A 114,004-nucleotide genomic window follows, 5' to 3' on the forward strand; every position below is an offset into this window, starting at 1 on the left:
GCTAATCCGCGGCGCGGGCCCGTACCGATCGGTGTTGCAACCCGCTATTGCTCATGGTAACGCGCCCCGATTCTTCCGAACGCGCTGTCGATGGCTTCATCCTCGTTTGATGAGTCGAATAATGAATAGCAGAATAACGGCACCGATCACAGCCGTGATGATCGATGCGATCATGCCGCCGCCGAGCGAGATACCTAGTACGCGCGACAGCCAACCGCCGATGAACGCACCCACGATCCCGACGATGATGTCGACGATCAATCCGAAGCCGCCGCCTTTGACCAATACGCCCGCTAGCCAGCCAGCGATTGCGCCGATAATGAGCCATGCGATGAGCCCGTGTTGCATAGTGGAGACTCCGTGGTTAAGTGTAAAAAGAGAAGCGCAAAATAATCACGCTAACTGAGCTTAAATGGCACGCATAGGCGAGTCCATAGTTAGGATACCCAATTAACACTATTTCGCGATGTTGCTGGGGATCTGAGCATAACGGATGAATCATGCCGAGTTTGATACGACCGGTGCTCAAGGAGAAGCAAGTCGCCGCGAACACTCAAGATGTTCTCGACAACGCGTCGAGTGATCACACTGCGCGCAGTCACTGAATTCATGTCGTTCTCGGCGTCGGGCTGCACAGGGGAGAATGAGCGATAGCCGCCCTGCGTAGAGAGCTACGGGCGCATCGCTTACGCTTGTTATAGGTGACAGTACGTTCATTCGCAAGCGAGAAGGGAGCGCGGCGCGTCCGAGTTAGGCTGCTCTGTCAGATATTTGAAGGCTTTTGCGAGGCGAGCGTGTATGCATCCTCATTCGGGCGTGGGTTCGGCTTCCTTCGCGGTCCAACTCACACTGGACACGCCTTTCTCCATGCTGATGCGGCTCGCCATCAATTCGAGCTTCGGTTGATCTTTGGGATGCAGCTTGAGCGTCGCGGTCACCAGGATACGTCCGGCCGCGTCGGGTACGTCCTCGCTCGTGAGGCTCTGGAACGACAGCGGCGACGAGTACATCGAGTTCGATAGTGCCGTGCGGATGTGGATCTCGTCTTCTTCGCGGCAGACGACGGACAAAACGTACTCGCGTATCAGGTCCGCATTCGAAACGGGGGTTGCATTGATTGCTTTGCTGACTTCGCGCAGCAGCGTATTCGTCAGCAACACAATGCCGGTGCCCGCGAGCGCGGGACCATAGTGGCCTGAGCCGCAGAGCACGCCGACAGCGGCGGAGCACCACAACGTGGCGGCCGTGTTGATCCCTTGAATCGAGCCTTTTTCGCGCATGATGACGCCGCCGCCGAGAAAGCCGACGCCGGATACGACGTACGCGGCAATCCGCGTCACGCCCTCTATGCCGTCGCCGGTGAGAACGCCGAGCGTGACGAACAGGCAAGCGCCGCTTGCAACGAGCGTAATGGTGCGCAGACCGGCCGTGCGTTGCCGCATCTGGCGTTCGATGCCGATTGCGACCCCGCAAGCAAACGCGGCAAACAAGCGGAGAGCGAATTCAAGCGTCATTGGATATGCGTTCTCTTGGTTTCGTTGAGTGATGGATTCGACCGCGAGCTTCGGCATTCATATGCGACTCGACGGATAACCACAAGCTTCAGCATGCCACGCTTCGGTGAACGTATTTGTGTCGTACGGCGAACTCTATCTCAGCCGTCAATGAGCAACGGCATGAGCCTCGGGGATGTCGATGATCTTTGTCGATAGACAGTGCAGCGCAGGACAAGCCTTCGCGCGAACACTAGCGCGCTATGGCTATCGGTAGCAAGAGTGCACAGGGGTGCTGCGAACTGCGACGCGCACCGCTTGCCTGTTGGCAAGACGGCGGCAGAGAGAAAAACTGGCGCGGGTCTTGCCGCTCAGACGGTGAGACGAAGTAGGGATCGACTACTGCTGCTGTCCAAGGCGGTGGACCTCAAAAAATTGAGAATAGCGAAATTTTAGGCAGTTGCCGACGTGAGCGTCAACTCAAAATTGCTGCGCTGCGCAGAGCGCGCAAGGCGTTCGACGGGGCGCGTCCAGAAGGAACGCGGGCGAGCGCGAATTCGTACAAGTCTGTTTCCCGTCAGGCGGCTGTGCCCGCCACCAGCCTCAGCCGCGTGATCTCCGACGGGGCGCCAAGACGCTTGGGCGGTCCCCAGTAACCTGTGCCTCGGCTCGTGTAGACCCAGAGGTTATTGAGGCGTGCGAGCCCCGCCGTAAACGGCTGTTGCAGCCGAACGAAGAAATTCCACGGGAAGAACTGCCCGCCATGCGTGTGCCCTGACAACTGGAGCGTGAAGCCCGCGTCCGCAGCCGCAAGCGCGGTGCGCGGCTGATGCGCGAGCAGCACGCGCACCCGCACGTCTCCTGGCGCGCCGGCGAGCGCTGCGGCGGGGTCGCTGCGGTGCGATGGGTCGAAGTGTCCCGCCGTGTAGTCGGTCACGCCTGCGATCAGAACTCGCGCGCCATCGTGGTCGAGTACGACGTGCTCGTTCATCAGCACATGCAAGCCGAGGCGCTGGAATTCAGCGATCCATTGATCGGCGCCCGAATAGTATTCGTGATTGCCGGTCACGAGATACGCCCCGTACCGAGCATTGAGGCGCCCGAGCGGTCGGGTGTGGGCGGAGAGCTGCGCGACGCTGCCGTCGACGACGTCGCCTGTCACCGCGATCAGGTCCGGCTTGAGCCGGTTGACTGCGTCGACGATCGCGTCGACGTAACGCTGCTTGATCGTCGGGCCGACGTGGATATCGCTGATCTGCACGATCGTGAAGCCGTCCAATGCTGCCGGCAAACTATCGATCGGTACGTCGACTGTGACGACGCGTGCGCGTCGGCGAGCGTTGACGAATCCGATCGCGGTCGACAGCAGCGCGAGGAGCGGCACCGCTGCGGCGGAGTCGATCCGCCAGCGGGCGAGCGGCACGGTGCGTGGCCAGAGCGCGTCGATGGTCAGGAGCGACGCCAGCGCGACGTCGCGCAGCAAGGTCAGCACGAGCAGCGACGAGAAGAAGCCCATGGTAAGCAGACCGATCCAAGCGAGCCGATCGGCGAGCGGCTGGCGCTCGAGCGTGCGCGCGAGCATGCCGACGGGAATCAATCCACACGACAATACGAGCCAAAGTGCCGCCAGCCCACGGAACACCGGGCCAACCGGCAACTCGGGAATGAGCCGCAAACCGATATAAACGTGCAGCAGAACGCCGATGCCGATGGCACGGACGAAAAAACCTGAGCGGCGCATAGAGCAAAGAAGGAGAGGAAATGGAGGCCGGCGAGGCGGCGCTGCGATTTGTAGCTGGCCTTGGGCACTGCCGATTCATTTTACAGACAGAACGCTTCGCCGTCGGCGGCCGATTTGGGTCGCCCACGGCGCGCGGTGTCCATTTCCGGCTGGATTTTCCGATTTTTCCGCCGCAGTGGACTCTTGCGCTCGATTGCTGATCTAAACTATTGATTTCATGGTTCGGTTCCACTTGCGCGATTGAAGGGCACGATGGAAGGAGGCGAATGATGAAGATAATCAGGTTTGCGCACCATCCGCATCGCGAACACCATGTCGGCTATGAAGGCAGTCACGTCATGCTGCCGCTGGTGGCGCTCTCCCTGATGGCGCTCGCGGTTTATTTCGGCGTGCGCCGGCTCGACATGCTCGAGATCTCGCGCGACGCGTTGTTTTACGTCGTCATGGTCTTCGTCGCGCTAGGCATCGCGGGCCTGTTCGGCGCGGCCGGCGCTTGGCTGCGATCCGGAGGCGACGAACGGGGCGAAGGCTTTTGCTTCGTCGGCGCGTTGGTCGGGGCAATCGTTTTCTATATCGCGTTGCTGATGTGAACCGTGGAGCGGCGGGCTGCCACGCTCGCTGACGAATTGATGAAAGCGGCGCCCTCGCGCGTGCGTCTCGGCACTCACGCGCGAGGGCGCCGCTTTTGCATCAGTCAGACGATTCTCGCGGTTTCGTCGAATGTGAAGCGCGGGCTGCGTTCGAAAAGCTTCGACGGGTCGCCGTATCCAAGGTTGACGAGGAAATTCGATTTCACCGTCGTACCTGCGAAAAAAGCCTCGTCGACTTTTGCCGAATCGAAGCCGGACATCGGGCCGGTGTCGAGTCCGAGCGCTCGGGCCGCCAGGATCAGGTAGCCGCCTTGCAGCGTCGAATTGCGAAATGCAGTGGCCGCAATAGCCGCGTCGTTGCCCGCGAACCAACTGCGCGCGTCTGCGTGGGGGAAGAGTTTCGGCAAATGCTCGTAAAACGCCATGTCCATGCCGACGATCACCGTCACGGGCGCGGCCATCGTTTTTTCGACATTGCCCTCTGACAGCGCCGGACGCAGCTTTTCCTTGGCTTCCGGCGTTTTGACGAACACGAATCGGCCCGGGCTGGAATTGGCAGACGTGGGTCCGAGCTCGACGAGATCAATCAGCTGTTTGAGAAGCGCGTCGTCGACCGGCTTCGGGAGCCAGCCGTTGTGCGTGCGCGCATTGCGAAAGAGTTGATCCAGGGCGGTATCGGAAAGTGTCATGTTGCGAGGTGTAGGGGGAGGTTGAGGCTGTTGTGCGGGCAGTTGCGGCTGCCGACGGCATGGTTGCGCTTGAAGCGTCCCGTTGTCGCCGAGCCGTGTTTCTCGGTGCCTCGATGATAGCCGGCGACCGGCGTAACTTGCTGGCGCTCGCGGCTACGACTGCAGCAGCTTTTTCAGCAGCTCGGCGACGTGACGACGAGCGGTGCGCTCGGCTTCTTCTTCGTCGCGGGCCTGGAGCGCGCGCAGAATGGCGTCGTGTTCGTCGCGGTTTGCCAGGAGCTCAGTAAAGCTCGTCGCACGTTTTCCGCACATCGCGCGAGTCTGCGCATACAGTGCCGTGAGCGTTTTCTTGATCGCGGGGCTTTGCGCGCCGTCGAGCAGCCCGTGATGAAACCGCAGGTTGGCCTCGTCGTAGGCTGCCCGATCCTGTTCCCTAATTGCGATCGACTGGCGCTCGACCGAATCCTCGAGTTCCGAGAGTTCAGCCGTGCTCATTCTGCGCGCGGCCAAGCGGGCCGCCATGCCTTCCAGCGCTTCACGCGCTTCGAACACTGCGGCAAGCCGTGCGGGCTCGAACGCAATCAAAAAGACGCCTTGGCGCGGCGTGACTTCGACGATTCCTTCGGCTTCCAGGCGCGCCACGGCGGACCAGACAGGCGAACGGCTGACGCCCAGGTCGCCTGCCAGTTCCTCGACGCTGATTTTGTCTCCCGGTGCGTAGCGCTCGCCGTCGAGCAACAGGTCGCGCACGGCCACATAGGCATCGACGGCGAGCGTCGAGCGTTTGAGTTTTTGCGGCGCGGCAGTCATTTCGAAGCGACTCCGTTGATATGCGGTCGACGGTATGCCACATGCAGTCCTTTGCCGACAGGGACCAAAGTCGCGTCGAATTGCGGCAACGCGCTGACTGTCGCCAGATAGCCGGCGATTTCTTCCGGGTGCGACAGCGCGTTGTCGGCGATCAGCAGCACGTCGTCTGTCAGTTTGGGCAGAAGGAGTTCGAGCTGAGACGGAGCGCTGATTCGATCCGCGTCGAAAAAGACGCAGTCGAACGGACCGTCGAGCGCGGCGCACCAGCGCGTCGCGTCGCCTTCGATGACTTGTGCATGACTTTGGACGCCCGCGCGGCGCAGGTTTTCACGCGCTTGGGCGGCCCTGGCCGCGTCTCTATCGATCGTGGTAATCGGGTTGCCCGCAGTTTTCGCCATCGCGCAGGCGAGCCAGATCGCGCTGTAGCCGTTCGACGTGCCGATCTCCAGCACGCGTCTGCGCCCGCTTGCCGTCACCAAAAGAAACAGCAACTCGGCGGTGGGTCGTTCGAGGTTCAATAGCTTTTGGGTGCGGTCCGTTGCGGTTGCGTCGATCTCTGCGCCATGGACTTCCAATTCGTGGAGCAAGGCCTCGATCTCGACTGTCAACATAGTCGGGTCCTAAGAAATCGTAATTCGTGTTTCATGATACGTGATAACGCGAAATACAGGTGAATGCCAAAGGACTACGGTGGCACAATGACTTTCTCAACCGGAATGCACGCATGAAAGCGATGATTGATGACATTTTCGGCGATATTCCGCAGCCGAATGTCGATTGGTATCCGGACTGGCTCTCGCCAGAAGCGGCGGCGCTTGACCTTGAACGTGTCATCGCCGAGGTGGAGTGGAGGCAGGACACGATGTACACCCCGGCGGGGCTCACGCCCTTGCCGCGCCTGACCGCATGGCAAGGCGATGCCGGTGCGGTCTATGTTTACTCGGGCATACGCAACACCCCGCTGGCGTGGACGCCGACTGTGCTGAAGCTGAAGGCCGCGGCGGAAGCCGTTTGCGGTGCGCGGTTCAATAGCGTGCTTTTAAATCGCTATCGAAACGGCAACGACAGCATGGGATGGCACGCCGACCGTGAGCCGGAATTGGGCGCGGAACCTGTAATTGCGTCGGTAAGCCTCGGTTCCGCGCGTCGATTCGACCTTCGCCATAACAAGACGGGGGCAATTCAATCTTTTCAGTTGACAGGCGGAAGCCTGCTCGTGATGCGCGGGCGCACTCAGGCGGAATGGCGCCACCGCGTGCCTAAGGAGCCCAGCATTCGCGGCGAGCGAGTCAATCTGACGTTCCGGTTTGTGACGCCTCGCTCTTAGGCGTTACCCCGACTTGCGGCGCTAAGACAGCAGCCGTCCTTGCTTGCGTCGTTGAAGCTCGCCATTCTTTGTGGGTCGCAACGTCCCACACTAGGACCTGTTATTAGCGTGAACCGACCCTAGCGCACGGCTGTAACCGGCACGCGCGAGATCCTCACAAGGCGTTCCAGAACGCTGCGGCTGAAAAAACTGATGAACGTATGCAGCGGATCGTTGCGCGGTGCGGCCAGCAGGATTTCGTCGCAGCCGGTTTGTTCGGCGCATTCCGCAATTGTCGGAATGAGCGGCCCGACGTGAATCGTGACCGAATATTTGACGCCGCCGTCCTTGAGAATCTGCTCCGCGCGACATAGTGCGGCGTGCGCGTGGGAGTTTTCGAAGGAGCGCAGTTTGGAGAGGGGATAGAACGCTTCGAGGCGAGTCGATTCGAGCGGCGGTTGAACGTTGACAAGCACGATTTCGGACGCGCATCGCTCGCTGTAAAGAAATGCGGCGTGCCGGACTGCTTGAAGCGAGCGCGGCGAGCGGCTGACCGGCACTAGTATTTTCAACATGGTTTCTTGTCCCTCATGCCGCTAGTTGTTCTAGAGCCGACGATCGAGCCGGTAACGCCTCGGCCGCGCATGCCGTTGGCGTCATCCGTGGAAGCTGCGGCAGTAACCGGATAGGAGAATGAAGACGCTGCGCCTGCGCGGGCGTTGCTCTTATGGATGGCCATCTCAGCGAATGGTGATGGGGATGTTGATAGGCTATCGGATCACGTGCAGGGCTAGCCTAAAGAAAGCTAGTGATGGCGTAAACATGATGTAAACATTGAGTGTCTCGCCGATTTGTAAGGTACGAAAAATTTCAAAAAAGTTTATGCGCATAACAACGCGCAAGGCAGCGGCCTGCCGACCGAGCTCAGACGTGAGCGAACGACGCAACGCTTGACGTCGTCACGACACCCGCACAATTGCTTGCGCGCGCGGGCGATATCCATGTGTATGCATGTAAAATGCCCTTGTCCGAAGCAGTCTCCCATAGAACCAAAAGATAGCGAGTGCCCAGTTGCACAGCACCTCGCCAGGTGTAAATTCCGTCGAACGAGAGGGCACCATGTCTGAACCGCCTTTGCGGTTGCCATGCCATTGCGGAACGCTGCGTCAGGCCGCGCGCGCGATTACGTCGCTATACGATGCCCAGTTGGCGAAGCACGGCATCCGTATTACGCAATACACGATCCTGATGGCGCTGAATCGCGCCGAAGGCGTCAGCACGACGCAGCTATCGGACGAGCTTCTAATGGATCAGACGACCTTGAGCCGCACGCTAGCGACGCTGCGGACCAAGCGACTCGTCGCGGCAGAGGCGGGCGACGATTTGCGCATGCGCTTCTGGACGCTCACGCCGAAAGGCCGGGCGCTGCTGCACGCTTGTGAAAGCGATTGGAAGGCGGCGCAGGACGAGCTCTATCGCCGTGTGGGGAAGCGTCATGTCAAGGCGCTTGACGAGCAGATCTATGCCCTCGCAAGCAAGCTGATCGAAGACTAGCGGCAAGCACCTCGGGATGCCGGGGCCGACCGGGTGCGTCCTGCAGCGCGCGACAGAGAGCGCGTTGGCGCAATTTGGGCGACCGAGGTTCGCTTTGGGCACACCCGTGCGAGGCAATTCGTCTATGTGCGGTGAACAATCCCGAATGCGCGTGTCCTTGCAGCGCATTCGCCTCCGGCCGAATATATGCGTACGATGGCGAGTCCGAGGCCGCAATGTCCTTCGAGAGCGCTTCGACTACGAAGTTCGGGCGCGGCGGGATGTCGCCGTTGGCGGCTTGCAGCACGAGCAGCAATCCGCGCGCAAAGCCGTCCACTTCGTGGCGCGGCGGTTGTGTCGTTAGTCATGCAAACCACCCAGCTTGAACTGCGAGCAGCACGGCCGTTGAGAGCAACGCCATTCTGCCGAATAGCGTGTTCAACCGGTTCTTCGTGCGCTAGACGCTGCCTCGGCGAAAGCATGCGAAGAATTGGCGTCCGGCACGAACAGGTAATCCTTGCCTCGCACCGTCCGCACGAAACGTGCCGTCGCGCAGCAGCGCGCGTGTCGCGAAGTCGAGTTCGAAAGGGCCGAAGCGAAACCGGTCGCCCGCTTCGGGTGCGCTGGTGGATGCCGGACCGCGGCGGCGCAGCACGGTATGGATGCGCGCCGGCACAGCTCGCGTGGATCGAAGGGCTTCGTGATGTAGTCGTCGGCGCCGAGTTCGAGCACGACGACCGACGGTCGCTCGCGCTCGAGGCGCCGGCGCAAATTGCTGCCGTCAAGGGGGCTCAAGAGCGCACACGTGGGCGGTCCTCTGCCTCACGACCCAAGTCTAGCGGCAGTCGAAAAGGGTGTTAAGCATTGTCAAGCACGGTGGCGGCTACAGGCCCGGCGTGCTGCGATTGGCCGTGCGGGTGGGAATTGGGGGAACCAGCGGACGGCCGAGTCGACGAGAGTCGTCAGACTGGCCGTATTCCTGAAGCTCGAGCGCTTGTGGCTTTGAGCGGTGCGACTGGCGATGTTCGTTGGTAGCGCTTTAGCGCCGGAACACGCTGTTTTCTGCAGAAACGGATTGGCGGTCGACGGCTTGCAGGCGCCAGAATCCGTCCATCGGCATGTGCTTTTCGACGCTGGACCAGGCGGCGGCGCCGTGCGCGGTTGAGACGCGCTGATGGCGATCGACGTGCAGTCCGCTCAACGTGCACAGAGGCTCGTCTTCGCTCGGGGCGCACAGTGTGGTGACACCGTTTTCGTCGCGCATTTCGCCCCAAGGCGGAAGATCGACCCCATCGTGTGCTTCCCTCGACCAAACTCGCTCGTCTGTATCGAGCCACAGCACGGCGTAATCGTGATTGACGGTGGGATCGGAACCGTTAATCAGAATGGTCAGACGCATTTCAGGTCCTCCATAGATATCCGCAGAGCGTGATTTAACAGTCTAGACCGCAGACAAATGAATTCAAGCTCACAAAACTGCGGATTCCTGGTGCGGCGCAACCCGTGGAGGGACTTAACGACTTCAGACCCCGTCGTCACCGAAGTAGACCGGGTCGCTGCTGGCGGCGATCGCCGTGCGCGGCAGCTAGCGAGGCGGGCGCTTGAGCCAGGGCCGCGCCTGCGGCAGCGGAAGTGACCGCGTCAATGGCAACACGAATGGCGAAGGCGCGGCGAGCGGCGCGCGAGAGCCGAGTCGGACTTTGCATCGCATCGGCTTCCGCTGAGCACGTCCCCGTCGTTCAGCGGACGAAATACCCCCGGTCTTGCATGCAGTCGCCGTATGCGCGCCAGTAGGTGGTCATCGGCGGCTCCGGTGGAGGCAGCGGCGGCATCTGGACGCCGCTCGCGCCCGAAGCGCCCGAGGCGCCCATCGCGAGGGTCGTCGACGATGCTGCGCCTGAGGCAGCGGCAGCGCCCGAAGCGGCGGCCATCGCCGTGCCGGATGCGGTTCCACTGGCTGCGCTTGCAGTTGCTGCCGCACCGCTCGCCGGAGGCGCGCCGCTTGCGGCGATGCCGGGCGGCAGAGGCGGCGCGGATGCGCCGTGTCCCGCGTCCGCCGCGAAGTTGATCGGCGTCGTGCGCGTCGGCGTCTGTGGCTGGCGGGCCATGTCGATGTGGGTCTGAGAATTCGCCTGGCCGAAGCAGAAGGCGTTATCGATCGCTTGCTGCGCGGGGTTTTGGCTGCGCGCAGGATAAACCAGAGGCCGTTGCGCGAACGCCGTCCCGCTGATCGTCAGTAGTGCAACACAGGTGCAGGCTGAAATGCGGATGCTCATCGTTTTTCTACTCCCGTAGCGAAGCGGAAGTGCTCGAGGCGAAGCGGCGACAGACGACTCGACGCGCACACCCGAGCGTCGGGCCATACCGGCCGTCCCGATCCGCCAAACAGCATGCTGACAGGATACCGCCGCTCCTCCGCCCGCGATCAAGAGAGTATCGGCTTCATCCGCCATCTTTGGCGTGAATCGCCAGTGCGACGAGGCACATTGGCGTCTATCGACTACTTGTGGCGCGCGTCAGCCGGCCTTCGCGAAGTCGCTTTGCGGGGGCACTCGGCGTCACGCGCACGAATCCATGTAGCGTTTTGCGGAATGACCGATGGCGTCGGCCGCACGGTTTTTTCGTTGTCGTAGACGACCCAGACGATAAGGATTTCGAACTAATCGGCGTGAGTCGCCGAGTTCACTAAGACAAAGTTGATGCCCTGCATGTCGCGATGGATTGTCGATGGTAACGGGTGGCGCGCTATAGCACGTTCAACGGCGTCTTCAGATAGCGGATGCCGTTGCTCTCGGGTTCAGGCAGAACCCCGGCGCGGATATTGAGCTGAATCGAAGGGATGATCAGCGTGGGCTTGCCGAGCGCCGCGTCGCGCGCTGTCCGCATGGCGACGAAATCGGCTTCGGCGATGGTGTCGCGCACGTGGATGTTCGTCGCGCGCTGTTCGGCGACCGTGGTCCGCCAACGGACGTCGCGTCCCGCGGGCGGATAGTCGTGGCACATATAGAGGTCGGTATCGTCCGGCAGGGCAAGGAGCGAGCGTATCGACGCGTAGAGCGTGCGGGCGTCGCCGCCGGGAAAGTCGCAGCGGGCGGTGCCGACGTCGGGCATGAAAAGTGTATCGCCGACGAACACCGCGCCGTCGAACTTGAACGCCACGTCTGCGGGCGTATGCCCGGGCACGTGAAGCACGGTGGCCTCGAGTTCGCCGACGCGCAGCGTTTCATTCGCCGCAAACAGACGATCGAATTGCGAGCCGTCGGGGCGGAACGCCGGCTCGAAATTGAAAACCGGCCCGAAGATCTTTTGCACGGAGCGGATGTGCTCGCCGATCCCGATCGCCCCGCCGAGCTTATCGCGCAGGTACGGCGCGGCCGAAAGATGATCCGCGTGCGCGTGCGTTTCGAGCAGCCACTCGGATTGCAACTGCTGTTCGCGGACATAGCCGACGATCCGGTCGGCCGAAAAGGTCGACGTGTGGCCGGAATGCGGCTCGTAGTCGAGTACCGAATCGATGATCGCGCAACGGGTGCCGGGGCCAGCGTGGACGACGTAGCTGATGGTCGCCGTCGCGGAGTCGTGGAAAGCCTGAATCTGGGGTTTCATGGCGAGCCTTGTTGATTGCGAGTTGCGCGGCGGGGCGGCGATGTGGCGAAAGTCTATGGTAAGCGGACGGTCGCATTCGAGGAAGGCAATGTGACGACGCGGCGCACCATGACGCGCAGCCGCGGCCGTCGATCGCGTGCATCCATCGATGCGGCCACGCCGATAAATTCAAGCTCGGCTTGCACTGAGTAGGCGGACCGCCCCGTCGAAAACGCGGATGAAATTTCAAGCCGTGGCACGCGTACCGGCGCACGGTGAGATCATTTTTTTGGATGTCTTATTAATAATTCGTTGTTAATTTGCAACCGTAAGGCTGATTGTAATAATTTGATATGGGGGCTTTATGTCGCGAAAAGGACTCGCCATCTCATTGAAAGTTATTAAGAAACAATGTGTTGTGTGGTCATTTGATTTTATTGTTTCTGTCTGAGGAGAAATATATTGCATGACATGTGTATGCATTTTGTAATAATTGCACGTAGACTCCGTTCTTCGTTAGGCGGTCAAGAAACAGGCTACACGAACACTGCAACCGGTCGATTCGGGTGATGCCTCCGTCTTTCTTTAACAAGGTCGCAAGGCCGGTCCTTATAAAGGGAGCTTGTCTCATGAAAAAACCCCTGATCATGGCAGCAGTTTCCGCGTCGTTTGCAGTCGCAGCTCACGCACAAAGCAGCGTCACGCTGTACGGTGTGCTGGATGCAGGTGTCAGCTATCAAAGCAACGTTGAAAATGCGAACGGCCAAGGCTCGTCGCTGTGGAAGGCAGGCAGCGCTGGCATCGATCAAAGCCGTTGGGGTCTGCGCGGTTCGGAAGACCTGGGCGGCGGCTTGAAGGCTGTGTTCGACCTCGAAAGCGGCTTTAACCTTGGCAACGGCAAGTTCAGCAACAGCGGCGGCATGTTCAACCGCCAAGCTTTCGTCGGTCTGTCGAGCGGCAACTACGGTACCGTGACGCTGGGCCGTCAGTATGATGCCGTGCAAGACTACCTCGTGCCGCTGACGGCTGCGGGTAGCTGGGGCGGCACTTACTTCGCGCACTCGGGCAACCTCGACAATCTGAGCACGAACAACGGCTACGCCGTGAACAACTCGGTGAAGTTCCAAAGCGCGAACTACACCGGCTTCACGTTCGGCGGCACGTACGGCTTCTCGAACAACACGCAGTTCGCAAACAACCGCGAATACAGCGTGGGCGCCGCCTATCAGTACCAAGGCCTGCGTGTTGGCGCCGCCTATAGCCAGCAGAACAACCCGGCACTCACCACGAACGGCGCTACGGACGGCACGCCATTCAGCTCGCTGGCCGGCGAGTCGTTCCGGTCGCGCGTCTACGGTGCGGGCCTGGGTTACATGTTCGGTCCTGCAGAAGTGGGCTTCGCATGGACGCAAGCTCGTGCGGACAACGTGCTCGGCGGCGGCTTGATGCGCCAAGACAACTACGAAGTCAACGGCAAGTACAACGTGACTGCGGCGATGTCCCTGGGCCTCGCATACACGTTCACGAACCAGAAGGACACGACTGGTGGCGACAACGTGAAGACGCGTTTCCACCAGATCGGCGCGCAAGCTGACTACTCGCTGTCCAAGCGCACCGACGTGTACGCTCAAGTCGTGTACCAGCACGCCATGGGCGACTCGGCCTTCGCCTCGATCTACAACGGCGATCCGACCACGGCGGCTTCGGCCTCGCCGAACCAGACCGCTGCAACGATCGGCCTGCGTCACCGCTTCTAAAGCGAAGTCGCTGGTTAGTATGAAAAAAGGGTGCCGGACGCGGCACCCTTTTTTATTTTGCGCGCGTTTTTCTGCGTGCATTAAAGCGTGAAGTCGTCCGCAGCTTCGGGTTGGAACACGATCTGATCCACTTTGAGTGTTTTTTCCTGGCCGCTCGGCGGCGTGAAGCGAATCGTGTCGCCGCGCTTTGTGCCGAGCAGCGCCAAACCCGCCGGTGAGAACACGTTGAGCTTGCCGTTCGCGAAGTCCGCCTGCGGGGGATAGACGACGGTCCACGTCATCGGCTCGCCGGTGCCGCTGTCGACGAGCGTCACTTTCGAGTTCATGGTGACGACATTGGCCGAAATTTCGCGCGAATCGACGATGCTTGCGCGTTCCATCAATTCGTCCAGCATGGCGAGATAGCCCGATTGCGGGCTGCTCTGGACGGCGTGCTTTTCGAGGCGTGCGACGTCGAGTTCGGTGAGGTAGCAGGTTTTCTTTTTCATGATCGAATAGGGCGCACCGGCAGCGAACAGGCGCGGGCGGTGGCCTAACACGCGTGCGTTGCCAAATGCGAAAGCAAATATCAAGGAAAATGTAAAGAATGGTATCACGCGCGGAGGTACGTTCGCGACCGACTGCGTCATGGGCATGGTGTGACCCTACTGGGAACCCTGCCAAATTCGGCCTCGCAGGCTCGCGTCGCAGAACCGGGTATCGTTGCGAATGTGTCCAACCGGCTATCGAGGAAACGACGTGAGCGAAACGACTTTGCCCATCGACGCACCCATCGCCGACGCCGAGCCGGCTGCCACCCAAGCCACCCCGTTGCGTACCGACGTGCTGATCATCGGTGCCGGGCCGGTGGGGCTTTTTGCAGCGTTCGAAGCGGGAGTGATCGGCTTGTCATGTCACATCGTCGATGCGCTGAATGAGGTCGGCGGGCAATGCATCGAGCTCTATCCGGAGAAGCCGATCTTCGATATCCCGGCCGTTCCCGTCTGCACCGCACGTGAGCTGGTCGAGCGTTTGACAGAGCAGTGCCGTCCGTTCGGGTTTCCGATTCATCTCGGCCAGCAGGTGCGAAACGTCGAGCAACGAGCCGACGACAAACGCTGGACCGTCGTGACCGATCAAGGGCTCGCGTTCGATGCCGCGGCGATCCTGCTGTCTGCGGGTAACGGGGCGTTCGTGCCGCAGCGCATTGCGCTCGATGAGGCGCCGGCGCTGGAAGGGCGTCACGTGCACTATGCGGTGCGCAAGGTCGCCGCGTTTGCGGGTCAGCGCGTGATGGTTGCGGGCGGCGGCGACTCCGCTCTCGACTGGGCGCTCGCACTGCGCGACGTCGCGCGCCATGTGACGCTGGTGCACCGGCGCGACGCGTTTCGAGCGGCAGACGCGACAGTCCAGGAGGTCAAGCGTGCCGCGGCCGCGGGCGAACTCGACATCGTGATCGGCACGATCGCCGCGCTCAATGCACCAGGCGGCGCGCTCGAATCGGTCGACGTCAAGCGGATCGGCGGAGCGGTCACGCTGCCTGCCGATCACTTGATCGCGTTATATGGCCTGGTGGCGGATCTTGGTCCGATAGGGGACTGGGGGCTCGATATTCGCGCGGGACGGGTGACTGTCGACACCAGCGGTTACGAGTCGTCCCGGCCGGGAATATTCGCGGTCGGCGATATCGCGGGCTATCCGAACAAGCAGAAGCTGATTTTGTCGGGGTTCCACGAGGCGTCGCTCGCGCTGCGCAAGGCCTATGGCTATGCCTATCCGGACAAGAAGCGTGTTCACGTGCATTCGAGCTATGACGCGAAACTGTCGGCGCGCATTCTCGGCGCCGAGGCGCCGGCGGCGGATTTGCCCGAGAACTGATCCACCGCTCGCGCAGAGAAAGTCGTGGTGGGATTCGGTGGAGGGTCTTGCGGGCGTTGTCGGCGATGTGATCAGGGCGGACGGAAAGCATGACCCGGCCTGCCAGATCCACATCGGGCCGCGCCGCTCCGCCGCTCCAACGCTCCGGATTCGGCAGGCGAATCGGCGAGCGCAAGGATGCCGAACCGGCAGCGGAAGCTATCCTTAAAGACGAGTCCCATGGGATCGCGTTGCGTGTTAGCGCGTGGGTTGCGCTCGCGGTTTTCGTGCGCGGTTCCGTGGTGTCTCACGGGCAGTTGATTCGAGTCAATGTGCAAAGGCGGCGCTGCTTTCAAGCTGAACGTTCTGCGCAGCCGCGACGGCCGCGCAATCCGTTCAACCCAAGCAGGCGCAAACCCGGGAGAGTGTCATGTACGAACGAATCTTGGTGGCGGTCGACGGCAGTCAAGCGGCGCGGCTCGCGCTGGACGAGGCGCTGAAGCTCGCGCAAGCGATGCGCGCGGAGGTGCTCGCCGTGTGCGTCGTGGCTCATACGCCTCAACTGGTCGATATCGGCGGCGGCTTTGTCGAAGATAATCGGGCGAGCTCGGCGATGACCGACGCCGCCACGAAAGCGCTCGACGAAGCGCGCGAATTGTTCACGGAAAAGCGTGTGGCCGGCAGCGTGCGCGCAATCGATTCGTACGGCGAAACCATCGCTCAGGTGCTCATGCGGGCGGCCGAGGAATTCGATGCGAACCTCATTGTGATGGGAACCCATGGCCGCACCGGAATGAGGCGCCTGCTTCTCGGCAGCGTTACGGAATCGCTGCTGCGCGAGACGACCGTGCCGCTTCTGCTGCTGAAGGAAACGCCGGAGGCGGAGCCGGAAGCCGAACGCTGAGGCGAGTGGAGAGGGAATGCGCCCGCGCCAGCGCGGGCGCAATCAGCAATGCCAAACGCAGCGTGCGTTGGAGCAAGGCGGCGCCTACCCAACGATTAGGCAATAGCGGGAGAAGTATAATTTTCGCTTTGCCCGGGCTGTTCGCAGACTGTCCCGAGCTGTCTATATCCGCAACCGTAGGGCGCATTTTGACTATTCCAACAACGCAGCAAAACGGAGACGGCCTCAAACGCGGCCTGAAAAACCGCCATATCCAATTGATCGCGCTCGGCGGCGCGATCGGCACGGGCCTCTTTCTCGGCTCGGCGAGCGTTCTGCAGGCAGCAGGCCCGTCGATGATTCTCGGCTACGCAATCGGCGGCCTCATCGCGTTCATGATCATGCGCCAGTTGGGCGAGATGGTTGCGCAGGAGCCCGTGGCCGGTTCCTTTAGCCACTTTGCGTACAAGTATTGGGGCGACTTCGCCGGCTTCCTGTCCGGCTGGAATTACTGGGTGCTCTACGTGCTCGTGAGCATGGCCGAATTGACGGCGGTCGGCACGTACGTGCACTTCTGGTGGCCGGCTGTGCCCACATGGCTGTCGGCGCTCGTCTGCTTCGCCGCAATCAACGCCATCAATCTGGCCACCGTCAAGGCGTACGGCGAGACCGAATTCTGGTTCTCGATCATCAAGGTGATCGCGATCATCGGCATGATCGTGTTCGGCGGCTATCTGCTGATCACGGGGCGCGGCGGGCCGCAGGCGTCGATCACCAACTTGTGGAGCATCGGCGGCTTCTTCCCGCATGGCTTTCATGGCCTCGTCATGATGCTCGCCGTGATCATGTTTTCGTTCGGCGGGCTCGAGTTGATCGGCATCACCGCCGCCGAAGCGGACAATCCGCGAAAGAGCATCCCGAAGGCCGTGAATCAGGTGATCTACCGGATTCTCATCTTCTATATCTGCTCGCTCGTCGTGCTGCTGTCGCTGTATCCGTGGAATCAAGTGGCTCAGGGCGGCAGCCCGTTCGTGATGATCTTTTCGGAGATCGGCGCCGGGCTGACGGCCAACGTGCTCAACGTGGTCGTGCTGACCGCCGCGCTGTCCGTCTACAACAGCGGCGTGTATGCGAACAGCCGCATGCTCTACGGTCTGGCAGAGCAGGGCAACGCGCCGCGCGCGTTGCTGAAGGTCGACCGCCGCGGGGTGCCATATATGGCCATCGGCCTTTCGGCGCTCGCCACCTTTGCCTGCGTGATCATCAATTACCTGATCCCTGCGCAAGCGCTCGGCGTGCTGATGGCGCTGGTCGTCGCCGCGCTCGTGCTGAACTGGTCGTTGATCAGCCTCACGCATCTCAAGTCGCGCAAGGCGATGCTCGCCGCCGGCGAGACGCTGGCGTTCAAGTCGCCGTGGTTTCCGTTCACGAACTGGATCTGCGTGGCGTACATGGCGATGGTGCTGGTCATTCTCGCGATGACGCCCGGGCTCTCGGTATCGGTCTGGCTGGTGCCGGTCTGGCTCGTGGTGATGTGGGTCGGCTACTTGGCGAAGCGCCGCTCCTCGGTGGACCTGGCCCAGGCGGCAGGTCAGTAACGACGCCCGCTGCCGGCGTGCCGCGGCGCGTGCTCGCGTGTGCGGCGCGAGCTTGCGCGGCACGCCGGCGGCCGTCGCGGTCTTGACGTCGGGCCGCCCTTCCGGCGCAGTAAGCGCAGTTTAGCTGTTAGGCGAATAAACAGATTTTATCTGTTTTGAGGATATTTGACGTTTATTTGTTTAGAGAATAAACTGCGTTTATTCGGACTTTGGATGGCAGCTGTGCGGCAAATCCTCGCCACCCCCGATCAACTCGGGACGATCCTCACCGCCGCCCGACGGGCCGCAGGCCTGACGCAGGCGCAAGCCGCCACGCGCGTCGGCGTGAGCCAGAGCCGGCTTTCCACGATGGAATTGAATCCCGGCACCATCACCGTTACGCAGTTGTTTGCGCTCCTGGCCGTCTACCGCCTCGAACTGCAGTTGAGCGACGAGCATCCGACGTTCGAACTGCGCGACTCGGCGAGCGAGTGGTAGCCGATGGGTCGCAAATCGCTTACCCGGGCGCTTTCCGTCTGGGCCAACGGCACTCGGATCGGCGTCTGGCGGATTCCCGCGCGCGGCGCCACGGAGCTGCAGTACGACGAGGCGTGGATCGATTCGCCGGCGGGGCGTCCGCTTTCGCTGTCGCTGCCATACAGCCCGAACAACCTGCCGCTGCGCGGCGACGCGGTCCTCAACTACTTCGACAACCTGCTGCCGGATAGCGAAACGATCCGCGCACGCATCGCGAGCCGGTTCAGAACCGCGACGACCGATACGTTCGACTTGCTGCAGGCAGTCGGGCGCGATTGCGTCGGGGCGGTGCAGCTGCTCGGCGAAGACGAAACACCGCACGACGTCACGAGTATCCGCGGCACGCCGCTCACGGAAATGGACGTCGAAGCGCTGCTTGGGCAAACCGTCAGCGGCCGGGCGCTCGGTGCGAGCGGCACCGATGGCGACGAATTCCGCCTGTCGCTCGCCGGCGCGCAGGAAAAGACCGCGCTTCTGCGGCACGACGGCCAATGGATGCTGCCCCACGGCGCGACGCCGACGACACACATTCTCAAGTTGCCGCTCGGTCTCGTCGGCAACAAGCGGGCGGATCTCAGCACGTCGGTCGAAAACGAATGGCTGTGCCTGAACATTCTCGCGGCGTACGGTTTGCCGGTGGCGCGCGCGGAGATCAAGACGTTCGGCGCGCAGAAAGTACTGAGCGTCGAGCGTTTCGACCGGCGCCTGCACAAGTCGAAGGAATGGCTGCTGCGCTTGCCGCAAGAGGATTTCTGCCAGGCGCTGGGTGTGCCGCCGCATCGCAAGTACGAAGTCGACGGCGGGCCGGGCATGCGCGATATCGCGCAGATTCTGCGCCGTTCGGAGCGGGCCGAGGCCGACATCGAAACGCTGGTGGCGGCGCAGATCGTCTTCTGGATGCTCGCCGCCCCGGACGGCCACGCCAAGAACTTCAGCCTGCACGTGCTGCCGGGCGGGCGTTGCCGCCTGACACCGCTTTATGACGTGATGTCGATCTGGCCGGTCGAGGGCGATGGGCCGAGCCAGTGGTCGTGGCACAAGGCGAAGCTTGCGATGGCGATCGAGGGCAGGAGCAAGCACTACGCGATGAAGGAGATTCAGCGCCGGCACTTCAACGCGATGGCGCCGAAGTGCTTCTACGGACACGACGCCGAGCCGATCATCACGCGCTTGATCGAAGCGACGCCTGGCGTGATTCAGACGGTCGGGGCGCACTTGCCGGCCGCGTTTCCGCTCAAGGTCGCCGAGCGGATTTTCAAGGGTTTGCAGGCTTGCGCCGAGCAACTCGACGCAGCGCCCGCGTGAGGTGCCGGAAGTCTTGCGTCGCGGGCAGGCGCCGGCGAGGCGCTTCGCAACGCCGCGCGCCCTGAGCGCATCACTTGTGCCTTTCGTCGCTGGCCGCGGCAACCGGCGTTTCCTCGTTCATGGCCGCATGGACGGCGTCGGCGAAACGCTGCAGTGCCGGCAGCGAACCGCATACGCTGTGATACGTTTCCCGGCCGATGCGTGCGTCCACCAGGACTTGCATGCCCGCTTTGGTCGCAATTTCGATGATGTCCATTTTCGCCTCTCCATCAGGCTGTCGGTTATCAGCTTTGCGATGCCGACTGAGCGTTTTGCATTAATTGCTTTTGGATCGGCGCGATTCCCATGAATCGTGGCAAAAGCTCAGTCGGCACCCCCCTCTCGCTGATTATTATCTGGCGCAATCGCCAATTGCGTGTGCAATAAAGGACGCTTGGATCTCGCAATTCGAATCGCAAGTATTTTTCACGCCAGCGTATTTTCTCGCGCTTCGCTTTGCCGGGAATGTGCGGCCGCGCACAGGCCGATGTTCCCAATGTCTGCTATCCCGCTTATCGCCCGCAATGGCTTGCGCCAACTGCCCCTCGCGCCACATCACTACTTGAGCGCATCCCCGTAGTCCGTTTTGCTTCCCTGTTTATATATGACGAATTCTAGGCGCGGGAATCAGTGCAAACAACACGAATATGAGTAATGGATTCCCGTAAACGTTAACCCGCCGCACGTTTTCACCGATAGGGCTTGCGAGATCAGGAATTCGCGCAGCAGTTATTCTTCTTAACGGCGGAATTCAGATAAAACTTTAGGCTTGGCGAATTGCGTGAGCCAGCGTGAGCGTGAGCAGCCATTCAGCCCGCAGGTGCGTCGCGGCAGCGCGGGAAAATGCCCAGCGCTGCCGCCTGTGTCGAACTTCGCCCGCTACGTTGGCGAACCGCAGGCTCCGGATCAGCCCGTCTTGCGAACCGGCGGGAAATGCCGCTTCGACGATCCCGGCACGAGGCGCCGGAAGCGTTCCTTCTTGTGCTCCTCGTCGAAGTGCGCGAGCGATGTCTTGACGAGGTCGCTGCGCGAGACGATGCCGGCGAGCCGCATCGTCTCGCGATCGTCGACTACCGGCAAGCGTTCCACCCCATGTACCGCAAGCCGTGTGGCGACGGCGCGGCACGACTCGTTCACGAGCGCGACCGGCGTCGAATGGCCGGCGAACACCTCGCTCACGCGCGTGTCCGGGCCGAAGCCGTTTGCGCCGCCTTGCAGCGCCAAGAGCATCTCGCGATCGGCGATGCCCGCGAGCACGCCGTCGCGCACCACGGGGTACGCGCGATGCGTCTGCATCGGACCGAAGAAGGCTATCAGCGCTTCGCGCACCGTCATGTTGCCGTCGATCGTCTGGACCGACTGCGTCATGACTTCATCGACATAGTGGCGTTCGAGCGGATCGACGCCGTATTCGCGGTAGATGTGATAGCCGCGGCGCGCGATCTTCTCGGTCATGATCGAGCGGCGCATCACGACGGTCGCGAAGCCGTGCGCGACAAGGGTGGCGGCGAGCAGCGGCAGCAGCGCGTTGGCGTCGTGCGTGAGACCGAAAGCGAAGACGATGGCGGTGAGCGGCGCGCCGAGTGTGGCGCCGAGCGTCGCCGCCATGCAGACGAGCGGCCACAGCGCGGGTTCGCCGCCCGGCAGCACGTGGCTCAGCACGACGCCGAGCCCCGCGCCGAGCATCAGGAGCGGCGCGAGCACGCCGCCCGACGTGCCGGAACCGAGCGCGATCACCCAGATGATCGCCTTCACGACGAGGATCGCGACGGCCATCTGCAGCGGCAGGTTCTGATGCAGCAGGTCGCCGATCACGTCATAGCCGACGCCGAGCGCACGCGGTTCGATGAAACCGCCGATGCCGACCACGATCCCGCCGAGCGCCGGCCACCACATCCAGTGCAGAGGGAGCTTGCCGAACCAGTCTTCGACCTGATAGAGCGCGGTCGACAAGCCCGACGCCAGCGCGCCGCTCAAGAGCCCGGCGATCACGCAGGAAACGAGCGACACCGCGCTGGGCGCGGCCGTCTGGAGCGGAAACAGCGGACCGGTGCCGAAGAACACGGCGCGCGCGAAGCCGGCCACTGCGCACGCGAGCGCGACCGGCAGGAAGCTGCGCGGACGCCATTCGAAGAGCAGCAATTCCACGGCCAGCAGCACGGCGGCGACCGGTGTGCCGAAGACCGCCGTCATGCCCGCCGCCGCGCCTGCCACGAGCAGCGTCTTGCGTTCGGCCGACGTGAGCTTCACGAATTGCGCGAGCAGCGAGCCGAGCGCGCCGCCGGTCATGATGATCGGGCCTTCGGCGCCGAACGGGCCGCCGCTGCCGATCACGATGCCCGAGGACAGCGGCTTCAATACGGCGACTTTCGGCGACATGCGGCTCTTGCCGAACAGGATCGCTTCGATGGCTTCGGGAATGCCGTGTCCGCGAATCTTCTCGGAGCCGAATCGCGCCATCAGACCCACGATCAAGCCGCCCGCCACCGGGACGAGGATGACCCATGGGCCGAGCTTGTTGAGCGCGGGCGAATGGTCGGCGATCGAGAACGTGCCGAAGAAGAACAGATTCGTGAACAGATGGATCAGGTCGAGCAGCGCCACTGCCGCGATCGTGCTCATCACGCCGATGACCGCCGCCAGCGCGGAAATGCCCGGGAGGCGGGCGTTGACGGAAAAATCCCGTTTGTGGGAATCGAAGTGCGTGTCCATTTCAATAGTCGATTTGAGGAACGTTGAATGCGCCGTCGAGCGACTTCAATTCGGCGCGGTGCAGCTCGGCGAGACGCGAGAGCAATTTCTCGCCGGTTTTTTGCAGGTGAACTTCGACTTGGCGGCGGTCGGTTTCGCTGATCTTGCGCTTGACGAGATCGAGCGCCTCGCAGCGCGACACCAGCGCCACGACGCCGTGGTGCTGCGCTTGCAGGCGTTCCGCAAGCTCGCCGATGGTGGCCCATTCGCGGCCGGGGTAGCCCTTCACGTGCAACAGCAGCAGATACTGCAAAGGCGTAATGCCTTCGTTTTGCGCGGCTTGCTCGGAGAACCGTTCGAAGCGGCGCATTTGATAGCGGAACTCGGATAGCTGTTCGAAATCCGCTTTGTTGAGACCGTCGCGGGTGGGGGCTTTCATGGTATGACCGGCTGGAAAAATGGGAAGCGGGATAATATCACGACGTGATATAAATGGCCGAAAACGCTGTGGCGATCAAGATGTTACGGCTCGTGAACGAGGCTACCGCGTTCTGCGCAATTTGCCCAGTTCAGGCGGCGCGCCGCTCCTTGGCTTGCTCCTGGCGATAGAGACCCGAGATCAAATCCGCTTGCGTGATCATCCCGACAAGACGCTGATGCACGTCGAGCACCGGAATGTGGTGGTGTCCGGAGTTTGCGAAGATCGGAATCAGATCGGCGATCGGCGTGCCGGTCGTGACGGTGCACACGGCCGTGGTCATCAGTTCGCCGACCACGGGCGCGGGCACTTTGTTGCGCTTAAGCCAGCGCAAGAGCGGTATCTTCGGTTGCAACGGGACGCCGAACGCGCGCCTCTCTACGAGGTTCGCGCGCGTCACGATGCCGACGACGTGCCGCGTATCGTCGATCACGGGCAGCGCCTTCACATGATGACGCTTGAGCACGCTCCACGCAGCCGCAGCCCGAGTGCCGCGCGAGACGGACACCACGTTGCACGACATCACGTCCGCGCAGGTCAGCGCGCCCGCGCTGCGCGCGTTGACGAGCATTTGCGCCTCGCGCAACAGCAATTCCAGATCGCCCGGATCGATGGCGAGCAGCTCGTCGCGCCGCTTCACGAGGGCATCCAGTTGGCCGCGCGTGATCCCCGCATTCGTCGCGGCATTGCCGGACGCTTTGTCGTCGGCATTCTGGCGCCCCGTGTGCGGATAGCGGTGCCCCGTGACGGCGTGGTAGACGAGGGCCGATGCCAAGAGCGCCATCGATTGAATTGCAATCGGTTCGAGCACGAAGCGAAAGCCGAGCGCGTGCACGGCCGGGCCGCCGAGCACGGCCGTCAGCGCGACGGCGCCGGAGGGCGGGTGCACGCAGCGCAGCGCGAACATCGCACCAGTGGCCACCGCGACGGCCAGGGCGGCGGCGGACACGGGATCGGCGAGCCAGCTCGCGCAAGCGACGCCTACCGTGGCGGAGACGAGATTGCCGCCGATGATCGACCACGGCTGCGCGAGCGGGCTCGCCGGCACGGCGAACAGCAGCACGGCCGAGGCGCCCATCGGCGCCACCAGAAAGGGGATGCGTGTGTCCGGTCCGAGCAGGAAATGCATGGAGATGCCCGTCACGGCGATGCCGATCAGCGCGCCGATGCACGAGCGCAGGCGTTCTTGCCATCTGACGGAGACCGGACTTGGGGCGAAGCTGATGAACCAGCGAACGAGGGCGGAACGGGACAAGATCGGACCAGTTGGAAACGGGGTGGACGATGCGCCAATGGGGTCACACCTTAAGGTCAAACCCTCGGGACGCGAAAGAGCGTGTGGTCATGATTATATTTCATTGTGATATAAAACGGCGCGTGGGCTTGTACGCGCGGCGTGATTCTCCACGATGACTTGCCCAACGCGATCAGCCGCCTAGATAGCTCGTCGCAGGCCTTCGAGGGCGGGCAAAGCGCGCTGGACCGAATCGCTTTATTGCGCTTCCCGCAAAAATCGTCGGCGCCGAATCGCGTGGCCGACTCGGGCTATGGCCCGGTTTCGAGCGGCTCGTCGCAAGCGGGCGCGCCTGCAACGCCGATCGGTCAACATTCGCTTGACTTCGGCGCACATTAAATACCGCTGTGCATTCGGCGCCCGTCCGCAAGACTGTCCAGGAACGGGCAAGGCGGGCGCTCCCAACCCTCCTCACGAGCATCACGTTCGCTGCAGCGCGATATTCGCAGCCGCTTTAATAAAATCAAGCGCATGATTTACGGCGCGAGTCATCCGAGCCCGAATTGCCGTATTACGATTTCTGACAATCAAGCCAGTCAAATAATTACATTTAAATTACTGACGAATTTGCCAGTTTCGCGCCAGCAAGGCGTTAGGGCTTCCGCTTTACGATAGTCACCGAATCACCGAAAAAGGCGCACTAGGCGGCCGCTGTTCGCTCCGGCTCGAACGTGGCGATTGCCGTATCATGCGCCCGCATGGGGCTTGCAGCGTTACCGGCGCCCGCTGCCGTACACCACCTGCCGTGGTGCGCCCGACGGCCTTTTGCGTGCTTTCGGTTCCGGTGTCTCATGCGTGATTCCAGCGCGCATGTTGTGTGCGGCCGGCGCAAAACGTAGAGCACACGCTTTATTCCCGGCGGTTCCACTTCCTTTTCTGAATATTGCGGGCGCGTATCGATGTGGATTGTTAACGTTGCGCTGAAGCGGCCATACACGTTCATCGTGATGGCCATACTGATCTTGCTGGCGACGCCGTTCGTGCTGGTGACGACCCCCGTCGACATCCTGCCGGACATCAACATCCCGGTCGTCAGCATCATCTGGAACTACACGGGGCTGTCCGCCGAGGACATGGCGAACCGGATCACGTCGGTCAACGAGCGCAGCCTGACCACGACCGTCAACGACATCGAGCACATCGAGTCGCAGTCGCTGCCGGGCATCGCGATCATCAAGATCTTTTTGCAGCCGACCGCCAATATTCAGACGGCGATCGCGCAGACCGTCGCGATCGAGCAGGCGCAATTGAAGCAAATGCCGCCGGGCGCCACGCCGCCGCTCGTCATCAGCTATTCGGCGTCGAGCATTCCGGTGATTCAGCTGGGTCTGTCGAGCCCGAAGGAGTCCGAGCAGCAGCTCAACGACACGGCGCTCAACTTCCTGCGCCCGCAGCTCATCACGATTCCCGGCGCCGCGGTGCCGTATCCGTACGGCGGCAAATCGCGCCTGATCTCGGTCGACCTGGATACGCGCGCGCTGCTCGCCAAGGGCCTCACGCCGCTCGACGTCGTCAATGCCGTCAACGCGCAGAATCTGATCCTGCCGAGCGGCACCGCGAAGATCGGCGCGAAGGAATACACGATCGACATGAACGGCTCGCCCGCGACGGTGGCGGGCCTGAACGACATCCCGGTGCGTACGGTCAACGGCGCGACGACCTACCTGCGCGAAGTGGCCCACGTGCGCGACGGCTTCTCGCCGCAGACCAACGTGGTGCGCCAGGACGGCCATCGCGGCGTGCTGATCTCGATCCTGAAGAACGGCAGCGGCGCGTCGACGCTGTCGATCGTGAGCGCGCTGCGCGCCATTCTGCCGGCCGCGAAGGCCGCGCTGCCGCCGGATCTGAACATCACGCCGCTCTTCGATCAGTCCGTGTTCGTGAAGGCGTCGATCGCGGGCGTGATCCGTGAAGCGCTGATCGCCGCCGCGCTGACCGCTGCGATGATCCTGCTGTTCCTCGGCAACTGGCGCAGCACCTGCATCATTGCGATTTCGATCCCGCTGTCGATTTTATCCTCGCTGCTTGCGCTGCATGCGCTCGGGCAGACCATCAACATCATGACGCTGGGCGGCCTCGCGCTCGCGGTCGGGATTCTCGTCGACGATGCGACGGTGACGATCGAGAACATCGAACGGCACCTGCACATGGGGACCAACCTGCACGACGCGATTCTCGAAGGGGCGGGCGAAATTGCGATTCCGGCGCTCGTCTCGACGCTGTGCATCTGCATCGTGTTCGTGCCGATGTTCTTCCTGACGGGCGTCGCGCGCTATCTGTTCGTGCCGCTCGCCGAGGCGGTGGTGTTCGCGATGCTCGCGTCGTACATCCTGTCGCGCACGCTCGTGCCGACGCTCGCGCTCCTGCTGATGGGCCACGCGCACAAGCCGAAGGACGGCACGCGGCCGAACCTCTTCATGCGGCTCTATCACCGCTTCGATCAGGGCTTCGAGCAGATGCGCGCAGCCTACATCGTGATTCTCTCCACGCTGCTCGTGCGCCGCCGTTTCTTTGCGACGGTGTTCCTGTCGTTCTGCGTCGTTTCGCTGGGCCTCGTCCTGGCGCTCGGCCGCGATTTCTTCCCGACCGTCGATGCGGGCGATATCCGCATGCACATGCGCGCGCCGACCGGCACGCGGATCGAGGAAACGGCGCGGCTTGCCGACGACGTCGAGCATGTCGTCAGGCAGGTGGTGCCGCCTAAAGAGTTGCACACGATCCTCGACAACCTCGGCTTGCCGTATAGCGGCATCAACCTGTCGTACAGCAACGCGGGCACGATGGGCACGCTCGACGGCGAGATCCAGGTCGCGCTGAACGCGGACCACAAGCCGACGCAGGGCTATATCGACAAGCTGCGCGCCGTGCTGCCGCAGCGCTTCCCCGGGGTCGAGTTCTTCTTTCAGCCGGCGGACATCGTCACGCAGATCCTGAACTTCGGCCTGCCCGCGGCGATCGACGTGCAGATTACCGGCGCGGACCAGCACGGCAATTTCCGGGTCGCGAGCAATCTGCTGAAGCAGGTGCGGATGATTCCCGGCACCGTCGATACGCACATCCAGCAGAAGCTCAATGAGCCGACCATCCATCTCGACATGGATCGCACGCGCCTGCAGCAATTGAACCTGAGCGCGGCCAACGTCGCGCAGAACGTGCTGATCTCGCTGTCGGGCAGTACGCAGACGGCGCCGGCCTTCTGGTTCAACGACCGCAACGGCGTCGAGTACAACGTCGCGGTGCAGACGCCGCAATATCAGGTGTCGTCGCTCGACGATCTGTTGCGCACGCCGGTGGCCGGCCCCGGCGCGACCGGGCCGACGCAGTTGCTCGGCAACCTCGTGCGGGTGTCGCCGCTCAACGAGTTCGCCGAAGTGACGCACTACAACATCCGGCCGACCATCGACCTCTATGTAAGCGTGGAAGGGCACGACCTCGGCAGCGTCGCGGCGCAGGTCAACAAGCTCGTGGACGAGGCGCGCGCGCAACTGCCGCGCGGCAGCACGATCGTGATGCGCGGCCAGGTCCAGACGATGCGCACGTCGTATATCGGGCTGGGCGCCGGCGTCGCGATGGCGATCGTGCTCGTGTACCTCTTGATCGTCGTGAACTTCCAGTCGTGGATCGATCCGCTCATCATCGTGAGCGCGCTGCCGGCGGCCTTGGCGGGCATCGTCTGGATGCTGTTCCTGACCGGCACTCACCTGAGCGTGCCCGCGCTGACCGGCGCAATCATGACGATGGGCGTGGCGACCGCCAACAGTATTCTGATGGTCTCCTTCGCGCGCCAGCGGCTCACGGCCGGCGCGCCGCCGCTGACCGCCGCGCTCGAGGCGGGCGCGAGCCGGATTCGTCCGGTGCTGATGACGGCGTTCGCGATGATCATCGGCATGATCCCGATGGCGCTCGGTCTCGGCGAAGGCGCGGAGCAGAACGCGCCGCTCGGCCGCGCGGTGATCGGCGGTCTGCTCTTTGCCACCGTTTCGACGCTCTTTTTCGTGCCGCTCGTGTTCGCGGGCATTCATGGCCGGCTCGCTAGACGCCATGCGAAGGCGAACCGCGACGGCCACAGCGACGCTCACGTTTGAAGCAACGATCTATTCTGGCTGACTGATATGAAACTACCCCCACGCTCACTTCTTGCTTTGCATGGGACCGGAGTAAGCGCTAAAGCGCTAACTCCGGATCGACACGCTGCCCCCCGAGGGGGTGTCAGTACACTTGGGGCGGCCCTGCGAGTACTGACATGACTGAAAAAACGCATGCATCCCTTGCGATTCCCGCACGAGAAACGGCGGACGGCCACCAGTTGCCGCCGCGCACCCGGGAGTGGAAGCGCGCGAGGATCGCGATCGCCATCGTGCTGCTCGTGCTCGCGCTGGGCGCGCTGCGCACGGTGGTCTCGAACATCGTCAACAACCGTACGGTCGCGGCCGTTACCGTGCAGAACGCGAAGCAGTACGTGAGCGTCGTGCTGCCGAAGCAGACCGACGGCGGCGGCGACACGCTGCTGCCGGGTACGCTGCGCGGCTATGTCGAGTCGCCGATCTATGCGCGCGCAACCGGTTATCTGCTGCACTGGTATGTCGATATCGGCGCGCACGTGAAGCAAGGGCAACTGCTCGCGGACCTCGATACGCCCGAAATCGACCAGGAACTCGCGCAGGCCGTCGCGCAGCGCGAGCAAATGACCGCGAGCCTCGGGCTCGCCAAAACGTCGTACGAGCGCTGGCAGCAACTGCGCCAGCGCGATGCGGTCTCGCAGCAGGAACTCGACGAGCGGCAGAGCACGTACAACCAGGATGTCGCGAATCTCGCCGCGGCGAACGCGAACGTGCAGCGCCTGCAGCAGCTCGAATCGTTCAAGCGGATTGTTGCGCCGTTCGCGGGCGTGGTCACGCAGCGCAACGTCGACGTCGGCGACCTGATCGACGCGGGCAGCGGCACGAGCCGCGCGCTCTTCGCGCTCGCGCAGGCGGACCCGTTGCGGGTCTACGTGCAGATGCCTCAGGCGTACGCGGAGAACGTGAAGGTCGGCATGCAGGTGGTCGTCGCGCAGGCCGAGCTGCCGGGGCAGAAATTCACCGGGACGATCACGCACATCGCCGGCGCGATCGACGTGCCGACCCGCTCGCTCCAGCTCGAAGTAACGCTGCCGAATCCGGACGGCAAGCTGCGCCCGGGCGCCTATGTGCAGGTGGCGGTGCCGTCGGCCGAGCACGCGCGGCTGCTCGTGCCGGACAACGCGCTGCTGTTCCGCGCGGAAGGGCCGCGCTTGGCCGTCGTCGATGCGAACGGCGACGTGCATCTGCGCAAGATCGTGATCGCGCAGGACCTCGGCCAGTTCCTCGAAATCGAAAGCGGCATCGAGCCGACCGACAAGGTGATCGTGAACCCGAGCGATTCCATCGCGGACGGCGACCACGTGACGATCGCGCCGGCATCGACCGACAAGGAGCTGTCGTGATGCGCGCACGCCGCTTCTTGCCGCCGCGTTTGGCTGTGACGCCGCCGGTCGGCGCCGTGGCGGCGTTGTGCGCGGTGACGCTGGCGGCCTGCACGGTCGGGCCGGACTACAAGGCGCCGCAGACCGAGGCACCCGAAGCGTGGCGCACCGATTCGTACTGGCGCGTCGCCGAGCCGTCGCATGCGCCGCTCGCGCTCGACTGGTGGCAGATGTACGGCGACGCGGCGCTCGCCGGCCTCGAAACGCAGGCGCTCGCGCAGAACCAGACGCTCGCCGCGGCGGTCGCTCACTACGAGCAGGCAAAGGCGACGCTCAAGTTCACGTCCGCGCAGCAGATTCCCGAAGTCGATTTGTCGTCGCAGCTCGATCGCCTGAAGATCTCGCGGAACCGGCCGCTGAGCTCCTACACGGTGCCGAATCAGTCGACCGTGCAGAACTTGGTCGCGCTCGGCCCGTCGATCAACTACGACACCGATCTGTTCGGCCGCATCCGGCGTGAAGTCGAGGGCGCGCAAGCGTCGGCCGAGCAGTCGCGCGACGATCTCGCGAACGCGCGCCTCGTGCTCACGACCGACCTCGCCACCGATTACTACTCGCTGCGCGAACTCGATGCCGAAATCGACGTGCTGAACCAATCGGTGGTGCTGCAGCAGAAGGCGCTCGACTACGTCAATACGGAGCATCAACTGGGCTCGGTGTCCGGGCTCGACGTCGCGCAGCAGCAATCGGAGCTCGATTCGACGAAGGTTCAGGCGACGCTGCTCGTCAACCAGCGCGCGCAGTTCGAACACGCGATCGCGGCGCTCGTCGGCGCGCCGGCGCCGCAGTTTTCGATCGAGCCGAAGGTGCTCGCGATGAGCGTGCCCGCGATTCCGCTCGGCGTGCCGAGCGACTTGATGCAGCGGCGTCCGGACATCGCGTCGGCGGAGCGCGCGATGGCGGCGGCGAATGCGCAGATCGGCGTGCAGAAAGCGGCGTTTTTCCCGAGCCTGACGCTGACGCCGAGCCTCGGCTGGGAGAGCACGAATTTCGCGAGCCTATTGAGCGCGCCGAGCCTGATGTGGACGATCGGCGGCGCGGTCGGCCAGGTGCTGTTCGACGGCGGGCGGCGCGCGGCCAACGTCAAGTTCGCGAGCGAGGGCTATCAGGCCGCGCAGGCGACCTATCGCCAGACGGTATTGAATGCGTTCCAGCAGGTGCAGGACGGCGTGACCGGCTTGTCGGTGCTCGACAATGCGTCGAAGCAGTCGCATTCGGCCGTGGACGATGCGCAAAAGCTGCTGCAGCTCGCGAACGACCGCTATTCGGGCGGCCTCGTCGCGTATCTGAACGTGATCGACGCCCAGCAGTCGCTTCTGACGAGCGAGCGCCAGGACGTGCAGATCCACGGGCAGCAGATGACTTTGTCGGTGGCGCTCGTCAAGGCGCTTGGCGGCGGATGGGACGTGCAGGCGCCCGATGCGGGAAATCCTTCGCAGGTGGGGCAAGCGTCGAAAGCGGTGCAGCCGGAACGTACGGCGTCGATTCCTCAGAATTGACCGGCTGGAGAGATCCAGGACGCAATTCAGTGCAAAGCGCCGCGCAAAGCGTAGTACGCCGAGCGCCAGGAGTCTGGAAGGAGAGAGACACTGCGTTTCATATAATCAAATAGCGCAGACGAAGGATACGAAATGAAGCTATTGATCGTGGAAGACGAGGACAAGGTCGTCGATTACCTGCGCTCCGGCTTGACCGAGCAGGGCTGGGTGGTGGACGTTGCGATGGATGGCGAAGAGGGCACGCATCTCGCGATCGAGTTCGACTACGACGTGATCGTGCTCGACGTGATGCTGCCCAAGCGCGACGGCTTCTCCGTTCTGAAATCGTTGCGTGCTCACAAATCGACGCCGGTCATCATGCTGACCGCGCGCGACCAGATCAACGACCGCGTGCGCGGCCTGCGCGAAGGCGCGGACGACTACCTGACCAAGCCGTTTTCGTTTCTCGAACTGGTCGAGCGGCTGCATGCGCTGGCGCGCCGCACGCGCTCGCAGGAATCGACGCTGATCTCGGTGGGCGATCTGTATGTCGATTTGATCGGCCGCCGCGCGAGCCGCGACGGCGTGCGGCTCGATCTGACCGCCAAAGAATTCCAGCTGCTCTCCGTGCTCGCACGCAGGCAGGGCGACATTCTGTCGAAGACGGCCATCACCGAGCTCGTCTGGGACGTGAACTTCGACAGCCACACCAACGTCGTCGAAACGGCCATCAAGCGCCTGCGCGCGAAGCTCGACGGCCCGTTCCCGACCAAGCTGCTGCACACCGTGCGCGGCATGGGCTACGTATTGGAAGTGCGCGAAGAGGCGGAGACATGAACAGCCCCCACGCTCACTTACGTTCGCTGCCCCCTCCCCTTGGGGGACGGGAGGCATCATGAACAAGTCAATCGCAAGGCGGCTTGCGATGATGTTCGCACTCGTCGCGCTGTTCGTGTTCGCGCTCGTGGGCACCGGGCTGTTCCTGGTGCTGCGCGCACAGCTCGAACACCATCTGCGCGAATCGCTCGACGATCGCCGCGAGATTGCGCAGCTCATCGTCACGCATTCGGCGACGCCCGAGAAATGGAAAATGACGCGCGAGAAGCTCACGGACATGACGCCGCGCGATCGCACCACGCAGTATTCGGTGACGAGCCCCGATCCGCATTTCCAGTACGGCCAACCGGTCAGGGGGACGGTGATCGCCGATTGGGGGTTTGGGTATCAGAAAGTGCGGCCTGAAGGCAAACGCGCGTCCGACATGCTCGTCAACACGATGACGATACCGGCGAGCGGCGTGCGTCCCGAGGTGCAGTTGCAAGTCGCTGCGTCCTGCGCGCAGAACACGCGGACGCTGCGCGTCTTCGGCTTCGCGCTTGCCGCGCTGGTCGGGCTCGGCACGCTGGCGGTGCTGGTGCTCAGCTACTCGGTGGCGAAGCTCGGGCTCGCGCCGCTCGCGCGCTTGACGCGCGACGCGCAGGCGGTCAGCCCGAACAACCGTTCGCAGCGGCTCGACGCACGCTCGCTGCCGCATGAACTGAACGACCTCGCGAATTCGTTCAACGGCGCGCTTGAACGGCTCGACGTCGCTTACGGGCGCCTGGAGTCGTTCAACGCCGACGTCGCGCACGAACTGCGCACGCCGGTCACGATCCTGATCGGCCAGACCGAAGTCGCGCTCACCGCGCGCAATCGCTCGATCGAAGATTTGCGGCATACGCTGCAATCGAATCTCGAAGAGTTCGAACGCATGCGCGGCATCATCAACGACATGCTGTTCCTCGCGCGCGCCGATCAGGGCGAACGGGCGACGGGGCTCGTCGAAGTGTCGCTGGCAGCGGAGGTGGGGCGCACGCTCGATTATCTCGAGATGCCGTTCGACGAGGCGCAGGTGCGGGCCGTCTCGCACGGCGATGCGCGGGCGCCGGTCAATACGTCGCTGTTCGGGCGAGCGTGCACGAATCTGCTCATGAACGCGCTTCAGCATTGCACGCACGGCATGACCGTGACAGTGACGGTCGCGCGGCACAACGAACATGTGCGCATCTCGGTGGCGAACCCCGGCGAGCCGATCGATCCGGCGGTGATGAGCCATCTGTTCGACCGCTTCTACCGCGTGGAAGCGTCGCGGACCAACAGCCGCGAGAACCACGGGCTCGGGCTCGCGATCGTGAAGGCGGTCGCCGAGATGCACGGCGGCACTGCGTTCGCGACGAGCGCGGGCGGACTCAATACGTTCGGGTTTTCGGTGACGGCGGGGCACGCCGAGCCGCGCGAGCCGGATCGCGAGACGCGCGAGATCGCGGCGGCGAGGGCGGCGCCGAGCGCCGCGGTCGAGCTGGCTTCGAACGTGCGCAGCCTCGGCGCGCGCTCGGGGCGCTGACCTATCCGCGAATTCGCCCGCTCATCTGAGTTCGAGCGAAACAAAACTGCGCGCATTGTCGCGCTGGATCAGCAGCGCGACTTCTTTCCCCGCCCTGGCCGCGAGCGCGACCACTTGCCGCTGCGATCTGGCCGGCGTGCCGTTGAGCGACAGGATGATGTCCCCGGGCTGAATGCCGGCGCTTGCCGCGGCGCCGGAAACGCCGTCCACGATCAAGCCGCGTGCGAGCCCGTTCGCGCGCAGCTCGGCGGGTGTCATCGGATGCACGGTCAAGCCGAGGCGGTCCCCCATGCCGGCATCGCTTTGCCGAGGGCCCAAGTCGTCATCGGCCGCGCTCGCGCCGGTGCCGACCATGATCGTCATCGGCCTGCGGTTGCGGATCAGCTTGAGCACGGTCTTGCCGCCGGGCGGCGGGTCCGCCAAGCGGTCGGCGAGATCGGCGGCGCGATCGATCGGCTGGTCGCCGACTTGAACGACCACGTCGCCCGGTTTGAGGCCGCTCGCGGCAGCCGGGGTGCCGGGCTCGATGGCGGTGACGAGCGCGCCTGCGGCCTGCGGCAGCCCGAACGCGCCGGCCAATCCGGGGTCGACGTCCTGCACGTCGATGCCCAGGGCGCCGCGCGATACCTTGCGCTGCGCTTGCGCTTGCGCTTGCACTTGCACCTGCGCGCGCACCTTGTTCGCCAGGTTGATCGGAATCGCGAACGTCAGGCTCTGGTAGCGCTCCGTGTCCGCGTAGATCTGCTCGTGGATGCCGACCACTTCGCCCGCGCGGTTGAAGATCGGGCCGCCCGAGTTGTCGGGATTGACGGACACGTCGGTCTGGTAAAACGGGAAGTTGGCTCCGTCCGGCATCATGTACGACGTGGCGCTGACGATGCCGTTCGTGACGGTGTTGTCGAAGCCGTCGGGCGCGCCGATTGTCAGCACCGGTTCGCCGACGCGCAAGCGCGAGGAGTCGCCAAGCCTGACCACGGGCAGCCGCGCGGCGTCGATCTTGACCACCGCGACGTCGCTTTGGACGTCGGCCGCGAGCACCTTGCCCTTGAACTGGCGCTTGTCGGTCAGGGTCACCGTCACTTCGTCGGCGGAATCCACCACATGCGCGGTGGTCAAAATGACTCCGTTGGGGCTGACGATGAAACCGGACCCGCTGCCCGAGATCGCACGCGGCGGGCTGCCTTGCGAATCCGACGACGACGCGGGCGCCGAGCGCTTGAAGAACGCGGTGAACGGATCGTCGGTATCGATCGGCACGGGCGCTTGCGCCGACGCTTGCTGATCGGGGGCTGCCGTGCTGATGTTCACGACCGCGGGGCCGTAGCGCTCCACGAGCGTCGGGAAGTCGACTTGCGCTGCTGCGTTGGCGCTCGCCATGCGCATGGCTTTCGCGGGCGCGGCGGGCAGCGGGGCAGCGCCGGCCGCGAGCGCCGTCGCGTGCAGGCAGGGACATCCGGAGACGGCGAGAACCAGCACGGCGGCGTTGAGCCAAGTGCGCAAGCAAGGCGAGTGGAACACAACGCACCTCCAAGGTGGTCGTATGCCGGGAGCCGGGCGCAACGTGTGATGGGCGCCGGTGGGCTGACAAGCACGGTGGCAGCATTATTTCGCGCACGGCAACCGGCGACTGTGATGCAGCACACCGAGGAGGTAGAAAATTTATTCGATGCGTGCAACGAAACCGGATTGATCCGGTGCGATAGCGGTCGCCCCAACGTGCGCCGGAGTGCTCGCCTGCGCGATACGCGAAGCCGCACCGCGCTAAAGAGTGAAAGCGCGATGCCGTTATCCCTAAGTAAATATCAGTCAATCCTTACCTGACTTCCGCTATAGAGACGCGAGGCCGCAGCCGTTTACCCAGTCAAGGAGCAGCAAGGTGATGGGCGGTCGCTATGTATTAAGCAGTCGCTTCAACGCGGGCTGTAGCAGAGCGGGCAAGTGCGCTTGAGTACGAGGATAAATTTTCTGAATTCGCTGACCCAACTGATCGCCGCGACTGGCGAGGCCGCTTCCAACTTCGATGCTCGCGGTGTCGTACCGCCTCGATACCTGAAAGCTGAGTGGCGATGAATAAAGCTGCAAACGCCGCGTGCGAGCCAGTTCAGGCGAGCATGGAGTTGCTCGAGCGCGCCATCAATCTTTCGTCCGACGCGATCTTCCTCGTCGACGAGCAACTGCGCTTCGCGTACGTCAACGACGCAGCCTGCCGCTCGCTCGGCTACAGCCGTGAAGAGCTTCTGACGATGACCCTGCTGGACATCGATCCCGCGGTTTCGAGCGAAATGCTGCGGCGGCTCGAGCGCCGGTTCGACGATAGTTTTACCGGCATCGTCGAATCGCGCCATCGCGACCGCGGCGGGCGCGTTTTTCCCGTCGAAATCAGCGCTACCGTGGCCGAGCATCAGGGCGCCAGATTCGGCGTCTGCGTCGTGCGGGACATTACGGAGCGCAAGCGCATGGAAGAGCGTTTGCGCGAACGCGAGCAGGAGTTCCGCACGCTCGTCGAGAATTCGCCGGACACGATTGCGCGCTATGGCCCCGACTGCCGGCGTCTCTATGCCAACCCGCGGCTCGTGACCGACATGGGCGGCGACTTGGCGCGCATCCTCGGCACGACACCCTCGCAATTTCCGGGCGGCGCTTCCGCGCAGGAATACGAGAACATGCTTCGCGAGGTGTTCGAGCACAAGGCGCCTCGCAATTTCGAATTGCACTGGCAAAGGGGCGGCCAGGAACACTGCACGCACGTGCGCATGGCGCCGGAATTCAACCAGTCCGGCGATGTGACGCATGCGCTCGCGGTAGGCCGCGATATCACGGAAATCGATCAGTACCGCCGCAAAATCCGTCACCAGGCCTTTTACGACAGCCTGACCGGATTGCCGAATCGGGCGCTGCTGCTCGAGCGCATCGCCCGGATGGTCGCTGGCGTCAGCGGTCACGACGCTCGCCGCTTCGGCCTGATGTTGCTCGATCTCGACAACTTCAAGGAAATCAACGATGCGCTCGGCCACGATGCCGGCGACCGGGTGCTGTGCGAAGCCGCCGCGCGCATGCAGGCCTGCGTGCGGGAAGGCGATACCGTGGCGCGTCTCGGCGGCGACGAATTCTCGGTCTTGCTGCCCGGCATGCGGCACGGCGAAGACCTGGCCGCCGTCGCCGACGACATCCTGCTCCAGCTCGCGAAGCCATTCGTAATCAACGGCCAGGAGCTGTTCGTGACGGGCAGCATCGGCATCGCGCGCTATCCCGGCGACAGCACCGAAGTCGGCTCGCTGTACAAATACGCCGACTCCGCGATGTATCACGCCAAGCGCCTGGGGCGTAACAACTTCCAGTTCTACGAGAAGGAGCTGACCGTGCGGTCGGTCAGCCGCATGGACATCGAGGCGGCACTGCGCAAGGCGCAGCAAAACGAAGAATTGGTGCTGTACTACCAGCCGCAGATCGAGTTGACGACGCGCCGTGTGACCGGCGCCGAAGCCCTGTTGCGCTGGCGCCGGCCGGGCCACGCGCTCGTGATGCCGAACGACTTCATTCCGATTGCCGAAGACGCCGGGTTGATCGTGGACATCGGCGAATGGGTGTTGCGGACCGCGTGTGCAACGGTGGCAGATTGGAATCGCGAGCGCGGGCAGTCGATCAAGGTGGCAGTGAATCTTTCCACGCGCCAGTTCGTGCGCCACGACCTGGCAGGCTCGATACGCCGCATCCTCGACGAAACCGGCTGCAAAGCCGAATGGCTGGAGCTCGAAATCACCGAGAGCCTGCTGCTCGAAGACAACAGCGAGGTGGCCGCGACGCTGGCGGCGCTCAAGGCCATGGGGCTGCCCGTGTCGATCGACGATTTCGGCACGGGGTATTCGGCATTGAGCTATCTGCATCGATTTCCGGTCAGACAGATCAAGATCGATCGCTCGTTCGTCAAGGACATGCTGGAGCAGCGCGACAAGCGCGAACTGATCAAAGCCATGCTCTCGATTGCCGCGGCGCTGGAACTCGAATCGGTGGCCGAAGGCGTCGAGACGCTGGAGCAGGCGGACTATCTGCTCGCGCATGGCTGCAAGCTCGCGCAGGGTTATCTGTTCGGCAAGCCGATGCCGCGCGCCGTCTTCGAACAAAGCAACGGCGACGCGGCCGACTCGGATCCACGCCGCCGCGCGAGATGAATGCCTGCCTGCATGCAGCGCACTTCGCACATCGGCGAGACAGGGGGCCCCGCGCGTTCCGGAGCGCCCCGCCTGCCGGGCTCAAGACGCGGTGATCGACGATGATCGCAAGCAGAATGCTTTCGGCCTTCTGATGAGCCTGAACATGCTGATCGAGACCCCCGGCGGTTTCGACTAGGCGGAAGTAATCCGGCGACGACCAGGGTGGCGCTGTCACAGAATCTCGCCGACAAGCCAAGCAGCACGCTTGTGCAAACCGATGTCGAAAATGTTGACTGCGGCAGCAAATGCAAATAACCGATCCATTCGGTAATCGTTTGCCCTGTTTCCGATTATCATGAGATTTCAGTTAATCGGTTCGTTCGATTGCCAGGTCGAAATCGATTGCAATCGGGGTGGATTTTCTTCTAGCTCTCCAGTGCTATATGCTGCTTATCAGGTTCAGGCTGATACTTTATGCCCATGATGCCGCATTATTCAAAATTTTTATCAAATCAATTTTGATTTCCAGGCCAGCGAGGAAATCGAACGCTTTCTGCAGACTTTGACAGGTGCGTCAACGTGGGATCGAGAGCAGATTGGCGTTTATCCGACGACAATGAACGGAGGTTTCGTCATGGCGGCCAACATCGGCAAGCACGCGCAAGCGCGCCGAATCAATGTGCTGGTGGTCATCGATACGGCAAATGTCAAATGTGCCTATGGGCCGAACGAGAACATCGAGCATCCGCAGCCGATCGCTCACGAAGGCCAGTTCCTGATCAGCCCGAGTTCGCGGGCCATCGTCCATGGACAGGGGGCAGGCAAGCTGCGATTGCGGGCGAAAGCCGGTGACCAGGTGGCGATCCGGGTCACATCGATTGGCGGCAATGCAAGCGATGCGGTGATTGCCTACCGTGTCCATCCGTCCTCGCGAATGCAGGTCTTCGACCACTTCGAGCAAGTCTTCCTCACCAGAGAAGGGGCCGTGCGGCCCGACCCGGATTCCCCTTCCCGCGACGGGCTGCCGCCCGTCGAGTGCCAAGCCCATTTCTCGAGCTTCGATACGACCGTCATGGCACACGGCGCTGAACGGATCGAAATCGCCTTTGCGCTTTACGCGCTTTCCTCAAACGGCCAGCGTCAGGACCCGTTTGGTTATTACGTCTGTAATCCGGCGATAGACGTTGTGTAATCGGTTGTAATTTAAATATCCAAAAGCGCCTTTTCCATCGCGGCACTTATTTGACGCGTGAATCGGATCCAAAACCTGTTTACACCGACAGGTGCGTTAAATAAAAAATAGGAGGAAATTGGCGATGACGGGGTTGGCGCAGTACCGTCACGTTTAAATTCATTTCATCAAGCAAATGGAGGTTAAACATGGCAGACGTCGTTTTGTCAGCGAGCGCAGAAGACATCAACATCCTTGTGATTGTCGACACGGAATACATCAAGGCCCATTATCCGAACGGCAGCAAGGATCCGAACAACCCGACAGGCATCGCGCACGACCATCAATTCATGATCTGTACCGGCGCGCGCAGCATCATCAAGGGGCAGGGCACGGGCGACCTTGAGTTCGTCGCGTACCCGGGCGACCGCGTCCTGTTTACCGGGGTGTCGATCTACGACAACTCCGATGACGCGGTGATCGTCTACAACATCAAGCATTTCCAGGGCGACCAGGTGTTCAATCAGTTCAGCGCCGATACGGTTGTGAGAAACGGTGCGGTCCAGCCCAATCCTGACTCTCCGAGCCGCAACGGCCTGCCGCCGCTGCAAAAGCAGATGACTTTCGCGACCTTCGGCTCGTCGGTCAGGCAGAGCGGCCGGGAGGGCTTCGGCGTCAGCTTCGGTCTCTACACGCTCGTCGGCGGGCAGAAACAAGAACTGTACGGTTACTACTGGTGGGACCCTTACATCACGGTTCCGGCGTAATCGGGCGCTTGGCGGCACTTTAGAAGAATAAGAAACGGCGCACGTCAGGACTCGCGTGACAGCGCGGGGCCGGCGTGCGTTTTTTTAGCCGTCGCTCGGATCAACCGAACCGGTATCCCGAGCCGCGAATCGTGCGGATCATCGAGCGTTCTCCGGCGATGTCGATCTTCTTGCGCAAGCGTCCGACATGCACGTCGATTCGGTTCGTGCCGGGATCGAAGCGGCAGTCCCATACGGCTTCGAAAATCATCGTGCGCGTCAGGATGTGCCCGGCATGCCGCATCATGAATTCGAGCATGCGCCACTCGGTGGGCTGCAGTTCGAGCTTGCGCTCGCGAAACTTGGCTTTGCGCCGCACGAGGTCGAGTTCGAGCGGCCCCTGGCGCAGCATCGTTTCGGTCTTCTCCGCCTGCGGCCGCCGGCGCAGCAAGACTTCCACGCGCGCTGCCATCTCTTCCGACGAGAACGGCTTCGACAAGTAATCGTCGGCGCCGGCACGCAACCCCTGAATGCGCTGTTCGACCTCCGACATCGCACTCGTCATCAACACCGGCGTCTCCATGCCGACGCCGCGCATCGTCGCGACGATCGTCAAGCCGTCGAGGTCGGGCAGGGTCCGATCGAGCGTCACCACATCGTAGTTGCCCCCCATCACCTTCGCCAGTCCCTCGCGGCCCGTATGGGCGACGTCCACGGTCAGACCGCTCGCGGTGAGCGTGCACACGACGTCCCGAGTGATCAGCTCGTCATCTTCGATCGTCAATACCTTTGCCATGTTTCGAGTCCGCTTGGTCAGGCAGCCGCACGCGACGGCACGGTCTTGTCCGGTGCCCGAGATATTTCGAACGAGGCTTCATGGAGGCAAACACGGGGGGCTGCGCGTTTATTCCCGTCCCGCGAAGAACGGCAGCACTGTGGCTGCAGGCGGATCACGCCTGCCAGACGCCCAATCGACGAATGTCGGCAGGTTCAGGACGGCTCGCGGCGGCACGCCTCGACGCACGGTGTTGAGCTGATGAAGCTGCTCCAGCGTCGTGCGAGCCTCGTGCCTGGCACGTGCTCGAACGGCTGAATGTGGCCGTAGCCGGCATTGTTGATCAGCACGAGGAGCGGCTCACGCGAATCGAGCTCGCGGGGCCGATCATTTCGCTCAGGCTCAAGGCGAAGGACCTGCGCGAGGCCGAAGCGCCGCGCAATTCGCTCTTTCCGGATCCTAGCGGCTTGCCCCAGGATCACGACGCAGGGTTTAAGCGTTTTCCTTCCCGGTCGCCCCGAGCGCAGCCAGCCGCGGGAACAGCTTCAGCGCGTTACCGCTAAGGACGGCGCGGCTTTCTTCGCTGTCAAGTTCCGCGCTTGTCTCGATCTCTTGGCGGCAAGCGACGGCTAGATCTCGGCGAAGATACGGATAGTCGGAGCCGAAAAGCACCTGGTCCATGCCGACTACAGAACGAAGCATCCGCAGGATAGGTGGCCGCCACGACACCGCCGTGTCCCAATAGAGCCTGCGAAGCGTGTCCGCAGCGGTCCCGCGCTCTTCCGCACCAGGGATCACGTTCATCTCGTCGACGACTGAAAAACGTGCCGCCAAATAGGGAATCGTGCCGCCGGCGTGAGAAATAATATATTTCACGTTCGGGGTGCGTGCGAAGGTATTGCCATAGTGCAGTTGCGCCACCGCCCGCGTCGTGTCAGCAGTGAAATCGATCAACGTATCCGGCAGTCCAAGGCTGCGGGCGGCCGCGTCTGGGGACGACGTCGGGTGCAGGAAGACGACAGCTCCGCGTCTTTCCAACTCGTCGAACAGAGGACGGAATCGCGTATCGCCGAGATAGATGCCGCGCGCGTTGGAGAAAAGTACGACACCATCCAGCTTGAGAACGTCCAGACTGTATTCCAACTCGCGCAACGCACCGTCGACATCGGGCAACGGTAGTGCCGCGTATCCGCCGAAGCGTTCGGGACGCTCCTGGATCAGCCCCGCAGATATTTCGTTCACCCGGCGGGCAAGATCGCGGGCGGCGGCATCATCGCCCATATGGACGCCCGGCGTGCTGATGGAGGTAATCGCAACGTCGATCCCGGCGTCATCCATGAAAGATAGCGTGGACTCCTTCGACCAAGGCGCGGGCACGATCCCGCCGACGGGGCTGTGCGCGTCGTTCGTTGCGCGCCAGAAGACCTCGGGAAGAATGTGGTGGTGAACGTCGACAGTGAGGGACATCGTCATATTCCTTCGATATTGGACAGTGCTGATGGATGGGATCGCCAGCGCTGTCTCGTAGCATTGGCCGCTTGCACGACTTGGACAAAGCGGCACGAACGGCCGTCGCGTCAGCATTCGCTATCGGCGCGTGGCCTCGCAAATGGCATCGTTCTGGCCGGTTTCCGAGTAATACTATACACGTGGAAAATATAGAGTCAAGGTGTGTCGTAGGGCAGGAATTAGCGACGCGACGTTTTACAGGGGTGACCGTTTGCGGACTGCCGTTCGGCGATTGCCATTGCAACGTCGTACGAAGAACATTGATTTTTGTCGCGCCGCTTGCGTTGATCGCGGCGTGCTTGTGGTCACGCCGCATGCAGCGGGCGTTAGGCAAGCTTGGCGCGGCACTCGCCCCTGGGTCCTCACTGAAAAGTCTCGCGGTCGTCAGTCACTTATCGTGTGCCCATCTATGGGTCGAAAATCCATAGCGTTCAAACCTCTAATACCCTTCGATGTCAGCAATAGTGCCCCGGAGGATGCGAACCCCAGCAGGCAGATCAGTAATGCGCCTCTGCTTCCGACTATAGAGGTTGCTGCGAACCCTCCCAGCAGCGCACCAACCGGATCTGCCCCCCAGCTCACGAAACGCGTGGTTGCGGTGATTCTGGATAGATGTCTGTTGGCGACCATCGCCTGGCGAACGGTTTGTTCGACTATGACGTGAACGACAATCAAGAAGTCCCACGCCGCAAGACACCCGGCGATGAGGGCTGCTCGCTGTAAAAATGGGAAATGGTCAGCAAAAAGGATTGGAATACCGATTGGACCGATGGCAAGCAGGGATCCGGTCAAAGCCGTGCGAACGCCGAGAAGATTGATCATTCTGGGAGCACACAGGGCTCCGAATAAGCCTGCCAGACCGACCACCGACACGACTGTTCCGAATGAGGCAGAATCAAAACCAAGCTCCTTTAACGCGTAAACAGTAAAAATGGTCAGAAATGCAGTGTGAAAAAGATTGAAAAAGCCCGCTGCTATAGCAATGGTTCTTTGAATTTCGTTTCTCCAGAGGAGGTTGACTCCGTCGGCGATGTCTGAAAGATGTGATTGATTCGGGTTGCAATTCCGAGATATATTCGGCCCCCTGCTCGCATCCTCATGTCCAAGTGCCAATGCATAGAGCACCGCTTGATGGGGGAAAGCCAATGAGAGATGGCGCTCCATCTCAGTTTGGTCAACGGCATTTGTGGGTACCGTGTCCAACGCTCCGGCATGACGGCGTGATCGTGAAAAGGGGGCTTGCCAACAGTTCCGCGCTGAGGTCCGTTTGGGCTGCCATGACCACTTCCACTTTGGTTGCTTTCAGTGTGTTGGTGGGCCCAAACGACCACGGAATTGGTTCGACATTGAATTCAGTGAATGATGCATCCGATGTTTTTGAATGTTGTCGCTTCCAATCGCCATATGTCACATTGTTCCCGCTGGAACAAATCAAAGGCCCCCAATGTCCATAATAGACACCGACTCCCGCTGTAATCACCGCAACTTCATGCGCAGATCCATATTCGTAAGCAATATCGTCTATGGTCTGTCGAGGTGTGTCGAGGCAATTCACAATAATGTCGCATTGACCAATAGGGATCCTCTCAAGCGCTTCCAGCGAGTCGACTCGGCTAGTGAAGGGGTTAACAGAAGCACCGTCAATACGTGAGCCTATATATGTCGCGGCTACATCTACTTTGCTTTTTTTGATGTCGTTCAGGGAAAAAATGAACTGCCTATTCAAATTCGAAGCTTCGACGCAATCGCTGTCGACGAGAATATAATTGCGGACACCAAGTGCCACCAGGTGTTGTAAGACGACGCTGCCAACTCCGCCAACCCCAAGCAGACAAACCGTCGCGGATCTTATCCGTCGCAACGTTTCGATAGGATTTGCGTCGAACGTTAAAAAATGGAATGGGCCGACATCGAGACCTCGTACAGTGGATTCCAGTAAATCATGCGATTTATTGATCGATGGTTTGTATGGGCGCCGTATCACACGGGCCCAAGCTTCAGCAAGGCTCGGGCCCTTTTCGATTTAGGTACGACGGACGAATTGCTCAACCGGTTCGTTTGACTGAAGCGGTGTGAACAGCGATTCCAAACGGTTACCTTCCTCGTCGCGATACATCAATTGGATCAGAGCTTCGTCGCTATTAGAAAAGGAGCCCGAATTAAACACGTCGTTCATGGGTTCATCTCCAAATAATTAAAATCTAGAGAACTGGAATTCAGGCGTCCGAAGCAACGTAATGCAACGGAAATGTTTCTGCAAGATATTTTCAATTTGTATGCCGAATGGATTAAATTGGGCTTTGTCACGTTGCTGGGGACAACCTGCGCGATGCGTCGATTGCGACGACGTCAATCTATCTGCATAGCGATGACGTGAGGTATGCCAAGCAAATCCAAGGTTGCTTCGTTTAATTGCCGCGCGGACGCTATTTCTGCGTCACGCCTGTCAGGCCGCCCCACGTCTGCCCATCGAACAGAACATCGACGCGCCTCTCCTCCGGAATTTCGACCCCGCTCAAGGCGGCTGCTTCGCGGTACAGCGACGTCTGATTGATGCCGGCGGCAATCGCCGCATCGCCGGCGCGCTCGCCGTCGCCGTCACGCAGCAAATTCCAGCGCCGGTACTGAGCGAGAAACCATTCGCCGTCCGACGGCCGCGGATAGTTGACCTTGCCGCCGTCGAAGAAGCTCATCGCGAGCGGCGGCTTAGCGAACTGCGCGCCTTCATACACCCCGACGAGCCGCGGCTCGATCACGTCGCGCGGCACGTTGAGCACATCGGGCTTCGCGAGCCAAGCTGAAATCTCCGAGCGATGCTCGCGCGTATCGACCCAGCGGCACGCTTCGAGCATCGTCTGCACCAGCGCGCGCGCCGTATTCGGACAGAGCGACACGAAATCGCGCCGGCACGCGAGCACCTTCTCCGGATGACCAGGCCAGATGTCGCTCGTCGCAATCGCGGTCCGCCCGGCGCGCCGCGCTTCGGCAACCGCGTTCCACGGCTCGCCGGCACAAAAGCCGTCGAGCTTGTCTTCCGCGAGCGCATCGACCATCTGCGGCGGCGGAATCACGACGCTCTGAATATCGCGCAGCGGATGCACGCCTTGCGCCGCGAGCCAGTAGTAGAGCCACATCGCGTGCGTGCCGGTCGGAAACGTCTGCGCAAAGACCGGCACGCGGTTCAACGAAGCGAGCCCTGTCTTGAGGTTGCCATGCTCCTTCACGGCGTGCGTGAGCCGGTTCGACAGCGTGATGCCTTGACCGTTGCGATTGAGCACGAGCAGCACGGCCATGTCCGCCTGCGGCCCGCCGATGCCGAGCTGCACGCCGTAGACGAGCCCATACAGCGCGTGCGCGGCATCGAGCTCGCCCGAGAGCAGCTTGTCGCGCACGGCCGCCCACGACGGCTGGCGGCACAGCTCGAGCGTGAGCCCGTGGCTGTGGCCGAATTCGAGCACCTTGGCGGCGACGAGCGGCGCGACGTCGGACAGCGCGACGAAGCCAAGGCGCAGATGCGTCTTCTCGGGCTTGCCGAACGTGTCTTCGGCCGGGCGCGCTAGGGGGGGAGTGGGCGTAGTCATGATGCCTCTCGTCCCCTTGGGGGAGGGGGCAGCGAACGATAGTGAGCGTGGGGGGTGTTCATCGTGCTTTCAACCGAGAAGATCGGCCATCGAAACGAGCTGCCGCGCGACTTCGGCAACCTTGATGCCCTGGTCCATCGCGCGCTTGCGCAGCGTCGCATACGCTTCCTGCTCGGACATCTTGCGGCGGTCCATCAGGAGCCGTTTCGCGCGGTCGATCATCTTGCGGTCGGCCAGTTCGCTTTCGACTTGGAGAAGACGCTGGCGCAGCTTCTCTTCGTGCGCGAAGCGCGCGAGCGCGACTTCGAGAATCGGCGCGAGCCGCTCGGCCGCGAGGCCTTCGACGAGGTAGGCGGTCACGCCCGCGCCGACTGCCGCGCGGATCAATTGCTGGTTCGAATCGCTGCTGAACATCAGCACGGGCCGGGGCGCCGTTTCGTTCATCACGGCGAGCTGCTCGAGCGTGTCGCGCGACGGCGATTCGGTATCGATGATGACCACGTCCGGCCGCTCGCTCTCGACGACCTTCGGCAGCGCCTGCGGCGTCGCGGCCTCGGGCAGCATGTCGTAGCCGAGTCGAGCGAGCGCCTCGCGCAAATCGCCGATGGGTTTGTCGGTGTCGGTGACGAGCAGCACGCGCAGCATGGGGGAGGGAGGGCTCGGCAGATCAGGTTCCAGTGTCTCGACGCCGTCGCGCGCAGGGCGGCGCGGCGTTCATGTGTTCAATATACGCAGGTTCGTGCGGTTCGCGTAAGCGCCGAGCGTTCGCGGCGTTCGCGGCGGACGCGGCGGACGCGGCGGGCGCGGCGGGCGCGGCGGGCGCGCTCCGGCGGTTGCGACCTCGGGCGAACCGCTCGGCGCCGCGGCGATCCGCGCGGAATTGGGCTGAATCGCGTCGTTCAGGCCGCATACGCGTACGCATCGAGGGGTCGGCGCGCCGTCTCGGCGTCGCCCTGCGCCGCACCGGCGGGGGCCCCGAGCGCAAACGCCGCGGCCGCGCCGATCGCGTCGCCGATCAGGATCACCGCCGGGCTGCCGAACCCGGCGGCGGCGGCATCGGCGGCGAGGCGGCCGAGCCGGCTCAAGAGGCGCCGCTCGTCGGCCGTTCCCGCCCATTGGACGACGGCCGCCGGCGTCGAGGCCGCCAGCGTTTCGCCAAGCCGCGCGCACACGTGCTCGATCCGGCTCATGCCCATATAAATCGCAAGCGTGGTGCGGGTCGCGGCGAGCGCGGCCCAATCGGGCTCGCTGTTGTCCTGCAGATGGGCCGTGACGAACGTCACGCCCTGGCAATGCTCGCGATGCGTGAGCGACACGCCAAGCCCCGCGGCCGCCGCGAATCCCGACGAAATGCCGTTGACGATCTCGACCTCGATTCCTGCGCGGCGCAAGTCGGCGATTTCTTCGCCCGCGCGGCCGAACAAGAGCGCGTCGCCGCCTTTCGCGCGCACGACGTGAAGCCCCTTCGACGCATAGCGCCGCATCAGTCGCTGAATGAACGCTTGCGGCGTCGATTTGCAGCCGCCGCGCTTGCCGACGCGGACCACGCGCGCATTCGGCGCAAGCGTCGCGATCTGCGCGTTCGCGAGATCGTCGAGCAGGAGGACGTCGGCGCGTGCGAGCGCCTTCGCGGCGCGGATCGTCAGCAAATCCAGGTCGCCCGGGCCGGTGCTCAAGAGCGTGACTTTGCCAGTAGCCATCATCGTGTCCTTCCTGTCATAGCCGCGATGCAAACGATCAGTGAGCCGCGGCAGGCGCCTCGACGTAGAGGCGCCGGATTTCCGGCACGCACGAACCGCATACGCTGCCGCAGCCGAGTGTCGATTTCAATTCGGTAAGGTCCGCGCCCGCTGCGATCGCGTCGGCGATCTGCGATTGCGTGACTTGCTTGCAGTTGCAGATCACGCGGTCGCGCGGCGCGCGTTTGCCTTCGACGAACACCGCGTGCCGCGGGCCGCTCCACGGCGCCGCTTCGCGGACCCGGTCGATCAGCGCGGCGGCGCCGCTCGTGCCGTTGGCACCGCCCGCGAGCATGAAGCCGTCGACCACGTTGTCGCGCCACGCGACGCGTTTTTCGTGGCCGCGCCGGGCGTCGCGGTATTCGAGCAGATCCTCGCCGCGCGGCAAGCCGAGGGCGTCGTGAAGACGGTTGAGCCAGTCGGCGGGCGCCCTGGCGTCGGCCGCCGAGACGATCAGCATCTCGCCGCCGTCCTCGTCGGCTTCGATCCGCACCGAGGCATAGCGCCGCTCGCGCAAGAGCGGCTGCACGGCGGCCTGCAGCGCGAGCACGTCGCCGCCGCGCTTGGCGGCGACGAGCCGCCACGGCAGGTCCGCTGCCTGCACGCGCACGGCGGCGTGCTTGAGTTCGGGCTGTGCGGAATGCGGATCGACGGCGGGCACCGTCGTCTCGTTGATGCCGCCGCTGTTGAGGAATTGCCCGTTCCAGTGCATCGGCGCGAACACGGTGCCCGAGGCGACGTCGTCCGACACTTGCACCGGCAGCACGAGCGAGCCGCGGCGGCTCGCGACGGCGACGAGGTCGCCGTCCTTTAACCCGCGCCGCGCGGCGTCCGCGCGATGCATCGTCAGCGCGGGCTCGGGCGCGTGCGCGAACAGCGCGCCGGCGCGGCCGGTGCGGCTCATGCCGTGCCATTGGTCGCGCAGGCGTCCGGTGACGAGCCGGAACGGATAGCGCGCGTCGACCGGCTCCGCCACCGGCAGATAGGCCGTCGCATGAAAGCGCGCGCGGCCGTTGGCGGTGGCGAAGGTGCCGTCGGCGTAGCGGCGCGCCTGGCCGTGCGCCGCATCGGCCGCGAACGGCCATTGCTGCGGGCCGTCCGCTTCGAGCTTCGCGTACGACAGCCCGCCGATATCCAGATCGCGGCCCGCAGTCAGCACGCGATGTTCGTCGAACACCGCTTGCGGCGTTTCGAACGGAAACAGCGTTTGCGCCGGCGCCAGCCTCGCTTCGATGCGGCGTGCGACTTCATTGACGATCCACCAGTCGGGCTTCGCTTCGCCCGGCGCGTCGACCGCCGCTTGCACGCGCGAGATGCGCCGCTCCGAATTCGTGACGGTGCCCGATTTTTCGCCCCAGCTCGCGGCGGGCAGCAACACGTCCGCGTAGGGGACGGTATCGGTTTGCGCGAACGCTTCCTGCACGACGACGAATTCCGCGGTGTTCAGCGCTTCGCGCACGCGCGCGATATCGGGCATGGAATGCACGGGGTTCGTGCACGCGATCCAGATCGCCTTGATCTTGCCGTTGCGCACGGCCTCGAACATCTCGACGGCGGGCAGGCCCGGGCGGTCCGACAAAGCTTCTACGCCCCATAGCGCTTCCACCTCGGCACGGTGCTCGGCATTGCCGATGTCGCGATGCGCGGCGAGCATCGTCGCCATGCCGCCGACTTCGCGTCCGCCCATCGCGTTCGGCTGCCCCGTCAGCGAAAACGGCCCCGCGCCCGGCTTGCCGAGCTGGCGCGTCGCGAGATGCAGGTTGATGAGCGCGAGGTTCTTGTCGGTGCCGTGGCTCGATTGATTGAGGCCCATGCAATAGAGCGACAGCGCAGCCGGGCTCGCGCCGAACCACTCCGCCGCCTGCAGCAGCGCGCGCTCTTCGATCCCGCAGATCTCGGCCGCCATGCGCGGCGTGTAGTCGCGCACGAGCACCTTCAACGCCTCGAAGCCGACGGTGTGCGCGTCGATGTACGCGCGGTCGAGCAGGCCTTCCCAGATGAGGTGATGCAGCATGCCGTTGAAGAGCGCGACATCGGTGCCCGGCTGGATCGCGAGATGCAGATCGGCCATCGCCGCCATGTCGGTGCGGCGCGGATCGACGACGATCCAGCGGATAGCCGGATTTTTCGTCTTCGCTTCTTCGAGCCGCCGGAACAGCACCGGATGCGCGTACGCCATGTTGCTGCCCGCGAACAGCACGGTCTGCGCGAGTTCGAGGTCTTCATAGCAGGTGGGCGGGCCGTCTGCGCCGAACGCCTTCTTGTACGCGGTGACCGCGCTCGACATGCACAAACGCGAGTTCGTATCGATGTTGTTGGTCTTGAGGAGCCCCTTTGCGAGCTTGTTGAAGACGTAGTAATCCTCGGTCAGCAACTGGCCGGAGACGTAGAACGCGACCGCATCGGGGCCGTGCTGCTCGATCACCCGCGCGAACCGCTCGGCGACGAGATCGAGCGCGCTCGCCCAATCGGCGGGCTCGCGCTCGGCGTTGCGAGCCGTGCGGATTTCGGGGCGCAGCAAGCGCCCCGTCACGCTTTGCACCGTCAGCGGCAGCGAGCGGCCCTTCGTGCACAGCCGCCCGAAATTGGCCGGATGCTCCGGATCGCCTTGAATGCCCGTGATGCGGCCGTCCTCGGCTTCGACGAGCACGCCACAGCCCACGCCGCAATAGCAACAAGTGGAACGGGTGACGGTTTTCATGATGCCTTCCGCCGGGCCGCCCCAAGGAAGGCATCCGCCCCCTCGGGGGGCAGCGAACAAACGTGAGCGTGGGGGCCGTTCATATTCAAGCGGCTCAAGCGAGGCAGACGAAAACCGCGTCGCCTTCCACCTTCGCCGGAAAGCGCCGCGCGCAGCCTTCATCGGGCGCGCGCGCCTCGCCGCTTGCGAGCTCGATATTCCACGCGTGCAGCGGGCACGTGACGGTCTCGCCGTGCACGATGCCTTGCGACAGCGCACCGCCTTTGTGCGGGCAGTGGTCGAGCAGCGCGAACACCTTGTCCTGCGCGGTGCGGAAGAGGGCGACGTTGCCTTGCGCACGCTCGAGCACGCGGCTGCCGAGACGCGGGATGTCGGACACGTTGCACACATGAGTCCACGTCGAAGGGAATTGCATATCCATGGTCAGTTCCTTAAACCCCTAAACGTCGCTCAAGCGACAACCTTGATCGGGATGTACTCGTGCTTCTGCGCACCGCCCACGCGTGCTTCCCACGGATCGGGCAGTCCTTCGAGCGAGTACAGCAAACGCTCGTAGAGCGCCTTGCGGGTCGCGGCGTCGTCGACGATCTTCTTCTTGACGTAGTCGAGCCCGACGCGCGCGATGTAGTGCACCGTGCGGTCGAGGTAGTGCGCTTCCTCGCGATAGAGCTGCAGGAACGCGCCGCTGTATTCCTTGACCTCGTCGGACGTCTTCACCTTGGCGAGGAACTGCGCGACTTCGGTCTTGATGCCGCCGTTGCCGCCGACATACAGCTCCCAGCCGCTGTCGACCGCGATCACGCCGACGTCCTTGATGCCGGCCTCCGCGCAATTGCGCGGGCAGCCGGACACGGCGAGCTTCACTTTGTGCGGCGACCCCATGTTCGCGAGCATCGTTTCCAGATCGATGCCCATCTGCGTGCTGTTCTGCGTGCCGAAGCGGCAGAACTCGCTGCCCACGCAGGTCTTGACCGTGCGGATCGATTTGCCGTACGCGTGGCCCGACTTCATGCCGAGGTCTTTCCACACGTTGACGAGGTCCTCCTTCTTCACGCCGAGCAAGTCGATGCGCTGGCCGCCCGTGACCTTGACCATCGGAATGCGGTACTTGTCGGCGACATCGGCGATGCGGCGCAATTCGTCGGGCGTCGTGACGCCGCCTTTCATCTGCGGCACCACCGAGAACGTGTTGTCCTTCTGGATGTTCGCGTGCACGCGCTCGTTGACGAAGCGGCTTTGCGGATCGTCGACGGCGTCGCGCGGCCACGTCGAGATCAGGTAGTAGTTGATGGCGGGGCGGCAGGTCGCGCAGCCGTTCGGCGTGCGCCATTCGAGGAAGTCGTAGACGGCCTGGTGCGAGAACAGCTTGTGCTGGCGGATCGCCTTGCGCACTTCGTCGTGGCTGCGGTCCGTGCAGCCGCAGACGGCCTTCGTCTTCGGCGTTTCCTGGAAGCTCGTGCCGACCGTGCTCATCAGGATCTGTTCGACGAGACCCGAGCACGAGCCGCACGAGCTTGCCGCTTTCGTGTGCTTCTTGACGTCGTCGAGCGTGAAGAGGCCTTTCTCGGCGATCGCCTTGACGATCGTGCCCTTGCACACGCCGTTGCAGCCGCAGACTTCGTCGCTGTCGGCCATCGAGGCCGCTTTGTCGTGGCCTTGCACGCCCGCGTCGCCGATGCTCGATTCGCCGAACATGATGTGGTCGCGCAGTTCGCCGAGCTTGCGGCCTTCGCGCAGGAGCTTGAAGTACCACGCGCCGTCGGCGGTGTCGCCGTAGAGGCAGGCGCCGACCAGTTGGTCGTCCTTGATCACGAGCTTCTTGTAGACGCCGCCCGACGGGTCGGACAGCACGATCTCCTCCGTGCCGTCGTTGCCCAGGAAATCGCCCGCGGAAAAGAGATCGATGCCGGTGACCTTGAGCTTGGTCGACAGCACCGAGCCCTTGTAGCTGCCGATGCCCATCAGCGCGAGGTGGTTCGCGCACACCTTGGCCTGCTCGAAGAGCGGCGCGACGAGGCCGTACGCGACGCCGCGATGGCTCACGCATTCGCCGACCGCGTAGATGCGCGGGTCGTACGTCTGCAGCGTGTCGTTGACGACGATGCCGCGATTGCAATGCAGCCCCGCCGATTCGGCGAGCGTCGTGTTCGGGCGGATGCCGGCGGCCATCACGACGAGGTCGGCGGGGAGCGCGTCGCCGTCCTTGAAGCGCACGCCTGTCACAACGCCCGCTTCGTCGCCGAGGATTTCCGTCGTCGCCTTCGAGAGCAGGAACGCGAGCCCGCGTTCTTCGAGCGAGCGCTGCAGCAGCTTGCCGGCGGTCGCGTCGAGCTGGCGTTCGAGCAGCGTATCGGCGAGGTGCACGACAGTCACGTCCATGCCGCGCAGCTTCAGGCCATTCGCGGCTTCGAGGCCCAACAGGCCGCCGCCGATCACGACCGCGTGCTGCTTGACCTTGGCGGCTTCGATCATCGCTTCCGTATCGTAGATGTCGCGATACGTGATCACGCCTTTGAGCGTGTTGCCCGGCACCGGCAGGATGAACGGCGACGAACCGGTCGCGATCAGCAAGCGGTCGTAGGGGGCCTCCATGCCGTCATCCGTCGCGACGACGCGCTTCACGCGGTCGATCCTCGTGATCGTCTTGCCGAGGTGCAGATGCACGCCGTTTTCCTCGTACCACGCGAGCGGATTGAGGACGATGTCGTCGAACTTCTGCTCGCCGGCCAGCACCGGCGAGAGCAGGATGCGGTTGTAGTTCGGATGCGGCTCGGCGCCGAACACGGTGATGTCGTAGTGATCGGGAGCGAGCGCGAGCAGCTCTTCGATCGTGCGGATGCCGGCCATGCCATTGCCGATGACGACGAGACGGGGCTTGTTCATGATTTCCATTCCTACAGGTTCGATCCGGGGCGATTCGATTCGGTGCTGTTCGGTGCTATTCCGTGCCTTGCGCCTGACGCGGGCTCAAACGCGGGCGGTCGCGCCTGTCCACGACGCGCGCCAGCGGCGCTTGACGTTGGAAAGGCCGAGCCAGCCGAGCAGCGCGAGGCACGCGAAGAGCCACAGGCCGGCGGAGTAGACGCCGGTGGCCTGCTTGATCGCGCCGAGGCTCGCGGTCAGCGCGAAGCCGCCGACGCCGCCCGCCATGCCGACCAGTCCGGTCATCACGCCGATATCTTTCGCGAAGCGCTGCGGCACGAGCTGGAACACCGCGCCGTTGCCGAGCCCCAAGCACAGCATCGCGACGATGAAGAGCACGAGCGACGCGGCCGGCGCGCCGGCGCTGAAGCCGGCCGTGCCGATCAGCGCCGCCACCGCGCCGTACACGGTCAAAAGCGAACGCGTGCCGCCGATGCGGTCGGCGAGCAGCCCGCCGAACGGACGCATCACCGAGCCCGCGAAGACGCACGCGGCGGTCGCCAAGCCCGCGGTCTTCGGATCGAACGCGAATTGATCGTGGAAGTAGCCGGGCAGCGAGCTCGCGAAGCCCGAGAAGCCGCCGAACGTGAGCGCGTAGAAGAACATGAACCACCACGCGTCGCGGTTCGCGAGCATGCGGGCGTAGTCGCGCAGATGCTTGTGCGGCGACGGGACCGGCGCGTCTTTCGCGCAGAAGAAATAGATGACGAGCGCGAAGCCGAGCGGGATGCACGCGATGCCGAACACGTTCTGCCAGCCGAGCGCGACGGCGAGCGCGGGCGCGAAGAGCGCGGCGAGCACCGTGCCCGAGTTGCCCGCACCGGCGATGCCCATCGCGGTGCCTTGATGGTGCGGCGGATACCAGCGCGACGCGAGCGGCAGCGCGACGGCGAACGACGCGCCCGCGACGCCGAGGAGCGCGCCGAACACGAGCGCCTGCGCCATGCTGTGAACGCCGATGCGCCACGCGCCGAAGAGCGCGGCCATCACGACAATCTGGCCCAAGAGGCCCGCGCGCTTCGCGCCGATGCGGTCGGCGAGCATGCCCATCGGCAAGCGCAGCAGCGCGCCCGCGAGGATCGGCGTGGCGACCATCAGCGCGCGTTGCTGGGTCGAGAGCTCGAGCGTCTTCGCGATCTGGATCTGCAGCGGCCCGAGCAGATACCAGACCATGAAGCTCAGGTCGAAATAGAGGAAGGCAGAAAAGAGCGTCGGCGTGTGCCCACTGCGCCAGAAGCTGCGGTCCATGTTGAGTTCCGTCGTCGTGCCGCGAGGGGAAGCGAAACCGCCGCGGCGAACGTCGAAGCGCCATTGCTCGACCAAAAAAAACGGCGTCCGCCCGTGTCGATGCACGAGGGGACGCCGTTGTCCTGGTGGGCCGCCGCTTGATCGGCGATTGATCCGATGAGGTCGCGCGGGCCCGGTGATTCATGCCGCCCGGCGCCGTTGCCGGGTACGGGCAAGCATTACGCAACCTCCGTGCCAGTCTGCGCAATGGCCGGAAAGCCAATGCCGGCGCGCCTTTGCGCGCTTTGCACCAAATTGTGCTGTTGCACCGCAGCAGTGCGGCGCGCTGCGCTGCCGCACAGGTTCGGCGCGGTGTGCCTCGTGTTGGTGGGTTACGTACGCGACATCAGTCCATTACGGCTATGCGAGACGGCATGGCGGCTGACGTGGCCCTATGACCTCATAAAGTGTCATATAAGACACTTTATATGGAAAATGTCGATTAAAGTTCAATATGCGATACGTAATTTTTGGTCGACAGTGTGCCCTATAAGATGCAATATCGGCCTGATTGCACTTAACGTATCGCAGGTGGCACATGAACCTCTTTGAGCTAGGGGAAACGTTTCGCCTCGCCCGGATTGCCGCAAACAAGACTCAGCAGCAGGTTGCGGAGCAGAGCGGCATCACTCGCGCGCGGATTAGCCGCTTTGAGACCGGGCTGCTTCCGGAACTCGGCACAGTAAAGCTGCTGAGTCTCTTCGAGGCAGTGGGGCTCGAGCTTATTGCTCGCCCAATCGGCCATGGGCGTACGCTCGACGACGTTCTGACCGAGCAGCGAACGCCTGCTGTTTCCGTAGAGGAAACCCGGCGGCGCGTCCGGCTCCCGCGTTCTGAGGCCAGTGTCAAGACCACTGGAAAAGGCGAATAGCTCATGGCCGTACTCGACATCTACTGCAATTCAACGTTGGTTGGGACCCTGACGGAAGAGGCACAAAGTGGCGTCTTCACCTATCTGCCCGGTACGTCGACGGCCGACGTCGTCTCGCTGCTCATGCCGGTACGAAACGGCTCCTACATGTGGCCTGGAGGCATCATGCCTTCGTTTCAGATGAATCTGCCGGAAGGCTTCAAGAAGGACCTCATCCGTCAAGGCGCAAGGCCTCGAGGACATCAAGCCTGATGCGAAGCCCGGAAAGGGTGTGCCCGCGCCTTTGCGAGAGAAGGCGGGGCTGTCCGACACGCGTTCGGACACTAGGCGAAAAGCCGATAACCCGTATGTCGACCCGGACGGACCATATGGTCACAAGTCGCGATGACTGGGCGTAGCGCTTCCACTTCCGGCTCGCGCCTCACACCGCGGAATTCCGCTGAAGACTGTCAAAGTTCGATGCTAGAGTTTCGCGTTCCGTCTGCGTCAGACGCGGCAGACCTCGAACAAGCGCCTGCGTTTTTTCTGTGAAGGAGAGGGAGTAATTCGATGAGCGGACGATTCAATCCGGCGCTGACCGCGCTGCTGGCCGCCGCGCTCTTCGGCGCGACCACGCCCCTCGCGCGCGTGCTGCTCGGAACGCTCTCGCCCTTTATGGTCGCGGGGCTGTTCTACGTGGGAAGCGGCGTCGGCCTTGCCGCATGCCTGTTCTTCAAGCGGGCGCTGCGGGCGATGGCTTCCGGCTCGTCCTCCGATCAGCACGAAGGCCGTATCGCCGCGTCCGAAGTGCCGTGGCTGCTCGGCGCGATCGCGGCGGGCGGCGTCGCCGGGCCCGCGCTTCTGATGCTCGGCCTCGCCACCACGCCGGCGGCAACCGCGTCGCTGCTGTTGAATCTCGAAGGCGTGCTCACCGCCGTGATCGCATGGGTGGTGTTTCGCGAGAACGTCGATTTGCAGGTGTTCCTCGGGATGGTTGCGATCGTCGCCGGCGGCGTGCTGCTTTCGCAGCATCCGGGCGCGGCGGGCGTGCCGCTTGGGGCGCTCTTGATTGCCGGCGCGTGCCTGTGCTGGGCGGTCGACAACAACCTCACGCGCAAAGTCTCGACCAACGATGCGATGGTGATCGCGTGCCTGAAGGGCCTGATTGCGGGGCCGGTGAATCTTGCGATCGGGCTTGCGCTCGGCGCGCATTTCCCTTCTCTCGCCAAGACGGCTGCCGCGATGACGACGGGCTTCGCCGGCTACGGCGCGAGCCTCGTGCTGTTCGTCGTCGCGCTGCGCAATCTCGGCACGGCGCGCACCGGCGCCTACTTTTCGGTCGCGCCGCTGTTCGGGGTGGCGCTGTCGCTGTTGATTTGGCCGGAGTGGCCGTCCGCGCTGTTCTGGGCCGCCGCCGCGCTAATGGCCGTGGGCATCTGGCTTCACATCCGCGAGCGTCACGAACACGCGCACGCGCACGAGGCGCTCGGACATACGCATCGGCACCGGCACGACGAACACCATCAGCACACGCACGACTTTCCCTATGCCGGCGACGAGCCGCACGCCCATCCGCATGTCCATGCGCGCATCACGCACACGCACGCGCACTTTCCGGATATCCATCACCGCCATTCACATTGAGGCGCGCCGCGCGGGCGGCGCGCAGCCCTTCCGAAATGCCGGCCTCTTCGATCGAGAAATAGACAAGCCATGACGGGCGCCGCCGGGACCAGGCCTGCACCATCGCGTTTATCGCCGAGCGGAGTCTGGGCAGGCTTGACATGGTCAGTCAGTCTGTATGGGGGAATGGACTGATGGCACGCGCTGTCAGGCAATGATGGTAAAGAGCGGGAAATGAGTCGTAAAGCGCAAATTAAATCGGCTATCCGTATTTGGCGGTTGGTACCGGCGTGCCGCAAAAGTCGGGTCCGCTAACCATGCGTCGCTCGGCGGACGCGTTTCGACCCCTCCTGGCCGCTGATATTTCACAAACGAAGGGCAGCTCACTCAAACTAGACCGGTCATTCCGGCAAGTCCTGTCGCCGACCAGACGTCGGCATATTTGCATTTTGTAGCCGGCAGGACGTTCGCAACGGTGAATATGGAAGAGGACCGGCCTAATGGGTCAATTGAAGATACCGGTCTTTTGCGACACCGCCGACTCGCTCATCGAATAGCGCTTCACGATGTTATTGGTATCGAACAGCACGACCAACTCCTTCTTCTGGCCGCTGGCACTCGATCCGAGCAAGTTGATGACCGGAATGTAATTCACGGCATCGCCATGCATCTTGGTCAACTCGTAATGCCATATTTCCAGGCCACCGTCCGTAAATTCGGTCTTCATCGGCGAGCCGAACATGTTACGGATCTCGTCCTTCGTCGTTTTGCCTTGGACGATCTTGGTGGAAACGGTGGCCTCCGTTTCCGAGCGCAGCGAATCGTTACCCGTACCGGCGCAACCGGCTAGCGTGAGGACGCCTGCAACGATAGCAGCAGCAACTGCGAGTTTCTTCATGTTCCCTCGTAGACGTTGGTAAATTCTTGAGCACGACGAATCGCGAACCGCTGTTATTGGGCGGTCTCTTTACTATCGGCTATACAACGCGAAACTTTAGGGAACTCCGACAGTACGAAGGTCGGGTCGCGCTTGGCGGATTCAACCGCTGAATACGGATACCCATTCAATCAAGGCATGCCTACGTCAACAGGTAGCCGCGGCCTGGCGCGGCTGCGTCGGGCACCTCCTTGCCGCACAACTCGAGCAGAGACCGCTTGGTATTGCGCCTCATCGCATCCAGCGCGAGGTGGTGGGGAGCGCAACGGCCGCGGGCGGCGCCGACTTGTGCAGCAGCACCGGAATCGACTTCGAGGTCGGCGTATTGCACACGTCGCCGACGCTCGAAAGCGGCACGAGCGGATTCGTCTCCGGGTAGTACGAGCCGATGCAGCCGCGCGGAATGTCGTATTCGACGAGCAGGAACGAATCGGCGCGGCGTTCGATACCGTCGTCCCACACCGTCGTCATGTCGACCCAGTCGCCGTGCTCGAAGCCGAGCATCTGCAGATCCGCGGCGTTGATGAACACGACGCGGCGCTGGCCGAACACGCCGCGATAGCGGTCGTCGAGCGCGTAGATCGTCGTGTTGTATTGGTCGTGCGAGCGGGTCGTCATCAGTGTCATCAAGCGTTCGCCGTGCTGTTTTTTCGCGCGGCGAATGGGCGTGTCTGCTTCGATCCCGTGCACGACGAAGTTCGCGCGGCCGGTGTCGGTCTTCCAGTCGCGCTCGCGCGAAGCGACGCGCAGATGAAAACCGCCCGGATGTCCGATGCGTTCGTTGTAGTTGTCGAAGCCGTCGATGACTTGCTCGATCGCATCGCGCACGCGCGAGTAGTCGCGCGCGTAATGGAGCCAGTCGACCTTGCTGCTGCCGAGCGTGGCGTGCGCGAGGTTCGCGACGATCGCCGTTTCCGACATCAGGTTCTTCGACGCGGGACTATTCATGCCGTACGAGACGTGCACCATGCTCATCGAGTCCTCGACGGTCACGCCTTGCGCGACGCCGCCTTGGAGATCGATTTCGGTGCGGCCGAGCGTCGGCAGGATCAGCGCGTCCTTGCCGTGAACCAGATGGCTGCGGTTGAGCTTGGTCGTGATGTGCACGGTCAGGTCGCACGCGCGCAACGCCTCCCAGGTGCGGGGCGTGTCCGGCGTCGCGATCGAGAAATTGCCGCCCAGGCCGATGAACACCTTGAGATGGCCTTCGAGCATCGCTTCGATCGTTTCGACCACGTCGTAGCCGTGCTCGCGCGGCGGCTCGAAATCGAACACCTGGCCGAGACGGTCGAGAAACGCTTGCGCCGGTTTTTCCTCGATGCCGACCGTGCGGTTGCCCTGCACGTTCGAGTGGCCGCGCACCGGGCACAGGCCCGCGCCTTCGCGGCCGATATTGCCGCGCATCATCATCAGGTTCGACAGCATGTGCACGGTCTGCACCGAGTTCTTGTGCTGCGTGATGCCCATGCCCCAGGTGGCGATCACGCGACGGCCCGCGGCGTAGATGCGCGCGAGGCCTTCGATGTCTTCGCGCGCGACGCCCGATTCCGCTTCGAGCGCCGGCCAGCTTTCCGCGCGCAAGTCCGCGGCGAACGCTTCGAAGCCCGAGGTGTGCTCGTCGATGAAGGCGACGTCGAGTATCCGTTCGCGGCCGGCTTCGAGCGCTTGATCGTCGAGTTCGAGCACGCGCTTGGCGACGCCCTTGAGCAGCGCGAAATCGCCGCCGAGCTTCGGCTGAATGAACGTGGTCGCGATCTTCGTGCTCGACATCGTCAGCATTTCGACCGGATGCTGCGGGCTGGCAAAGCGTTCGAGGCCGCGCTCCTTCAGCGGGTTGATCGAGACGATCGACGCGCCGCGCTTCGCGCATTCGCGCAGTTCGCCGAGCATGCGCGGGTGGTTCGTGGCCGGGTTCTGGCCGAAGATCAGGATCGTGTCGGCGTGCTCGAAGTCGTCGAGCGTGACCGTGCCCTTGCCGATGCCGACGGTCGCCGGCAAGCCGCGGCTCGTCGCCTCGTGGCACATGTTCGAGCAGTCGGGAAAGTTGTTCGTGCCGTACATCCGCACGAAAAGCTGGTACAGGAACGCGGCTTCGTTGCTTGCGCGGCCCGAGGTATAGAAGGCGGCGCGATCGGGATCGTCGAGCGCCTTCAAGTGCTTCGCGATCAGTTGGAACGCGTCGTCCCAGGCGATCGGCCGGTACGTGCCGGTGAGCGCGTCGTAGCGCATCGGGTCCGTCAGGCGGCCGTGCTGTTCGAGTTCGTAGTCGCTCTGCTTCATCAGCGCTTCGACCGTGTGCTCGGCGAAAAAGGCCGGCGTCACGCGCTTGGTGGTCGCTTCGGCGGCGACCGCCTTGACGCCGTTCTCGCAGAACTCGAACGTCGACGCGTGGTTGCGGTCGGGCCACGCGCAGCCGGGGCAATCGAAGCCGTCGGGCTGGTTTTGCTTGAGCAGCGTCTTGTAGTTGCCGCCCGCGACCCGCTCCTTGATGAGATTGATCGCGACGTACTTGAGCGCGCCCCAGCCCGCGGCGGGCTGGTTGTAGGGCTCGATGCGTCCTTGCGGCTTGCGGGGCTTTTCCATGATGTCTGTTCCGAAACTTCGCGCTGCGATGCACTTGACGCGGGGCATGAAGGCTTGGCGCGATCGATGACGGAAGGTTAAGCGCCTTGGGCTTCGCGTTGAGCACACACATCCGCAGCGCAGAAAAGAGTACAGTTCTGGTCACGCTAACCGGCAGCGACAACTGTGCTCTTGAAGCTTGCAATTGGCTGTCGGTGGCGAGACCGCAAACTGGGGAACAGGGTGAAGCTTTACGAAAAGCTTGCGAAGGAAATCGAAGACCTGATCTCGCAGGGCGTGTTTCGCCACGGCGATCGCATCCCTTCCATCCGGCAGACGAGCCAGCATCGGCAGATCAGCATCACGACGGTGCTGCACGCGTATCTGCTGCTCGAAAGCAAGGGCATCGTCGAAAGCCGTCCGCAGTCCGGTTTTTTCGTGAGGCTGCCCGCCGGCGCCGGCGGCCGGGTCGAGAACGCGCTGCGCACGTCGAAGCCGATTGCCGTCTCGGCGCAGGTCGACGTGAGCCGGCTCGTGCTTTCGACCTTGCGCTCGATCCGCAGCGGCTCGGCGATACCGCTCGGCTCGCCTTATCCCGATCCGAAGCTTTTTCCGTCCGACAAGATCAGCCGCTACGGTTCCGCGATCGTGCGCCGCAAGTCGCAATGGGGCGTCACCGACGAACTGCCGCCCGGCAACCCGGAATTGATCCGGCAAATCGCGCGTCGCTATTTGGAAAACGGCGAGCCGGTCGATCCCAACGAGATCGTCGTCACGGTCGGCGCGACCGAGGCGATCAATCTCTGCCTGCAGGCGGTCGCGAAACCGGGGGACACGGTGGCGGTCGAGTCGCCGACGTACTACGCGATGCTGCATGCGATCGAACGTATGGGCATGCGCGCGATCGAGGTCGCGACGCATCCGGACGAGGGCATCGATCTCGGCGCACTCGCGGCGATCCTGGACAAGGCGCGCATCGCGGCCTGCATGGTGATGCCGAATTTCCAGAATCCGCTCGGGTTTCAAATGCCCGAGGAGAAGAAGCGCGAGCTGGTGGACCTGCTCGCGCGGCACAACGTGCCCGTCATCGAGAGCGATGTCTACCAGGAACTGTATTTCGGCGACTCGCATCCGCGCTCGTTGAAATCGTTCGACACGAACGGGCTCGTGCTGCACTGCGCGTCGTTTTCGAAGAGCCTGACCTCGGCCTACCGGATCGGCTGGGCGATGGCCGGGCGCTTTCACGAGCAGGTGGAAAAGCTCAAGTTCCTCAATACGCTGACCACACCCTCCGTTCCGCAGCTCGCCATCGCCGAGTACCTGAAGAACGACGGCTACGAGCATCACTTGCGGCGCGTGCGCAAGGTGTACGCGCAGCAGGCGAACCTGATGACGGCCACCGTCAAGCGCTTCTTTCCCGAGGGCACGCGGACCTCGCACCCGATGGGCGGCTACGTCCTCTGGGTAGAGCTGCCGCCGGCCGTCGACTCGATGAGGCTTTACCAACTCGCGCTCGAAAACGGCATCACGATCGGGCCGGGCTATATGTTCTCGGCGACGAACAGCTACCGCAATTTCATCCGCCTCAACTACAGCTACACGTGGTCGCCCGAAATCGAAGAGGCCTTGATCACGCTGGGCAAGCTCGTGACGGCGTGCATGCGCTGACGGCGCCGATTCCCCGCTTCGGCGCTTCCCCGCTTCTGCGACGGATGTTCAGGCGCGACAGCAGCTGGTCCGACGCGTTCATCGCGAACGACGGCTTGCCGGGCAAGACGCACAGCACGTCGTCGCAGACCTCCTCGACGAAGCTGCGGCTCGCTCGCGATCGTTTGCCGAGTGCGGCGCTTTCGGTTTCCAGCGTCATATAGATGCCGCGGACCCGGCCGGCTTCGCTCAAGCCCGGCAGCGTCGCGCGCAGCGTATCGAGCTGCTGTTCGAGCCGCGCGAGATCGATGCGATGGTTCTTGTCGGTCCGGATCGGGCTCGTGCCGTGCGTGTACAGCAGCACGGTCGAGCCGTCCGCCGTGTATTGCGGCGCGATCGACATCTGCGCATCGGGCACCACGATGCTTCCGTTCGCGACGGCACCGCGCATCGTGACGACCTGGCACACCCGCGTTTCTATCGTCAAGCTCGTTTCCACGCCGGGGATGGTGCTCAGCACCTTGGGCGTGTTGACCCCGGCGCAGACGATGAGCTTTCCGGCCGTGATCAGCTGGTCGCCCGCGAAAAGGCGATAGCCCTGCCAGCAACGGCTGACATGCCTGATCGGGCCGCACCTTAGCAGGTCGCGATTCGCCTGGCGCAGCTTGGCGACGAGCTCGCGGCCGTCGAGCAACATGTGGGGGAACGAAAACACCTCTTTCAGGCGGTGTCCGCTCAAGAGCCCGGTCTTGACCGACGTCCGCGCATAGGGGACGTCGAGCGCGTCCCAGGTCTGGGTCCACCGGCTGCTGTCGTCCACAAAGCCGACATAGGATTCGGTCGAGCGGATACGGACGCCGAGCCGTCGAATCATGTTTTGCCAGCTCGGGTAGGTGTCGCGAAGCTGGCTCGTCAATTCGCGCTCGGCATAGAAGTGTCCGCGGTGCACGTAGAACGGCAGGCGGTGCGTCTGGCCGTCGCCGGCGTGCGAATCGGGTTCGACACAGCAGACGTTCAAGCCGAGCGCGCGCATTCTGTCCAAAACGACCAGTGCCTGGATGCCGGTGCCGATGATGACGTAGTCGCAATTCATGATGTTTCCATCTCCTCTAGATATAGCGAAGCAAAGCCGTCCGCGGGATTGGGGCGGCTCGCGGTTTCGGTCTCATGCGAGCGATCACGAATCCATTCGCAATCGATTCGGATAACGAAGGATGTCGTTCTCGAGGTTGTCCTTCAGAGCTCGAGCCACATCGCGCGATGCGTCATGGCGACGGGTGGACTATAAAAGGACGCGCCGAATTAATCTGTTGGAAAAGTATGTCGCGCGGTTTCAATGCGCTCTTGGGGACAGGGCCTGTTATTGGCGTGAAATCGTACGGGCCGGAAATTAGCCGGGAATGAGAGACCTGATGTATGCGACGGGAGATAAAGGCTTTCGGCTAGCTTGGCTTCGATGTTCACAGACGTTGCCAAAACCGCGCGACGGCCGGATGAATCTCGTCGCGCCACGTCGGGCCCATGAACAAGCCGTAGTGATCGCAGTTCGCAATCGTGAGCCCGAGACGCTTGCCCTCGGCGACGCCGCTGCATAGCGCTTGCGCCGCATGCGTCTGCTGGGCCCCGGTGATGGTGTCGCGCGCGCCCTCCACGGTGCACAGCGCGATCGACGATAGCGCCTGCGGACGCACGTCGCGCCCCTTGACCTGCCATGTGCCGCGCGCCAACTGCTGTTCGTGGAATATCACCTGCAGTGTGTCAAGAAAGTAATGCTCGTCCATGTCGAGCACCGCCGCGTATTCGCCCATTTGCCGAAGACTGCGCGCAATGCCCTCCGAGTCGGCCGCGGCCTGGCTCGACCAGTAGTCCGCTTCGAGTTCCCATTTGTGGTGCGGGTAGGCCGCGGCGATGGCGGCTTGCTGGTAGTAGCCGGGATACACGCGGCGCCCGGCGCCCGCGTAGGGCGGCGGGACCGTATCGATGAGCGTGCGGCGGAACCAGTCGACGCTGTGCGATTGCGCAAAGCGGGCGAGCCCGGTCGGGTTGAGGCGCGCATCGATGGGGCCGCCCATCAGCGTGAGGCTCGCTGCGGGCGTTGCGCCGTCGCTTGCAAGCAGCGCGAGGGCGGCGAGCGTGGGCACGGTCGCCTGGCAAACGGCGACGACATGAATGCGCTCGCTGCCGATCTTGCGCAGGAAACGTTCGATGACGAGCACGTAGTCGTCGAGGCCGAAGCCGCCGTCCGCGAGCGGCACGTCGCGGGCGTCGGCCCAGTCGGTCAGGTAGACGTCGCCGTCTTGCAGCAGCGCTTGGACGGTCTCGCGCAGCATGACCGCATGGTGGCCCGCAAGCGGCGCGCAGATCAGGATATCGAGCGCCTTGCGGCGGCGCGTGCGGGGCGCGCTGTCCGGCTCGCGCGAGAAGTGGCGGAGCACGCAAAACGGTGTGCTGTCGGCGACGCGCTCGGCGACCGGTACCGTGCGTGAGCCGATCGTCACCGACGCAATGGAGAACGGAGGGACCTCGGCAGAGTGCGGCTGCAGGAGTGTGGAAAGCCAGTCCGAGCCGAAGCGCGCGGGCCAGCCCCAGGCGCCCGCGCCGAACGAGGCCCATGCGCCGGCGGCGCGGATCAGGTTGCGCTGCGCTTCAATCCATGCGTACCACATGGTTGCTCCTGTCTGCACCGCACGCCTTGATGTACTGACCGTTTCCGCGCATTGCACCGCGTCAAAACTGGTAATCGACCGAGACCGAAAGCACGACGCCGGTCGCGCGTTGCGTGATCGGGCTGTGCGCAGCGGACCCGGCCAGTTGCTGAATCGCCGTTTCGCTGTTCACGATCCAGTGCTTGGCCGGCAGCCACGTCGCACTGATGCCGAGCCCGTACGATTTCACCCCGGCCGACGCGCGATACTGCGGATAGCCGGAGTGCGCCGCTTGCGTCGCGTTCACGCCGAACCAGCTATTCATATACGTCGAGTCCGCGAAAGTCACCGACGGCCCCGCGAACCAGACAAACGTCTTCGAGCTGCCGGGCAGCGGCAGGTAGGCGCCGATATCGCCGATCCAGCCATCGGCGCCGCCGATGTTGCGGCGGATATCGGCGCGGATGTCGAGCGGAAATGTCTCTGAGATCACGTAGTCGCCGAAGAGTTTCAGCGCGGGCGCCGGGTTGATGTTGCCAAGCCCGTACAGATGTTCGTAATCGCTCGATTCGCGGCGGCCGAGATCGTACGTGACGGCGAACGCGAGATGCCAGTTCCGGCCGCTCAGAAAATTGACGCCCGCGCCATCGCCCGTCGATAGAAAGAGGAGGTTGCGGTAGCGGATATCGATGCTCGGTCCGGCCAGCACGTGGTAACGCGAGGACCCGTCGTAGAGCGGCTGAAACGCCATGCCGGGCCCGACGCGGATGCGCCACGCCGGCAGCTGAGGCGTGTACATCCGCTCGAGCGTGATGCCTGCGGAATACTGCCACTCGGCGAGCGGCGACGGCGTTTGCGCAACGGCCGCGCTGGGCGAAGCCAAGCCGATGACGGCAAGGGCGGCCACGGGTCGCATGTCCATCGATGGGCTCCTCATGGATCGCGATCGATTCCCGGATGGGGGGCAAGTCAGTGCTGCACAGCATAACGTAACGCTGCCGCAGCGCGGCAATCCGACTCGATAGACCGCCTGTCTACTCGGGTATGGGTGCGCACGAGGCAACGGCTATGCCTGGCTTGCTGCCGGGGGGCTTGCGGCGGCGCAAACTGGCACCCATCCCCCCCGTTTTCTAAACTTGTTGTTGCACTGTCATGTGCAGACCCGGGGATGGGCATCCGCATCGCGCGAATTCCGGCCGCTCTGCGGTCGATCGGCCCGGCCATTCACCGGCATGTACTCACCACCATGACGAGGGCTAGATGAGCATTCTTTCGCAGAGCGATAACTGGCGAGATATCGCCGCCACACTGGGACACTATTTCGAGTCGCGTTCCATCCCCTTTCACATCGAAGAGCGCGCCAACGGCACGCTGCATATCGGCTTCGACTCCGCCGGCCATCCGGCGACGGTGACGGTCTCGTTCGACGAAAGCGCGTATCGCGATCTCGAAAGCTTCGACGATGAAGCCAAACGCCGCGCGCTTTCGCGCATCGAATCCGAATTCGCCCGCCTGATGAACCGGGGCGGACCGTCTGCGCTAGCGGGCGAGTTCCGCATCCACCGCGTGTGACCCGGCACGCGCCGGCGTTCCGGCGGCGCGGCCGGAACCCTGCCCCTCCCTCAGCGCGGATGCCCCGCGGCGCGAGGATTCGGGTTCGCGCCGGGGGGCGTCGCCGGCGGCCGCTCGATCGCCTGCAGCCGCCAGAATCCGCTGATCGGCGCGAGCCGCGTGGCGGATAACCACGACGCAGCCCCCTGCGTGGCCGACAGGCGCCCGCGGACGTCCACCTGCAAATCATGCAGCGTGATCAGTGCGGTTTCGTTGCCGGCAGCGTGCAGCAGCGTGACGGCGCCCGTAATTTGCGTTTCGCCGGTCTGCGGCAATTCGATGCCGGAACTCGATTGACGCGACCATTTGCGGCTCATCGTGTCGAGCCATAGCAGGGCGTAGTCGTGGCAGAAAGTCGGGTCCGAGCAGTTGACCAGGATCGAAAGACGCATGACGTGTCTCCTGAAGTGCCTGCTGCCATATTTCAATTAGCTTTCGATTGACCTTGATCTGGCTGAAAAGCTGCGCGCAAGGCGCATGCCGCGCAAGAAATGACTAGCGCGATTCAGCCGCTGTCGCGGTTCGTGTAGTGCGATACGAGTGCAAGGGCGGCGGCAAACTTGAGCGCGCAATCGACCAGCGACAAATAGAACCCGGTTCGCAGCACGTTGTATTCGAGCGGCAAGTCGAGTCCGATGGCGATCACGCTGACGGCGCAGACGAACGTGAAGAGCACGCGCGCGCCGCGTACGCCGCGCAGCGTGCAGACGACGAGCACGACCAGCAGCGCCTTCGAGAACAGAAGCGCGAGCGTTTGCGCGATGCCGCCGCTGCCGTGCACTTCCCACGGAATGACGACGAACGACCAGACGCACACGCCGATGACGAGCGCGCGCGTCATCATGCCCAGCCGGCGCGCGCGGCCGCGCGCGCCCGCAGGCCGGCGGGCAGCGCCGATGTGGCCGGCATCGTGGGCGGCCGAGTGCTCGCGCTCGGCAGGTTCGGCGGTTCGATGGCCGAATTCGCGTCCGATCATAAGAGTGCTTCCGTTGAGGAAGGCGCGTGCCATGCCGCAATCGCGTTGCGTGGTCCCCGTGCGTTCAATTCGAACTATACGGCCAACAAAACACCGCTTAATGACATTTTTGTTGAGCTAACGACTTACGGGGTTTTCCGCAATTGTCTGCGGAGTGAGCGAGCCGGATCGAGACCGTGCAACGACACGCCATCAGGCGATGGCAGAAGGCGTTGTACGGTTGGCAGAGTTTGGCGGGACGGGGCGATTGCTCGAAGCGCGACGCAACCCGACACTCGATCTCATCGACGCGCATCGCGAATTCACGGCAAAGGACGGTTCGTCAGCGTGTCGCTTCGATCCATCCACCCACTCGACCCGACCTGACCTGGAGAACCTCATGGCCACGACCATCGCCGGCATCAAGATCCCCGACAGCCAACTCGCGCGCGCCGCCACTGAACTGGTGCGCGACACCGAACCGGACCTGCTGTACAACCACTCGCGGCGCGTGTTCCTGTTCGGCGCGCTCGCAGGCGAACGCAAGCGGCTCGACTACAATCCCGAGCTGCTCTACATCGGCGCGATGTTCCATGACATGGGGCTCGTCGAAGCGTACAGCAGCCCGTCGAATCGCTTCGAAGTCGACGGAGCGAACGCCGCGCGCGACTTTCTCAAGCGATACGGCGTGAACGATTACGACATCGAGCAGGTGTGGATGTCGATCGCGCTGCACACGACGCCCGGCGTGCCGGAGCATATGAAGCCCGTGGTCGCGCTGGTGACGGCCGGTGTCGAGATGGATGTCCTCGGGCTCGCGTACCACGAGTTCGCCGATGAAGCGCGCATTCAAGTCGTGGCCGCGCATCCGCGCGAAAAGGACTTCAAGAACGGCATCATCGACGCGTTCGCGCGCGGTACGATCAAGAAGCCCGAGACCACGTTCGGCAACGTGAAAGCCGATGTGCTCGAGCTGCGCGATCCGCAATACAAGCGGCTGAACTTCTGCCAGATCATCCTGGGTTCTGCGTGGGACGACAGCCAGAGTCATGTTCATCACGCCGGGTGCGCGTGCAGCGAATCGCCGGTTTCCGGTTGAGATCCAGCGGCTTCGATCAGCCCGGCGCTGCCGCAGTCAGTTGCGCGTAAACGTCGTGCGACAGTTGCAGCAGCGTCGCGCGGTCCATGCCGCCCGAGATCGCATAGCCGAAGTCGCCGTCGACCCAATAGAACACATTGACCGAGCCGTCCTGATACAGCTTGAACGCCGTCGTGTTCGAACGGGCCTTCCGGTGCGAGATGCACAGCGTCACGCGCTCGTCCTTCGCGTTGCGGTACATGAACTGCGCGACCGGGCCGTCGTCGCCTTGCAGAATGCGTCCGCCCATCAGATCGAGCCCGCTTTTCGTGAGGTTCGGCGGCCGGACGTCGGTGCCGAGCTTGTTGGCGAGCATCTGCACGAAGTCCTGTTCCTGGTCCTCGCCCATCATGCCGGCGGGGCGGTAAACGGACGGCATGTAGACCACGTGCGCGAAGGCGGCCTGGCGCGCGAGCGGATCGGCGGTTTCGTAGCTGACCGCATGCGTATTGCCGCTGCCGGGCGACGCCGGCGCCAGCCCATCCTTGCCCAGGTTCGTGCCGACGCCGATGCCCACGCCGATCACGAGCGCAGCCGCGAGGCCCGCAAATTGCGGCCAGTTCGCAGCCTGCAGCCAGCGGCGCGGCACGGGTGTCTGCAGGCGCTTCGGCACGGGCTCGCTGAGCACGCGGTCGTAGCGCTCATGAAACAGGCTGTTGAGCGAGAAATAGTCGCTCACGCGCGCGGCGAGATCGGGGTTGCGCTCGAGCGCTTGCTCGACCAAGAGGCGCCGCTCGTCGGACAGCGTCCCGTCCACGTAGGCATGAATGTCTTCGTCTTCGATCGGAGTGTGTTGGTCGCTCATCGCACCACCTGTAGTTTTGCGCCGGGCTGCGTGCCCGCCATCAATGCTCTCAGCCGTTCCCGCCCGCGCGACAGCCGCGACATCACAGTGCCGATCGGGATGTCCAGCGCGAGCGCGACATCCGTATAGCTCATCTCTTCGAGACCGACCAGCAGCACCACCGCGCGCTGTTCGGCGGGCAGGCGTTGCAGCGCGTAGTCGAGATCGCGCACTTCGAGCGCTCGCGTCGGGTTCGCCTGGACGGCGAATTCGCCCTCGGGAACCGCGTCGTCATCCACCGACACGTGCACGGCGCGCGTCGACGCCTTGCGCACTTGATTTGCAAATACGTTGTGCATGATCGTAAAGAGCCATGCGCGCAGATCGGTGCCTGCCTGGAAACGCTCGGTCCGGCTCAGGGCGCGCTCGAGCGTGTCCTGGACCAGATCGTCCGCCAAGTCGCGATTGTTGACGAGCGCCCTGGCGTAGCGCCGCAAACGCGGCACGTGGTCCATCAACTCGTTACGGATGTCCATTTGTCATATCGATCAGGGGTTGGCGGCGCGCGCCAGTGGCTGCGAACGACGGTCATACAGGAGCAAACACGCTTGCGCGCAGTTTATTCCCGATAACCGCAGGCCGGTAGCAGGGCGGGTTTTCATGTCGCAAAGGAGCGCTAAGGCCGGCGCAGGGTGAGCGAATCCGCGGCGCGCATCAGGCCGTGCGTGTCGGCGTTGCCGGCCAGCACGTAGCGCTGGTGGTGTGCGGACCAGGTGAGGAGCCGCAGCGTGCCGGCGCGGTGCGCCATCCATTGCCGTTGGCCCGAGGCCATCAGCGAAGCGGCTGTCAGCAGCACGACGGGCTTGCCGTCGGCGTTGACGTACACGAATTCCGCCGCCCGCGAGAACGGGCCGAGCTGCACGAGCTTTTTCGCCGCGAAGCGCAAACCCACGGAGCCGAGGTCCGGTGCCGGCTCGCCGTCCACCGTGGCGAGCGCGGGATTGGCGGCGCTTGCCTCGGGGTCGGACGCCCGCGTCAACGCCATGACGGCGGCGTTGTCGAGTGCCTGCGGGGAGACTTCGATCGCCGCGATCCAGCCGCTCGCCGTCAAGAGGGCGACAAGCAGGGCGAGCAAGGCTCGCACTGCGGCGAGGTTGCCGAGCTGCGCGAATCGACGCCGCAGTGCGGCGTGCCACGGCGAGCGCGGCAAGCTTGACGGTGAAGTCTCGCCCGATCGGCCGAACGTGTGCTTGAGCTGCGCGTTGAGCCTGCCGTAGAACGCAACCCGCCGTGCCTCGCCGGGCTGGCTTTCCAGATAGTCGTGCAGATGCGCGGCGCGATCCGGCGTGAGGAAACCGTCGGCATAAGCGAGGATGTCCCGTTCGGAAAGCGGCGTGTGTTCGGGTGGATGGGTCGGTGCCATGGTGTCGTGTCGGGTTCAGGCGAGTCACGCCTCTTGACCGGCAAACACGAAAAATCCGGGTTTATTCCATCGAAACGACGTTTTCGAATCGGCGTCGAGTGCTCCTCGAGGAAAGCGAGCCGCAAGCGCGGAATAAGCGGACCCAAACGGTGTTTGCCCGCATGAAGACTCGATCCAAGCCAAGGAGCCGCCGTGACCCAGCCATCGTCCTCACCTCCGTCCCCCCGATGCGTGCCGTGCCGGCTTGCCGCCATCGGCGCGGTCGTCGCCGCGCTCGGCGGCGGCTTCGCTTATGTCGCCGGCTGGCTGACGCCCGCCCGCCTGACGACCTCGCGCATCGTCAACCAATTGCAAGCCGACGCCGGCCTGCATCCCGGCTACCGGCGCAACCATGCGAAGGGCGTCTGCGTCTCGGGCTACTTCGCCAGCAACGGCAACGGCGCCGCGGTCTCGCGCGCGGCCGTGTTCGAGCCCGGCGTGGCCACCCCCGTGATCGGCCGCTTCGCCATTCCCGGCGGCAATCCCTATGCACCCGACAACAGCGTGCCCGTTCGGAGCATGGCGTTGATGTTCAAGCTGCACGACGGCGAGCAATGGCGCACCGGCATGAACTCGACGGCGTTGTTCGCGGTCCATACGCCGCTGCAGTTTTTTCGGCAGCTTCTCGCGTCGAGGCCCGATCCGGCGACGGGCAAGCCGGACCCGCAGCGTCTGAAGGCGTTCTTCGCGGCCAATCCCGAGACGCAGCCGTTTCTCGCGTGGGTGAAGGCGAATCCGCCGTCATCGAGCTTCGCGAACGCCGCGTACTACAGCATCAACGCGTTCCGCTTCACCGACGCCGACGGGCAAACGCGGGCGGTGCGCTGGGCGATGCGGCCCGAGACACCCTATGCGCCGCTCAGCGCGCAAGAGAAAGGCGAGAAGAACTTTCTCGCCGACGAACTCAGTCAACGGCTGCAAGCAAGCGGCAGCTTGCGCTGGCATCTGATCCTGACCGTCGCCGCGCCCGGCGACCCGACCGACGACGCAACCCGGCAATGGCCCGCCGATCGCCGGCAGATCGACGCCGGCACGCTCGTCATCGATCACGAGTCATCGCAGGAGGAAGGCTTGTGCCGCGACGTCAATTTCGACCCGACCATCCTGCCCGACGGGATCCGCCCGTCGGACGATCCGCTGTTGGCGGCGCGCTCTGCCGCGTACGCGCTGTCGTTCGACCGCCGCACGCATGAAGAAGCGGCGCAGCCGAATCATCCGAACCCGACCTCGAACGGAGACCATTCATGAACGGCCCCCACGCTCACTACCGTTCGCTGGGGGCATCATGACCCCCGCGCAATCGCATTTCAGTCCGCTCGCGCGGCTGCTCCATTGGACGATGGCCATCGCGATTCTCGCGATGCTGTTCGTCGGCGTCGGGATGGTCGCCACCGTATCGCGGGCGCACAGCGTGTTGCTCGCGATTCACCGGCCGCTCGGCATCGCGCTGCTGGTGCTGGTGGTGATCCGCATCTTCGTGCGGATCCAGCGAGGCGCGCCGCCGCTGCCTGCGGACCTGCCGGCGCCGCAGCAGTTCGCCGCGAAGGCCTCGCATCTCGTGCTGTACGCGCTGATGGCGGCAATGCCGCTGATCGGCTGGTCGATGCTGTCGGCCGGGGGCTTTCCGGTGACGCTGTTCGGCGCGCTGCATCTGCCGCCGATCGTGCCGCACGACGTGAGACTCTATGCGCTGCTGCGCGAACTGCATACCTACCTTGCGTTCGCGCTCTTCGCGACGGTGCTGATGCATCTGGCCGCTGCGCTGTTCCATGGGCTGATCCGGCGCGACGGCGTGCTCGCGAGCATGACGGGGTATGCGGCGCGGCGGTGACGCGCCTCACGAATCCGCGGTGGGAATGAGCACGGTGACGGACAGCCCCGCTTGCGCCGGCTCGTCCGCATAGGCGAGGCGAACGTCTGCGCCGAGGCGGTCCGCGATGGTCTTGACGATCGAGAGACCCAGGCCCGAGCCCACTTCGCCGCTGCCGAGCACGCGATAGAACGGATCGAAGACGCGCTCGCGCTCCGCCGCCGGAATGCCCGGTCCCGAATCCTTGATCTCCAGAACGGCGCGGCGATCGCGCGCCGTCACCGAAAGGTCGATGCGCCCGCGCTCAGGCGTATAGCGTATGGCGTTATCGACGAGATTCCTGACGACCGCGATCAGGTCCACTTCGTTGACGAGAACGCGGGCATCGTTCTCGCCCTCCACGCCGATATCGATGCGCTTGGCCTCGGCGAGCGGCATGAGATCTTCGAGCACGCGCCGGTAGACGCGCAGCACCGAAACGGGCGCGCCCGGCGATTCCGGCGTGGACTGCGCGCGCGCGAGCGTCAGCAATTGGTCGAGCAGACTGCGTCCGCGCTCGATGCCTTTGCGCAATACGGTCAAGCGTTCGCGCGCTTGCGCCGACATCGGCGCCTCGGCGAGCCGTTCGGCTTGCAGCGACAGCGCCGTCAACGGAGAACGAAGCTCATGCGCCGCGTCGGCAACGAAACGGCGCTGCGCCTCCATCGCTTGGTCGATGCGTCCGAGCAATCGATTGATGGCCACGACGAACGGCCGCACTTCCGACGGCAGGTGTCCTTCGTTCACCGGGTGAAGTTCGCGCTCGCCGCGCCGGTCGATGTCGGCGGCCAACGACGCGATCGGCCGGAACATCTTGCGCACGAGATTGGCTGTGACCAGCAGCAGGACGGGCACCAGAATCAGAAACGGCATGACGGTGCGCAGCGCGCCGTCGCGCGCGATTTCGTCGCGAAAGCCGGTCTCCTGCGCGAACGCGACGCGTTCGCCTGTCGCCATCGTCTTGACGAGCACGCGGAACGGCTCGCCGCGGATCTTGAGCGTATGCATGCCGTCGGGCACGCCGAGCGGGATCGGCAAGGCGTCCGAGGCATTGCCGCCGCGCTGAGCCGCGCTGTTTTCGATCAGGTATTGGACGACGACGCGCGATTCTTCATCGCTGTGTTCCGCGCGCCCGCGGTCCCCCAGATGCGGGAGCGGCATGTGCTGCCGATCGAACAGGGCCGCGACTTGCCGCAACACGTCGTCTTGCAGCTCGTGGGCTTCGTCGAACGCCGTCGCGAACGAAATGATGCCCGCCACGATCGCGACAAGCAGAATCGCGAGCGAAAGCCCGAACGACAGCCTGAGCTGGACCGACTCGCTCAGCCGCCTTTTGAAACCATCCATCCGACCCCCCGAACGTTCTTGATGATGTCGCTGCCGAGCTTGCGGCGCAGCGTATGGATCAGAAACTCGACCGCGTTGCTCTCGACTTCCTCTCCCCAGCCGTAGATGCGGTCCTCGAGGTCGCGCCGCGACAGAATCGCGCCGGGGCGCACGAGCAGGGCTTGCAGCAAGGCGAACTCGCGGTTCGAGAGCTGCACGGCGTCGCCGCCCTCGACGACGGCTTGCCGCGTCGCCGGATCGAGCGATACCGTGCCGTTCGAGAGCACCGGTGTCGCGCTGCCGCCTTTGCGGCGGAGCACCGCGCGCATGCGCGCGAGCAGCTCGGCCATTTCGAAGGGCTTGAGGACGTAGTCGTCGGCGCCGCCGTCGAGGCCTCGCAGCCGGTCGTCGAGCCCGTCACGCGCGGTGATGATGAGCAACGGAACCGGATTGTCGTTCGCGCGAATCGATTCCAGCACTTGCTGGCCGTCCTTGCCCGGGAGACCCAGGTCGAGCAGGATCAGGTCGTAGTGCTGGACGCCAAGCGTGGTGAGCGCGGTTTGCCCGTTTTTCACCCAGTCCGCCGCGTACGAGGCGTCCTTCAGCGCCGAATGAATCGCCTCGCCGATCATCGGGTCGTCTTCGACCAGCAATACCCGCATTGCGCCTTCCTCCGGTTGTGACGATGTTCGATTTTAGGCTGGATATAGGCGCATCAGCGGCGCACCCAGCCCAGCGCGATGAGCCTGCCAAACAGCAGCCGGTGGGCGCGGATGGCAAACCAGTAGGCGTGCGGCATCCACCGGCGCTGCGCGCAAGACACGAGCCACGCGCCGACGGCCGATACGAGCACGGCACCCGCCATATCGAGCGGGAAATGCACGCCGACGTAGATGCGCGCCCACGCAACCGGCAGTCCCAGCAGCGCCAGCGCAAGACCTGTCGCGCGCCGGCCGCGGTGCGTCGCAAGGCTGAAGGCGACCGACCAAAGCAACGTCAGGTGGTCGCTCGGAAACGAGGAATCCGGTGCATGTGCGACGAAATTGTGGCCCAAGCCCATCGCGAACGGACGAGGATGTTGCCATAACAAGGCGATGATCTGGTTGACGAACAACGCCGCCGCAGCGGATGCGGCGGCTTCCAGCATCATTTTCCGGGTCTCTTTGCTGCCTCGCAGCCATCCGACGGCCACGATGGCGGGAACCGCCCAGATAGCGTATTCGGCGAAGAAAATGCCGAAGGCAAGCACGAAGGCGTTGGGATCCGCGGGAGCGTTGAGCAACAGAAACAGCGATTGATTCAGGTCTTCCATAAGCGATTAGCCGTGCGGTTGCGAAAGCTTGCCGCGGCGATGCATCGTGCTTCTCCAATAGAGCGCGGGAAGTGGCGAGTTGGGGAGATTACCGCCGCAAACTTAGCGGTGACTGAGCGGGCGGAACGATCGCCGTGCGGGAACGTCAAGACGATCGGGTCGGCTATGACACGCAGACGGCGCGAATAGTGCCGCTAAGTGCCGCTGCGTCGGCCATTGGCCGGTACGAGCCAGTACGAAATCGACGTTCGATCCCACGAGGAATGGCAGGGTTCTTTCGTTTGGCGTCGGCGAAATCGGGTTTCCTTGTGCTGGAATCGATGCAGTGCGATAATGCATCGCAATTGCGATGCGCGAGGTGAAGCATGAAAACCGCCACTTTTCCGGCAGTGCGAGTCGAGCCGGAACTACGAGAGGCAGCCGAGAATGTCTTGCTGGAAGGCGAAAGCCTGTCCGGCTTTGTCGAGCAATCGATACGCGAGAGTATTGCTCGGCGCACGCAGCGTAGTGAATTCATCGCGCGAGGGCTGGTGTCACGTAATCAAGCGCGGAAAAGCAACGACTATATTTCCGCCGAAGACGTAGTGACCCGCCTCGAAAAACGGCTGAAAGCGGAGCAAGCGCGAGGCAAGGCTCGCCGATGACGTATCGGGTTCGCTTTACGAGGGACGCCGCCGAAGATCTTGAGCGCCTCTACGATTTCGTTCTTGAGCGCGACGAGCGCGACATGTTGCTTGCAGAGCGCGCACTTGCGGCGATTCGCGATGGCATTGCCACGCTCCGTACGTCGCCGTTTACTTGCCGGAAGGCCCGCGAGGACATGCCGCTATTGCGCGAGCTAATCATTCCCTTTGGTCGAACGGGGTACGTGGCTCTGTTTGAGATCGACGATAGCGACACGGTGACCGTGCTGGCTGTGCGGCATCAGCTGGAAGACGACTATTACTGACACCTCGTCAGCGGCGAGCGTTGGCTCACCCATTCCCCCGCATGACCTTAGCCAGCCTCTTGAGTGCGGCATCGATTTCCTCCGCACTCATCCCGCCATAGCCGAATAGAAGCCCTTGCTTTGCCGGCTGGCTTGCGTAGAACGCCGAGATTCCATAAAGACCGATCGACGCCTCGGCCGCGGCCGCGATCAGCGGGCCTTCTTCGATTCCGTCTTTCAGCAGGGCCGACATGTGTATCCCGGCGGCCGGGACCAACGGTTCGAGCCAACGCGCAAGCTCGCCGCTCAGATGCGCGACGAGGACGCTGCGCCGCGCCTCGTATTGCTTGCGGATGCGCCGCAGATGCCGGGCGAAATCGCCGTCGAGCATGAAGCGCGCAAGCGCGGTCTGCGTGAGCGTCGCCGTGTGCCAGTCGCCGATCTGCTTGGCCTTTTGCAGCGCCGGATTCAGCGAGCGGGGCGGTATCGCGTAGCCGACCCGCAGTTCGGGAAAGATCGTCTTCGAGAAGGTCCCGACATACGCGACGAGACCCGTGCGATCGAGACTCTTCAGCGACTCCATCGGCCGGCCTTCGAAGCGGAACTCGCTGTCGTAGTCGTCTTCGATGATCACCGCGCGGCGCCGCTGCGCCCATTCGAGCAGTTCGACGCGCCGCTCGAGAGCCATCGGCATGCCGAGCGGAAATTGATGCGCCGGGGTGACGTAGACAAGCCGCGCATCTTTCGGCAGGTCTGCCACGACGAGGCCTTGCGCATCGACGCGCACGCCCGCGACTTTCGCACCGAGCGCGGCAAATGCGGCTCGCGCGGGCGGGTACCCCGGATCTTCGACGGCGGCGACGTCGCCCGGTTTGATGCACACGCGCGCCAGCAGATCGAGCGCCTGCTGCGCGCCTTGCGTGACGATCACGTCCTGCCAGTTGCACGCGACGGCGCGGCTGAACGCGACATAGCGTGCGATGGCGAGGCGCAATTCCTGCTCGCCCGCCGGGTCGCGATAGTTGCCGCGGCTCGTTGCTTGAATCCGCAGTGCGTGATTGAAAGCGCGGCGCCAGGCGTCGAATGGGAATTGGGTTTTGTCGGTGACGCCACCGAGAAAATCGAACCGCAGCGCCGGCCGGGGCACCGGCATCGACAGCGATTCCGGCACGTCCGACCACACCGGCTGGACGTCGAGCAGCAGGTCGTCCGCATCGGCGATGGGCGCGCGAGCCGCCGCCTCCTGCGCGTTTTGCGGTACGCGCGTGAGGCCATCGGCCACGAACGTGCCGTCGCCGGCGTGAGTGCGCAGATAGCCCTCGGCGATCAAGCGCTCGAAGACTTCCAGCGTGGTCTTGCGCGATACGCCGAGCTGCTTGGCAAGCTCGCGCGTCGACGGCAGGCGTTGCCCGCCGGCCAGCCGTCCGTCGACGATGCCGGCCCGCAATTGCCGGTAGATCTGGCCCGTCAGGTCCTGACGTCCGTGAAGGCGGATCGGCATGTCCATGGCAGCGATGACGTGAACTCGCAGGAGGGGCCGTCCTCTGGCATATCGGCGGTTCGATCAAGCAGCCTGAGGGGGGCGCTTCACCCGCACGGCAAAATCCGCGACGAATGCCAGCGCGAGCGCGATCGCACCGCACAGGAACACGAGCCGGTAGTCGTTGTGAAAGTGCGAGAACAAATACGAATAGCCGTAGCCGCCGAGCGCCTGAAACAGCGCGAAAGCGGTGGTCGCGCGGCTCCACGCCGCACGCTGTTCGTGATGGTCGTGGGGCACGAGTTCGTGGATGCGTCCGAGCACGAGCGGCACGATGGCGGGCGTGAAAATGCCGAGGATCACGGTCGCGACGCCGAGCAGCACCGGATTGCCCGAGAAAGCGAGGATCGCGACCGCCACCGCTTGCAGCGCGAGCCCCGCGCGATACGCATTGGCGAACCCGATCCGATCGCCGGCGTTCCCGCAAATCACCGGACCGGCGATGGCGGCAAGGCCATACAGCACCCAGTAGCTTGCGCCGACGCCTGGCCCACGGCCGAGGCCGCGTGCGACGTAGTCGACGAGCAGAACCATGACCGGGACGAGGCCGAGCGCGTTCGCGGCGTACTGGCCGTAAAGCACGCGCATGACGAGGCCGCCGTTGCGGTGGGCGATGTGCGTCGCGGCGGCGTGCGGCACCGGCGCGGGCGGATTCGATGCGGGCCAGCCGAACCAGCTCGCCGCCGTCAGCACGAGCGCGAGCACGCCGAGGCCCAGCCACGTGTCGCGCAGGCCGTAATGAAGCAGCTTCGGCACGAGCGTGCCCGATGCGGCGATGCCGAGCCCGAGACCCAGAAAGATCATGCCGCCCACGAAGCCGCGGCGCGGCGCAGGTATGTGCGGGAGGATCGAGGTTGCCACCAGCACCATGATCGCGCCGCCGGAAATGCCCGACAGCAGGCGCCAGACGAAGAACCACGTCACCGAGAGCGGATACGCGCAAGCGAAGAACGCGGCGGTGACGACCACCATCAGGAAGCGCAGTGAGGTGCGATTCGAGAGCTTCGCCGCAAGCGGACGCCCCGCCAGCGCGCCGATCAGGTAACCCGCGAAGTTCGCCGCGCCGAGCGTGACCGCCGCCGACGAGCTGAACCAATGCGCCTGGATCAGCGACGGAATGAGCGGCGTATAGGCGAATCGGGCAAGGCCGATGGCGACGAGGCTGCCGCACAAACCGGCGAACGTGGCGAACAGCGCGCGGGCGTCGAGGGATGAGGACTCTCGCCCGGGTACCGTGGATTGACTTGCAGTCACGACTCGCTCCTGATGCAGGCCTCGCGTTTCGCGTGCAGGCCGAAGTGTTGATTCGTTGCGACCGCCCGGATGGGGGTCTTCGATGGCAGCGTGACGACAGCTAACCGGATATCGCAGACGGACACACCAGCCGGGCCATCGCGATCCGGAAAAGTCATAGCCGCTTGCGCGCCGCTTTGGCGGCGCCCGAGGCAGAGGAGGCGCGTGCTGCAGCCGGCAGCGCGGGCAGCCCGAAGAGCGCGAGCGCCGGACTTACCGCGCCGCGCAACAGCGCGCGCTCGGGATTGACGCGAGCGAGCACGCGCACGCCAAGCATGATCGCCAACAAATGCTTGGCGGCGTCGCCTGCGGACACGGCCCGCGGAATCTCGCCGCGTTGTCGCGCAGCGAGCAGACAACGGTGAAAGAACTCGCCGATCTCCCCGATCTCGCTCACGACGGATTGACGGAATTCGTCGTCGTCGCGCGTCGATTCCAGTGCGGAGTTGATCAGCATGCAGCCGCGCCTCTCGGGATCGATGACCGAGCGTTCGACGATCTCGTGGAAGAACGTCGTGATCGCGAGGCCCGGCGCGACAGACGCTTCGAGCCTCGCGAAACGTTTGCGCACCGTCTGATCGAGATAGTACTCAAGGGAACGTCGGAACAGCGCGCGCTTGTCGCCGAACGCGTTGTAAAGACTCGGCTGAGCGAGGCCGGTGACCTGGACGAGGTCTCGCGTGGAAGTGCCTTCGTAGCCTTTGGCCCAGAAGGCGTCGCAGACGGCTTCCAACACGGCGTCTTCGTCGAATTCGCGCGGTCGCGCCATGTGTTGCTCCGTGAATCGGGTTGCCCGCGACCATTTTGTTGCGGTCGATAAAAAACGATTATATATCGACCGATACAGAATGCAAGCGCGGCAGCTTCACGTGCTACGCAGGCATCTTGCGGAACGCGATGGCAATGCGGTTCCAACTGTTGATCGCCGAAACGAGCAGTGTCAAATCGACGATCTCCTCGTCGCTGAAGTGCGGCTTGACGGCTTCCCAAACCGAGTCGGGCACGTGCTCGTGCGACACCAGCGTGACGGCCTCGGTCCATTCCAGCGCGGCGCGCTCGCGGTCCGTGAAGAACGGCGTTTCGCGCCAGGCCACGACGGTCGCGAGGCGCCGGTCGGTTTCGCCGCCCTTGCGCGCATCGGTGGTGTGCATGTCGACGCAGAACGCGCAGCCGTTGATCTGCGAAGCGCGCAGCCGCACCAGTTCGGCGAGCGATTTTTCGAGCGAAGATTTGCCGATTTGCTCTTCGAGTGCGAGCAGGGCTTTGACGGCGCGCGGGTTGGCTTTGTAGAAGTCGAGACGGGGTTGCATGATGAATGGGCTCCTGAAAAAGGTGTGCGGATTGAAACATCCGACACCCTCAAGATTAGACGCCCATGCCGGCATTGGAAAATGACCGATTTTTGGTATTTTCAGGTAACCAGTTGCCTCATTCGATCGCGGCCGCCGGGCCGAAGAACTCGTAGCGGCTTTGCGATTCGGGCACGCCGATCGCCTTCAAATGGCGTTTGATCGCCTTCATGAACGCAATAGGACCAAGGAAGTACACGTCGACATCGCGCGTTTGCGGCAACCAGCGCTTGAGCAGCGCCTCGTTGAGATAGCCGATCGCATGCGCCTCCTGGTCGCCGTCCCGGCGCTCCTCGTAGCAATAGAAACGCTTCAGTTGCGGATGGCGCTCGGCGAGCGTGTCGATCGCATCGCGGAACGCGTGGACGCCGCCATGCCGCGCCGCGTGAATGAAATGCACGGGACGGTCGGTGCCGAGCGCCGCCTGCAGCATCGCAAGGGTCGGCGTGATGCCCACGCCGCCGCTGATCAACACGAGCGGCTTGTCGCTTTCTTCCAGCTTGAAGTCGCCGGACGGCGCAAAGAGCTCGATCGAATCGTCGACGCTCACTTGCGCGTGCAGGTAATTCGATACCTTGCCGTCGGGCTCGCGCTTCACACTGATCCGGTATTCGCGGCCGTTGGCCGCCGCGGAAAGCGAATAGTTGCGGCGCACTTCCTCGCCGTCGATCACGAGCCGCAAGCCGATGTATTGTCCGGGCTGAAACTCGAGCAGTTCGCAGCCGTCGTCGGGGCGCAGGTAGAACGACGTGATCTCGTCGCTTTCCTTGACCTTGCGCGCGACGCGGAACGTGCGCGTGCCGCGCCAGCCGCCCGGCGCGCGTGCCTTTTCCGCGTAGGTCTTTTCTTCGAGGCCGGTCAGGATGCCGGCGAGCTGACCGTAGGCGGCGGCCCATGCGTCGATTACGGCATCGGTGGCGATCTCGGCGCCGAGCACTTCGCGAATCGCCCTCAACAGGCACTTGCCAACGATCGGATAATGCTCGGGCAGGATGTTCAGCGCGACGTGCTTGTTGACGATCTGCGCAACGAGGCCGCCGAGCTGTTCGAGCTGGTCGATATGGCGCGCGTACATGAGCACGCCGTTGGCGAGGGCACGCGGCTGCGCGCCGCTTGCCTGGTGAGCCTGGTTGAAGAGCGGGCGCACCTCGGGATGCTCGCGAAGCATCGTCTCGTAGAAGTGCTGGGTGAGCGCTTCGCCGCCGCTCTCGAGCAGCGGCACGGTGGCTTTGACGATGGCACGGTGTTCGGCAGAAAGCATTTGTCGTTTCCTCGCAGTAGTTGGCAGATGGCTTGAAACTAGCCAGCGCTGTCTATAACCACGATCTGTGCCAGAATAAAAACTTCGTTGAATCAATGTGTTAGCTATTTGTATGGTCGATCCGACGATAGTCAAAGCGACAACGAGCGAAGTCAAATTGACTGCGCGCGCACTGCTCGATGCGCTCGCGCCGCTCATGCAGGATCTCTCGCACGATCTGCCCGACACGGAGCGCTATCGGCGTCTGCTGCAGAGCTTGCGCACGTTGTTTCCGGGCGATGCCGCCGCGCTGCTGCGGCTCGATGGCGACACGCTCGTGCCGCTCGCCATCGACGGGCTATCGAGCGATACGCTCGGCAGGCGCTTTCGCGTCGGCGACCATCCGCGCTTTGCGCAACTGCTGTCGCGCGCGGAGCCGACGCGCTTTGCGGCCGATTCCGATTTGCCGGACCCATACGACGGCCTCGTGCAGGGTGTCGCCGGAAAACTGGAAGTGCACGACTGCGTAGGCTGTCCGTTGTTCATCGGCGGGCGGCCGTGGGGCCTCCTGACGCTCGATGCGCTCGATCCGGCCCAATTCGACGCGCTCGACATGCCGGCGCTGCAGGCCTTCTTGAGTCTTGCGGCGGCGACGGTGAGCGTCGTCGAGCGCATCGAAACGCTCGAACGCACCGGCGAGGAGGAGCGCAGCCGCGCGGAAGAAGCGTTTCGGCAAGCGAGCGGGCAGCACCGCCGCGAATTCATCGGCAGCAGCGATGCCTACAAGCGTCTGCTCGAAGAGATCGAAATCGTGGCGGCCAGCGAGCTGACGGTGCTCGTGACCGGCGAGACCGGCGTCGGCAAGGAACTGGTCGCCAACTCGATTCATGCGTTGTCGGCGCGGGCCGGCAGGCCGCTGATCAGCTTGAACTGCGCGGCGCTGCCCGACGCGCTGGTCGAAAGCGAACTGTTCGGGCATGTGCGCGGCGCGTTCTCCGGCGCGTCGTCGGATCGCCGCGGCAAATTCGAGCTCGCGCATGGCGGCACGATCTTTCTCGACGAAGTCGGCGAGCTGTCGCTCACGGTCCAGGCAAAACTCTTGCGAGTGATGCAGAACGGCCAACTGCAAAGGCTCGGCTCGGATAGCGAGCACAAAGTCGATGTGCGCGTGATCGCCGCGACGAATCGCGATCTTGCCGAGGAGGTCGGGGCGGGGCGCTTTCGCACGGATTTCTACCATCGCTTGAGCGTCTATCCGCTGCGGGTGCCGCCGTTGCGCGAGCGCGGCCGCGACATCCTGCTGCTCGCCGGTTTTTTCCTCGAAGAGAACCGCAGCCGGCTCGGCCTGCTCAGCTTGCGTCTCTCAGCCGATGCGCAGGCAGCGCTGCTGCGCTATCCATGGCCCGGCAATGTGCGCGAACTGCAGCATCTGATCGGACGCAGCGCGCTCAAGGCATTGGCGGTCAACCGCGAACGCCCGCGCATCCTGACGTTGACCGCGGCCGACCTGGGCTTGTCCGGCGAGCCCGCCGCAGCCGATGCGCACGGCAAGGCGCCGGATGCCGGCGAGCCTGAGCGCGTGGAAAAGGATTTCCGCGCTGCGGTCGCGGACTTCGAACGAAAGACGATTCTCGCTACGCTTGCGCGCCACAGGCACAACTGGGCATCGACCGCGCGCGAACTCGGCCTCGACCCGGCCAATCTGAATCGGCTGGCGAAGCGGCTGGGATTGAAATGAAGCCGGGCCGCCATTGCGATGGCTTAAGGGTGTTGCTTCCGACGAGATCGTTGCGGCTGCAAAAAATCTTGGCCCTCATTTGCGCATAAACTTTTGCCCCTTATTCCCATATTGTTGGTCGAAGTAGCGATCCTCCGCTTCGGCCGCACGTCTGGCCACGGTTTCATACGAGGCCAATCGCGCTTGCGCCACACTATCCGACCCGGCTGCGGTCGCAAAAGCGATGCGCTTCGGATAGGTGAACCCTGCGTCCCGCAGCATGCTGTCGGCCAGAAAGCCCGCAGCACCGCGATTCCGATAGACAGCCTCCCACACCGGCCTGTCGCGCGGTATCAGAATCTGGACCATCGCCTCCATGAGTTCGCGCGGCAATTCGAGGCGGACGATCCCTTGATTGCTCAGATAGAAAGCCGGGGACGCGGAGAGCCAAACCGTCCTGGATGCCAAATCGACCCCGTTCGTGAATGCGCTTGACGGGTTGCCGCCCGCCAATTGGTCGTTGAAGGCAAATCGCCAATTGCGCGCGCCGGATTCGGACGATGCCACATACGCTTCGCTCCGCACGTCGAACAGCCTGCGGAACAGCTTGCTCTTGCTGTAGATATCAGCAAAGAAAAGGTCGAGGCGCGGTTGCGGCCCGAGCACATGCCCGAAGGGTTCCTCACCCCTATCAATCACATGATCGAACCGTATAGTGAACCGATCGTCGAAGCTTTCACGGAACGAACGTGGTTCGGTTCTCACTTTATGATGGATTGCATTGAGCTCCGTCAGTGTGAAGCGGTTAGCGGTATCCACGCCGAACACCTTGGCCGGCGGGCCCACAGGTGCAGTCTCGCTCATAACTTTGTCCAGATAGCGGTTTTCAGTCTCCATCGCGTTGGCTACCTCCGGCCAGAAGTAGTCCGGCTGCTCGTGTTGAGCCAGATCCGGTGGTGCTTCAAGCGACGGACGTTTATATACGACCTGCTGTGGCATGTCGTAGCCTGCTTCGTTCAAGATCTTGTCAGTGAGATAAACAATAGGGCCGCGGTGGCGTAGCGCGCTGCCACTGACCGGATCGGCTTCCCCCGTCAGTGCGTGCACCATTTCATGCAGATAGACTTGTTCGCGCTGCGAGTACTTTACTTGGCATCCGGCATCAAGGTAGCGTTCTTTCAAAAGCACCTTATCCGTCGGCACATTGATGATGCCGTTTTCAAAGTTCGTCACTGCGCGCTGGCTCTCTCCCACGACAAACACCCAATTGCGTGCACCGCTGGTGGACATGCCGACATCCACCGCTTGGTTGAAGAGTCTTCTGAACGTAGGGCTGTTCCGGTAGATCTCGTCGAAGAATTCGCGAATCCCGAACCCAGTTCCCTCGCCGCGTACGTCGACGGCAAAATACCGTTCGAACAACGGCAAGAAGGGGCGCGCTTTCGTATCGGTAGCCTGTCGCAGCAGCGGTTCAGTGGCTTGCACCGTCAAGCGCTCGGCTAGCGCGTTCCCCATTACCTCAGGCTCCGGCCCGCCGCCGCCTCTTAACCGTAATGGCTGTTGGGGGGCCAAACGGACATCCCATCTGCCCTCGCGGGCGTCGTAGCGTACCGGCGTGCCCCGGGGATGATCGAGCGGGGTGGCGTCCTTCGACCTGTCGTGCTGCCCGCGGCTATTGAGACGCCATATGCCGCCGTTATCGTGTACCTTGTAATAGCGGCCATACAGTTCGATGTAGCGCTGGCCGTCCTTGCCCATTAGCGTGCCATCCGGCGTTTTCTTCGAAAGCGGTGCGTCGAGCGCGACCGCGCTCTCGGACGAAACCACCGAGCGCCATTCCGAACGGCGGCTATCGTCACTCTTGCTGCGGTCCCAGACAATCGGCATACCGGGTTCTTGCGGCCGTTGGTCGTCGAACAATTCCCAGCGCGCCCGCTCCTTGGCGTAGCGCACCAGTTGCCAGACTCCATCGACGTGCGCGAAGCCATTGTTCTTTGTCTGTGGCCCACCCTCGGGCGTCGCAGTTTCGTCGAGCGGTGACGGAACCTCAACGTCGTCGCCATTGGCAAGGCTTTTTGCCTGCCGCGGCTCGCCATCGACGAACGGCACTTCCTTTAGGACCACTGCGATCCTTTTCGTCGCGGCTGTACCCGGCTTCGGTTCGGCGGACGAAATGCCTTTCACCTCGAACACCGTGCACGGCTCGAAAAGCCATTCGGCGTTAGTCAACCAGTTCGCGGAGAGGGACTGTTGATGCTCCAGTGGACGCATGGCTTCCTTGTCGCGAGGCAGCGCTTTTGCCGAAACGCCCTCGATTTCGAACGTCACGGTCGCGAATTCGGCATCCGGCGACATCCGTGTGCTCCCTCCGAGACGCGCGTTGCCGAGACTGGCCGCCGCCGGACTGAATGCCGGCCAGTGGCTGACCCAATCGCCCGCCTCGATATTCGTTTCGAATATCGATCGACCCTTTGCATCAAGAGCAATTTCAACCGTATGCAGTAGGCGCGTGGGTTGCCTCGGCAGCATGCGCAATGCGCTTACCAGCGCGCGCGCTTGCGCGACGTCGCTGGGCGAGCCGCTGCCTACGCGCGCGAGTGCGACCGTGCGGCGCGTAGCCGCATCGGCATCGCGCCATCTTTTGACAGCACGTGTTCCTTCCGTGCCGAACTGGCGCCATGCGGCAAGATATTCCTTTGAATAGGCGTGATTGTCGATGAATCCATGCGCATTTTCGTTCGGGCCGCCGTACCACTCGGCGCCTAACAGCAGATGCTTCATCTTCTGAGGCGACGCTTCGTCCAGCAAACCGTGATGGTGGATCTGGTAGCCGTCAAGCAGCCCTGGCGTCGCCTTCGATGCGCTTGTGTTGTCAGTCATATCGGTGCCAGGCGATTCGCCGGTACGATCCTGGGAGGGCGGGACGCTCTGGTCAGGCTCGTCAGCATTGGTTTTGACTTGTTCCCCCGCTGATTCACCCGGCGCGGGCTTGCTCGGGGCCGACTCGCGCATGCCGTTCGCGCCGGCCAGCGCCGCCGTGAGCCGCTCTTCCTCAAAATCAGGACGCAGCACACGCTGGGTGACGCCTGTGCGCAGGTTTTTGGCCTCGATGAACGGCGCCGGGCCGTCGCATGCCAGCGTCTCCCGCAACCGCACAAGAACCACGCCAGAATCGTCGGCGGGAACTCTGACCCGCTCCCACGGCGCGGGTCCGTCCCATCGGCGTGGTTCATATTGCATGCTCATGCGCGACTTTGCCCAGGTGATCGATTCAACGCGAAATCGCGTATTCGGCAAGAAAATCCAATGGTCCCCAGCTGTTTCCGGGTCGCGAACCAAGCGTGCCGAGCGCCCGTGAACGACGAAAACCAGTTGGCGATCCTGCTTGGCGCGTTTCCCGGATGCGATCTGTTCCGTGAGCACGTGCATCACGCGTTTGCCGTTGGCTGTCGAGGGCAGCGGCAGCTCCCCATTCGTGACGATGTCGCCTGGCTTGAAGGCGCCCAGCAGCCCGGATTCGCCAACGGCGATTAGCGGCTTGCCTCCCATTAGCCCATCCGGAAGCCGGCGCAGCGCGCTGAGTAAATCGCCGTATTGCTTTAATTCTGTGATGGCGGTGTGCTTTGGCTCCCATCGGACAGGAAATGGTGCCAGGGGAATGTCTTTACTCGCGGGTGTGGCGCCGGTAAACAGGGGTTCGGACAAAATAAAGCGCCGCAGCGCATTTTGCTGCAGGTTTGATAGGTCGTTGAAGGCGGACACATGCAATTTCAGGTTTTTGCCAGCGGACGCGAACATGCCTGCTGCCGTATTCGAATGGAGCGCGCTCAGCACCGCGACCACTTCGTTCATCGATTGTTCGGTCACTTCGCGGTTCACGGCGAAATACTCGATCTCGAGATGCCGCAGTGCGCCAACCTTCGCCATCTTTCCTGAGACAAATGGCTCGAACGCTTCGGACGCCGGGACCAGCAGACTCGCCGACCATACTTTTGCCTCACCATCGTATTCGACCGGAATCCAGTAGCCATGGTCTGACCCGGCCGGCGGTTTGATGCGCCAGGTATGGAATGCGTGGTCGTACTGCACGGGGTAATACTGATTGTTGTAGGTGATGAAGGATGCGTCGCCGAGGGTGCGGATACCGCTGGCGTTGGGATCACTGGGCGTTTCAGTCAATTTGCTCGCATATTCGCTGGTGATGACGCTTCGCCAGGACCGGTTCTTCTGTTCTGAGAGCCATAGCCCGAGGGCTGCAGGCCGGGAAGGGTCATAGGCTTGCATCCATCCGGGGGCTTCGTGGCGAATCGCGTATCGTTCACCACTCAGATCGAGGTACTTCACGTCATCGACTATCAGCCCGTTAGCGCTACGTTGGACTTTAGGAAGCTCGCTGCGGCCGAGCCCGAACGACAACAGCGCATTCAGTTCCTCATCGCCGTTGATCGGCTTATTTTCCAGTATGTCTGCGACACGCCCCGAGATTTGTCCGACTATCTGCGTCCATCTGAACGGATGAAGCAGGCCGCTTAATCCATCGAGTGTTTGGGTGACGCGGTCGATTTCATCATGTATGTGCGGCTGAATCGGTCCGCACTGCGTATAAAAATTCGTCTCGACGATGGCTTTGAATGGACGCGTCAACAGCGACTCGACGCTGCGCAGAGAGGTTTCGGTTTCAGTCCATTCAGGCCGCCTGCCTTCGCCGCGCGCCATGTTTGCTTCGCGCTCGGCTGGCGTGCAGGACAAGCGTGCGGCGGCGCTCTGCCCGTGCACGACGTTCGCGATATAGCGGCGGTTGCGTTGCGGCGTATCGCTTCGCACGTCACTCATGCTCTGGCGCCCAGCCAGAGCATGAGAGCCCGGCAAATGCTCCCACGGCACGCCGGCGTTTAGCGCGGCGATGAAGCTCGGATTGAGTGCCGGTATGTCCGGCATGGTCTCGGCAGGTGTGTCGGGATGGTGTCTGGCATCGACGCCGGACCAGGCTCCAGGCTCCCGCGCATCGTGCAACGTTCCGGCTGCTTCGTTGGCGGCCTGACGGGCCGCCGGAAGGTCACCGGAGCGCTGCCAGAATAGGAGGCTTGCAAGCAACGCGTGTCCGGAGATCATCATTGGCCAGCCCCTCCGGGTCGAAGCCCGGTTCGCGTTCTGGTCACTTCAGAGAGTGAAGCGCCGAATTCCGGTGCTTGGGGATCTCGATTGGCGAGAACCCGAGAAAGGCGCGAGCGCAATATCGGATCGTTCGTCTCAAGCAGACGAATGTTGCCGCTGGGGATATCTGGATCAACGTGTGTTTGCCGGGACCTCATGGCATCGTCGAGCATTGTGCGTATGCGCCTGATATCGAGCCACGGGAACACGTTTCGTGTGTTGCCCTCATGCCGATAGTTTTCGCACAGCGCTACTGCGTTCCGGCCCTCCGCGCTGAATGCATAGAGAAACCACGAATTTTCGCGTTGCGCGTTGTGGGCTGGTTGGAACAGCTCACGGGCCCCGTCGAGCGTTTCGCTGGCCACTAGCGGCGGACGGCCGTCAACGGTAAGCAACATGGGTGGGATGCCGTGGCGCTCAGGCTGGTCCGATGGCCCGAAGCCATGCTGTGCGATGACTTCCGGAGGCCGGGAATCGACCCGATAGAGCACAGCAAAATCCTGTCGGTATTTGAAGTCGAGTTCGTTGCGAGGCAATAGATCGTAGGATATGCCCGCGTTGCGGGATGACGTTTGCACGCTGCGTGCTCTGTCAATACTTATATCGATCAGCACATCGCCGTCGACGACCTCGTGCAGGGGAACGCCATATGACTCCCCTCCCGATCTTCGAAGCGTCAGCGCAAGCCGGTGCTTTGTGGCACCGTCGTTGCTCGCGTCGAGCAGGCGGATACTGCTGACCGAAATATTCGGGTCGACGTGTGCTTCATCGGCCGCTATAGCATTTTGTAAATGCTCGGTGGCCTCTCCTCGGTGCTCCGGCAGGAACATGCCTTCAAGCGCAATTCGGGTGGTTTTGTGCGCGTAATTTTCACGTACCGATGCAGTGTTGCGGCCCTCCGCACTGAAGGCATAGAGGTACTGCGGGCTTTCTGGTTGTGCATCCGCTTGGCGCTGGAAAAGTCGATAGGCTCCGCCAATCGTTTCGCTGGCGATCAGTGGCAAGGCGCCGTTAGCGGGAAGCACCATCTCCGGGATGAGGTGGCCCTCGGATGGGTCCGACGACCCGAAGCCGTTCCACACGACGACCTCCGGAGGCCGGGAATCGACGCGATATAGCACAGCGCAATCCTGTCGCTGGGCGAGGCCAAGTTCGTTGCGCGGCAACTGCGCGAAGGGCATGCTCCCCTCGCGAGACCGCTCTTGCGCATCGAGCGCTCTGGCGCGGCTTGTAGTGATCAGCTCGTCTTCGCCTGCTTGAGCGCCTCGGATCGCTGCGCCCGGATCCCATCCAGAAGCCTGTGTCTTAAACGGCTTGTAGGCGATCGCCGGAATCTCCCACTGAGCGGTGGCGTGATTGAAGCGCACCGGTGTTCCGCCTTTGTTCGCCTGAGCGAGAAGGAAACTGCGCGGATTGTCGATGGGATTGTCACCGGTGATGCGCCAGGTACGGAAGATGGCGTCGTAGTGCGCCGGATAGTGGCGCCCGTGCAGGGCGAGATAGGACTGGCCGTCTTCGCCATACTGGACGCCCTCTCGTGGCGCTGAGAGGGGGCCTGCCGGTTCGACCGCCAGTTTCGGCGAAACGACCGAGCGCCACTCGCCGTTCTTCTTACGCACAATCGGCATGCCCGGTTCCTTGGGGCGGAGCTGATCGAACAGCTCCCAGCGCTGCCGGTCGTGCGAGTGACGTACTGGCTGCCACTGGCCATCGACCTGCGCCAGTTTGCCGCCCTGCGACAGCGTGTACATGCCATGTGCGTCGGGTTTGGAGGACATGTCGAACAGCATCGCATCGAGCCGGTTCGAGTCGATGTCGGGCCGCAGCACGGGTTCGGTCTTGGCGGTGCGGAGGTTCTTCGCTTCGACATTGGGCGCTGAACCCTCATACGGCAACATCTCTTGCAAGCGCACGATAACCAGCGGAGGACGATTCAGGCGCGCGCGTGGATCCACCCAATGACCCTCCCCGTTGGGGAAGAACTGACCGTGCCGGGGGGTAGCGCGCGTGACCGATTCGACGCGAAATCGCGTGCCTGGCGGGAAAACTGCCGCGCCGCCATGTTTCCCCGGGAGCGGGCGGCCGGAACTGCCGTGCAGCGCGAACAAAAGCCGTGCGCCGTTGGGTTCTCGGGCACCGGCCTTTACCTGATCCGCGAACCGATTCTTCATTTGGCGGCCGTCGCTTGTCGCTGCCAGCGGTATCTCTCCTCCCGTAACGATGTCGCCGGCGGCGAACTGGTCCACTAACGCTGGTTCGCCCGCGATCATCAATGGCTTTTCCTCAATAGGCTTAGCAGGCAGCGCATGCAACGCTTCGCGCAAGTCTCGGTAGCGCTGCAGCAGTCTGTGTGCCGCATCCGGATCGGGCAGCTTCCCTGGTGACTGTCCCCGGCTGAATAGCGGGTCGGATTCGACGAACCATTGCAGCGCGTCGTATTGAGCTTTAGGAAGTTGCTTTAACGCGGCGGCGTAGCGCTGACGGTAGGAAGCGTCGATTGCGCTTGATCGTGGATGGTGTCCGCGGTGTACAACATTCAATATCTCTTCCAACTCGGGCTGAAAGGCCTCGTTAGATGAATGAGGCACGGCGAAGTGTTCGATTTCGAAGTCTTTGGTTGGCCCATGAGTCGGGAAATCGATCGAGGCTGACGGTGGCGTCTCATCGAACGCACGAGGTGCCCATTTTTGAGTGGCGCGGTTGTATTCCACCGGAATGCGGTAACTTCCCTTCTCCTCGATGGGCGGTTCAATCTTCCAGGTTTTGAAGGCCGGGTCGTAGGTGGCGGGGTAGTAGCGATTTTCATAATGTATGACGGGCTTGCTTAACCAGACGGTAATGCCGTGCTCGTTGGCTGCACCCGGTTGCCCATCCGGTTTGATCGCGTATCGCTCGGGGACGATAAGTTCCAGGCCGCCATCGCTTGTCTTTTTTAGCCCTACGCCCGGGTCGGCGGGGCGAGCCTTGTTGTATACCTCTGGTCCGGAAGGTGTCGCGCGCGTTGTGTAACGGGTGCCGTCGGCGTCAAACAGCCTGCCTTGCGACATCAGGTTGCGCAATTCGCTGTCGGCATCGACGGGTTTGTTTTCGATCAAGTCTGCGAGACGGCCAGCGACGTTGCCCACCAGTTGCACTTGCCCGACTAGCGGAACGAACCCCAATACGGTCGAAGTTGCCGTATGGATGCGTGCAAGTTGCTCGGTTGCGTTCCGCGAGATCGGCTCGCAGCGCGCGAACAGGTCCATCTCGGCGTAGGTCTTGCCCGGGTTGGTTAGGAGCGCTTCGACAAAACGCAGTGGATTGCTGCTCTTCGCCCATTCGGGCACGAGTCCTTCCTGGCGTAGCCGAGGATCGCACTGGGCCGGGTTTTTCCAGCCGAACGCAAGAAAGCGCAGCTGGGTGCGCTTGGTTCGATGCAGCGGCTTTTGCTGATTGTTTCCAGTGGTTTCATCAGCGTTCTCGGCAAGCGCCAGCTTCGCGATCACGTTTTCCATGTAAGCCGCATTCATCTGCGCGAAGTGCGGATCATCGGGCATCGGCACGCTTGCCGGCGTGTCGGCCATGTATTGAGTTGCGATCAAGCGGGCTTCGCTGGCCGAGGCCGTCGCGTCGGGCAGCCCAGCCACCATGTGGTTGTCGTCCGGCGGTGCAGCGGTTCCGGGACGATTCCATGCCAGGATGGGGAGGAGTCGCAGCAAAGGGATTTTCATTTCGCTTTCCTTTTAATGCGATCACAGCGGAGGTGATCGACCTGTGGTCTTGCCTTGGCAATCGCCACAGCAATAGGTGGAAATGAGAGCGATGCTGGTTCCTGCGGTAACGCAAGTCAGGCAGGCGCTCTGGAACGATGTCGACGCGACGACAAGTGCCGATTGAGAGCAATCTTCTAAAACGAAAAAAATCTTGCGTTGTTCTTCTAGCCTCACATAATGACTTGTCGTGTAGAGGACTGGTCAAATGATTCGCGCAGGCTTTGCGGGCCTCCCGAATCAGCAGGCTTGCGGGTGCAGTAAGCTGCGCGGTTCGCGCAGCGAATAAGCGATTAAAACAATGAATCGCTCCTGACAGGCAATCCGTACGAGGAATCCGGTGACGAATCGAATCGCCTCATTGATCGTCGCGCTATTGGCGTCATGCACGTTCTTCACGGCGCCGGCATTGGCTGCGAGCCCCGTCGCCGAGAAAGCGCCGGATACGATGGCAGCGCGCGTGCTCGGCTGCGCCGCCTGTCACGGCGCGCATGGCGAGGGCACCGATAACGATTACTTCCCGCGCCTGGCCGGCAAGCCCGCCGGCTATCTGTACAACCAGTTGATCGCGTTTCGCGACGGCCGGCGCCAATACCCGCCGATGAATTATCTGCTGGCGTATCTGCCCGATGCCTACCTGAAGCAAATCGCCGGCTACTTCGCGGGCCAACGTCCGCCGTTTCCCGGGCCGGCTGTGCCCACCGTCGATGCCGCGACGCTCGCGCACGGCAAATCGTTGGCCACCGGCGGCGAGCAATCGCGGGGCGTGCCCGCATGCGCGAGCTGTCACGGCGCGGCGCTCACCGGCATGGAGCCCTCGATCCCCGGCTTGCTCGGCCTGCACGCCGACTACCTGAGCGCGCAACTGGGCGCGTTCCGCTACGGCACGCGCCACGCGGCGAGCCCCGATTGCATGCACGAGATCGCCACGCGCCTGTCCGATCGCGACATCACCGCGATCGCCGCGTGGCTCGCCTCGCAGCCCGCGCCCGCGAACACGACGCCTGCGCCTGCCGGCACCTTGAAGCTGCCGCTCGCATGCGGCAGCGTTCCCGACTAAGCGAGGCCCTCAGTGCAGCGCGTGCCCAGTCATCGCTTCTTCAAGACCACGGCGTTCGCCGCGCTCGCCGCGTCGATGTGCGGCGCCGCGATCCGGCTTGGCGTACCGCAGGCTCAAGCGCAAACGTCAGCGCCGTCGAGCCGCGACGCCCAAGTGATCGCGCGCGGCGAATACCTCGCGCGCGCCGGCGACTGCATCGCGTGCCATACGATTCCGGGCGAGAAGCTCTTCGGCGGCGGCCGTGCGATGGCGACGCCGTTCGGCACGCTCTATTCGCCCAACATCTCATCGGACAAGGAAACCGGCATCGGCAGCTGGAGCGCGGACGCGTTCTACCGGATGCTGCACGAAGGCAAGTCGCGCGACGGCGCGCTGCTGTATCCGGCGATGCCTTACGCGTCGTACACGAAGGTCACGCGCGCCGATTCGGACGCAATCTACGCCTATCTGCAATCGACGCCGCCGATCCGCCAGCCGAACCGTCCCCATGAGCTGCGCTTCCCGTTCAACCAGCGCGAATTGCTGCTCGGCTGGCGCACGCTCTTCTTCAGAGCCGGCGAGTATCAGCCGGACGCGTCGCAATCGGTCGAATGGAACCGCGGTGCGTATCTGGTCGAAGGGCTCGGCCACTGCACGATGTGCCACACGGAGATCAATGCGCTCGGCGGCAACACGAAGTCCAAGGAATTCCAGGGCGGGCTGATTCCGATCCAGGACTGGTACGCGCCGTCGCTGACCTCGAACAAGGAGGCGGGGCTCGGCGAGTGGAGCATCGGCGATATCGTCGACCTGCTCCATGCGGGCGTGTCGAACCGCGGCGCGGTGTACGGGCCGATGGCCGAAGTGGTCTACGACAGCTTCCAGTACTTGAGCGAAGACGACGTGCGCGCGGTGGCCGTCTACCTCAAAGCGCTGCCGGGCCGTTCGGGCGAAGTCAGCAGCGCGCCGCCCACGGTCGCTGCGACCGAAGAGAAGAACCGGCTCTTCCCGCTCGGCAAGAAGATCTACGACGCGCAGTGCGCGCTGTGCCACGCGGACCAAGGGCAGGGCAAGCTGCCGAACTTCCCGCCGCTCGCGAACAATCAGTCGATCCAGATGACCTCGTCGGTCAATCCGATCCGGATGGTGCTCAATGGCGGCTACGCGCCGGGCACGATGAAGAACCCGATGCCGTACGGCATGCCGCCGTTCGCGCAGTCGCTCTCGGACGCGGAGATCGCAGCGGTCGTCACCTATATCCGCACGGCGTGGGGCAATCACGGCACGCCGGTCACGGAGCAGGAAGTCAACACCCTGCGCTCGGCGACTATCTTCTGAGGCCGCGATGATCAACTCCCCCGTACCCGGCGATGCCGACGCAAGCAGCGAACCTCCTGAAGCCGAGCGCGTCGACGAGATCGTGCGCCGCGGTCCGCGCGGCGCGATCGCGGTGGCCGGCATCGCGACGGCCATCGTGATCGGCCTGTGGTACGCGTTCTACTTCCTGGTGTTCCTGCCTCGCGGCGTCATCCAATAAGGCACGCATTCAGCGACTCATTCATCGAACCGGACGGCGCCATGTCGAACCCTACCGTTCCCGATCCGCACGCCTCCGCCAGCGTCGCCGAAAGCGTCGAGCGGCGCTGGGCGACACTCGCGGTGACGCTCATCGCGACCACCATCGCGGTGGTGATCTTCACCGGCTTGCACTGGTCGATGATGCCGCCCTCGCGCGTCGAGACCATTCGCCCCGACACGCTCAACGTGTCGGGCGAATTCGTCGAGAGCAACCTCGGCAGCGCGTTGGAGCCGGACGGCTCGGTGACGGTGCGCATCGTCGCGCAGCAGTACTCGTTCACGCCCCAGTGCCTGTTGGTGCCCGCCGGCGTGCCGATCACGTTTCGCGCGACGAGCGCCGACGTCGTGCACGGATTCCTCGTCACGCACACCAATATCAATTCGATGGTCGAACCCGGCTATATCGCTACGTTCAGGACCACCTTTGCGCAGCCGGGCGATCACCTGATGCCGTGCCATGAGTATTGCGGCACGGGCCACCAGGGCATGTGGGCGCACGTGAAGGTCATCGAGCGGAACGCGTTCATGCAAATGGCGGCCACTTCGCGGAGACTCAGCTGTGTTAAATAACAAGCGACTCGTGCTCGCGCATTTCTGGCTGGCGTTCGGCGTCTTCGGCGTGGCGCTCCTGCTCGGCGCCTGGCAGATGGTTGTGCGCAGCCCCTTGCATGCGTGGCTGCAGGACCCCGAGATCTACTACCGCTCGGTGACGGAGCACGGCACCGTGATGGGGTACGTGTTCCCGACGCTCATCGCCATGGGCTTCGGCTATGCCGTTGCCGAGCTCTCGCTCAAGCGCGCGCTCGTCGGCGCGCGCTGGGCGTGGGCCGGGTTCGTGCTGGTGGCGGCGGGCGCGGCGATGGCGTCGGTCACGGTGGCGCTGGGGCTCGCCTCGGTGCTCTACACGTTCTATCCGCCGATGATCGGCAACGTGTTCTATTACCTCGGCGTGGTGCTGGTGGTGGCCGGCTCGTGGATCTGGGTGGCGCTGATGTCGGTGAATCTCGCGGCGTGGAAGCGCGGCAACCCGGGCAAGCCCGTGCCGCTGCCGATGTTCGCGAGCGTGGCGGGCGCCTACCTGTGGGGCTGGACCGCAGTGGGCGCGGCGATCGAAATCCTGTTCCAGATCCTGCCGGTCGCCTTCGGCTGGAAGACGACGATCGACGCGGGCCTCGCGCGCGTGTTCTTCTCGTGGACGCTGCACGCAATCGTCTACTTCTGGCTGATGCCGGCGTATATCGCGTACTACACGATCGTGCCGCGCGCGATCGGCGGACGGCTCTACAGCGATGCGATGGCGCGCATCTCGTTCATCCTGTTTCTCGTGGTGGCGATGCCGATCGGCATCCACCACCTGTTCGCCGATCCGCAGGTGGGCTCGGGCTTCAAGTTCGTGCAGTCGGTGTTCACGGCGCTGGTGGCGGTGCCCACGCTCTTGACGGTGTTCACGATCTGCGCGTCGGTGGAGATTGCCGCGCGCCTGCGCGGCGGCAAGGGCGCGTTCGGCTGGCTTCGCGCGCTGCCGTGGGACAACCCGCAGATGCTGGCGCTCGCGCTCTCGTTCGTGATGCTCGGCTTCGGCGGCGCGGGCGGCCTCATCAACATGAGCTACCAGCTCGACTCGACGATCCACAACACGCAGTGGATCACCGGGCACTTTCACCTGATCTACGCGGGCGCGATCGTCATCATGTACTTCGCGATCGCCTACGACTTGTGGCCGCAGATCACGGGCCGCGCGATGGCGAACTGGAAGCTGATGCGCGTGCAGCTGTGGCTGTGGTTCATCGGCATGATCGTGCTGACGTTCCCGTGGCACTGGGTCGGCATTCTGGGCATGCCGCGCCGCATGGCGTATTACGACTACACCGATCCCGAAATCGCGGCCCAGGCGATCTGGGTGGTGATGTCGGCGATCGGCGGGTTCATCCTCGTGCTCTCGGCCATCGTGTTCTTCGTGATCCTGATCCAGGGGCATCGGAGCGTTGCCGCGGCGCCCGAGGCGTACCGCTTCAGCACCGCGGTGCACGAGCCGCGCACGGTGCCGGCGGCGCTCAACAGCTTCGCGCTGTGGCTCACGCTGATGATTGCGCTGACGGTGCTCAACTACGGCTATCCCGTCGCGCAGTTGATGGCGAGGGGCAACACCGTGCCCGCAATTCCGATTGGAGCCCAGCGATGAGCGAAGAGCGCCTGTTCTCGTGGAGCAATCCCTGGTTCAGAGCGAGCGTCGGCGCCACGGCCGCGGTGTTCGTGTTCAGCGTGGCGGTGGGCTTCGTGTGGCTGCCGTCGGTGCAGCGCGATGCACCGTTCCAGGGCCTCTGGAACGCGATCTGCAGCGCGGCCGGGGTGCCGCAGCAGTGGCTCGCCAACGAAGCGCCGGTCGCGCCGCAAGTTCAATTGAGCAAGGTGGCTGTGACGCCGCAGTTGCTCGCGGGGGCGACGGCGCTTTCGATCGGACGCGGCGCGACGCTCGCGCTGCGCTGCACGATGTGCCACGGCGAGCGCGGCATGAGCGGGGCGAACTCGCCGAATCTGGCGGGCCAGTACGCGATCGTGGTCTACAAGCAATTGCAGGACTTCCAGAGCGGCGCGCGCACCAACGCGGTGATGTCGCCGATGGCGCTCAACCTGAGCGACCAGGACATGCGCGATCTGGCCGCTTACTACGCGTCGCTGCCGCGTCCGGGAGCCGCGCCGGGGCTCGATCTTGCCGATGCGCCCGCGATCGTGGTGCACGGCGCGCCGCTGCGCAATATCCCGGCGTGCGCCGCGTGCCATGGCGGGATCGACAACAAGGCGGGCAGCCCCTGGCTCGACGGCTTGCCGGCCGCTTATACGCAAGCGCAGTTGCAGGCGTTTGCGTCCGAGGCGCGGCATAACGATATCTCCGGGCAGATGCGCAACATCGCGCGCAATATGACGCCTGACGAGATGGTTGCGGCCGCAACTTATTACGCGAAGTTCACGCGCTTGGCTTCGCCGTTGTAGGAAACGGCTGACAACCCGAAGCGAGGTACTACGCGAACTTCAGCGCCGGCTGATTTAAAGGATGAGGAGATTACCCAATACTGTGCTCAAGAGAACAGACCTTCCGCGACTTCCGTTCGTCAAGACACAGCCAAACGGACCGCGATGAGGCTTACTTCTCCTGCCTGCCGCAGATCGAATTCAGCGGCGCGCCTTCTTCCTTTCTGGACCGGATTGGAGAACACAATGAGCCTCATTGCCCAGGACCTCATCGAACTTCAACGCCTTGCGCTCGGCGGCGCGGGCGCCTTGACGCTTCACCTGCTGCGCGAGCTGGCGGCGAACCTGATTGCCGCCGGCGTCGCCGATGTACGGGGTGGTTGCTGATAAAAGCGGCTCGCCGGCGCAAACGTTTGGCGAGCGTCATCGCCGGTTACGCCCAGTGAGCCGGTACCCAGACCGCGCCGACCCAGTGGCCCGGCACCCAGATCGCGGGCCGCGGTGCGACGTAGGCGACGGGCCGCGGTGCAACGTAGACGACGCGCGGCGCGACATAGACGGTCTTGGGCGGCGGCGGAGGCGGCACGTAGACGACCGGCGGCGGCACGTAGACAACCGGCGGCGGCGGGGGCGGCGGCACATAAACGGCAGGCGCGACGACGACCGGCGGCTTGGCGACGACGACCGCGGTGCCCGTGGTCGTGACAGCGCCGCCGGCGACGACCGTGGTGCCCGTCGTGACGGTCCCGCCGGTGACCACGGTTGCGCCGGTCGTCACGGTGCCGCCGTGCACGCCGGTCACAGTGCCGGTTGTCGTCACGACGCCGGAGGAGACGCGGGTGGCGGTGCCGGAGTGGGTGACGGTGCCGCCGTCCGTTCCTGTTACGGTGCCGGAACGCGAGCAGGTCGAGCCTGCGCAGTTCGTCGACGCGGCGTGGTTGACCGTGTTGCCGTTCGAGCCCGTCACCGTGCCCGACGACGAATATTGCCCCGGTGCGGTGCGCGTCACGCTGCCGTCGGTCGTGGCGGTCTTGCCGTCGGGACCGGTGAGCGTTCCGTTGTGCGAGCAGGTGCCGCCCGCGCAGTTCGTGTTGCCCGAGTGCTCGACGGAGTTGCCGTACCGTCCGGTCGCGGTGCCTGAATTCGAGAACTGGCCGGGCGCGGTGCGGGTGACGGTGCCTGTGTTGGTGGCCAGGCCGCCGTACGGGCCGGCGACACCGCCCGCATGCGAGCAGCTTCCGCCGCCGCAGGAGCCCCAGTGGGCGCCGTTGTAGGTGCCGCGCGACGTGTACGCGGTGCCATGGCCCGACCACCCCCCTGCAAACGCCGACGCGCTGCCGAGCGCGAGCACCGCGGCCGTTCCCCCGAGCACGAGGTTTCTCAGGATGGCGCGCACGCCTGGGGCGTTCGCGGCGAGAGCCGGGCAAGCGCCGGCGGACTGGATGACAAACGAGCGGATTTTCACGGGGCGTCCTTCACGGTTCGGGCCACATCGTGTACTGCGGCGTGGCGACGGATGGACTATAAAAGGACGCGCCGATTCAAGCTGTTGCAAAGTATGTCGCGGGGTGTCACTGCAGCTGCTTAAAAACCGGTGTCACCCGTCAAATTTCGATCGACACCCCGCCGCGCGGCGTCAGCCAAGCCTTTGCCCGCTTCCCGTATCGAACAGATGCACGTGCTCGCCGGGCAGGCGCAGCGTCACGCGCTGCCCGGGCTCGATCGCCGCGCGCTGGCGCGTCGTGGCGCACCACGTGCTGCCGCCGATCTTGCCGTACAAGTGGGTTTCGGCACCGGTCGGCTCGATCACTTCGACTTCCATGGAAACGCCCGCGGACGCCCGCGTTTCGATATGCTCGGGCCGGATGCCGAGCGTGATCTTCGCGCCGGGAGCGGCGGACAGATTCGTCTGCGGCAACGCGATCGCGCCGCCTTCGGCGAGCAACAGCCGCGCGCCCCGATCGTCGCGCTGCCATTCGCCGTCGACGAAATTCATCGACGGCGAACCGAGAAAGCTCGCGACAAACAGATTCGCGGGCCGGTCGTACAGTTCGAGCGGCCGGCCGATCTGTTCGATGCGCCCCGCGTTCATCACGACGATCCGGTCGGCCATCGTCATCGCTTCGATCTGGTCGTGAGTCACATAGATCACCGTGTTCTTCAAGCGCTGATGCAGCGCCTTGATTTCGGTGCGCATCTGCACGCGCAATTTCGCGTCGAGGTTCGACAACGGTTCGTCGAACAAGAACAGCGACGGCTCGCGCACCACCGCGCGCCCCATCGCGACGCGCTGCCGCTGGCCGCCCGACAGCGCGCGCGGCAAGCGGTCCAGATAGCCCGTGAGGTTCAGCATCCTGGCGGCAGCCTCGATGCGCGGCTTGAAACTCGTCGCCGGTTCCTTGCGGATGCGCGGCCCGAACGCGATGTTGTCGAAGACGGACAGATGCGGGTAGAGCGCATAGCTCTGAAACACCATCGATACGTTGCGCTGCTGCGGCGAGAGCCCGTTGGCGCGCTTGCCGCCGATGGTCAGCTCGCCGCCGGTGATCTCTTCGAGGCCGGCGACCATCCGCATCAGCGTGCTCTTGCCGCAACCCGACGGGCCGACCAGCACGACGAATTCGCCGTCGTCGATCGAAAGATCGATGCCGTGCACGACCTGGGTGTCGCCATAGCGTTTGAAGATGCCGCTCATCTGCACTGCTGCCATGCTGTCCTCGTTGTCGTCTGGCGCGTCGCCGCCGCGAAAAGCGCCGTGTTTGCAGGTTCAAAGCGATTCGAGCGTCAGTTCCTCGGCCATCAGGCGGTTGCCCGCCAAGAGCCCGCCGTCGACGGGCAGCGCGACCCCGGTGATCATGCGCGCCATCGGCGAGGCGAGAAACATCACGGCGTCGGCGATATCGTCGGGCGTGGCGAAGTCGCCGAGCGGGTACCACTTCTTCAATGTTTCGAACACCTGCGGATTCTTGTCGACGCGCGCCTGCCACGCCGGCGTCTTCACCGTGCCGGGGCAGACGATGTTCGCGCGGATGCCGTGCCGTCCCAGTTCGATCGCAAGCGCCTTCGTATAGCTGATCAAGCCCGCTTTCGCGGCGCTGTAGGCGGGGTGCCCGAGCGCCGTCATGCCGTTCACCGAGCCGATCAAGACGATCGCGCCGCGTTGCCGTTCGATCATCGAAGCGCGCACCGCTTCGACCGTGTGATACGTGCCGTTGAGATTGAGATGCACGTCGCGCTGCCAGCTTGCCGCGTCGGTGGCGGCGAGCGTGCCGCTTTGCGCACCGCCCGCGTTGGCGACCAGCACGCCGACGGGGCCTCGGACGGCAACCCCTTGCGCGACGGCTTCCTTGACCGCCGCCGCATCGCCCAAGTCCACCGCCAACGGCGTCACGCGGTCCGCGCCGAGTTCGGCGGCGAGCGCGCTCAGGGCCGCCGCTTCGATATCGAGCGCGAGCACCGTATCGCCCGCTTCGATGAAACGCCTGCACAGCGCGCTGCCGATCCCGCCGCTTGCGCCAGTCACCAGCACTACACGTTTCATGATGCCTCCCGACTCGTTCGGGCAACCAAGCCCGCACTGCACCCGTTCCTCTTTCTTAACAACATATTAGGCAAACGTCGGGCCCGCCAAAAATGTTGCAGATCCTACGTGACAAGTCCATTTTCGTAACGTACGATTTTTCGCAAATCAAATAATCAACAACCCGGCGGCCTGTCAGGCGGCGGATTCATTCAGGAGAGTCAACATGTCGTTGCAATCCCGTGTTTCCCTCGCGCTTGGCAAACATGCCGTCGCGCTGGCGTTTGCCGGCATCGCCGTGGCGGCCCAGGCCGACACGGTCCGCGTCACCGTCGCCCACTACAGCGATGCAACCGCGCCGTATTTCGAGAAGATGGCCCGCAACTTCGAGAAGGCCAACCCCGGCACGACGATCAAGATCGAAGACGTGAACTGGGACACGCTGCAACAAAAGCTGCAAACGGACATTTCCGGCGGCGCCAACGCCGATCTCGCGATCATCGGCACGCGGTGGCTGCTCGACTTCGTGAAGGACGACGTGGCCGAGCCGCTCGACGGCTACATGGACCCGAGCTTCAATAGCCGCTTCATCGGCGCGTTCCTGGCCCCGGGCCAGATCAACGGCAAGACCTATGGCCTGCCGATCGCCGCTTCCGCGCGCGCGCTCTATTACAACAAGGACTTGCTCGCGTCGGTTGGCTATCCGAACGGCCCGAAGACCTGGAACGACGTGATCGACGCGTCGAAGAAGCTGAAGGCGAAGGGCATGGCGGGCTTCGGCCTGCAGGGCAAGGAAATCGAAACGGACGTCTATTTCTATTACGCGCTGTGGACCGACGGCGGCGAAGTGATCAACAAGCAGGACAAGGCGGCGTTCAATTCGCCGGCCGGCATCAAGGCCGCGACGATGTACAAGACGATGATCGATGAAGGGCTGACGCAACCGGGCGTCACCGGCTACAGCCGCGAGGACGTGCAGAACCTCTTCAAGCAGGGCCGCGTCGCGATGATGATCTCGGCGCCGTTCCTCGCGAAGCAGATCAAGAAGGAAGCGCCGAACCTGAAGTATGGGATCGATCCGATTCCGATGGGCACCACGGCGGCCACTTATGCGGTCACCGATTCGATCATGATGTTCAAGAACTCGAAGGTGAAGCCAAGCGCGTGGAAGTTCCTCGACTATCTGTTCACGAAGGAGCCGCGCGTCGAATTCACGAGCACGGAAGGCTTCCTGCCGACCACGAAGGCCGAGGCGACCGATCCGGTGTTCAACGATCCCGACACGAAGGCCTTCATCGCACTGTTGCCGACGGCCCGCTTCGCGCCGACCGTGACCGGCTGGGAAGACACCGCGAAGGCCGTGACGGACGCAATGCAGTCGATCTACCTCGGCAAGGCGAAGCCGGCCGATGCGCTGAACACGGCAGCCGCCGAGGCCGACAAGTCGCTCGGCCATTGAAAGTGAAGGAGGGCGGCATGGCGTGAGGCCGTGCCGCCCATCCGCGCACGCAACCCATGGCCCACGTCTCCTACGATCGAACCGGTATCGGCCGCCCGGCTCGTTCGCGCTTCACTCAGCCGTGGCTGCTGATCGTGCCGAGCCTGATCCTCGCGCTTTTCATCATCAGCTACCCGATCTTCAACATCGTGTATCAGTCGCTGCACGATGTGTCGCGCTTCGGACAGATACGCGGCTTCAACGGCCTGCAGAACTTCTACGACGTTTTCAGCGATCCCGTGTTCATCGGTTCGGTCAGGCGCACGTTCGTGTGGACCGCGTGCGTCGTCGGCGGCACGGTGCTGATTTCCGTGCCGGTCGCGCTCGTGCTGCACCAGGATTTCCACGGGCGCGGCATGGCCCGCACGATCGTGATGCTGCCGTGGTCGGTGTCGCTGACGATGACGGCCGTCGTCTGGCGCTGGGCGTTCAACGACGACTACGGCATGGTCAACGTGACGCTGCAGCGGCTCGGGCTGATCGGCGGCCCGATCCACTGGCTCGCGACGCCGGAATTCGCGTTTCCGGTGGAGATCGGCATCGGCATCCTCGTTTCGGTTCCCTTTACGGTGACGATCCTGCTAGGCGGTCTGTCGTCGGTGCCGGCCGATATCTACGAAGCCGCGCGCATCGACGGCGCGAGCGCGTGGCAGCAGTTCCGCAAGCTGACGCTGCCTTTGCTCAGGCCGTTCGTCAACATGGCGATCCTGTTGAACGTCATCTACGTGTTCAATTCGTTTCCCATCATTTGGGTCATGACGCAAGGCGGCCCCGATGAGAGCACACATATTCTCGTCACCTATCTGTACGAACTTGGATTCAGGCTCGGGCGTCCGGGGCAGGCCGCCGCCGTGTCGCTGATCATGCTCGTGATGCTGTTCGTGTTCTCGATTGCGTATCTTCGGCTGCAGCCGCAGCAGGAAGGAGAAATTTCTTGAACAGCCCCCACGCTCACTATCGTTCGCTGCCCCCCGAGGGGGCTGACGCCTCTCTTGGGGCGGCCCGGCGGGAGGCGTCGTGACAGCAAAAATGAAACGCACCCTATGGTGCTGGCTTGCGTTGTCGCCGCTGATCGTGATCGTGCTGTTTCCGTTTGCGGTCATGCTGTTCACCGCGCTAAAGCCCGCGGACGAGATCTTCGTCTATCCGGCGCGCTGGCTGCCCGTGCAATGGCGGTGGCAGAACTTTGCCGACATGTGGGATGCGGCCAATTTCGGCGTCGCATTGAAGAACAGTTGCGTGGTCAGTTTCCTTTCGACGTCGCTCGCGCTCGCCGTCAGCCTGCCCGCCGCCTATGCGCTCGCGCGCTTTCCGTTCAAGGGGCGCGGCGTATACCGCCAGTTCCTGCTCGTCACGCAGATGCTCTCGCCGATTCTGCTGGTCGTCGGCCTCTTCAGGCTCGCTGCGATGATCCCCTATGGCGACGGCAATCTCGTCGACAAGAAGATCGGCGTGATCGTGTCGTACGCTGCATTCAATATCGCGTTCGCCGTGTGGATGCTGTCGTCGTATTTTCAGACCGTGCCGCGCGATCTCGAAGAATCGGCGTGGCTCGAAGGGTGCGGACGCGCGAAGGCGGTGTTCAAGGTCTTTCTGCCGCTCGCCGTGCCCGCCATCGTCGTGACCGCGATCTTCACGTTCATCAGCGCGTGGAACGAGTTCGCCGTGGTCTACACGCTGGTCCGTTCGCCCGAGAACAAGACGCTGACCGTGCAGGTGACCGATATGGTCGCCGGCAAGTACACCGTCGAATGGCAACTCGTGATGGCGGCGACGCTGTGCGCCACGCTGCCGGTTTCGGTCGTGTTCGCGTGGCTGCAGCAGTATCTGGTCAAGGGGCTCGCGCTGGGCGCGGTGAAGTAGGGCGTCCGGGCGTTTTCGGCGCGCTGGCTTCAAGCGCAATCGTCGTACTTTCGCGTGGCTATGCGGCCGCCTGCACGCAGGGCCGCTTTCAGTCTATGGCCGATGAACTCCGGCACGTCTACGATATCTGAACGATAGGCTGAACGATAAGAACACAGCTTTGCATGGGACCAGAGTAAGCGCTAAAGCGCTAACTTGGGGCACTGCGGCATGGGACCAGAGTAAGCGCTGAGGCGCTAACTCTGGTCGACAGGAGAGCGGTCATGACCACGACTGCCAGTTTTCATATCGGTTACACCCAGTATCTCGGCCCCGACGGCGAACCCGTCCAGCCGCTGCCGGCGTTTGCCCGCGATCCCGCCGCGCTCGTTGCCCTCTATCGCGCAATGGTGCTCACACGCGCGTTCGACACGAAGGCCGTTGCGCTGCAGCGTACCGGCAAGCTCGGCACGTTTGCGTCGTCGGTCGGGCAGGAGGCGATCGGCGTCGGCGTCGCGAGTGCGATGCAGCCCGGCGACGTGCTGTTTCCCTCGTATCGCGACCACGCCGCGCAATTGCTGCGCGGCGTCACGATGACCGAAAGCCTGCTCTATTGGGGCGGCGACGAGCGCGGCAGCGATTTCGGCGTGCCGCGCGACGATTTTCCGAATTGCGTGCCGATCGGCACCCAGGTGTGCCATGCGGCCGGCGCGGCATACGCGTTCATGCTGCGGCGCGAACCGCGCGTGGCGGTGGCGATTTTCGGCGACGGCGGCACGTCCAAGGGCGACTTCTACGAGGCGATGAACCTGGCGGGCGTCTGGCGCGCGCCGCTCGTCCTCGTCGTCAATAACAACCAGTGGGCGATATCGGTGCCGCGCAGCCGGCAGAGCGCAGCGCAGACGCTCGCGCAAAAAGCGATCGCCGCGGGCATCGACGGGTTGCAGGTCGACGGCAACGACGTGATCGCGGTCCACCACGTCGTGCACGCTGCGCTCGCGAAGGCGCGCCGCGGCGACGGCCCGACGCTGATCGAAGCGCTCAGCTATCGCCTGGGCGACCACACGACCGCCGACGATGCGACGCGCTATCGCGACGCCGAACTCACCAACAAGCAATGGGAATACGAGCCGCTGCTGCGTCTGCGCACTTACCTGATGCGCGCGAACGGGTGGGACAAGGCGCAGGAAGAAGCGCTTGCCAAGACGTGCCATGCCGAAGTCGAACAGGCCGTCGAGGCGTATCTGGCGATCCCGCAGCCGGACGTTTCCGCGATGTTCGATCACCTGTTTGAAACCTTGCCGGCGGCGATGCGCGAGCAAGTGGAGATGGCGCGGCATTTCGCGCCGGCTGACGGCAGAAATGGCGGAAATGGTGGAAACGGCAGCAACGGGGGCCGCCATGGCTGATCTCAACATGGTCGAAGCGCTCAATCAGGCGCTCGCCTACGAACTCGCGCACGACCCGGCCGTCGTGCTGCTCGGCGAGGACATCGGCGTCAACGGCGGCGTGTTTCGCGCGACGGCCGGTTTGCAGTCGCGCTTCGGCGCCGAGCGGGTGCTCGATACGCCGCTCGCGGAAACCGCCATCGCCGGCACGGCAATCGGCATGGCGGCGATGGGCTTGAAGCCGGTTGCGGAGATCCAGTTCAGCGGGTTCATCTATCCGGCCATCGATCACGTCCTGAATCACGCGTCGCGCCTGCGGCATCGGACGCGCGGGCGGCTCGCCTGTCCGCTCGTGATCCGCTCGCCGAGCGGCGCGGGCATCCACGCGCCGGAGCATCATTCGGAAAGCCCCGAAGCGCTGTTCACGCATATCCCCGGCTTGCGGGTCGTGACGCCTTCGTCGCCGGCGCGCGCCTACGGCCTGCTGCTGGCCGCGATCCGCGACCCCGATCCGGTGATCTTCTTCGAACCGACGCGCCTCTATCGTCTCTTCAGGCAGCCGGTCGAGGACAACGGCGAAGCGCTGCCGCTCGACAGTTGCTTCACGTTGCGCGACGGGTCCGATGTCACGCTGGTGAGCTGGGGCGGGGCGCTGCAGGACGTGCAGGCCGCAGCGGACTTGCTCGCGCAGGAAGGCGTGATGGCCGAGATCATCGACGTGGCGACGCTCAAGCCGCTCGACATGGCGACGATCCTCGCGTCGGTTGCCAAAACGGGACGCTGCGTGATCGTGCACGAAGGCTCGCGTACCGGAGGCGTCGGCGCGGAAATCGCCGCCAATGTCGCCGAGCGCGGGCTGTATACGCTGCTGGCGCCCGTACAGCGGGTCACCGGATACGATGTCGTGGTGCCCCTTTTCAGACTCGAAAGCCAATACATGCCGGGCGCGGAGCGCATCGTCGCCGCGGTCAGGCAAGCGCTGGAGGCCTAGTCCCACATGAAAATCTTCAAACTGCCCGATCTGGGCGAAGGCTTGCAGGAAGCGGAGATCGTCGAGTGGCACGTGAAGCTCGGCGACGACGTGCGCGCGGATCAGCCGCTCTTGTCGGTCGAAACGGCGAAGGCGATCGTCGAGATTCCGTCGCCGCAATCGGGCCGCGTCGCCAAGCTGTTCGGGCAGCCGGGCGACGTCGTGCATCTGGGCGCGCCGCTCGCCGCGTTCGAAGGCGAGGCCGACGACGCCGATGCGGGCACCGTGGTCGGCCACATGGCGGTCGGCCAGCAGGTCGTGCAGGACGCGCCGGCGGCGCTGGGCGGCATGGCCGCCGGCGCAGGCGCGGGCGTCGGCGCGATCAAGGCGATGCCCGCGGTGCGCGCGCTGGCGCGCAAGCTCGACGTCGATCTGTCGATGGTGACGCCGTCGGGGCCCGAGGGCGTCGTCACGGCGGCGGATGTGCAGCGCGTGGCGAAGATCCTGGCCGAACTCGGGCCGCCCGAAGTGCTGCGCGGCGTGCGGCGCGCGATGGCGCAGAACATGGCGCGCGCACAGAGCGAAGTCGCCGCGGCCACCGTCATCGACGACGCCGACATCCATGCGTGGCCGCCGCATACCGACGTGACGATCCGCCTGATTCGCGCGCTCGTGGCCGGATGCCGCGCCGAGCCGGAGCTCAACGCATGGTTCGACGGACACACGGGGCGGCGGCATGTGGTCGAGAAAATCGATCTCGGCATTGCGGTCGATCTGCCGGATGGGCTGTTCGTGCCGGTGCTGCGCAACGTCGCGCACCGGGACGCCGCGGATTTGCGCGGCGGGCTGGACCGGATGCGCGCCGATATCCGCGCGCGTAAGATTCCGCCCGAGGAGATGCGCGGCAATACGATCACGCTGTCGAACTTCGGCATGATTGCGGGGAAATACGCGGCGCCGGTGGTGGTGCCGCCCACCGTCGCCATACTCGGTGCGGGGCGCATTCACGAGCAGGTGGTCGCGGCGGATGGCGTTCCGGTCGTGCATCGGATCTTGCCGCTGAGTCTGACGTTCGACCATCGCGTCGTCACGGGAGGCGAGGCGGCGCGCTTTCTTGCCGCGACGATTGCCGACTTGCAGATGGCGCAGTAACTGCGGGCTCGATAACCGGGAAAAGGAAACGTCAGATGGGAAGTCCACAGGTCTGTGCAGGCGCCACGCTGCAGTGCTCGTTCGGCGGCGCGCCCGGGACGCTGAACGTTTTGCCCGCCAATCGCACGCTGGTCGGCGGCGTGCCGGCGGCCACGCTCCTCGATTCGATTCCGATCGTCAACATCACGCCGTTCGCGATGTGTCAGAGCCCGTCCAATCCCACGGTCATCGCCGCCACCGCCGCCGCGCTCGGGGTGTTTACGCCGATGCCGTGCGTGCCTGTCACCCCGTCGCCGTGGATTCCGGGCGGCTCGCCGACGGCGATCATCGGTCCCGCGCCGGCGCTCGATGCGCAGGCGACGCTCGTCTGCGCGTGGGGGGGCGTCATCAAGGTCGCTCAGCCGGGGCAGACCAGCACGCTGGTGCCGTGAGGCGTCAACGCGAGCTAATTAACATCGCGCCGCATTGCGTGGGCGCAGGCAAGCAAGTGTCTCTCGCGGCCTGGCGCCGCCACGATTTGCACACCCACCGGTAAGCCATCGACCATGCCCGCGGGGACCGCGAGCGCGGGCAGCCCCGTCAGGGAATAGAGTCCCTGCAGGTCCGGCGAACCCGTTCCTTGTGCAAGGGTAGGCGCAAGCCCATCGGTGGCTGGAGCGACAATGATCGAATCCCCTTCGAGAAGTTCGAGCAAAGATTGCCGGTATTGCCGGGCATGGCCGATGGCCTCTGCATATTGTGCGTCGGAAATCGTGCGCCCCCGATCGACCAGCTCGCGAAAGCGCTGGCTGAGCTGGTTTCCTGCCCGATCTCTGTCCTGGCCGTGGTTCGCGGCAATATCCCGACACAGAATGATCTCGAGCCACGCTCCGGCTTCCTTGAAATCGTGCGGCAATTCCCGTGGCGTCACGCGAGCGCGGCGCGACTCCAGGGCGGTACGCGCACGCTCGAGGGCGGTGCGGCTGGACTCCTCGATGCGCCACTGCAAGGGGCCCTCCAAGAGGAACACCTGGGGCGGAGCCTCCCATTCATCCAGGCCGCTCGGGCCAACCGCTATGCTGCCGGAAGCGCCTGAGTACCCGTCGAAGAGGACGTGGCAAGCGAGCGCAATGTCTTCAGGCGTGCGTGCCACGACGCCGACATGGTCAAGAAAGGCGGACAGCGGCATGGCCCCCGTTGTGCCGATAGCCCCATGCGTGGGTTTGAGGCCGTACACACCACAGTACGTCGCGGGCCTGACTATCGACCCTATGGTCTGCGAGCCGAGCGCAAGCGGCACCATGCTCGCGGCCACTGCGGCGGCGGAACCGCTTGACGAGCCCCCCGGCGTGCGAGACGCGTCGTGTGGATTGGTCGTTGGGCCCGGCGCTGCAATGGCGTATTCCGTCGATACCGTGGTGCCGAGAATGACGGCACCGGCAGCCCGCAAACGTGCAACGGCCGCAGCGTCGCGCTCCGGCGTCCTGGTTTTGTGAAAGGACGTGCCCCAGCAACAGCGCATCCCCTGCACGTCGAAGATCTCCTTTATCGCCACGGGAACGCCATGCAGCGCACCTCGGCGCGATCCGCGGCGGCGATCCAGCATTCGTGCCTGAGCCAGCGCCTCCTCCGGTTTCAGATCGACGAACGCCCGGACCCGCGGCTCGAGCGCAACGATACGCTCCAGGCACGCACGCACGAGTTCCTCGGAACTCAGTTCGCCCCGTTCGATGGCCGCGGCGGCCCCCGTGGCATCGAGATCAGTAAGCGTCATGGTCCGCCTCGTCCTTGCCCTTCATCTGACGATCAAGTGGACATCCTTGGGGGTGCGATCGAGTCCGTTCGTCAGCGCGACATCCATCGGGCACGCGGAAAAAATCACGATCGCGTCGAGCATCGCGCAAAGGGTCACCGAGTCTCCCGGGCGGGATACCGGCGGTTTGATGGAAAGCGACCCGTTGGGCGCGATGGCGACATGTTCGAACAGGTTCCACGGACTCGGTACGCGCGGATACCCGATGCCCAACTCGGCAAGCGCGCTGTAAAAATTCTCGCAACAACTGCCGTGCTTGCCCTTGCAGCCAAGCAACCGGTAGCGTTCCTCGTCGCATGCGGAGAGCAGCGTATCGTGCGTGCCGGGAGAGGTGTCCGCCTCCAGTTGGAGAATCGGGCGCCGCAGGTTGGTAAAGAGGTAATCGCCGGCAGAGGGTGTCAGCTTGTCCAAGCAGGACCGCGTGTGCTCCATCGACATGGCCTCGCTCGGGTCGTCCGCGTGGAGCGCCCAGGTGTCGACAACCTGCTGGCCATGGACATTGACGATTTGTACGCGCGCACCGGCTTTCAGGCGCAATGCCCTACCGCGTCGAGCTTGCAGCACAATTGGATCAGCAGCCATACGCTCTTTCCCCCAAAAAGGAAAATCGGCTAGCGCACATAGCGCTGCAGGAATTGCCTGGCACGCTCTGTTTGCGGTTCGAGGAAGAACTTCTCCGGTGCAGCGGTTTCGATAATCCGCCCCGCATCCATGAAGACGATCTCGTCGGCAGCCTCCCGGGCGAATGCCATCTCGTGCGTGACGACGATCATGGTCATGCCATCAACGGACAACTGCTTCATAACCGCAAGCACCTCGCCCACGATTTCCGGATCGAGCGCGCTCGTCGGCTCATCGAACAGAAGGACTTCCGGATTCATGGCCAAGGCCCGCGCAATCGCGACGCGTTGCTTCTGGCCACCCGAAAGCGTATGCGGGAACACATCCTTCTTGTGTGCCAGCCCGACCTTTTCGAGCAACCGCAGCGCTTGCGCCTGGCAATCCTGTTTGGACTTGCGCAGAACATGAACCGGGCTTTCCATGATGTTGCCGAGCACGGTCAGATGGGGCCAAAGATTGAAATGCTGGAACACCATGCCCATTCGCACCCGTGTCAAGGCCAGGTCCTTTTCCTTCATCGCCCTGCCGTTCGCGAATCCCACCTGGTCGCCGCGGATAAACACCTCGCCCTCATCGGGTTTCTCGAGGAAGTTGATGCATCGCAGCAGTGTCGACTTGCCGGAACCGCTGGGTCCCAGGATACATACGGTCGCACCGCTGGAGACCTTGAAACTGACATCCGACAGCACCTGGAGCGACCCGAAGTACTTGACCAGGCCACGCACTTCGACAGCCGACAAAGTGAGATCATTAATTAGCACGTCGGACCTCGGCTGCCGCTTCCACGGCTCGAATAGCGGTTTCGATGGCAAGTGTCACGATCCAGTAGAGCAGCATGGCAGCGATAAAAGACGCAAATGGCACAAAATAGGTGGCCTGCACGGAGCTGGCCGCGAACGTAAGCTCGGGTACGGTAATGATCATCAGGAAGGCCGTATCTTTCAAGATCTGCACCGCTTGATTGCCGATCACCGGAGCGGACGCAAAAAACAACTGCGGCAAAATAATGCGCCGAAACAACCTGAAGCCGGCAAAGCCATGCGCTCTACCGGCCTCGATTTGGTCGTGCGATAGATTCATCCAGGAATTCCGGACGATTTCGGCGATATAAGCGGTGTGATAGATAACGAGTGCGCTCAGACCGCTGCTCCAGCTACCGAATTCAATGCCGAACCGCGGCAGTCCATAGTAGACGAGATATGCCAGCAACAGAAACGGCACGGTGCGCATGCCATCGACAACGAGACTCACGACGATGCGCACCGGCTTGACGGGCGACAGCATCATCGCAGCGATTACGCAGCCGATTATCGATGCCATGACCAGCGTGGCACTGGCGAGCCAGAGCGTGTTGCCGAGTCCGGCAAGAAACCGGTCGTAGTGCTGGAGGACCACGAGAAAGTCGCGGTTCATTTTCCGTTTGCCTTTCTCTTGGCGTACCGCTCGGCGAAGCGCTGCGCGGCGATGAAGATTAGAACCAGGAGCATGTACAAGACAGTGGCGACGAAAAACGGCGGTAACGGGTCGTAGGTGTCGGCACCGATGCGACTCGCGGCACGCGTCAGGTCGACAATGCCGATTACGGCAATCGCAGGGCTCGCCTTGATAAGAAGGGTCATCTCGCTGACGAGCGGCGGCAAGCTCGTGCGCAAGATCTGCGGAAAGATGATGCGTCGAAAGACAAGCTGCGGCGTCATGCCGAAGGCTCGCGATGCCAGCAACTGGTCATGGGGAAAATCGACCAGTGCTGCCCGCCATATTTCACAATTGAATGCCGAAGTATTGACCAGCAGCGTAAGAATTGCCGCGGTAGCAGTGCCGATGTTGAGGCCGATCGCGGGCAAGGCAAAAAACACAAGAAGCGCAAGGGTAATGGCGGGTGTCGCCCGGATCACGCTCACATAAGCCGCGATGATGGACGACAGGATCGGGACGCGCTGCCAGCGGATGACGGCGAGCAGCAGCCCGAGCGGAATGCCGAAAGCGATGGCGGTAATGGACACCCAAGCCGTTACGACGGCTGCTTCGAGAAGACTTCGAAGTTCGAGCGGCGACATGGCAAGCGGGTGTCCTATCCTGGCAAATCGACTATGCGAGGCCTAGAAGGTCGGCTCGACGTGCTCGGGGAGATTCTTGAATTCGATTCCCAGCCACTTCTTTTGCAACTGAGCGAGTTTTCCCGAGTCGCGCTCCTTTCTTATGAATGCGTTGAGAAAGTCGAGCATCTCCTTGTTGCCTTTCCTGACCGGCCAGGCGACGAATGACGGTCCCGATACCGGTTGCTGGCCCATCTCGAAGACACCAGGTTTTTCCGCTACCACAGTGAGAAGATTGATCTGACCATTCACAACATAATCGATCCGCCCGATTGCCAGATCCTGGTACGCCTCCGGATATGACGTGTACTGAACCACCTTGCCCAATTTGCCGCCGGTCTTTTCCAGCATCGCTTCAAGTTCAGGCAAGCGGGCGAGCAGCACGCTGCCGGACTGGACACCCACGGTTTTCCCGGAGAGATCCTTGATGCTCTTGATGCTGTTGTCGGACTTGCGCTTCAGGTAGTAGGACGTGTTTTCGGCGATAGGTATGGCGAAGTCGAACGCCTTGGTCCGCTCCTTGTTGATGAGCGCACCGGTGATCGCGCCATCGTATTTCCCGGTGCTGACACCGCCAAGCAGTCCCGTCCAGGGCAGAATTTCGTGCTGCAACGGGAATTTCGATTGCGACTTCAAAATGTCGAACAATTCATTGTCAAGGCCGACCGGCTTGCCGTCCTGAACAAACTCGAATGGCTTATAGTCGTCCTCGGTGGCAATCACCACCGGCTGCCCGGTTCTTATTTTTTCCTGCAAGCTTTGCGCCTGCACTGTCGGAATAGCGACAACACTCGAGGTCAATATCATTGCCCCGAGAACCAGAGATTTCGTTCTGTGCACCGTGTTGCGAGAAAAGACTTTCACAGTTTTCTCCTTGTCGCGGTTTGGAACCTTCACATACGGTTAATTCGTGTTTTCAAGAACGAGGATCTGGATTGCAGTCGGGCAATAAGCATTCGCAGGGCTGTACACCCGCGGGCAGTTCGAGAGAACCGCAAGCACGTCCATTTCGGCTTCAAGCTCGATGTAGCCACCCGGCTTTGAAAGTCCGTCCGCGATCGCCATGTTCCCGTCGGGAACGATCGGCACATACATATAAAAAAAGTTCAGGTCATGTCGTGGCGACCACATGTATCCTTGATCACCGAAAACAACACGTTTCCCATGCCGGAATAAAGCCTGGTTCCCTTGCCGATAAACAGCGAGAGGGTGCCAAGCTTCGAGTCTTCTTGACGCTAGTGGAATCAGCGAGCGTGCTCAGCGATTCCATTCATTGACTTCCCCGGTCGCCCCATAGGGATGAAGCGCCCATCGACGGCTGATATGGCGCAAATATAGGCAAGATTTCCCGCATCGAAGTCCCGTTTTTTAATGTTTTCGTCTTCCTAGTGGAAATTGCTGAGGCCGGACTGACCGACTGAAAGCCTGTGGGCCTGAGCGCCACCGGACGTAGGGTTGGCTCTCGATGTTGCACATGCGGGAACACCGCGATCGAACGTTCACGAGGATATCGTCGTGAACGTTCGATCGCGGTGTTCCCATTCTCTCGTGCGCGCCAGGGCATACGGTTCAGACGCGAACCCCTAGCATGCCCGCCACGACGATTGCAGCCCAAACCGAGCAAGCGCCAATCAGGAGCCAACACATGCGGTTTGCTCTTTGGATACTTACGCCGTGAGCCAGCATGACGGTCCGCAGACCGCACGCAATATGACAAAGGACGAGCAATGCGCCGAGCGAATAGTGAGGGATCAGGCGCACGTTCCAAGCGTCGCCT

At 63.4% G+C, this 114,004-nt stretch carries 104 protein-coding genes and 2 pseudogenes (1 of these 106 running past the window's edge); 43 read left to right on the forward strand and 63 right to left on the reverse strand.

The window, feature by feature from the left end; translation table 11 throughout:
• Window positions 1-96: 96 nt before the first annotated feature.
• From J3489_RS22450 to J3489_RS22460, 3 genes are all read right to left on the reverse strand, one after another.
• On the reverse strand, window positions 97-348 hold the full coding sequence (locus J3489_RS22450) for a GlsB/YeaQ/YmgE family stress response membrane protein (RefSeq protein ID WP_207001755.1): 252 nt from the start codon (window positions 346-348) through the stop codon (window positions 97-99).
• 458 nt (window positions 349-806) lie between these two features.
• Window positions 807-1,514, reverse strand: a complete 708-nt coding sequence (locus J3489_RS22455; RefSeq protein ID WP_207001757.1) for an MgtC/SapB family protein — start codon at window positions 1,512-1,514, stop codon at window positions 807-809.
• 556 nt (window positions 1,515-2,070) lie between these two features.
• Window positions 2,071-3,234, reverse strand: coding sequence for a metallophosphoesterase (locus J3489_RS22460; RefSeq protein ID WP_207001758.1), 1,164 nt, complete (start codon window positions 3,232-3,234; stop codon window positions 2,071-2,073).
• A 20-nt stretch (window positions 3,235-3,254) separates the two neighbouring features.
• On the opposite strand from J3489_RS22460, the gene J3489_RS22465 reads away from it, so the two are divergent.
• Complete coding sequence (locus J3489_RS22465; protein WP_207001759.1) at window positions 3,255-3,434, forward strand: hypothetical protein; 180 nt, start codon at window positions 3,255-3,257, stop codon at window positions 3,432-3,434.
• A gap of 69 nt (window positions 3,435-3,503) precedes the next feature.
• On the forward strand, window positions 3,504-3,824 hold the full coding sequence (locus J3489_RS22470; RefSeq protein ID WP_207001955.1) for a hypothetical protein: 321 nt from the start codon (window positions 3,504-3,506) through the stop codon (window positions 3,822-3,824).
• 104 nt (window positions 3,825-3,928) lie between these two features.
• On the opposite strand, the gene J3489_RS22475 is transcribed toward J3489_RS22470, so the two are convergent.
• The 3 genes from J3489_RS22475 to J3489_RS22485 all read right to left on the reverse strand — a co-directional run bounded on the left by J3489_RS22475 (window position 3,929) and on the right by J3489_RS22485 (window position 5,934).
• Entirely contained in the window at window positions 3,929-4,513 is a 585-nt protein-coding gene (locus J3489_RS22475) for a malonic semialdehyde reductase (protein WP_207001760.1), read from the reverse strand.
• A 153-nt stretch (window positions 4,514-4,666) separates the two neighbouring features.
• Window positions 4,667-5,323, reverse strand: a complete 657-nt coding sequence (locus J3489_RS22480) for a GntR family transcriptional regulator (RefSeq protein WP_255555189.1) — start codon at window positions 5,321-5,323, stop codon at window positions 4,667-4,669.
• A complete protein-coding gene (locus tag J3489_RS22485) occupies window positions 5,320-5,934 on the reverse strand; it encodes an O-methyltransferase (protein ID WP_207001762.1) in 615 nt (204 codons plus the stop codon). Before J3489_RS22485 ends, J3489_RS22480 begins: the two co-directional genes overlap by 4 nt.
• Before the next feature lie 122 nt (window positions 5,935-6,056).
• On the opposite strand from J3489_RS22485, the gene J3489_RS22490 reads away from it, so the two are divergent.
• Window positions 6,057-6,650, forward strand: coding sequence for an alpha-ketoglutarate-dependent dioxygenase AlkB family protein (locus J3489_RS22490; RefSeq protein ID WP_207001958.1), 594 nt, complete (start codon window positions 6,057-6,059; stop codon window positions 6,648-6,650).
• Between the two features lie 119 nt (window positions 6,651-6,769).
• On the opposite strand, the gene J3489_RS22495 is transcribed toward J3489_RS22490, so the two are convergent.
• Window positions 6,770-7,204, reverse strand: coding sequence for a universal stress protein (locus tag J3489_RS22495; protein ID WP_207001763.1), 435 nt, complete (start codon window positions 7,202-7,204; stop codon window positions 6,770-6,772).
• Between the two features lie 559 nt (window positions 7,205-7,763).
• Here J3489_RS22495 and J3489_RS22500 point away from each other — a divergent pair.
• On the forward strand, window positions 7,764-8,183 hold the full coding sequence (locus J3489_RS22500; protein WP_207001960.1) for a MarR family winged helix-turn-helix transcriptional regulator: 420 nt from the start codon (window positions 7,764-7,766) through the stop codon (window positions 8,181-8,183).
• Between the two features lie 262 nt (window positions 8,184-8,445).
• Here J3489_RS22500 and J3489_RS37795 read toward each other — a convergent pair.
• The 5 genes and pseudogenes from J3489_RS37795 to J3489_RS22520 form a co-directional block, all read right to left on the reverse strand.
• A pseudogene (locus J3489_RS37795) lies at window positions 8,446-8,583 on the reverse strand (two-component sensor histidine kinase); the annotation flags it as partial.
• Window positions 8,584-8,805: 222 nt separating this feature from the next.
• Window positions 8,806-8,891, reverse strand: a pseudogene (gene ompR, locus J3489_RS38920) (two-component system response regulator OmpR); the annotation flags it as partial.
• Between the two features lie 310 nt (window positions 8,892-9,201).
• Window positions 9,202-9,561: a DUF3564 domain-containing protein gene (locus J3489_RS22510; protein WP_207001764.1), complete on the reverse strand. Its 360-nt coding sequence runs from the start codon at window positions 9,559-9,561 to the stop codon at window positions 9,202-9,204.
• A 340-nt stretch (window positions 9,562-9,901) separates the two neighbouring features.
• Window positions 9,902-10,438, reverse strand: a complete 537-nt coding sequence (locus J3489_RS22515) for a hypothetical protein (protein ID WP_207001766.1) — start codon at window positions 10,436-10,438, stop codon at window positions 9,902-9,904.
• Window positions 10,439-10,907: 469 nt separating this feature from the next.
• On the reverse strand, window positions 10,908-11,768 hold the full coding sequence (locus tag J3489_RS22520) for an MBL fold metallo-hydrolase (RefSeq protein ID WP_207001768.1): 861 nt from the start codon (window positions 11,766-11,768) through the stop codon (window positions 10,908-10,910).
• Between the two features lie 608 nt (window positions 11,769-12,376).
• On the opposite strand from J3489_RS22520, the gene J3489_RS22525 reads away from it, so the two are divergent.
• On the forward strand, window positions 12,377-13,504 hold the full coding sequence (locus tag J3489_RS22525; RefSeq protein ID WP_207001770.1) for a porin: 1,128 nt from the start codon (window positions 12,377-12,379) through the stop codon (window positions 13,502-13,504).
• Between the two features lie 80 nt (window positions 13,505-13,584).
• On the opposite strand, the gene J3489_RS22530 is transcribed toward J3489_RS22525, so the two are convergent.
• Window positions 13,585-13,992, reverse strand: coding sequence for a GreA/GreB family elongation factor (locus J3489_RS22530; RefSeq protein ID WP_207001772.1), 408 nt, complete (start codon window positions 13,990-13,992; stop codon window positions 13,585-13,587).
• A 220-nt stretch (window positions 13,993-14,212) separates the two neighbouring features.
• Between J3489_RS22530 and J3489_RS22535 the strand changes: the two genes are divergently transcribed.
• The 5 genes from J3489_RS22535 to J3489_RS22555 all read left to right on the forward strand — a co-directional run bounded on the left by J3489_RS22535 (window position 14,213) and on the right by J3489_RS22555 (window position 19,642).
• On the forward strand, window positions 14,213-15,361 hold the full coding sequence (locus J3489_RS22535; protein WP_207001774.1) for an NAD(P)/FAD-dependent oxidoreductase: 1,149 nt from the start codon (window positions 14,213-14,215) through the stop codon (window positions 15,359-15,361).
• A 409-nt stretch (window positions 15,362-15,770) separates the two neighbouring features.
• A complete protein-coding gene (locus J3489_RS22540; RefSeq protein WP_207001775.1) occupies window positions 15,771-16,244 on the forward strand; it encodes a universal stress protein in 474 nt (157 codons plus the stop codon).
• 188 nt (window positions 16,245-16,432) lie between these two features.
• The gene (locus tag J3489_RS22545; protein WP_242540217.1) at window positions 16,433-17,821 is read left to right on the forward strand and encodes an amino acid permease; all 1,389 of its coding nucleotides are present in this window, start codon (window positions 16,433-16,435) and stop codon (window positions 17,819-17,821) included.
• A gap of 213 nt (window positions 17,822-18,034) precedes the next feature.
• Window positions 18,035-18,298, forward strand: coding sequence for a helix-turn-helix domain-containing protein (locus J3489_RS22550; protein WP_242540218.1), 264 nt, complete (start codon window positions 18,035-18,037; stop codon window positions 18,296-18,298).
• A gap of 3 nt (window positions 18,299-18,301) precedes the next feature.
• Window positions 18,302-19,642, forward strand: a complete 1,341-nt coding sequence (locus J3489_RS22555) for a type II toxin-antitoxin system HipA family toxin (protein ID WP_207001777.1) — start codon at window positions 18,302-18,304, stop codon at window positions 19,640-19,642.
• 70 nt (window positions 19,643-19,712) lie between these two features.
• On the opposite strand, the gene J3489_RS22560 is transcribed toward J3489_RS22555, so the two are convergent.
• The 4 genes from J3489_RS22560 to J3489_RS22575 all read right to left on the reverse strand — a co-directional run bounded on the left by J3489_RS22560 (window position 19,713) and on the right by J3489_RS22575 (window position 24,105).
• Entirely contained in the window at window positions 19,713-19,898 is a 186-nt protein-coding gene (locus J3489_RS22560) for a hypothetical protein (RefSeq protein ID WP_207001779.1), read from the reverse strand.
• A gap of 689 nt (window positions 19,899-20,587) precedes the next feature.
• On the reverse strand, window positions 20,588-22,393 hold the full coding sequence (locus tag J3489_RS22565) for a chloride channel protein (protein ID WP_207001781.1): 1,806 nt from the start codon (window positions 22,391-22,393) through the stop codon (window positions 20,588-20,590).
• 1 nt (window position 22,394) lies between these two features.
• Window positions 22,395-22,811, reverse strand: coding sequence for a MarR family winged helix-turn-helix transcriptional regulator (locus J3489_RS22570; RefSeq protein WP_207001783.1), 417 nt, complete (start codon window positions 22,809-22,811; stop codon window positions 22,395-22,397).
• Window positions 22,812-22,941: 130 nt separating this feature from the next.
• Entirely contained in the window at window positions 22,942-24,105 is a 1,164-nt protein-coding gene (locus J3489_RS22575) for an HPP family protein (RefSeq protein ID WP_207001784.1), read from the reverse strand.
• A 938-nt stretch (window positions 24,106-25,043) separates the two neighbouring features.
• On the opposite strand from J3489_RS22575, the gene J3489_RS22580 reads away from it, so the two are divergent.
• From J3489_RS22580 to J3489_RS22600, 5 genes are all read left to right on the forward strand, one after another.
• Window positions 25,044-28,229, forward strand: a complete 3,186-nt coding sequence (locus J3489_RS22580; protein ID WP_207001786.1) for an efflux RND transporter permease subunit — start codon at window positions 25,044-25,046, stop codon at window positions 28,227-28,229.
• 158 nt (window positions 28,230-28,387) lie between these two features.
• Window positions 28,388-29,608, forward strand: coding sequence for an efflux RND transporter periplasmic adaptor subunit (locus tag J3489_RS22585; RefSeq protein ID WP_207001789.1), 1,221 nt, complete (start codon window positions 28,388-28,390; stop codon window positions 29,606-29,608).
• A complete protein-coding gene (locus J3489_RS22590; RefSeq protein WP_207001965.1) occupies window positions 29,608-31,146 on the forward strand; it encodes an efflux transporter outer membrane subunit in 1,539 nt (512 codons plus the stop codon). The genes J3489_RS22585 and J3489_RS22590 overlap by 1 nt, the downstream gene beginning before the upstream one ends.
• 132 nt (window positions 31,147-31,278) lie before the next feature.
• The gene (locus J3489_RS22595; RefSeq protein WP_207001791.1) at window positions 31,279-31,962 is read left to right on the forward strand and encodes a heavy metal response regulator transcription factor; all 684 of its coding nucleotides are present in this window, start codon (window positions 31,279-31,281) and stop codon (window positions 31,960-31,962) included.
• 58 nt (window positions 31,963-32,020) lie between these two features.
• The gene (locus tag J3489_RS22600) at window positions 32,021-33,508 is read left to right on the forward strand and encodes a heavy metal sensor histidine kinase (RefSeq protein ID WP_207001793.1); all 1,488 of its coding nucleotides are present in this window, start codon (window positions 32,021-32,023) and stop codon (window positions 33,506-33,508) included.
• Window positions 33,509-33,529: 21 nt separating this feature from the next.
• On the opposite strand, the gene J3489_RS22605 is transcribed toward J3489_RS22600, so the two are convergent.
• Window positions 33,530-35,026, reverse strand: coding sequence for a trypsin-like peptidase domain-containing protein (locus tag J3489_RS22605; RefSeq protein ID WP_309491405.1), 1,497 nt, complete (start codon window positions 35,024-35,026; stop codon window positions 33,530-33,532).
• Between the two features lie 548 nt (window positions 35,027-35,574).
• Between J3489_RS22605 and J3489_RS22610 the strand changes: the two genes are divergently transcribed.
• The 3 genes from J3489_RS22610 (at window position 35,575) to J3489_RS22620 (ending at window position 39,597) form a co-directional block, all read left to right on the forward strand.
• Entirely contained in the window at window positions 35,575-37,677 is a 2,103-nt protein-coding gene (locus tag J3489_RS22610) for a putative bifunctional diguanylate cyclase/phosphodiesterase (RefSeq protein WP_207001795.1), read from the forward strand.
• A 616-nt stretch (window positions 37,678-38,293) separates the two neighbouring features.
• Window positions 38,294-38,851 (forward strand): AidA/PixA family protein, encoded by a 558-nt coding sequence (locus tag J3489_RS22615; protein WP_207001797.1) that lies wholly within the window; start codon window positions 38,294-38,296, stop codon window positions 38,849-38,851.
• A gap of 188 nt (window positions 38,852-39,039) precedes the next feature.
• Window positions 39,040-39,597: an inclusion body family protein gene (locus tag J3489_RS22620; RefSeq protein WP_207001799.1), complete on the forward strand. Its 558-nt coding sequence runs from the start codon at window positions 39,040-39,042 to the stop codon at window positions 39,595-39,597.
• 100 nt (window positions 39,598-39,697) lie between these two features.
• On the opposite strand, the gene J3489_RS22625 is transcribed toward J3489_RS22620, so the two are convergent.
• From J3489_RS22625 to J3489_RS22680, 13 genes are all read right to left on the reverse strand, one after another.
• Window positions 39,698-40,372 (reverse strand): response regulator transcription factor, encoded by a 675-nt coding sequence (locus J3489_RS22625; protein ID WP_207001801.1) that lies wholly within the window; start codon window positions 40,370-40,372, stop codon window positions 39,698-39,700.
• A 194-nt stretch (window positions 40,373-40,566) separates the two neighbouring features.
• A complete protein-coding gene (locus J3489_RS38350) occupies window positions 40,567-40,701 on the reverse strand; it encodes a hypothetical protein (protein ID WP_255555194.1) in 135 nt (44 codons plus the stop codon).
• A 142-nt stretch (window positions 40,702-40,843) separates the two neighbouring features.
• Entirely contained in the window at window positions 40,844-41,818 is a 975-nt protein-coding gene (locus J3489_RS22630) for an amidohydrolase family protein (RefSeq protein WP_207001803.1), read from the reverse strand.
• 426 nt (window positions 41,819-42,244) lie between these two features.
• Window positions 42,245-43,024, reverse strand: coding sequence for an MFS transporter (locus tag J3489_RS22635; protein WP_207001805.1), 780 nt, complete (start codon window positions 43,022-43,024; stop codon window positions 42,245-42,247).
• Between the two features lie 10 nt (window positions 43,025-43,034).
• Window positions 43,035-43,844 (reverse strand): ThiF family adenylyltransferase, encoded by an 810-nt coding sequence (locus tag J3489_RS22640; RefSeq protein WP_207001807.1) that lies wholly within the window; start codon window positions 43,842-43,844, stop codon window positions 43,035-43,037.
• A gap of 39 nt (window positions 43,845-43,883) precedes the next feature.
• Window positions 43,884-44,036 (reverse strand): hypothetical protein, encoded by a 153-nt coding sequence (locus J3489_RS22645; RefSeq protein WP_207001809.1) that lies wholly within the window; start codon window positions 44,034-44,036, stop codon window positions 43,884-43,886.
• A gap of 250 nt (window positions 44,037-44,286) precedes the next feature.
• Window positions 44,287-45,441, reverse strand: a complete 1,155-nt coding sequence (locus J3489_RS22650) for a CmpA/NrtA family ABC transporter substrate-binding protein (RefSeq protein WP_207001812.1) — start codon at window positions 45,439-45,441, stop codon at window positions 44,287-44,289.
• A gap of 69 nt (window positions 45,442-45,510) precedes the next feature.
• A complete protein-coding gene (locus tag J3489_RS22655) occupies window positions 45,511-46,086 on the reverse strand; it encodes an ANTAR domain-containing response regulator (RefSeq protein ID WP_207001814.1) in 576 nt (191 codons plus the stop codon).
• A 254-nt stretch (window positions 46,087-46,340) separates the two neighbouring features.
• On the reverse strand, window positions 46,341-47,144 hold the full coding sequence (cobA, locus tag J3489_RS22660) for a uroporphyrinogen-III C-methyltransferase (RefSeq protein ID WP_207001816.1): 804 nt from the start codon (window positions 47,142-47,144) through the stop codon (window positions 46,341-46,343).
• 34 nt (window positions 47,145-47,178) lie between these two features.
• Entirely contained in the window at window positions 47,179-49,881 is a 2,703-nt protein-coding gene (locus J3489_RS22665; protein WP_207001818.1) for a nitrate reductase, read from the reverse strand.
• 94 nt (window positions 49,882-49,975) lie between these two features.
• Window positions 49,976-50,302 carry a nitrite reductase small subunit NirD gene (gene nirD / locus J3489_RS22670; protein ID WP_207001820.1) on the reverse strand — a complete coding sequence of 109 codons (327 nt, stop codon included), beginning with the start codon at window positions 50,300-50,302 and terminating at the stop codon, window positions 49,976-49,978.
• 29 nt (window positions 50,303-50,331) lie between these two features.
• The gene (gene nirB, locus J3489_RS22675) at window positions 50,332-52,764 is read right to left on the reverse strand and encodes a nitrite reductase large subunit NirB (protein ID WP_207001822.1); all 2,433 of its coding nucleotides are present in this window, start codon (window positions 52,762-52,764) and stop codon (window positions 50,332-50,334) included.
• Window positions 52,765-52,848: 84 nt separating this feature from the next.
• Window positions 52,849-54,051 (reverse strand): nitrate/nitrite transporter, encoded by a 1,203-nt coding sequence (locus J3489_RS22680; RefSeq protein ID WP_207001824.1) that lies wholly within the window; start codon window positions 54,049-54,051, stop codon window positions 52,849-52,851.
• A 577-nt stretch (window positions 54,052-54,628) separates the two neighbouring features.
• Here J3489_RS22680 and J3489_RS22685 point away from each other — a divergent pair.
• From J3489_RS22685 to J3489_RS22695, 3 genes are all read left to right on the forward strand, one after another.
• On the forward strand, window positions 54,629-54,961 hold the full coding sequence (locus tag J3489_RS22685) for a helix-turn-helix domain-containing protein (protein WP_207001826.1): 333 nt from the start codon (window positions 54,629-54,631) through the stop codon (window positions 54,959-54,961).
• Window positions 54,962-54,964: 3 nt separating this feature from the next.
• Window positions 54,965-55,213, forward strand: a complete 249-nt coding sequence (locus J3489_RS22690) for a HipA N-terminal domain-containing protein (RefSeq protein ID WP_242540219.1) — start codon at window positions 54,965-54,967, stop codon at window positions 55,211-55,213.
• A gap of 297 nt (window positions 55,214-55,510) precedes the next feature.
• Entirely contained in the window at window positions 55,511-56,584 is a 1,074-nt protein-coding gene (locus J3489_RS22695; RefSeq protein WP_207001828.1) for a DMT family transporter, read from the forward strand.
• Between the two features lie 484 nt (window positions 56,585-57,068).
• Here the strand turns inward: J3489_RS22695 and J3489_RS22700 are convergent, their stop codons facing one another.
• The gene (locus tag J3489_RS22700; protein ID WP_207001830.1) at window positions 57,069-57,461 is read right to left on the reverse strand and encodes an SEN1984 family lipoprotein; all 393 of its coding nucleotides are present in this window, start codon (window positions 57,459-57,461) and stop codon (window positions 57,069-57,071) included.
• 270 nt (window positions 57,462-57,731) lie between these two features.
• On the reverse strand, window positions 57,732-60,083 hold the full coding sequence (locus tag J3489_RS22705; RefSeq protein WP_207001832.1) for an FdhF/YdeP family oxidoreductase: 2,352 nt from the start codon (window positions 60,081-60,083) through the stop codon (window positions 57,732-57,734).
• 222 nt (window positions 60,084-60,305) lie between these two features.
• Between J3489_RS22705 and J3489_RS22710 the strand changes: the two genes are divergently transcribed.
• Window positions 60,306-61,730, forward strand: coding sequence for an aminotransferase-like domain-containing protein (locus J3489_RS22710; RefSeq protein ID WP_207001834.1), 1,425 nt, complete (start codon window positions 60,306-60,308; stop codon window positions 61,728-61,730).
• Here the strand turns inward: J3489_RS22710 and J3489_RS22715 are convergent.
• The 3 genes from J3489_RS22715 to J3489_RS22725 form a co-directional block, all read right to left on the reverse strand.
• Complete coding sequence (locus J3489_RS22715; protein WP_207001836.1) at window positions 61,693-62,802, reverse strand: FAD-dependent oxidoreductase; 1,110 nt, start codon at window positions 62,800-62,802, stop codon at window positions 61,693-61,695. The genes J3489_RS22710 and J3489_RS22715 overlap by 38 nt on opposite strands.
• A gap of 367 nt (window positions 62,803-63,169) precedes the next feature.
• Window positions 63,170-64,375, reverse strand: coding sequence for a polyhydroxyalkanoate depolymerase (gene phaZ / locus J3489_RS22720; protein ID WP_207001839.1), 1,206 nt, complete (start codon window positions 64,373-64,375; stop codon window positions 63,170-63,172).
• A 61-nt stretch (window positions 64,376-64,436) separates the two neighbouring features.
• On the reverse strand, window positions 64,437-65,276 hold the full coding sequence (locus J3489_RS22725) for a MipA/OmpV family protein (RefSeq protein WP_207001847.1): 840 nt from the start codon (window positions 65,274-65,276) through the stop codon (window positions 64,437-64,439).
• 338 nt (window positions 65,277-65,614) lie between these two features.
• On the opposite strand from J3489_RS22725, the gene J3489_RS22730 reads away from it, so the two are divergent.
• The gene (locus J3489_RS22730; protein ID WP_207001849.1) at window positions 65,615-65,926 is read left to right on the forward strand and encodes a hypothetical protein; all 312 of its coding nucleotides are present in this window, start codon (window positions 65,615-65,617) and stop codon (window positions 65,924-65,926) included.
• Window positions 65,927-65,976: 50 nt separating this feature from the next.
• Here J3489_RS22730 and J3489_RS22735 read toward each other — a convergent pair whose 3' ends face one another.
• Together J3489_RS22735 and J3489_RS22740 are read right to left on the reverse strand one after the other, a co-directional pair.
• On the reverse strand, window positions 65,977-66,357 hold the full coding sequence (locus J3489_RS22735; protein WP_207001851.1) for a DUF3564 family protein: 381 nt from the start codon (window positions 66,355-66,357) through the stop codon (window positions 65,977-65,979).
• A gap of 113 nt (window positions 66,358-66,470) precedes the next feature.
• Window positions 66,471-66,941: a hypothetical protein gene (locus J3489_RS22740; protein ID WP_207001853.1), complete on the reverse strand. Its 471-nt coding sequence runs from the start codon at window positions 66,939-66,941 to the stop codon at window positions 66,471-66,473.
• A gap of 379 nt (window positions 66,942-67,320) precedes the next feature.
• Here J3489_RS22740 and J3489_RS22745 point away from each other — a divergent pair, with 379 nt between their 5' ends.
• Complete coding sequence (locus tag J3489_RS22745) at window positions 67,321-68,019, forward strand: HD domain-containing protein (RefSeq protein ID WP_207001855.1); 699 nt, start codon at window positions 67,321-67,323, stop codon at window positions 68,017-68,019.
• A 16-nt stretch (window positions 68,020-68,035) separates the two neighbouring features.
• Here the strand turns inward: J3489_RS22745 and J3489_RS22750 are convergent, their stop codons facing one another.
• From J3489_RS22750 to J3489_RS22760, 3 genes are all read right to left on the reverse strand, one after another.
• Window positions 68,036-68,863 carry an anti-sigma factor family protein gene (locus J3489_RS22750; protein WP_207001856.1) on the reverse strand — a complete coding sequence of 276 codons (828 nt, stop codon included), beginning with the start codon at window positions 68,861-68,863 and terminating at the stop codon, window positions 68,036-68,038.
• Window positions 68,860-69,378 (reverse strand): RNA polymerase sigma factor, encoded by a 519-nt coding sequence (locus J3489_RS22755; protein WP_207001858.1) that lies wholly within the window; start codon window positions 69,376-69,378, stop codon window positions 68,860-68,862. Before J3489_RS22755 ends, J3489_RS22750 begins: the two co-directional genes overlap by 4 nt.
• Before the next feature lie 140 nt (window positions 69,379-69,518).
• Window positions 69,519-70,265, reverse strand: a complete 747-nt coding sequence (locus J3489_RS22760) for an anti-sigma factor family protein (protein ID WP_207001860.1) — start codon at window positions 70,263-70,265, stop codon at window positions 69,519-69,521.
• Between the two features lie 192 nt (window positions 70,266-70,457).
• Here J3489_RS22760 and J3489_RS22765 point away from each other — a divergent pair, with 192 nt between their 5' ends.
• Both J3489_RS22765 and J3489_RS22770 read left to right on the forward strand, forming a co-directional pair.
• Complete coding sequence (locus J3489_RS22765) at window positions 70,458-71,552, forward strand: catalase family peroxidase (protein ID WP_374193478.1); 1,095 nt, start codon at window positions 70,458-70,460, stop codon at window positions 71,550-71,552.
• 37 nt (window positions 71,553-71,589) lie between these two features.
• Window positions 71,590-72,135 carry a cytochrome b gene (locus tag J3489_RS22770; protein WP_207001862.1) on the forward strand — a complete coding sequence of 182 codons (546 nt, stop codon included), beginning with the start codon at window positions 71,590-71,592 and terminating at the stop codon, window positions 72,133-72,135.
• 6 nt (window positions 72,136-72,141) lie between these two features.
• Here J3489_RS22770 and J3489_RS22775 read toward each other — a convergent pair whose 3' ends face one another.
• Genes J3489_RS22775 through J3489_RS22785 form a run of 3 tightly spaced genes read right to left on the reverse strand, consistent with a single transcriptional unit; the run spans window position 72,142 to window position 74,791 of the window.
• Window positions 72,142-73,500 (reverse strand): sensor histidine kinase, encoded by a 1,359-nt coding sequence (locus tag J3489_RS22775; protein ID WP_207001864.1) that lies wholly within the window; start codon window positions 73,498-73,500, stop codon window positions 72,142-72,144.
• Entirely contained in the window at window positions 73,476-74,141 is a 666-nt protein-coding gene (locus tag J3489_RS22780; RefSeq protein ID WP_207001866.1) for a response regulator transcription factor, read from the reverse strand. Before J3489_RS22780 ends, J3489_RS22775 begins: the two co-directional genes overlap by 25 nt.
• Before the next feature lie 53 nt (window positions 74,142-74,194).
• Entirely contained in the window at window positions 74,195-74,791 is a 597-nt protein-coding gene (locus J3489_RS22785; protein WP_207001868.1) for an undecaprenyl-diphosphatase, read from the reverse strand.
• Between the two features lie 365 nt (window positions 74,792-75,156).
• On the opposite strand from J3489_RS22785, the gene J3489_RS22790 reads away from it, so the two are divergent.
• Together J3489_RS22790 and J3489_RS22795 are read left to right on the forward strand one after the other, a co-directional pair.
• Window positions 75,157-75,435 (forward strand): YlcI/YnfO family protein, encoded by a 279-nt coding sequence (locus J3489_RS22790; RefSeq protein WP_207001870.1) that lies wholly within the window; start codon window positions 75,157-75,159, stop codon window positions 75,433-75,435.
• Window positions 75,432-75,740 carry a type II toxin-antitoxin system RelE/ParE family toxin gene (locus J3489_RS22795; protein ID WP_207001872.1) on the forward strand — a complete coding sequence of 103 codons (309 nt, stop codon included), beginning with the start codon at window positions 75,432-75,434 and terminating at the stop codon, window positions 75,738-75,740. The genes J3489_RS22790 and J3489_RS22795 overlap by 4 nt, the downstream gene beginning before the upstream one ends.
• A 25-nt stretch (window positions 75,741-75,765) precedes the next feature.
• Here the strand turns inward: J3489_RS22795 and pdxR are convergent, their stop codons facing one another.
• The 5 genes from pdxR to hmpA form a co-directional block, all read right to left on the reverse strand.
• Window positions 75,766-77,226, reverse strand: coding sequence for a MocR-like pyridoxine biosynthesis transcription factor PdxR (pdxR, locus tag J3489_RS22800; protein ID WP_207001874.1), 1,461 nt, complete (start codon window positions 77,224-77,226; stop codon window positions 75,766-75,768).
• 57 nt (window positions 77,227-77,283) lie between these two features.
• Window positions 77,284-78,513 (reverse strand): YbfB/YjiJ family MFS transporter, encoded by a 1,230-nt coding sequence (locus J3489_RS22805; RefSeq protein ID WP_207001876.1) that lies wholly within the window; start codon window positions 78,511-78,513, stop codon window positions 77,284-77,286.
• Between the two features lie 154 nt (window positions 78,514-78,667).
• Entirely contained in the window at window positions 78,668-79,321 is a 654-nt protein-coding gene (locus tag J3489_RS22810; protein WP_207001878.1) for a TetR/AcrR family transcriptional regulator, read from the reverse strand.
• Between the two features lie 103 nt (window positions 79,322-79,424).
• Window positions 79,425-79,862, reverse strand: coding sequence for a carboxymuconolactone decarboxylase family protein (locus J3489_RS22815; protein ID WP_207001880.1), 438 nt, complete (start codon window positions 79,860-79,862; stop codon window positions 79,425-79,427).
• Between the two features lie 118 nt (window positions 79,863-79,980).
• Complete coding sequence (gene hmpA / locus J3489_RS22820) at window positions 79,981-81,162, reverse strand: NO-inducible flavohemoprotein (protein WP_207001882.1); 1,182 nt, start codon at window positions 81,160-81,162, stop codon at window positions 79,981-79,983.
• A 112-nt stretch (window positions 81,163-81,274) separates the two neighbouring features.
• On the opposite strand from hmpA, the gene norR reads away from it, so the two are divergent.
• The gene (gene norR / locus J3489_RS22825) at window positions 81,275-82,879 is read left to right on the forward strand and encodes a nitric oxide reductase transcriptional regulator NorR (RefSeq protein ID WP_207001884.1); all 1,605 of its coding nucleotides are present in this window, start codon (window positions 81,275-81,277) and stop codon (window positions 82,877-82,879) included.
• Window positions 82,880-82,954: 75 nt separating this feature from the next.
• Here norR and J3489_RS22830 read toward each other — a convergent pair whose 3' ends face one another.
• Both J3489_RS22830 and J3489_RS22835 read right to left on the reverse strand, forming a co-directional pair.
• Window positions 82,955-87,973, reverse strand: coding sequence for a PipA/GogA/GtgA family type III secretion system effector (locus tag J3489_RS22830; protein ID WP_207001893.1), 5,019 nt, complete (start codon window positions 87,971-87,973; stop codon window positions 82,955-82,957).
• Complete coding sequence (locus J3489_RS22835) at window positions 87,970-91,722, reverse strand: hypothetical protein (RefSeq protein WP_207001895.1); 3,753 nt, start codon at window positions 91,720-91,722, stop codon at window positions 87,970-87,972. The genes J3489_RS22830 and J3489_RS22835 overlap by 4 nt, the downstream gene beginning before the upstream one ends.
• 415 nt (window positions 91,723-92,137) lie before the next feature.
• Between J3489_RS22835 and J3489_RS22840 the strand changes: the two genes are divergently transcribed.
• The 7 genes from J3489_RS22840 (at window position 92,138) to J3489_RS22870 (ending at window position 97,735) form a co-directional block, all read left to right on the forward strand.
• Complete coding sequence (locus J3489_RS22840) at window positions 92,138-92,821, forward strand: c-type cytochrome (RefSeq protein ID WP_508617098.1); 684 nt, start codon at window positions 92,138-92,140, stop codon at window positions 92,819-92,821.
• A gap of 75 nt (window positions 92,822-92,896) precedes the next feature.
• The gene (locus J3489_RS22845; protein ID WP_207001973.1) at window positions 92,897-94,138 is read left to right on the forward strand and encodes a c-type cytochrome; all 1,242 of its coding nucleotides are present in this window, start codon (window positions 92,897-92,899) and stop codon (window positions 94,136-94,138) included.
• 7 nt (window positions 94,139-94,145) lie between these two features.
• Window positions 94,146-94,337 (forward strand): hypothetical protein, encoded by a 192-nt coding sequence (locus J3489_RS22850; RefSeq protein WP_207001897.1) that lies wholly within the window; start codon window positions 94,146-94,148, stop codon window positions 94,335-94,337.
• Window positions 94,338-94,378: 41 nt separating this feature from the next.
• Entirely contained in the window at window positions 94,379-94,948 is a 570-nt protein-coding gene (locus J3489_RS22855; RefSeq protein ID WP_207001899.1) for a cupredoxin domain-containing protein, read from the forward strand.
• Entirely contained in the window at window positions 94,938-96,560 is a 1,623-nt protein-coding gene (locus J3489_RS22860; protein ID WP_207001901.1) for a b(o/a)3-type cytochrome-c oxidase subunit 1, read from the forward strand. The genes J3489_RS22855 and J3489_RS22860 overlap by 11 nt, the downstream gene beginning before the upstream one ends.
• Entirely contained in the window at window positions 96,557-97,369 is an 813-nt protein-coding gene (locus J3489_RS22865) for a c-type cytochrome (protein ID WP_207001903.1), read from the forward strand. The genes J3489_RS22860 and J3489_RS22865 overlap by 4 nt, the downstream gene beginning before the upstream one ends.
• Window positions 97,370-97,594: 225 nt before the next feature.
• Window positions 97,595-97,735 (forward strand): hypothetical protein, encoded by a 141-nt coding sequence (locus J3489_RS22870; protein ID WP_207001905.1) that lies wholly within the window; start codon window positions 97,595-97,597, stop codon window positions 97,733-97,735.
• A gap of 46 nt (window positions 97,736-97,781) precedes the next feature.
• Here the strand turns inward: J3489_RS22870 and J3489_RS22875 are convergent, their stop codons facing one another.
• The 3 genes from J3489_RS22875 to J3489_RS22885 all read right to left on the reverse strand — a co-directional run bounded on the left by J3489_RS22875 (window position 97,782) and on the right by J3489_RS22885 (window position 100,889).
• Window positions 97,782-98,813, reverse strand: a complete 1,032-nt coding sequence (locus J3489_RS22875; RefSeq protein WP_207001907.1) for a hypothetical protein — start codon at window positions 98,811-98,813, stop codon at window positions 97,782-97,784.
• A gap of 171 nt (window positions 98,814-98,984) precedes the next feature.
• On the reverse strand, window positions 98,985-100,058 hold the full coding sequence (locus J3489_RS22880) for an ABC transporter ATP-binding protein (protein ID WP_207001908.1): 1,074 nt from the start codon (window positions 100,056-100,058) through the stop codon (window positions 98,985-98,987).
• Window positions 100,059-100,115: 57 nt separating this feature from the next.
• Window positions 100,116-100,889: an SDR family oxidoreductase gene (locus J3489_RS22885; protein ID WP_207001910.1), complete on the reverse strand. Its 774-nt coding sequence runs from the start codon at window positions 100,887-100,889 to the stop codon at window positions 100,116-100,118.
• Window positions 100,890-101,094: 205 nt separating this feature from the next.
• Between J3489_RS22885 and J3489_RS22890 the strand changes: the two genes are divergently transcribed.
• From J3489_RS22890 to J3489_RS22920, 7 genes are all read left to right on the forward strand, one after another.
• Window positions 101,095-102,327: an ABC transporter substrate-binding protein gene (locus J3489_RS22890; RefSeq protein ID WP_207001913.1), complete on the forward strand. Its 1,233-nt coding sequence runs from the start codon at window positions 101,095-101,097 to the stop codon at window positions 102,325-102,327.
• Between the two features lie 56 nt (window positions 102,328-102,383).
• Window positions 102,384-103,304: a carbohydrate ABC transporter permease gene (locus tag J3489_RS22895; RefSeq protein ID WP_242540220.1), complete on the forward strand. Its 921-nt coding sequence runs from the start codon at window positions 102,384-102,386 to the stop codon at window positions 103,302-103,304.
• A gap of 91 nt (window positions 103,305-103,395) precedes the next feature.
• Window positions 103,396-104,229: a carbohydrate ABC transporter permease gene (locus J3489_RS22900; protein WP_207001914.1), complete on the forward strand. Its 834-nt coding sequence runs from the start codon at window positions 103,396-103,398 to the stop codon at window positions 104,227-104,229.
• Between the two features lie 263 nt (window positions 104,230-104,492).
• Window positions 104,493-105,617, forward strand: coding sequence for a pyruvate dehydrogenase (acetyl-transferring) E1 component subunit alpha (pdhA, locus tag J3489_RS22905; protein WP_207001916.1), 1,125 nt, complete (start codon window positions 104,493-104,495; stop codon window positions 105,615-105,617).
• Window positions 105,610-106,587 (forward strand): alpha-ketoacid dehydrogenase subunit beta, encoded by a 978-nt coding sequence (locus tag J3489_RS22910; protein WP_207001918.1) that lies wholly within the window; start codon window positions 105,610-105,612, stop codon window positions 106,585-106,587. The genes pdhA and J3489_RS22910 overlap by 8 nt, the downstream gene beginning before the upstream one ends.
• 6 nt (window positions 106,588-106,593) lie before the next feature.
• Window positions 106,594-107,718 carry a dihydrolipoamide acetyltransferase family protein gene (locus J3489_RS22915; RefSeq protein WP_207001920.1) on the forward strand — a complete coding sequence of 375 codons (1,125 nt, stop codon included), beginning with the start codon at window positions 106,594-106,596 and terminating at the stop codon, window positions 107,716-107,718.
• Window positions 107,719-107,753: 35 nt separating this feature from the next.
• Window positions 107,754-108,149, forward strand: coding sequence for a DUF4280 domain-containing protein (locus tag J3489_RS22920; protein ID WP_207001921.1), 396 nt, complete (start codon window positions 107,754-107,756; stop codon window positions 108,147-108,149).
• A 14-nt stretch (window positions 108,150-108,163) separates the two neighbouring features.
• Here J3489_RS22920 and J3489_RS22925 read toward each other — a convergent pair whose 3' ends face one another.
• From J3489_RS22925 to J3489_RS22965, 9 genes are all read right to left on the reverse strand, one after another.
• Entirely contained in the window at window positions 108,164-109,471 is a 1,308-nt protein-coding gene (locus J3489_RS22925; protein ID WP_207001923.1) for an amidase, read from the reverse strand.
• Between the two features lie 21 nt (window positions 109,472-109,492).
• On the reverse strand, window positions 109,493-110,092 hold the full coding sequence (locus J3489_RS22930) for a DUF1989 domain-containing protein (protein ID WP_207001925.1): 600 nt from the start codon (window positions 110,090-110,092) through the stop codon (window positions 109,493-109,495).
• A gap of 29 nt (window positions 110,093-110,121) precedes the next feature.
• Entirely contained in the window at window positions 110,122-110,871 is a 750-nt protein-coding gene (locus tag J3489_RS22935; RefSeq protein ID WP_207001927.1) for an amino acid ABC transporter ATP-binding protein, read from the reverse strand.
• A gap of 10 nt (window positions 110,872-110,881) precedes the next feature.
• A complete protein-coding gene (locus J3489_RS22940) occupies window positions 110,882-111,544 on the reverse strand; it encodes an amino acid ABC transporter permease (protein WP_207001929.1) in 663 nt (220 codons plus the stop codon).
• Window positions 111,541-112,188: an amino acid ABC transporter permease gene (locus J3489_RS22945; protein WP_207001931.1), complete on the reverse strand. Its 648-nt coding sequence runs from the start codon at window positions 112,186-112,188 to the stop codon at window positions 111,541-111,543. The genes J3489_RS22940 and J3489_RS22945 overlap by 4 nt, the downstream gene beginning before the upstream one ends.
• Window positions 112,189-112,230: 42 nt before the next feature.
• Window positions 112,231-113,091: a transporter substrate-binding domain-containing protein gene (locus J3489_RS22950; protein WP_207001933.1), complete on the reverse strand. Its 861-nt coding sequence runs from the start codon at window positions 113,089-113,091 to the stop codon at window positions 112,231-112,233.
• Between the two features lie 39 nt (window positions 113,092-113,130).
• Window positions 113,131-113,358 (reverse strand): DUF1989 domain-containing protein, encoded by a 228-nt coding sequence (locus J3489_RS22955; protein ID WP_207001935.1) that lies wholly within the window; start codon window positions 113,356-113,358, stop codon window positions 113,131-113,133.
• A complete protein-coding gene (locus tag J3489_RS38925) occupies window positions 113,334-113,393 on the reverse strand; it encodes a hypothetical protein (RefSeq protein WP_374193479.1) in 60 nt (19 codons plus the stop codon). The genes J3489_RS22955 and J3489_RS38925 overlap by 25 nt, the downstream gene beginning before the upstream one ends.
• Window positions 113,394-113,796: 403 nt before the next feature.
• Window positions 113,797-114,004: the end of a hypothetical protein gene (locus J3489_RS22965; protein WP_207001937.1), read on the reverse strand. 818 nt of this gene lie beyond the right edge of the window; 208 of the gene's 1,026 nt are visible here — the last part of the coding sequence; the start codon falls outside the window, past its right edge — the gene reads right to left on this strand; its stop codon occupies window positions 113,797-113,799.

The organism is Trinickia mobilis, assembly GCF_017315705.1.
GTDB lineage: Bacteria > Pseudomonadota > Gammaproteobacteria > Burkholderiales > Burkholderiaceae > Trinickia_A > Trinickia_A mobilis.

What these genes read in the sequence shown, in the direction of transcription:
- J3489_RS22790 (WP_207001870.1), top strand. Translation starts at nt 75,157, where the DNA reads ATGAAAACCGCCACTTTTCCGGCAGTGCGAGTCGAGCCGGAACTACGA.
- J3489_RS22815 (WP_207001880.1), bottom strand. Translation starts at nt 79,862, where the DNA reads ATGCAACCCCGTCTCGACTTCTACAAAGCCAACCCGCGCGCCGTCAAA.
- J3489_RS22475 (WP_207001760.1), bottom strand. Translation starts at nt 4,513, where the DNA reads ATGACACTTTCCGATACCGCCCTGGATCAACTCTTTCGCAATGCGCGC.
- J3489_RS22620 (WP_207001799.1), top strand. Translation starts at nt 39,040, where the DNA reads ATGGCAGACGTCGTTTTGTCAGCGAGCGCAGAAGACATCAACATCCTT.
- pdxR (WP_207001874.1), bottom strand. Translation starts at nt 77,226, where the DNA reads ATGGACATGCCGATCCGCCTTCACGGACGTCAGGACCTGACGGGCCAG.
- J3489_RS22725 (WP_207001847.1), bottom strand. Translation starts at nt 65,276, where the DNA reads ATGGACATGCGACCCGTGGCCGCCCTTGCCGTCATCGGCTTGGCTTCG.
- J3489_RS22480 (WP_255555189.1), bottom strand. Translation starts at nt 5,323, where the DNA reads ATGACTGCCGCGCCGCAAAAACTCAAACGCTCGACGCTCGCCGTCGAT.
- J3489_RS22565 (WP_207001781.1), bottom strand. Translation starts at nt 22,393, where the DNA reads ATGGACACGCACTTCGATTCCCACAAACGGGATTTTTCCGTCAACGCC.
- J3489_RS22485 (WP_207001762.1), bottom strand. Translation starts at nt 5,934, where the DNA reads ATGTTGACAGTCGAGATCGAGGCCTTGCTCCACGAATTGGAAGTCCAT.
- J3489_RS22760 (WP_207001860.1), bottom strand. Translation starts at nt 70,265, where the DNA reads ATGGCACCGACCCATCCACCCGAACACACGCCGCTTTCCGAACGGGAC.
- J3489_RS22830 (WP_207001893.1), bottom strand. Translation starts at nt 87,973, where the DNA reads ATGATGATCTCCGGACACGCGTTGCTTGCAAGCCTCCTATTCTGGCAG.
- J3489_RS22940 (WP_207001929.1), bottom strand. Translation starts at nt 111,544, where the DNA reads ATGAACCGCGACTTTCTCGTGGTCCTCCAGCACTACGACCGGTTTCTT.
- J3489_RS22530 (WP_207001772.1), bottom strand. Translation starts at nt 13,992, where the DNA reads ATGAAAAAGAAAACCTGCTACCTCACCGAACTCGACGTCGCACGCCTC.
- J3489_RS22700 (WP_207001830.1), bottom strand. Translation starts at nt 57,461, where the DNA reads ATGAAGAAACTCGCAGTTGCTGCTGCTATCGTTGCAGGCGTCCTCACG.
- J3489_RS22570 (WP_207001783.1), bottom strand. Translation starts at nt 22,811, where the DNA reads ATGAAAGCCCCCACCCGCGACGGTCTCAACAAAGCGGATTTCGAACAG.
- J3489_RS22600 (WP_207001793.1), top strand. Translation starts at nt 32,021, where the DNA reads ATGAACAAGTCAATCGCAAGGCGGCTTGCGATGATGTTCGCACTCGTC.
- J3489_RS22705 (WP_207001832.1), bottom strand. Translation starts at nt 60,083, where the DNA reads ATGGAAAAGCCCCGCAAGCCGCAAGGACGCATCGAGCCCTACAACCAG.
- J3489_RS22730 (WP_207001849.1), top strand. Translation starts at nt 65,615, where the DNA reads ATGAGCATTCTTTCGCAGAGCGATAACTGGCGAGATATCGCCGCCACA.
- J3489_RS22930 (WP_207001925.1), bottom strand. Translation starts at nt 110,092, where the DNA reads ATGGCTGCTGATCCAATTGTGCTGCAAGCTCGACGCGGTAGGGCATTG.
- J3489_RS22920 (WP_207001921.1), top strand. Translation starts at nt 107,754, where the DNA reads ATGGGAAGTCCACAGGTCTGTGCAGGCGCCACGCTGCAGTGCTCGTTC.
- J3489_RS22630 (WP_207001803.1), bottom strand. Translation starts at nt 41,818, where the DNA reads ATGTCCCTCACTGTCGACGTTCACCACCACATTCTTCCCGAGGTCTTC.
- J3489_RS22450 (WP_207001755.1), bottom strand. Translation starts at nt 348, where the DNA reads ATGCAACACGGGCTCATCGCATGGCTCATTATCGGCGCAATCGCTGGC.
- J3489_RS22595 (WP_207001791.1), top strand. Translation starts at nt 31,279, where the DNA reads ATGAAGCTATTGATCGTGGAAGACGAGGACAAGGTCGTCGATTACCTG.
- J3489_RS22625 (WP_207001801.1), bottom strand. Translation starts at nt 40,372, where the DNA reads ATGGCAAAGGTATTGACGATCGAAGATGACGAGCTGATCACTCGGGAC.
- J3489_RS22655 (WP_207001814.1), bottom strand. Translation starts at nt 46,086, where the DNA reads ATGCTGCGCGTGCTGCTCGTCACCGACACCGACAAACCCATCGGCGAT.
- J3489_RS22465 (WP_207001759.1), top strand. Translation starts at nt 3,255, where the DNA reads ATGGAGGCCGGCGAGGCGGCGCTGCGATTTGTAGCTGGCCTTGGGCAC.
- J3489_RS22580 (WP_207001786.1), top strand. Translation starts at nt 25,044, where the DNA reads ATGTGGATTGTTAACGTTGCGCTGAAGCGGCCATACACGTTCATCGTG.
- J3489_RS22890 (WP_207001913.1), top strand. Translation starts at nt 101,095, where the DNA reads ATGTCGTTGCAATCCCGTGTTTCCCTCGCGCTTGGCAAACATGCCGTC.
- J3489_RS22850 (WP_207001897.1), top strand. Translation starts at nt 94,146, where the DNA reads ATGATCAACTCCCCCGTACCCGGCGATGCCGACGCAAGCAGCGAACCT.
- J3489_RS22795 (WP_207001872.1), top strand. Translation starts at nt 75,432, where the DNA reads ATGACGTATCGGGTTCGCTTTACGAGGGACGCCGCCGAAGATCTTGAG.
- J3489_RS22535 (WP_207001774.1), top strand. Translation starts at nt 14,213, where the DNA reads ATGTGTCCAACCGGCTATCGAGGAAACGACGTGAGCGAAACGACTTTG.
- cobA (WP_207001816.1), bottom strand. Translation starts at nt 47,144, where the DNA reads ATGATGGCTACTGGCAAAGTCACGCTCTTGAGCACCGGCCCGGGCGAC.
- nirB (WP_207001822.1), bottom strand. Translation starts at nt 52,764, where the DNA reads ATGAACAAGCCCCGTCTCGTCGTCATCGGCAATGGCATGGCCGGCATC.
- J3489_RS22515 (WP_207001766.1), bottom strand. Translation starts at nt 10,438, where the DNA reads ATGAGCATCCGCATTTCAGCCTGCACCTGTGTTGCACTACTGACGATC.
- J3489_RS22635 (WP_207001805.1), bottom strand. Translation starts at nt 43,024, where the DNA reads ATGGAGCGCCATCTCTCATTGGCTTTCCCCCATCAAGCGGTGCTCTAT.
- J3489_RS22715 (WP_207001836.1), bottom strand. Translation starts at nt 62,802, where the DNA reads ATGAATTGCGACTACGTCATCATCGGCACCGGCATCCAGGCACTGGTC.
- J3489_RS22810 (WP_207001878.1), bottom strand. Translation starts at nt 79,321, where the DNA reads ATGGCGCGACCGCGCGAATTCGACGAAGACGCCGTGTTGGAAGCCGTC.
- J3489_RS22470 (WP_207001955.1), top strand. Translation starts at nt 3,504, where the DNA reads ATGAAGATAATCAGGTTTGCGCACCATCCGCATCGCGAACACCATGTC.
- J3489_RS22835 (WP_207001895.1), bottom strand. Translation starts at nt 91,722, where the DNA reads ATGAAAATCCCTTTGCTGCGACTCCTCCCCATCCTGGCATGGAATCGT.
- J3489_RS22915 (WP_207001920.1), top strand. Translation starts at nt 106,594, where the DNA reads ATGAAAATCTTCAAACTGCCCGATCTGGGCGAAGGCTTGCAGGAAGCG.
- J3489_RS22585 (WP_207001789.1), top strand. Translation starts at nt 28,388, where the DNA reads ATGACTGAAAAAACGCATGCATCCCTTGCGATTCCCGCACGAGAAACG.
- norR (WP_207001884.1), top strand. Translation starts at nt 81,275, where the DNA reads ATGGTCGATCCGACGATAGTCAAAGCGACAACGAGCGAAGTCAAATTG.
- J3489_RS22735 (WP_207001851.1), bottom strand. Translation starts at nt 66,357, where the DNA reads ATGCGTCTTTCGATCCTGGTCAACTGCTCGGACCCGACTTTCTGCCAC.
- phaZ (WP_207001839.1), bottom strand. Translation starts at nt 64,375, where the DNA reads ATGTGGTACGCATGGATTGAAGCGCAGCGCAACCTGATCCGCGCCGCC.
- J3489_RS22645 (WP_207001809.1), bottom strand. Translation starts at nt 44,036, where the DNA reads ATGAACGACGTGTTTAATTCGGGCTCCTTTTCTAATAGCGACGAAGCT.
- J3489_RS22900 (WP_207001914.1), top strand. Translation starts at nt 103,396, where the DNA reads ATGAAACGCACCCTATGGTGCTGGCTTGCGTTGTCGCCGCTGATCGTG.
- hmpA (WP_207001882.1), bottom strand. Translation starts at nt 81,162, where the DNA reads ATGCTTTCTGCCGAACACCGTGCCATCGTCAAAGCCACCGTGCCGCTG.
- J3489_RS22550 (WP_242540218.1), top strand. Translation starts at nt 18,035, where the DNA reads ATGGCAGCTGTGCGGCAAATCCTCGCCACCCCCGATCAACTCGGGACG.
- J3489_RS22770 (WP_207001862.1), top strand. Translation starts at nt 71,590, where the DNA reads ATGACCCCCGCGCAATCGCATTTCAGTCCGCTCGCGCGGCTGCTCCAT.
- J3489_RS22560 (WP_207001779.1), bottom strand. Translation starts at nt 19,898, where the DNA reads ATGGACATCATCGAAATTGCGACCAAAGCGGGCATGCAAGTCCTGGTG.
- J3489_RS22755 (WP_207001858.1), bottom strand. Translation starts at nt 69,378, where the DNA reads ATGGACATCCGTAACGAGTTGATGGACCACGTGCCGCGTTTGCGGCGC.
- J3489_RS22690 (WP_242540219.1), top strand. Translation starts at nt 54,965, where the DNA reads ATGGCCGTACTCGACATCTACTGCAATTCAACGTTGGTTGGGACCCTG.
- J3489_RS22460 (WP_207001758.1), bottom strand. Translation starts at nt 3,234, where the DNA reads ATGCGCCGCTCAGGTTTTTTCGTCCGTGCCATCGGCATCGGCGTTCTG.
- J3489_RS22740 (WP_207001853.1), bottom strand. Translation starts at nt 66,941, where the DNA reads ATGATCGGACGCGAATTCGGCCATCGAACCGCCGAACCTGCCGAGCGC.
- J3489_RS22665 (WP_207001818.1), bottom strand. Translation starts at nt 49,881, where the DNA reads ATGAAAACCGTCACCCGTTCCACTTGTTGCTATTGCGGCGTGGGCTGT.
- J3489_RS22910 (WP_207001918.1), top strand. Translation starts at nt 105,610, where the DNA reads ATGGCTGATCTCAACATGGTCGAAGCGCTCAATCAGGCGCTCGCCTAC.
- J3489_RS22785 (WP_207001868.1), bottom strand. Translation starts at nt 74,791, where the DNA reads ATGGAAGACCTGAATCAATCGCTGTTTCTGTTGCTCAACGCTCCCGCG.
- J3489_RS22745 (WP_207001855.1), top strand. Translation starts at nt 67,321, where the DNA reads ATGGCCACGACCATCGCCGGCATCAAGATCCCCGACAGCCAACTCGCG.
- J3489_RS22495 (WP_207001763.1), bottom strand. Translation starts at nt 7,204, where the DNA reads ATGTTGAAAATACTAGTGCCGGTCAGCCGCTCGCCGCGCTCGCTTCAA.
- J3489_RS22885 (WP_207001910.1), bottom strand. Translation starts at nt 100,889, where the DNA reads ATGAAACGTGTAGTGCTGGTGACTGGCGCAAGCGGCGGGATCGGCAGC.
- J3489_RS22855 (WP_207001899.1), top strand. Translation starts at nt 94,379, where the DNA reads ATGTCGAACCCTACCGTTCCCGATCCGCACGCCTCCGCCAGCGTCGCC.
- J3489_RS22845 (WP_207001973.1), top strand. Translation starts at nt 92,897, where the DNA reads ATGTGCGGCGCCGCGATCCGGCTTGGCGTACCGCAGGCTCAAGCGCAA.
- J3489_RS22945 (WP_207001931.1), bottom strand. Translation starts at nt 112,188, where the DNA reads ATGTCGCCGCTCGAACTTCGAAGTCTTCTCGAAGCAGCCGTCGTAACG.
- J3489_RS22895 (WP_242540220.1), top strand. Translation starts at nt 102,384, where the DNA reads ATGGCCCACGTCTCCTACGATCGAACCGGTATCGGCCGCCCGGCTCGT.
- J3489_RS22520 (WP_207001768.1), bottom strand. Translation starts at nt 11,768, where the DNA reads ATGAAACCCCAGATTCAGGCTTTCCACGACTCCGCGACGGCGACCATC.
- J3489_RS22880 (WP_207001908.1), bottom strand. Translation starts at nt 100,058, where the DNA reads ATGGCAGCAGTGCAGATGAGCGGCATCTTCAAACGCTATGGCGACACC.
- J3489_RS22750 (WP_207001856.1), bottom strand. Translation starts at nt 68,863, where the DNA reads ATGAGCGACCAACACACTCCGATCGAAGACGAAGACATTCATGCCTAC.
- J3489_RS22780 (WP_207001866.1), bottom strand. Translation starts at nt 74,141, where the DNA reads ATGCGGGTATTGCTGGTCGAAGACGACCCGATGATCGGCGAGGCGATT.
- J3489_RS22555 (WP_207001777.1), top strand. Translation starts at nt 18,302, where the DNA reads ATGGGTCGCAAATCGCTTACCCGGGCGCTTTCCGTCTGGGCCAACGGC.
- J3489_RS22615 (WP_207001797.1), top strand. Translation starts at nt 38,294, where the DNA reads ATGGCGGCCAACATCGGCAAGCACGCGCAAGCGCGCCGAATCAATGTG.
- J3489_RS22490 (WP_207001958.1), top strand. Translation starts at nt 6,057, where the DNA reads ATGATTGATGACATTTTCGGCGATATTCCGCAGCCGAATGTCGATTGG.
- J3489_RS22650 (WP_207001812.1), bottom strand. Translation starts at nt 45,441, where the DNA reads ATGACTACGCCCACTCCCCCCCTAGCGCGCCCGGCCGAAGACACGTTC.
- J3489_RS22455 (WP_207001757.1), bottom strand. Translation starts at nt 1,514, where the DNA reads ATGACGCTTGAATTCGCTCTCCGCTTGTTTGCCGCGTTTGCTTGCGGG.
- pdhA (WP_207001916.1), top strand. Translation starts at nt 104,493, where the DNA reads ATGACCACGACTGCCAGTTTTCATATCGGTTACACCCAGTATCTCGGC.
- J3489_RS22610 (WP_207001795.1), top strand. Translation starts at nt 35,575, where the DNA reads ATGAATAAAGCTGCAAACGCCGCGTGCGAGCCAGTTCAGGCGAGCATG.
- J3489_RS22775 (WP_207001864.1), bottom strand. Translation starts at nt 73,500, where the DNA reads ATGGATGGTTTCAAAAGGCGGCTGAGCGAGTCGGTCCAGCTCAGGCTG.
- J3489_RS22955 (WP_207001935.1), bottom strand. Translation starts at nt 113,358, where the DNA reads ATGTGGTCGCCACGACATGACCTGAACTTTTTTTATATGTATGTGCCG.
- J3489_RS22525 (WP_207001770.1), top strand. Translation starts at nt 12,377, where the DNA reads ATGAAAAAACCCCTGATCATGGCAGCAGTTTCCGCGTCGTTTGCAGTC.
- J3489_RS22925 (WP_207001923.1), bottom strand. Translation starts at nt 109,471, where the DNA reads ATGACGCTTACTGATCTCGATGCCACGGGGGCCGCCGCGGCCATCGAA.
- J3489_RS22590 (WP_207001965.1), top strand. Translation starts at nt 29,608, where the DNA reads ATGCGCGCACGCCGCTTCTTGCCGCCGCGTTTGGCTGTGACGCCGCCG.
- J3489_RS22685 (WP_207001826.1), top strand. Translation starts at nt 54,629, where the DNA reads ATGAACCTCTTTGAGCTAGGGGAAACGTTTCGCCTCGCCCGGATTGCC.
- J3489_RS22870 (WP_207001905.1), top strand. Translation starts at nt 97,595, where the DNA reads ATGAGCCTCATTGCCCAGGACCTCATCGAACTTCAACGCCTTGCGCTC.
- J3489_RS22680 (WP_207001824.1), bottom strand. Translation starts at nt 54,051, where the DNA reads ATGGACCGCAGCTTCTGGCGCAGTGGGCACACGCCGACGCTCTTTTCT.
- J3489_RS22865 (WP_207001903.1), top strand. Translation starts at nt 96,557, where the DNA reads ATGAGCGAAGAGCGCCTGTTCTCGTGGAGCAATCCCTGGTTCAGAGCG.
- J3489_RS22695 (WP_207001828.1), top strand. Translation starts at nt 55,511, where the DNA reads ATGAGCGGACGATTCAATCCGGCGCTGACCGCGCTGCTGGCCGCCGCG.
- J3489_RS22540 (WP_207001775.1), top strand. Translation starts at nt 15,771, where the DNA reads ATGTACGAACGAATCTTGGTGGCGGTCGACGGCAGTCAAGCGGCGCGG.
- J3489_RS22510 (WP_207001764.1), bottom strand. Translation starts at nt 9,561, where the DNA reads ATGCGTCTGACCATTCTGATTAACGGTTCCGATCCCACCGTCAATCAC.
- nirD (WP_207001820.1), bottom strand. Translation starts at nt 50,302, where the DNA reads ATGGATATGCAATTCCCTTCGACGTGGACTCATGTGTGCAACGTGTCC.